84 protein-coding genes and 1 pseudogene (1 of these 85 cut by a window edge) are annotated in these 84,698 nt (G+C 64.7%); 45 read left to right on the forward strand and 40 right to left on the reverse strand.

Going from position 1 to position 84,698, the window contains the following annotated elements:
- Together A3E1_RS42365 and A3E1_RS0127485 are read left to right on the forward strand one after the other, a co-directional pair.
- A protein-coding gene (locus A3E1_RS42365) for a M64 family metallopeptidase (protein WP_020524010.1) crosses the window boundary here: on the forward strand, positions 1-16 show its 3' portion. Its footprint begins 1,250 nt before the window's first position; only the last 16 of its 1,266 coding nucleotides appear in the window; its start codon lies off the left edge, out of view; it ends in the stop codon at positions 14-16.
- A 7-nt stretch (positions 17-23) separates the two neighbouring features.
- The gene (locus A3E1_RS0127485; protein ID WP_020524011.1) at positions 24-983 is read left to right on the forward strand and encodes a LysR family transcriptional regulator; all 960 of its coding nucleotides are present in this window, start codon (positions 24-26) and stop codon (positions 981-983) included.
- A gap of 1,752 nt (positions 984-2,735) precedes the next feature.
- Here A3E1_RS0127485 and A3E1_RS0127500 read toward each other — a convergent pair.
- Together A3E1_RS0127500 and A3E1_RS0127505 are read right to left on the reverse strand one after the other, a co-directional pair.
- Positions 2,736-3,239 carry a hypothetical protein gene (locus A3E1_RS0127500; RefSeq protein ID WP_020524014.1) on the reverse strand — a complete coding sequence of 168 codons (504 nt, stop codon included), beginning with the start codon at positions 3,237-3,239 and terminating at the stop codon, positions 2,736-2,738.
- Positions 3,236-3,673 carry a Rieske (2Fe-2S) protein gene (locus tag A3E1_RS0127505; RefSeq protein WP_063825162.1) on the reverse strand — a complete coding sequence of 146 codons (438 nt, stop codon included), beginning with the start codon at positions 3,671-3,673 and terminating at the stop codon, positions 3,236-3,238. Before A3E1_RS0127505 ends, A3E1_RS0127500 begins: the two co-directional genes overlap by 4 nt.
- A 98-nt stretch (positions 3,674-3,771) precedes the next feature.
- Here A3E1_RS0127505 and A3E1_RS42380 point away from each other — a divergent pair, with 98 nt between their 5' ends.
- Complete coding sequence (locus tag A3E1_RS42380; protein WP_020524016.1) at positions 3,772-6,276, forward strand: ATP-binding protein; 2,505 nt, start codon at positions 3,772-3,774, stop codon at positions 6,274-6,276.
- On the opposite strand, the gene A3E1_RS42385 is transcribed toward A3E1_RS42380, so the two are convergent.
- Positions 6,191-6,886: a SigE family RNA polymerase sigma factor gene (locus A3E1_RS42385; protein WP_020524017.1), complete on the reverse strand. Its 696-nt coding sequence runs from the start codon at positions 6,884-6,886 to the stop codon at positions 6,191-6,193. The genes A3E1_RS42380 and A3E1_RS42385 overlap by 86 nt on opposite strands.
- A 125-nt stretch (positions 6,887-7,011) precedes the next feature.
- On the opposite strand from A3E1_RS42385, the gene A3E1_RS0127520 reads away from it, so the two are divergent.
- From A3E1_RS0127520 to A3E1_RS0127530, 3 genes are read left to right on the forward strand one after another with little or no spacing between them, the layout of a single operon-like run.
- Entirely contained in the window at positions 7,012-7,470 is a 459-nt protein-coding gene (locus A3E1_RS0127520) for an SRPBCC domain-containing protein (RefSeq protein WP_020524018.1), read from the forward strand.
- A complete protein-coding gene (locus tag A3E1_RS0127525; RefSeq protein ID WP_020524019.1) occupies positions 7,467-7,817 on the forward strand; it encodes an ArsR/SmtB family transcription factor in 351 nt (116 codons plus the stop codon). Before A3E1_RS0127520 ends, A3E1_RS0127525 begins: the two co-directional genes overlap by 4 nt.
- Positions 7,818-7,819: 2 nt before the next feature.
- Positions 7,820-8,263, forward strand: a complete 444-nt coding sequence (locus A3E1_RS0127530; protein ID WP_020524020.1) for an SRPBCC family protein — start codon at positions 7,820-7,822, stop codon at positions 8,261-8,263.
- On the opposite strand, the gene A3E1_RS0127535 is transcribed toward A3E1_RS0127530, so the two are convergent.
- Genes A3E1_RS0127535 through A3E1_RS0127550 form a run of 4 tightly spaced genes read right to left on the reverse strand, consistent with a single transcriptional unit; the run spans position 8,260 to position 12,531 of the window.
- A complete protein-coding gene (locus A3E1_RS0127535) occupies positions 8,260-9,111 on the reverse strand; it encodes an NAD-dependent epimerase/dehydratase family protein (RefSeq protein ID WP_026208897.1) in 852 nt (283 codons plus the stop codon). The genes A3E1_RS0127530 and A3E1_RS0127535 overlap by 4 nt on opposite strands.
- Positions 9,108-9,974, reverse strand: a complete 867-nt coding sequence (locus A3E1_RS0127540; RefSeq protein WP_020524022.1) for an N-acetylglucosamine kinase — start codon at positions 9,972-9,974, stop codon at positions 9,108-9,110. The genes A3E1_RS0127535 and A3E1_RS0127540 overlap by 4 nt, the downstream gene beginning before the upstream one ends.
- Positions 9,971-10,981 (reverse strand): SIS domain-containing protein, encoded by a 1,011-nt coding sequence (locus A3E1_RS0127545; RefSeq protein ID WP_020524023.1) that lies wholly within the window; start codon positions 10,979-10,981, stop codon positions 9,971-9,973. Before A3E1_RS0127545 ends, A3E1_RS0127540 begins: the two co-directional genes overlap by 4 nt.
- Complete coding sequence (locus A3E1_RS0127550; protein WP_020524024.1) at positions 10,978-12,531, reverse strand: glycoside hydrolase family 9 protein; 1,554 nt, start codon at positions 12,529-12,531, stop codon at positions 10,978-10,980. The genes A3E1_RS0127545 and A3E1_RS0127550 overlap by 4 nt, the downstream gene beginning before the upstream one ends.
- 52 nt (positions 12,532-12,583) lie before the next feature.
- Here A3E1_RS0127550 and A3E1_RS0127555 point away from each other — a divergent pair, with 52 nt between their 5' ends.
- Together A3E1_RS0127555 and A3E1_RS0127560 are read left to right on the forward strand one after the other, a co-directional pair.
- Positions 12,584-13,291 (forward strand): GntR family transcriptional regulator, encoded by a 708-nt coding sequence (locus tag A3E1_RS0127555; protein ID WP_020524025.1) that lies wholly within the window; start codon positions 12,584-12,586, stop codon positions 13,289-13,291.
- 101 nt (positions 13,292-13,392) lie between these two features.
- Positions 13,393-14,958: an ABC-F family ATP-binding cassette domain-containing protein gene (locus A3E1_RS0127560; protein ID WP_020524026.1), complete on the forward strand. Its 1,566-nt coding sequence runs from the start codon at positions 13,393-13,395 to the stop codon at positions 14,956-14,958.
- Here the strand turns inward: A3E1_RS0127560 and A3E1_RS0127565 are convergent.
- Positions 14,955-15,605, reverse strand: coding sequence for a class I SAM-dependent methyltransferase (locus A3E1_RS0127565; protein ID WP_020524027.1), 651 nt, complete (start codon positions 15,603-15,605; stop codon positions 14,955-14,957). The two genes, A3E1_RS0127560 and A3E1_RS0127565, sit on opposite strands and share 4 nt — an antisense overlap.
- A gap of 54 nt (positions 15,606-15,659) precedes the next feature.
- Between A3E1_RS0127565 and A3E1_RS0127570 the strand changes: the two genes are divergently transcribed.
- A complete protein-coding gene (locus A3E1_RS0127570) occupies positions 15,660-16,919 on the forward strand; it encodes a toll/interleukin-1 receptor domain-containing protein (RefSeq protein WP_157631759.1) in 1,260 nt (419 codons plus the stop codon).
- On the opposite strand, the gene A3E1_RS0127575 is transcribed toward A3E1_RS0127570, so the two are convergent.
- Positions 16,884-17,789: an STM4011 family radical SAM protein gene (locus tag A3E1_RS0127575; RefSeq protein ID WP_020524029.1), complete on the reverse strand. Its 906-nt coding sequence runs from the start codon at positions 17,787-17,789 to the stop codon at positions 16,884-16,886. The two genes, A3E1_RS0127570 and A3E1_RS0127575, sit on opposite strands and share 36 nt — an antisense overlap.
- A 64-nt stretch (positions 17,790-17,853) precedes the next feature.
- Here A3E1_RS0127575 and A3E1_RS42390 point away from each other — a divergent pair, with 64 nt between their 5' ends.
- Complete coding sequence (locus A3E1_RS42390) at positions 17,854-18,330, forward strand: hypothetical protein (protein ID WP_020524030.1); 477 nt, start codon at positions 17,854-17,856, stop codon at positions 18,328-18,330.
- Between the two features lie 53 nt (positions 18,331-18,383).
- On the opposite strand, the gene A3E1_RS0127585 is transcribed toward A3E1_RS42390, so the two are convergent.
- From A3E1_RS0127585 to A3E1_RS0127620, 8 genes are all read right to left on the reverse strand, one after another.
- On the reverse strand, positions 18,384-18,902 hold the full coding sequence (locus tag A3E1_RS0127585; protein ID WP_020524031.1) for a GNAT family N-acetyltransferase: 519 nt from the start codon (positions 18,900-18,902) through the stop codon (positions 18,384-18,386).
- Positions 18,903-18,911: 9 nt separating this feature from the next.
- Positions 18,912-19,103, reverse strand: coding sequence for a hypothetical protein (locus A3E1_RS0127590; protein ID WP_020524032.1), 192 nt, complete (start codon positions 19,101-19,103; stop codon positions 18,912-18,914).
- Positions 19,104-19,220: 117 nt separating this feature from the next.
- Positions 19,221-20,519: an STM4012 family radical SAM protein gene (locus A3E1_RS0127595; RefSeq protein WP_020524033.1), complete on the reverse strand. Its 1,299-nt coding sequence runs from the start codon at positions 20,517-20,519 to the stop codon at positions 19,221-19,223.
- The gene (locus A3E1_RS0127600; RefSeq protein WP_020524034.1) at positions 20,516-21,298 is read right to left on the reverse strand and encodes an STM4013/SEN3800 family hydrolase; all 783 of its coding nucleotides are present in this window, start codon (positions 21,296-21,298) and stop codon (positions 20,516-20,518) included. Before A3E1_RS0127600 ends, A3E1_RS0127595 begins: the two co-directional genes overlap by 4 nt.
- Positions 21,295-22,335, reverse strand: coding sequence for an STM4014 family protein (locus A3E1_RS0127605; protein ID WP_020524035.1), 1,041 nt, complete (start codon positions 22,333-22,335; stop codon positions 21,295-21,297). The genes A3E1_RS0127600 and A3E1_RS0127605 overlap by 4 nt, the downstream gene beginning before the upstream one ends.
- Entirely contained in the window at positions 22,332-23,261 is a 930-nt protein-coding gene (locus A3E1_RS0127610; protein ID WP_020524036.1) for an STM4015 family protein, read from the reverse strand. The genes A3E1_RS0127605 and A3E1_RS0127610 overlap by 4 nt, the downstream gene beginning before the upstream one ends.
- An 84-nt stretch (positions 23,262-23,345) precedes the next feature.
- Positions 23,346-24,848, reverse strand: coding sequence for a GDSL-type esterase/lipase family protein (locus A3E1_RS0127615; protein WP_020524037.1), 1,503 nt, complete (start codon positions 24,846-24,848; stop codon positions 23,346-23,348).
- Positions 24,849-24,859: 11 nt separating this feature from the next.
- Positions 24,860-26,221 (reverse strand): KamA family radical SAM protein, encoded by a 1,362-nt coding sequence (locus A3E1_RS0127620; RefSeq protein WP_040391902.1) that lies wholly within the window; start codon positions 26,219-26,221, stop codon positions 24,860-24,862.
- Positions 26,222-26,311: 90 nt separating this feature from the next.
- Here A3E1_RS0127620 and kdd point away from each other — a divergent pair, with 90 nt between their 5' ends.
- The 9 genes from kdd (at position 26,312) to A3E1_RS42395 (ending at position 36,142) form a co-directional block, all read left to right on the forward strand.
- Positions 26,312-27,328, forward strand: a complete 1,017-nt coding sequence (kdd, locus tag A3E1_RS0127625) for an L-erythro-3,5-diaminohexanoate dehydrogenase (protein ID WP_020524039.1) — start codon at positions 26,312-26,314, stop codon at positions 27,326-27,328.
- A gap of 4 nt (positions 27,329-27,332) precedes the next feature.
- Positions 27,333-28,847, forward strand: a complete 1,515-nt coding sequence (locus A3E1_RS0127630; RefSeq protein ID WP_020524040.1) for an amidohydrolase — start codon at positions 27,333-27,335, stop codon at positions 28,845-28,847.
- Positions 28,834-30,399 (forward strand): lysine 5,6-aminomutase subunit alpha, encoded by a 1,566-nt coding sequence (kamD, locus tag A3E1_RS0127635; RefSeq protein ID WP_020524041.1) that lies wholly within the window; start codon positions 28,834-28,836, stop codon positions 30,397-30,399. Before A3E1_RS0127630 ends, kamD begins: the two co-directional genes overlap by 14 nt.
- The gene (gene kamE, locus A3E1_RS0127640; RefSeq protein WP_020524042.1) at positions 30,396-31,139 is read left to right on the forward strand and encodes a lysine 5,6-aminomutase subunit beta; all 744 of its coding nucleotides are present in this window, start codon (positions 30,396-30,398) and stop codon (positions 31,137-31,139) included. The genes kamD and kamE overlap by 4 nt, the downstream gene beginning before the upstream one ends.
- Entirely contained in the window at positions 31,140-31,514 is a 375-nt protein-coding gene (gene kal / locus A3E1_RS0127645; protein WP_020524043.1) for a 3-aminobutyryl-CoA ammonia lyase, read from the forward strand.
- On the forward strand, positions 31,511-32,806 hold the full coding sequence (locus A3E1_RS0127650) for a glutamate mutase L (RefSeq protein ID WP_020524044.1): 1,296 nt from the start codon (positions 31,511-31,513) through the stop codon (positions 32,804-32,806). Before kal ends, A3E1_RS0127650 begins: the two co-directional genes overlap by 4 nt.
- A 161-nt stretch (positions 32,807-32,967) precedes the next feature.
- The gene (lnt, locus tag A3E1_RS48575) at positions 32,968-34,845 is read left to right on the forward strand and encodes an apolipoprotein N-acyltransferase (RefSeq protein WP_020524045.1); all 1,878 of its coding nucleotides are present in this window, start codon (positions 32,968-32,970) and stop codon (positions 34,843-34,845) included.
- Positions 34,842-35,621 (forward strand): polyprenol monophosphomannose synthase, encoded by a 780-nt coding sequence (locus tag A3E1_RS0127660; protein ID WP_020524046.1) that lies wholly within the window; start codon positions 34,842-34,844, stop codon positions 35,619-35,621. The genes lnt and A3E1_RS0127660 overlap by 4 nt, the downstream gene beginning before the upstream one ends.
- Positions 35,618-36,142 carry an FxsA family protein gene (locus A3E1_RS42395; protein WP_063825169.1) on the forward strand — a complete coding sequence of 175 codons (525 nt, stop codon included), beginning with the start codon at positions 35,618-35,620 and terminating at the stop codon, positions 36,140-36,142. Before A3E1_RS0127660 ends, A3E1_RS42395 begins: the two co-directional genes overlap by 4 nt.
- Here A3E1_RS42395 and A3E1_RS0127670 read toward each other — a convergent pair whose 3' ends face one another.
- Positions 36,143-36,481, reverse strand: a complete 339-nt coding sequence (locus A3E1_RS0127670) for an RNA polymerase-binding protein RbpA (RefSeq protein ID WP_020524048.1) — start codon at positions 36,479-36,481, stop codon at positions 36,143-36,145.
- A gap of 141 nt (positions 36,482-36,622) precedes the next feature.
- Here A3E1_RS0127670 and A3E1_RS0127675 point away from each other — a divergent pair, with 141 nt between their 5' ends.
- Genes A3E1_RS0127675 through A3E1_RS0127690 form a run of 4 tightly spaced genes read left to right on the forward strand, consistent with a single transcriptional unit; the run spans position 36,623 to position 40,540 of the window.
- A complete protein-coding gene (locus A3E1_RS0127675; RefSeq protein ID WP_020524049.1) occupies positions 36,623-38,110 on the forward strand; it encodes a peptide MFS transporter in 1,488 nt (495 codons plus the stop codon).
- 26 nt (positions 38,111-38,136) lie between these two features.
- On the forward strand, positions 38,137-38,925 hold the full coding sequence (locus A3E1_RS0127680; RefSeq protein ID WP_020524050.1) for a class I SAM-dependent methyltransferase: 789 nt from the start codon (positions 38,137-38,139) through the stop codon (positions 38,923-38,925).
- A gap of 22 nt (positions 38,926-38,947) precedes the next feature.
- The gene (locus tag A3E1_RS0127685; RefSeq protein ID WP_020524051.1) at positions 38,948-39,940 is read left to right on the forward strand and encodes an alpha/beta fold hydrolase; all 993 of its coding nucleotides are present in this window, start codon (positions 38,948-38,950) and stop codon (positions 39,938-39,940) included.
- On the forward strand, positions 39,941-40,540 hold the full coding sequence (locus A3E1_RS0127690; protein WP_020524052.1) for a TetR/AcrR family transcriptional regulator: 600 nt from the start codon (positions 39,941-39,943) through the stop codon (positions 40,538-40,540). It abuts the gene before it with no gap.
- Here A3E1_RS0127690 and A3E1_RS0127695 read toward each other — a convergent pair.
- From A3E1_RS0127695 to A3E1_RS0127705, 4 genes and pseudogenes are all read right to left on the reverse strand, one after another.
- Positions 40,520-41,149, reverse strand: coding sequence for a DUF6193 family natural product biosynthesis protein (locus tag A3E1_RS0127695; protein WP_020524053.1), 630 nt, complete (start codon positions 41,147-41,149; stop codon positions 40,520-40,522). The genes A3E1_RS0127690 and A3E1_RS0127695 overlap by 21 nt on opposite strands.
- Before the next feature lie 2 nt (positions 41,150-41,151).
- Complete coding sequence (locus A3E1_RS48580) at positions 41,152-41,517, reverse strand: tetratricopeptide repeat protein (RefSeq protein ID WP_245571416.1); 366 nt, start codon at positions 41,515-41,517, stop codon at positions 41,152-41,154.
- 45 nt (positions 41,518-41,562) lie between these two features.
- Positions 41,563-41,976 (reverse strand): annotated as a pseudogene (locus A3E1_RS48585) (ASCH domain-containing protein); the annotation flags it as partial.
- A gap of 40 nt (positions 41,977-42,016) precedes the next feature.
- Positions 42,017-43,348 (reverse strand): acyltransferase family protein, encoded by a 1,332-nt coding sequence (locus A3E1_RS0127705; RefSeq protein ID WP_157631760.1) that lies wholly within the window; start codon positions 43,346-43,348, stop codon positions 42,017-42,019.
- Positions 43,349-43,474: 126 nt separating this feature from the next.
- Here A3E1_RS0127705 and A3E1_RS0127710 point away from each other — a divergent pair, with 126 nt between their 5' ends.
- The gene (locus A3E1_RS0127710; RefSeq protein WP_020524056.1) at positions 43,475-44,233 is read left to right on the forward strand and encodes a MerR family transcriptional regulator; all 759 of its coding nucleotides are present in this window, start codon (positions 43,475-43,477) and stop codon (positions 44,231-44,233) included.
- 67 nt (positions 44,234-44,300) lie between these two features.
- Positions 44,301-44,603, forward strand: a complete 303-nt coding sequence (locus A3E1_RS0127715; protein ID WP_020524057.1) for a GlsB/YeaQ/YmgE family stress response membrane protein — start codon at positions 44,301-44,303, stop codon at positions 44,601-44,603.
- Between the two features lie 22 nt (positions 44,604-44,625).
- Here the strand turns inward: A3E1_RS0127715 and A3E1_RS46385 are convergent, their stop codons facing one another.
- Positions 44,626-44,796 carry a DUF1059 domain-containing protein gene (locus A3E1_RS46385; protein WP_020524058.1) on the reverse strand — a complete coding sequence of 57 codons (171 nt, stop codon included), beginning with the start codon at positions 44,794-44,796 and terminating at the stop codon, positions 44,626-44,628.
- 1 nt (position 44,797) lies between these two features.
- Positions 44,798-45,250 (reverse strand): CBS domain-containing protein, encoded by a 453-nt coding sequence (locus A3E1_RS0127725; protein ID WP_020524059.1) that lies wholly within the window; start codon positions 45,248-45,250, stop codon positions 44,798-44,800.
- 54 nt (positions 45,251-45,304) lie between these two features.
- Here A3E1_RS0127725 and A3E1_RS0127730 point away from each other — a divergent pair, with 54 nt between their 5' ends.
- Positions 45,305-46,582 carry a DUF2207 family protein gene (locus A3E1_RS0127730; protein WP_020524060.1) on the forward strand — a complete coding sequence of 426 codons (1,278 nt, stop codon included), beginning with the start codon at positions 45,305-45,307 and terminating at the stop codon, positions 46,580-46,582.
- Here A3E1_RS0127730 and A3E1_RS0127735 read toward each other — a convergent pair.
- A complete protein-coding gene (locus A3E1_RS0127735) occupies positions 46,575-47,306 on the reverse strand; it encodes a TetR/AcrR family transcriptional regulator (protein WP_020524061.1) in 732 nt (243 codons plus the stop codon). The genes A3E1_RS0127730 and A3E1_RS0127735 overlap by 8 nt on opposite strands.
- Before the next feature lie 38 nt (positions 47,307-47,344).
- On the opposite strand from A3E1_RS0127735, the gene A3E1_RS0127740 reads away from it, so the two are divergent.
- Genes A3E1_RS0127740 through A3E1_RS0127750 form a run of 3 tightly spaced genes read left to right on the forward strand, consistent with a single transcriptional unit; the run spans position 47,345 to position 51,301 of the window.
- On the forward strand, positions 47,345-48,304 hold the full coding sequence (locus A3E1_RS0127740) for an ATP-binding cassette domain-containing protein (protein WP_020524062.1): 960 nt from the start codon (positions 47,345-47,347) through the stop codon (positions 48,302-48,304).
- Positions 48,301-49,059, forward strand: a complete 759-nt coding sequence (locus A3E1_RS0127745; protein ID WP_020524063.1) for an ABC transporter permease — start codon at positions 48,301-48,303, stop codon at positions 49,057-49,059. Before A3E1_RS0127740 ends, A3E1_RS0127745 begins: the two co-directional genes overlap by 4 nt.
- A gap of 1 nt (position 49,060) precedes the next feature.
- Positions 49,061-51,301 (forward strand): ATP-binding cassette domain-containing protein, encoded by a 2,241-nt coding sequence (locus A3E1_RS0127750; RefSeq protein WP_020524064.1) that lies wholly within the window; start codon positions 49,061-49,063, stop codon positions 51,299-51,301.
- Positions 51,302-51,322: 21 nt separating this feature from the next.
- Here the strand turns inward: A3E1_RS0127750 and A3E1_RS0127755 are convergent, their stop codons facing one another.
- Genes A3E1_RS0127755 through A3E1_RS42405 form a run of 3 tightly spaced genes read right to left on the reverse strand, consistent with a single transcriptional unit; the run spans position 51,323 to position 52,783 of the window.
- Entirely contained in the window at positions 51,323-51,787 is a 465-nt protein-coding gene (locus tag A3E1_RS0127755) for a hypothetical protein (protein ID WP_157631761.1), read from the reverse strand.
- A gap of 10 nt (positions 51,788-51,797) precedes the next feature.
- Positions 51,798-52,418 carry a SemiSWEET family transporter gene (locus A3E1_RS0127760; protein ID WP_020524066.1) on the reverse strand — a complete coding sequence of 207 codons (621 nt, stop codon included), beginning with the start codon at positions 52,416-52,418 and terminating at the stop codon, positions 51,798-51,800.
- An 8-nt stretch (positions 52,419-52,426) separates the two neighbouring features.
- Positions 52,427-52,783 (reverse strand): hypothetical protein, encoded by a 357-nt coding sequence (locus A3E1_RS42405; RefSeq protein WP_020524067.1) that lies wholly within the window; start codon positions 52,781-52,783, stop codon positions 52,427-52,429.
- A gap of 364 nt (positions 52,784-53,147) precedes the next feature.
- On the opposite strand from A3E1_RS42405, the gene A3E1_RS0127770 reads away from it, so the two are divergent.
- Positions 53,148-53,381, forward strand: coding sequence for a hypothetical protein (locus A3E1_RS0127770; protein ID WP_026208902.1), 234 nt, complete (start codon positions 53,148-53,150; stop codon positions 53,379-53,381).
- Here the strand turns inward: A3E1_RS0127770 and A3E1_RS0127775 are convergent.
- Positions 53,378-54,637 (reverse strand): MFS transporter, encoded by a 1,260-nt coding sequence (locus A3E1_RS0127775; RefSeq protein WP_020524069.1) that lies wholly within the window; start codon positions 54,635-54,637, stop codon positions 53,378-53,380. The genes A3E1_RS0127770 and A3E1_RS0127775 overlap by 4 nt on opposite strands.
- A 42-nt stretch (positions 54,638-54,679) precedes the next feature.
- Between A3E1_RS0127775 and A3E1_RS0127780 the strand changes: the two genes are divergently transcribed.
- Both A3E1_RS0127780 and A3E1_RS0127785 read left to right on the forward strand, forming a co-directional pair.
- Positions 54,680-55,357, forward strand: coding sequence for a hypothetical protein (locus tag A3E1_RS0127780; RefSeq protein ID WP_020524070.1), 678 nt, complete (start codon positions 54,680-54,682; stop codon positions 55,355-55,357).
- A gap of 66 nt (positions 55,358-55,423) precedes the next feature.
- Complete coding sequence (locus A3E1_RS0127785; protein WP_020524071.1) at positions 55,424-55,780, forward strand: DoxX family protein; 357 nt, start codon at positions 55,424-55,426, stop codon at positions 55,778-55,780.
- Here A3E1_RS0127785 and A3E1_RS0127790 read toward each other — a convergent pair.
- Complete coding sequence (locus A3E1_RS0127790; protein WP_020524072.1) at positions 55,745-56,182, reverse strand: alpha/beta fold hydrolase; 438 nt, start codon at positions 56,180-56,182, stop codon at positions 55,745-55,747. The genes A3E1_RS0127785 and A3E1_RS0127790 overlap by 36 nt on opposite strands.
- Positions 56,183-56,200: 18 nt before the next feature.
- On the opposite strand from A3E1_RS0127790, the gene A3E1_RS0127795 reads away from it, so the two are divergent.
- Positions 56,201-56,821 (forward strand): class I SAM-dependent methyltransferase, encoded by a 621-nt coding sequence (locus A3E1_RS0127795; RefSeq protein ID WP_020524073.1) that lies wholly within the window; start codon positions 56,201-56,203, stop codon positions 56,819-56,821.
- A gap of 44 nt (positions 56,822-56,865) precedes the next feature.
- On the opposite strand, the gene A3E1_RS0127800 is transcribed toward A3E1_RS0127795, so the two are convergent.
- Both A3E1_RS0127800 and A3E1_RS0127805 read right to left on the reverse strand, forming a co-directional pair.
- A complete protein-coding gene (locus A3E1_RS0127800) occupies positions 56,866-59,784 on the reverse strand; it encodes a fibronectin type III domain-containing protein (RefSeq protein WP_020524074.1) in 2,919 nt (972 codons plus the stop codon).
- Between the two features lie 14 nt (positions 59,785-59,798).
- Positions 59,799-60,587 carry a M23 family metallopeptidase gene (locus A3E1_RS0127805; RefSeq protein WP_026208903.1) on the reverse strand — a complete coding sequence of 263 codons (789 nt, stop codon included), beginning with the start codon at positions 60,585-60,587 and terminating at the stop codon, positions 59,799-59,801.
- Positions 60,588-60,733: 146 nt separating this feature from the next.
- On the opposite strand from A3E1_RS0127805, the gene A3E1_RS0127810 reads away from it, so the two are divergent.
- Positions 60,734-63,496, forward strand: a complete 2,763-nt coding sequence (locus A3E1_RS0127810; RefSeq protein WP_020524076.1) for an AfsR/SARP family transcriptional regulator — start codon at positions 60,734-60,736, stop codon at positions 63,494-63,496.
- 53 nt (positions 63,497-63,549) lie between these two features.
- A complete protein-coding gene (locus A3E1_RS42410) occupies positions 63,550-64,137 on the forward strand; it encodes a hypothetical protein (protein ID WP_020524077.1) in 588 nt (195 codons plus the stop codon).
- On the opposite strand, the gene A3E1_RS0127820 is transcribed toward A3E1_RS42410, so the two are convergent.
- Positions 64,088-65,335, reverse strand: coding sequence for a metallopeptidase domain-containing protein (locus tag A3E1_RS0127820; RefSeq protein WP_020524078.1), 1,248 nt, complete (start codon positions 65,333-65,335; stop codon positions 64,088-64,090). The genes A3E1_RS42410 and A3E1_RS0127820 overlap by 50 nt on opposite strands.
- A gap of 79 nt (positions 65,336-65,414) precedes the next feature.
- Complete coding sequence (locus A3E1_RS0127825) at positions 65,415-66,236, reverse strand: helix-turn-helix transcriptional regulator (RefSeq protein WP_020524079.1); 822 nt, start codon at positions 66,234-66,236, stop codon at positions 65,415-65,417.
- Between the two features lie 102 nt (positions 66,237-66,338).
- Here A3E1_RS0127825 and A3E1_RS0127830 point away from each other — a divergent pair, with 102 nt between their 5' ends.
- From A3E1_RS0127830 to A3E1_RS0127850, 5 genes are all read left to right on the forward strand, one after another.
- Complete coding sequence (locus A3E1_RS0127830; protein WP_020524080.1) at positions 66,339-67,043, forward strand: SDR family oxidoreductase; 705 nt, start codon at positions 66,339-66,341, stop codon at positions 67,041-67,043.
- A gap of 63 nt (positions 67,044-67,106) precedes the next feature.
- Complete coding sequence (locus A3E1_RS45170) at positions 67,107-68,615, forward strand: WG repeat-containing protein (RefSeq protein ID WP_083929672.1); 1,509 nt, start codon at positions 67,107-67,109, stop codon at positions 68,613-68,615.
- 181 nt (positions 68,616-68,796) lie between these two features.
- A complete protein-coding gene (locus tag A3E1_RS0127840) occupies positions 68,797-69,753 on the forward strand; it encodes an alanine racemase (protein WP_020524082.1) in 957 nt (318 codons plus the stop codon).
- Positions 69,750-70,973 (forward strand): MFS transporter, encoded by a 1,224-nt coding sequence (locus A3E1_RS42420; protein ID WP_020524083.1) that lies wholly within the window; start codon positions 69,750-69,752, stop codon positions 70,971-70,973. The genes A3E1_RS0127840 and A3E1_RS42420 overlap by 4 nt, the downstream gene beginning before the upstream one ends.
- Positions 70,973-71,734 carry a class I SAM-dependent DNA methyltransferase gene (locus A3E1_RS0127850; RefSeq protein WP_020524084.1) on the forward strand — a complete coding sequence of 254 codons (762 nt, stop codon included), beginning with the start codon at positions 70,973-70,975 and terminating at the stop codon, positions 71,732-71,734. Before A3E1_RS42420 ends, A3E1_RS0127850 begins: the two co-directional genes overlap by 1 nt.
- Here the strand turns inward: A3E1_RS0127850 and A3E1_RS0127855 are convergent.
- Positions 71,712-72,578 (reverse strand): LysR family transcriptional regulator, encoded by an 867-nt coding sequence (locus tag A3E1_RS0127855; protein ID WP_020524085.1) that lies wholly within the window; start codon positions 72,576-72,578, stop codon positions 71,712-71,714. The genes A3E1_RS0127850 and A3E1_RS0127855 overlap by 23 nt on opposite strands.
- A gap of 74 nt (positions 72,579-72,652) precedes the next feature.
- On the opposite strand from A3E1_RS0127855, the gene A3E1_RS0127860 reads away from it, so the two are divergent.
- Entirely contained in the window at positions 72,653-73,273 is a 621-nt protein-coding gene (locus A3E1_RS0127860) for a LysE family translocator (RefSeq protein ID WP_026208905.1), read from the forward strand.
- Between the two features lie 52 nt (positions 73,274-73,325).
- On the opposite strand, the gene A3E1_RS48590 is transcribed toward A3E1_RS0127860, so the two are convergent.
- From A3E1_RS48590 to A3E1_RS0127875, 3 genes are all read right to left on the reverse strand, one after another.
- Entirely contained in the window at positions 73,326-75,860 is a 2,535-nt protein-coding gene (locus A3E1_RS48590) for a proprotein convertase P-domain-containing protein (protein ID WP_020524087.1), read from the reverse strand.
- Between the two features lie 176 nt (positions 75,861-76,036).
- Entirely contained in the window at positions 76,037-77,227 is a 1,191-nt protein-coding gene (locus A3E1_RS42430; RefSeq protein WP_157631762.1) for a serine hydrolase domain-containing protein, read from the reverse strand.
- A gap of 166 nt (positions 77,228-77,393) precedes the next feature.
- Entirely contained in the window at positions 77,394-79,505 is a 2,112-nt protein-coding gene (locus A3E1_RS0127875) for a hypothetical protein (protein WP_157631763.1), read from the reverse strand.
- Between the two features lie 312 nt (positions 79,506-79,817).
- On the opposite strand from A3E1_RS0127875, the gene A3E1_RS0127880 reads away from it, so the two are divergent.
- Positions 79,818-82,019, forward strand: coding sequence for an RICIN domain-containing protein (locus A3E1_RS0127880; protein ID WP_211216001.1), 2,202 nt, complete (start codon positions 79,818-79,820; stop codon positions 82,017-82,019).
- Between the two features lie 16 nt (positions 82,020-82,035).
- Here A3E1_RS0127880 and A3E1_RS0127885 read toward each other — a convergent pair whose 3' ends face one another.
- Complete coding sequence (locus A3E1_RS0127885) at positions 82,036-82,272, reverse strand: hypothetical protein (RefSeq protein ID WP_020524091.1); 237 nt, start codon at positions 82,270-82,272, stop codon at positions 82,036-82,038.
- Positions 82,273-82,357: 85 nt separating this feature from the next.
- Between A3E1_RS0127885 and A3E1_RS0127890 the strand changes: the two genes are divergently transcribed.
- Complete coding sequence (locus tag A3E1_RS0127890) at positions 82,358-82,663, forward strand: hypothetical protein (RefSeq protein ID WP_020524092.1); 306 nt, start codon at positions 82,358-82,360, stop codon at positions 82,661-82,663.
- Here the strand turns inward: A3E1_RS0127890 and A3E1_RS0127895 are convergent.
- Entirely contained in the window at positions 82,651-82,980 is a 330-nt protein-coding gene (locus A3E1_RS0127895; protein WP_020524093.1) for a hypothetical protein, read from the reverse strand. The two genes, A3E1_RS0127890 and A3E1_RS0127895, sit on opposite strands and share 13 nt — an antisense overlap.
- Positions 82,981-83,053: 73 nt before the next feature.
- Between A3E1_RS0127895 and A3E1_RS0127900 the strand changes: the two genes are divergently transcribed.
- On the forward strand, positions 83,054-83,761 hold the full coding sequence (locus A3E1_RS0127900; RefSeq protein ID WP_026208906.1) for a FadR/GntR family transcriptional regulator: 708 nt from the start codon (positions 83,054-83,056) through the stop codon (positions 83,759-83,761).
- Positions 83,762-83,764: 3 nt separating this feature from the next.
- Positions 83,765-84,391 carry a sterol desaturase family protein gene (locus A3E1_RS0127905; RefSeq protein ID WP_020524095.1) on the forward strand — a complete coding sequence of 209 codons (627 nt, stop codon included), beginning with the start codon at positions 83,765-83,767 and terminating at the stop codon, positions 84,389-84,391.
- Positions 84,392-84,698: the final 307 nt, after the last annotated feature.

The following is an 84,698-nucleotide window of genomic DNA, read 5'->3' on the forward strand; positions in this document are numbered from 1 at the left end:
CTACGACGCACCATGATTGAGCGATGGATCTGGAGATCCGCCATCTGAGAGCGGTCTGCGCCATCGCCGATACGGGCAGTCTGACGAAAGCGGCGGTGTTGCTGGGGCTTTCGCAGCCTGCCCTTACGGCACAGCTGCAGCGAGTGGAGCGGGAGCTGGGCGGCCCTCTGTTCACCCGCGGGCGGCGTGGTGCCGAGCTGACCCGGCTGGGCGAGTTCGTGCTCAGCCGGGCCAGGGCAACGCTGCTAAATATCGACGAACTCAAACGCGTCGCTGCTCACGTCGGCGACAAGCGTGTGATCCGCCTCGGTGGTGCGATGGGTTCCGTTGCCGTGGGCCAGGCACACCGGCTCAACGCCTACCTTGGCGACATCGACATGCGGCTGCAGATGGAATATTCGCCCCGATTGCTGTGGGAGTTGCTGATCGCGGGCCGTCTTGACGCACTGACCACAGTGGACTATCCCGGCTACGAAGTGCAGCCGACGTCAGGCGTGGTCTGCGAAGTCATCGAGATCGAGCCGGTCTTCGTCGCCTTGTCGTCAGACCATCCGTTAGCTGACCGTTCCGAGATCGCGCTGTCGGCCTTGGCTGGGGAGACATGGGCTTTGACGCCCTCAGACGGTGCTGGCTGGCCCGACTGCTTCCACGCCGCGTGCCAGCAGGCGGGCTTCATGGCACGCGTCCCGTACACGATCGCGTCCCGCTCACCGATCCGCGATCTGATCATCCAGGGCCAAGCCATCTCCGCCTGCCAGGCCGTCTTCGAGCCCGCCCCCGGCATCGTCGTGCGTCCCCTGACCGGTTCGCCCGTGGTGATGCGTCACCTCGTCGCCTGCCGCCGCGACGGACCGCTCGCCCCGCACCTAGCAGAGCTGGTCCGCTTCGGCCGCGAGGCCCACCACGACTACGCGCAGCGGGCACCCGCCTTTCTCACGTGGAAGGCGGCTAACCGCAACCCAAGGTCACCCGAAACCGTGTAGCCAAGGTGACACGACAGACCGTACCAACGTCACCGCCTTCGCCAGCGGCATGGGCGACTCGTGCGCGGACAGCATCGGTTATCCGCCGCTGTTGGGTTTCTACGGCACATGTCGCGGCACCTACACCCGTGCGGGTGGTCCAAGCACGCGCACGACTATCGCTGGCCCTAGCTATGGTGCTCGTGCCGACTCACGCGCTACGCCGGCAGTAGTCACCGTCGGGATCGACGGTTTACGCGCGGTCGAGCGTCCCTCCGGCCGGTCTTGCCGTTGGGGATTCTGGCGCCCTGGCTGTTCTACTTTGGACTCGTGACTGTCAACCGCCACTAGCTTTCACTACGGCGGGTCGGGTGTGACGTGGTAGTGGCGTCCGCGTGGGCTGGTCCAGGTGAAGTGGCCGGGTGTTGTTTGGTGGAGTTGCCAGCCGCCGAAGTCTTTGGCGTGGTGGTGGTATTCGCATAGGGTGCCGAGGTTGTCGTGTTGGGTGGGGCCGCCGTCGGTGTGGCGGGTGGTGTGGTCGATTTGGGTTCGCAGGGCGGGGATGCGGCATCCTGGTGCGCGGCAGGTTCTGTCGCGTAGCCGGATCCACCGTGTGAGCGCAGTGTTGGCGAAGCGGTCGGTGGGGTTTTGTGCGGGTGGCCGGGCCCGGGTGAGACCCTGCAACAGCAGCGAGCCGTCGTTGGCGCGGACGGCGTATTGCCATTGGCTGTCTTGGTGCGACAGGGCGATTTGGCGGGCGATGCCGGCGGCGACGGGGCCGTAGGTGCCGAGTTTGCCGGGGTTGTTGTCAAGCCCGGCGAGGGTTTCCACGGTGACTTCAAGTTGCATGACTCCGGCTGGTGCGCTGGCATGCTTGCCTTCCAGGAGTTCGAGGAACACGTCGGCGCGGATCTGCTCNAGTGTCCTGCCGGAGCCGGAGTCAGTGCCGTAGCTNGCGCCAGCACCGCCNCTTGAGCCAATGCCCGCACCTGTGCAGGCGCAAGCATCAACGCCAGTGTTAACGCCCGCGCCTGACTCTGCGCAAGTGCGGCAGCCAGTGTCGGTGCCTGAGCCAGTTCCGGCGGTGTGGCGGGTGCGGGCGATGGTGCTGATGNGGGCGAATGCGGCGGTGGCGCGGGCGGCGTCGAGGCCGAAGGCGGTCAGGGTCGCGGTGCCGTCNTCNGCGGCGTGAAGCTGAACGCTGCGCCTGGTTTCGGCTTGCTTGCGCCGCGCGGTNACATAGTCCGGGTCGGCGGCTAAGGCTTTGCGGCGCAGCAAATCCCGCAACTGCCCGGTGGTCTTCTGCCCCGCGACCGGAAGCACNNCAGAAGCGATCTGCCGCGCCGCCGCTACCTCCAAAACCGACAGCACGTCCATAAACACACGCGCACGAGCCAAGTCAATGTCGGCATTAGACAAAGCCGANAGNACNTCAGGCAGCCGCTGACAAAGCTCTGAAGCCAAACGAACCTAAGCCTCNGCNGCGAACCGGGTCAGGCCAAGCAAACACGCCAGCTCCATCGGCGCGAACTGCGCGACCGGCGCCTNACGGCTCATCTCGTGAATCAGGGCAAGCTGACGGCCCAAAGCGGCAGAAGCGATACGCCCTTCCGCGACAATCCGCTCAGCCACATCCACAAACCAAAGCCTAGAACACAAGTACGACAACAACACTGCGGAAGATCGCATGCCTCAAGATCGGCGCCCGCGCGGCAAGCGGCCCAGCGATACCGGAACCGATCGCCGCGTGGGCGTGTGTTGACCTTAAACAGTTCAGCAGGTGAAGGAGACGCCGTTCATGGTCTTGCTGTCGCCAACGACTTCCTGCACTCGGATGTAGAACTTCTTGTTGGATCCGGTGTAGGTGCCGCGCACTTTTACTAGCGCCTTCTGTCCATTTTCGAGCTTGCCCGACGCCGGCGTGACCGTGATCGTGCTGACCGGGGTGCCGGGGTTGGTGAACGTGGGATCGGTGCCGACCGGCACGGCTGTCCACTCGATCCAGCCGTTGTAGGCCTCGACCATGAACTCGGTGTTGATGGCACCGCAGGCGACGCGGTCGGTGCCGCTGGTGCCGCGGAAAGTGGTCGTAACCGAGCCGCCGCCCGCGCGTTCGGTGCTCTGCGCTGGCGTTGGCGATTCGCGCTGCTTGGTGGCTTCGGTGACGGGAGGCGGATTTGGCGGCTGCTTGTCGCCGCCGTTGTCCGACTTAGGACCGCCGAAACCGCAGGCCAGCAAGGTGATGACGGCGGCTGTGACGGTGAGGGTGGTCTTCATGCGCTTCTCCTGATCTGTCCATTGACGACGTCGACGTGGATGAGGGTGAGGCCGGTCGTGCCGGGGCCACTGACCCGCGTTCCGTCGCTGGCTTGGAACCGTGCTTTGTGGAGCGGGCAGACGATGGCGCCATTGCTGTCTGGGGTGCCGACGAGAGCGCCCATGTGCGGGCAGCGGCGGTCGAAGGCCTTGAACTGGCCGGCGGCCGGTTGCACGACGATGACCGTGTTCGCCGCGACCACGCCACCACCGACCGGGACCTCCGCTGCGGCGACCAGCAAGGAACCAGGTGGCGGCAGGGTGGGAGCCGACGGAGACACAGAGGGTACGGCCGCGGGCGGTTCGGCGGAACCACACGCGGCGAGCGCGCCGGTCAGCCCGCACAGGGCGGCACCGGCGAATACGGCGCGGCGTGACATAAATGGATCAGTCATGCCCGTCAGGATGAAGCTGGCAAGAACCCGGTTGACGGATCCTGACAAAGCTGGACAGTCTATGGCCGTGAGTCTGGACGGATGGGGGGTCTGAGTCGGTGCCTGGTCTGCCGAAACCTGCCGTGCCGGACGGTCCGGTCAGGACACTTTTCGAACGGCTGCACGCACTGCACCACCAAGCCGGGTGGCCGAGCCTGCGGGAGATGGCCAAAGAGGTCGGGTGCAGCCACACCACCGTGTCGGCTTCGTTCTCTGAACCACGGGTGCCGCGATGGGGGCTGCTTGAGCTGATCGTGGAAACGCTCGGTGGAGATGTCGCCGGCTTTCATGATCTGTGGCTCGCCGCCAGCGTGACGGGTGAACAGACTCCGGTGACGGTGCCAGCGATGCCGCGTTCGCTGCCGCCAGACGTCGCCGGGTTCACGGGACGTGAGTCCGAGGTCGCCGCGCTTGATGAGCTTCTGGACACGGCGGCCGGATCGACCGCCATCGTCATCTCCGCTTTGTCGGGCGGCGGTGGTGTGGGCAAGACGGCACTGGCCGTGCACTGGGCACATCGTGTGGCGGAACGGTTCTCCGACGGGCAGCTTTACGTCAACTTGCGCGGCTACGATCCCGAGCATCCCGCCAAACCGGCCGAGGCGCTGGAGGCGTTGCTGCGCCAGCTGGGCGATAGTGGTGCGTCGATTCCGGGTGCCGTGGCCGACCGGGCGGCGCGACTGCGTACCCTCCTGGCGGGTAAAAGGGTTTTGTTGCTCATCGATAATGCTCACTCGGCGGCGCAGGTGCGTGATCTGCTGCCGGGTACGCCGGGCTGCTTCGTGGTGGTGACCAGTCGCGACAGTCTGCCCGCTCTTGTCGCGCGGCATGGCGCGCAACGGCTGACGGTCGGGCTGTTGTCTCTTGCCGACGGGGTGAGTTTGCTGCGACGCCTTGCTGGCCCGCGCGTTGACGCGCAACCGCAGGCGGCTGAGGCGCTGGTGCGGCGCTGTGCACGGCTGCCATTGGCGATCCGGGTCGCGGCCGAGCTGGCGGTCGCGCGGCCGACGGACAGTCTCGCTGACTTGGCGGCCGAGCTTGCGTCTGAGCCGAGGCCGCTGGATCTGCTTGACGCGGGCGATGACGAACACACGGCGATCCGTTCGGTCTTCTCGTGGTCGTTGCGCCACTTGACTTCCGCTGACAGTCACGCGTTCGCTTTGCTGGGCGAGCACCCCGGTCAAGATATCGGCTTGGAGGCAGCGGCCGCCTTACTTGGCGTGGACGCCAGTGCCGCCCGGCGCACTACGGATGCGTTGGCGCGGGCGCATTTGCTGGAGGAGCGGGATCGCAATCGTTACGGGATGCACGATCTGTTGCGCGCCTACGCCAGCGAGATGGCGGTGCCGGGGAGGGCGAGCGCGCGTGCACGGCTGTTTGAGTTCTATGTGGACAGAGCCGAAGCGGCCAGCCGGGAATGGCTGGATGCTGAGCGCGGCAATTGTGTCGCCGTAGCGGTGGCTGCCGCGGCTGAATCTCCGCGCCACACCGAAGCTTTGGCGTCAGCCTTATCCCGCTATCTCGACACCAGCGGGCACTACCGCGACGCGATCGCGCTTGACGAACTCGCGCTGCGGGCCGGCCGTGCTCGCCAGGACGCCAAGGCGGAAACAGCCGTGCTTGGGCGCCTAGGCACGATTCACCGACGGCTCGCTGAGTACCCCCAAGCCCTTGCCTTTCAAGAGGAGGCGCTGCGCGGCTATGACGCTCTCGGCGACGTGGCGGGTAAAGCGCAAGTGTTGCTGGGCATCGGTGGTATCGAGTGGAGGCTAGGCCGCTACAGCGATGCGCTCGCTCACCTGACAGAATCCCTTACGCTGCACCAGGAGCATGGCGACCGTGGCGGGGAAGCGGCCGCGCTGCACAACTTGGGCATCGTCTATCGCCGGCTGGGCCGCTACAACGATGCGCGCGATCACTACGAGCAGGCGCTGGCCGTTCAGGTCGCGCTCAAGAACGAAGCCGGTGAGGCCGGGGCACGCAATAACCTTGGTATCGTTCAGCTTCGGCTGGGGTGGTATCCGCTCGCTCTGGAGAATTTTGAGCAGGCGCTTTCGATTTACCGGCGCCTGGGGGACCGGGCCGGCGAGGGCGCCGTCCGCAACAATCTTGGCGAAACCCATGAAAGACTCGGTGGGTACTCAGAAGCCGTGGCCCAGCACCAAAGTGCCCTGGACATCCACCAATCCACGGGTTACCGCGCCGGGCATGCCGTGGCGTTGCGTGGCCTCGGCGTCGCCACCGGCCAGCTCGGCGACGTGAAACGTGCACTGTCCTATCTGGACCAAGCGATCGACTTGAGCACCGAGATCGGCGAGGCCGACGTGCGCACCCGTGCCCTGATTGACTCCGGCCTCATCCTGCAGGCCCGTGGCGACCAGGCAACCGCGGCTGACAGGCTGAAGGTGGCGTTGGCTTTAGCGGAAACCACGGACAACACCTACGAACGGGCGCGCGCTCTCGACGGTCTGGCACAAGTCACCGGAGCACCCGAGCACGCCGAGCTGGCCGCGAAACTGTTCGCTCAGCTGGGCGTGGCCGAAGCTCAGAAGGAGCAGCACTAGTTAGGGCGGCGGCACGCTGCAGGAACAGCATGACGATGATGGCGATGACGGCAGCGGTCGTGGCGACGATGGCCCGGCGCCGGTGCTTGACCCGTTCGCGTACGGCGGCGAGGCGCTCTGTCGCGGCCGGAGCGGGTGGGACGGACAGTTTCGCCGGGTCGGCCCGCAACGTGGCGAGCCCTTTGGCGGCATAGCTTTTGACCGTTCCAGGAGCCATGTCCAGCGTGGACGCGATTTCGGCTTCGCTGAGGTCCTCGAAGTGCCGCATGACGAGGACCGCTCGCTGACGCTTGGGCAGCCGGGCCAGCGCTCGCCACACTTCGTCGCGATCGTCCACAAGGGACTCAGGTGACGGAACGGACCGTTCCGGCAGATCGCCGGTCGGATGCTCGCCGTCCCACCGGCGCCGGCACCACGAGTTGTAGGTGTTCACGAGGGCCCGCCGGACATAGGGCTCCGAGTCGCCGCTGATGCGTTTCCAGACGGGCCACACCTTCGCCAGTGTCGTCTGCCGTAGGTCTTCGGCGAGGGTGTGCTCACGGGTTAGCACGTAAGCCAGGCGGAAAAACGCCTGTGACCTGGTGTGCACGAACTCCTCGAATGACTCCACGCCATAAAGTACCGGCGAGCCCGCCCCTTTGGTTCTACCCAATTTTGATGCGCAACCAAAGGTTGCATATGGCAGGGACCTGAGATAGGTTTTGTGCAACCAAAGGTTGCGAAAGGTGGGGAACAGTGGAGTACGGAACGATCGAACGCGATATCGATGTCGACGCCTCGCCGGAGGTTGTCTACGAAGTCATTAGCAAACCCGAGCATATGCAGGAGTGGTGGCCCGATGAAGCTCACTTCGAGCCGATCGCGGGCGCGCCAGGTGAACTGATCTGGCGCGACGCCGCGACGGGGGAGACGTCAACGGTCGCGATGGCGGTTGTCGAGGCCAATCCGCCGAAGCGGTTCTCGTTCCGGTGGTGTTTCGCCGAGCCCGTGCGCAGCGGATCGTCGCTGTTCGTCACCTTCGACCTGACCCCGGTCGGCGCGGGCACCCGGATCCGCATGACAGAAACCGGATTCCGCGAGATGGGCTGGGAGATCGCGGTCCTCGAAGAAAACTACAACGATCACGTGAGTGGATGGGACCGGTTCATCCCGATGCTCGGCGAATACGTCGCGAAACTGGTGTCAAACTCATGAGCACGGCGGTCGATGACGACCTGTGGTCAGCGATTGGTGACCCCATCAGGCGTACGATGATCGACCTTCTGCTGGCCGGAGGACCGGGCACGGCGACATCGCTTAGCGAGCAGCTTCCCGTTACACGCCAAGCGGTCTCGAAGCACCTGGCCGTCCTGGACCGAGTCGGCCTGGTGCACGGAGCACCGGCTGGCCGTGAGCGTCACTTCCAAGTCGACGAGGCACAGCTCGCCCGAGCGGTCGCCCAGCTAGCGGCGGTCGGCGCCACCTGGGATGCCCGACTGCGCCGCATCAAGCGGATCGCCGAGGCGATCGAGCGCAATCGCAACAACAATCAAGGAGATTAGAAATGGTCAACATCCTGCACGAGGTCGGGGTCGCCGCCCCGCTCAACGACGTGTACCAAGCGGTGACCACCACAGAGGGCCTCGCCGGCTGGTGGACCACGGACACCAAAGGCACGAGCGAAATCGGCAGTCAGCTGATCTTCCGCTTCGGCGACCTCGGTGGCTTCGACATGGAGGTGCTCGAACTCGACCCCTCCGGCCACGTGCGGTGGCGAGTCGTCGACGGTCCCGAGGAGTGGATCGGCACCGAAATCGACTGGAACCTCGACCAGCGCGGCGACTACACCATCATTCAGTTCAAGCACGAAGGCTGGCGCGAGCCGGTCCCGTTCATGCACCACTGCAGCACCAAGTGGGCGACGTTCCTGATGAGCCTCAAGGGCTTGCTGGAAACCGGGACCGGAAGGCCCTCACCCGGCGACGTCAAAATCACCGACTGGAACTAGTCCCGCCAGGAGTGTTGGGGGATGTAGCCGAGTAAGCGGCGGGCCTTGTCGATGCTGAGCATGGTGTCCACTCTGGACAGATCCTGGGTTTGGGTGACGCCGGGGAAGATCTCGGCGGCAAGGTCTGCTGACGGCCGGTTCATGACGGTGTCAGCGTTGGCGATGATGAAGATTTCCAGCCCGGTGCCTTGGTATTCCAGGGCTTTGCGCACAGCCTGGGCGCCGTCGCGGGCGTCGATGTAGCCCCATAGGTTCCACTTGCGCAGCAGCGGATCGTCCTGAAACGACGGGAAGGCCGCGTAGTCCGCCGGCTCCATCACGTTGGAGAAGCGCAGCCCGACCATTTTCAGCCGCGGGTCCCACCGGCAGAACTGGGCGGCCATCGTCTCGTCCATCAGCTTCGCCAGCGCATAGGAAGTTTCGGGGCGCGGCTCGTGCTCCTCGGTGATCGGGATAGAAGCCGGGGGATGATCGAGGGGCAAGCCGAGCAGGGTTTCACTGGACGCCCACACGACGTTCTTGATTCCGGCTGCTTTCGCGGCGGCGAACACGTTGTAGCTCACGGTCACGTTGTGGGCGAAGGTAACCGCGTTTGGCTTGGCGCCCGGGCCAGGAATCGCGGCGAGGCGCACGACCGCGTCGACTCCCGAATACCGGGAGTCGATGGCGGTCAGCGCCTCGAAAACCTGGCCGTAATCGGTCAGCTCGATCTGGGTGAACGACGCGGCACTTTTTTCCACGGGCGGGGCCTGGTCGACGTTGACCACGTCATATCCGTGTTCCAGGAGCTCGCGGACCACGGCCCGGCCAAGTTTCCCGCTTCCGCCTGTTACGACAACCCGAGTCACGGTTGAACGATAGCGGTCGCGAGCCGGATCGCGCCTTCAACGGGTGGGACGGTCAGCAGCTGAACGCGGGCGGCGGGGAAACGAGCCGTGAACGCGGAACGGACCGCCAGCCAGTAACTTGGCACCTGGGTGACGAGCCCGCCGGCGAAGACGACGTCAGTGACAGGCAAGCCGCGCCTGGCCAACACGGCGACGAGGTCCACAAGCGACGTCGCGCCCGCGGTGATGACCTCGAGGGCGTCCGGTGATGACGACGCGAAGACGGCACGGGCATGGGAGCCCCATTGTTCGGGGGCGGACCCCCAGCTCATCGCCTGCGCGAGGTCGAGGACCCCGGTGACACCAACGGAAGCCATCAAGTTCACCGCGAGTTCTGAAGGCGGCTCGCCGCGGTCGGCTTGGGCGAGAACGGCTTTGGCCGCCTCGCGCACGATCGCGGAAGTACTGCCATCGTCGCCGAGCACCCAGCCCCAGCCGCCAGCACGAGTGATGGTGCCATTGTCGTGAAGCGCGATCGAGCCGGTGCCGGCGACGACCGCGATGCCTTGCGCCAGACCGGCCGCGGGCAGGAGCAGTTGCGCGTCGTTGACGACCGTTACGGGGACATTGACGCGATCGAACAGGTGCCGTCGCAAAGCTTCGCAGTCAGCCGGAGTTTCGCAGCCGTGCGCGCCGACGGCGAGAGCAGACAAAGGCACGTCACGGATCAGCTCGTAAAGCCAAGCGGCAGCTGTGTCAGCGGGAACGGCTGACCAGCCGCCGGACGGCACGAGCGTATCGCTGAGCACACCATCCACAGTGGACACGACCCGAACATGCGTCTTGCTTCCGCCAACGTCGATGCCGGCGACAACTCCGGTCATGCCACCGCTCCCGCCGACTGGATCGCGAAGTCGGCCGGGTCCAGGCCGCCCGCCTTGGTGTCGTTGTTAGCGAACACGAAGGACTCAACCGGTACCCGCCGATGGTCTGCGAGCGCAGCGGCGAGCTCTTGGGCGACAACGGCCTCAAGCACCGCGCGCACCGCGGGTTCTGTTTCCGGAAGCCGCAAAACCTCAAGACCAGATTCAGCGGGTACTCCGTGGGCCGTCACAAGAACGGTCAAGTGCCCAGCGCGGGCAAGTGTTTGCGCCAGCTCGATTTCACGCCCGTCGCCAAAGATGACGTGTAGTGTGTTGCCCGCTGATTCCATCTCGCCGTGCAGGTAATTCCGTGTCGCCGATGCCGTTGCCGGAAGGCGCGGGACTTCACGCAGCAGCAGTGCCGTCTCCTCGGCTGAAGCACGGGAGGCACCCGAGGCGACCAGATCGGCGGCAACGCACGTCGCGGCGCGTGACGGCACGTGGAAGGACTCCCGGGTGGCGGTAACAAGAGCGGCGATGTCGTCCCACTTGCGCGCGGCATCAGGCGTGCCGCTGATCGCCGCGGCGATAAGGTCAAGGGCGACAATGGTTCCGGTATAGCCGACCGTTGAGGCGAACGAATCCGGCTCGTCACCGAGGCTGACCGCGCTGTCGGCAATTTCCGTCAGGGGCGATGGCGAAACGTTGACAATGGCGGTCTTGAAGCCGGGAAAGACCTCAAACGCGGCAAGGGTTTCAGCGCTGCGGCCACTCTGTGACACCCCGATGAGCAAGTCCGCGCCGAAGGCTCCCGGGTGCTCGACGACTTCACTGGCCAGGACCCGGTGTGCCGCGATCCCGTGACCACGAAGCAGGTGCACCGGAACGGCAAGGGAGGCAAACGAAGCGCCAATGCCGCAAAACAACGGCCGTGTTGCCCGGGGCACGGCAACGCTCATCGTCCGGGCGATACGCTCCAGCGCCTCTGGCTGACCGTCCCGGCCTTCGGCGAACGAGATGCGAGTCATTCGGGTGCCCCTTCGGTGGCGACGGCGAGGAGGAACCAGCCGGTGTGCGGGATCCATTGTTCGGCCCAGCGCCAGGAATCCCCGGCAGGCGCGTCCGGCGGAAGGAAGGCGATGTCTTCTTCGTCGGTCCAGCCGGAGGTGATGCCGTTGACGATGCCGCCGTCGCGGTTGGGGAATTCCGCCGCGTAATCAACGTTGTTGCGGCCCTTGCCATGGATCATGCACGAGTCGAACGGGTTGCGCCCGGCGATCCAGGCGAGCTGGTCGGCGGCGAACTCTCGGAACTCGCCGGAGTCCGCCGTGGACAGATCAGCACAGGCGTGTGCCGCGGCGGCCAGTGAGGCGATGGTGGCGTTCTCGCCCTGCCACCAATAGCCGGTTTCGTTATCGTGCGGGAAGAAGAACGCGTCACGCTGGCGCGGGTAACCAAACGGGTTAGGCACAGCCCGAGTGCGGGAAATGATGGCGCGCATAGCTTCCAGAGCCGTCATTGCCGCGAGATCGGCGGAGAACACATCGGCGTAGCGCAGCAAGGCTAAGACGGGAAGCCCGGCTTCGACGGCGTGAAAGAACGGTTCCCCCGAGGCGTATCGCGCCATGAGCTGAGTCGCGCGCCGATGTGCGGCTTGAGAAGCCTCGGTGACACCGGCGGCCACAAGTTCAGTGGCGGCAAGCAGAGCGGTGTAATCGTCCACGATGGACTCGGTGCCGTCGAACAAGTAGTCAAGGTTGTGCTTTTCCAAGTGGCGGAACGCTTCCACAGCCGCGTCGCGGTGCTCGGGAACACCGGTGCGGGCAAGAGCGGCGATGGCCAGCCCGCCACCCTGACGGTAGCCCGCTTGATAACGCGAAGTCCGCACACTGTTCTGCAAAGGAGCCGTCACGAAACGCTCGTCGAGCTTCTTCGTGAGGGCGTCGAAGATCCCGGTGTAGAAGTAGCCCTGCGGGTCACGGAACCGGTAGAGGAAATCGGCTCCCCACAGGGCTTCCTCGCGCAATCGCGGGCCGAGCTTGGCGGACAGTGCAGGGTGCTTGGCAGCCAGGGCATCCGCGGCGGCGAGCATCGCCCAGACACACAGCGGGATCTGTTGTGGACTCATCTTGCTCGTGTAGGTCAGGTGGCTCAGGAACTTGCTTGTGTCACCTGAAGCGTCCAGCCAGCCGCCGCGTGCGTCGACCGTGCGCCCTGTGGGGTCGTCCCACAGGGCGGCGTGCTGGTCTTTGAGGTCGATGTCCCCGCTGGAGCGCATCGCCGTGAAGTAATCGAGCACCGCACCGATGGTCTCGGTTTGCAGACGGCCCTGGCTGACAGTGAACGTCACCGATTCCGTGGCCGCTTCCAGGACGTAGGTGCCAGTTGCCAGGTCGCGTGGGAGGGTGATCCGCGCGAACGGGCCGAGGTGCCAGTTGGCGACGCTTTCCAGCGGCCCGGTTTCCCAGCTGGCGACTGTTGTGCCGTCAGCACGTCTCAGCCGCACCAGTCCAGGTGTCGTCGTGACCGCCGGTTTGGGGCTGTTGAGGCCATAGCCGAGGTGGGAAACCAGAAGCACACGTCAAAGCTACGAGTGGTTATGGAAAGTGTCAAAGTGGTACTGTGTGGTTATGCAATCCGACCCCCTCTGGATTCAGACAGCTAGCCGGATCAGGGCTCAGATCGCCCAGGACGGTTTGCCCCCTGGCGCGAAGCTGCCGCCTGAACGTGACTTGTGCGAGCGCTTAGGCGTGTCCCGCCTCACGCTGCGCAGGGCTCTGGCGGAGCTGGCCGAGCGCGGCCACATCAAGCCGTCGCACGGGCGCGGCTGGTTCGTCGCCGTGCCGGTCAGCTCACGGGACTGGCCTGAGGAGCTGGAGTCGTTCACGGCTACCGCGCGGCGCAAGAACCTCGTGGCCAGTGCGATCGTGCTCATGCGTGAGGTCCGTCCCGCGTCACTCGATGAGGCTGAGCGGCTCCAGCTGCCAGCGGGCTCACCGCTGTTCCGGCTCGACCGCGTGCGCCTGCTCGGGGACGTGCGGGTGGCTGTGGACCGCACGACATTGCCCGCTCTGCCTGGCCTCGAAGACGTGGACTTCCGCGAAGCGTCGCTTTTCGCTCTGGTCAAAGAACTAGGGATCGCGCTCGGCCGCTCCGAGGCGACGATCGAGGCCCGGGCCGCTAGCGCTGAACTTTCGGCGCACTTGGGGCTTTCGGCTGGGGCGCCGGTCCTGTTCCTCGACCAGACGATCTACACGCTGGATCAGCGGCCCGCGATGCTGTCCACTGTGGAATACAGCGGTGAGCGCTATCGCCTGCGCACGACCTTCCGCGCCTAAACGGGTTGCCGGCCCGTTTCACGCGAGCTAACCTGGGCCGCATGTGGCTCTGAGGATCAACACCGACGTCCTATCGTCTCGTGCTATCCCGGAGTCTCTTTATGTCTTCTTTCGCTGTATCAGCGCTTTCTTTTACCTGGCCCAACGGCGACGTGCTGTTTGACGGGCTCAGTTTCACGGCCAACGCTGGCCGCACCGGTCTCATCGGCGCCAACGGCACCGGCAAGTCCACTTTGCTCAAGCTCATCGTGGGCGAGCTCACGCCCGCCTCCGGCAGCATCAGCACCGGCGGCTCGGTTGGCTATCTGCGCCAGGATCTCACCTTGGACGCCTCGGCACAGGTTGACAAGGTGCTTGGCATCGCACCCATCCGCCGTGCCCTTGAGGCGATCGAGCGGGGTTCCACCGACCCGGACGACTACGCCGTCGCGGGAAACGACTGGGACATCAACGAACGCGCCGTCGCCATGCTCGGCCAGCTGGGACTGTCGCATGTGGACCTCGACCGCCGCGTGGGCGAGATCTCCGGCGGCGAGGCCATGCTGCTCGGCATCGCCGGCCAGTTCCTGACCCGTCCCGGCATCCTGCTGCTTGACGAGCCGACCAACAACCTCGATGTGCTTGCGCGGCAACGGCTTTACGCCGCAATCAGCAAGTACACCGGCGCGGTCATCATCATTAGCCATGACCGTGCCTTGCTGGAACTCACCGATCACATCGCTGAGCTGCGCGACGGCGAAATCACCATGTACGGCGGGAACTTCAGTGCCTACGAAGAGGCTGTAACCGCCGAACAGGAGGCCGCCGAGCGGATGGTGCGCTCAGCCGAGGCCGAGGTGCGCCGCCAGAAACGCGAACTCATCGAGGCTCGCATTACGCTCGACCGCCGCGCGCGGTATGGGCAGAAGATGTGGGACACGAAACGAGAGCCGAAAATCGTTATGGGCGCCCGGAAACGGTCGGCTCAAGTGTCCGCTGGCAAGTATCGCAACATGCATCAGGAGAAATTGGAGCAAGCCCGTGAGCGGCTGAGTGAGGCTGAGGAGGCGATGCGTGACGACGGCGTCATTCGCATCAGTCTCCCGGCGACACTCGTGCCGTCTGGCAGAACCGTTGCGGTGCTTGAGGAAGTGAAGTTGCGCAATGGCGTCACGTTAACGCGCGACATCCGTGGCCCGGAACGGATCGCTGTGCTCGGGCCGAACGGTTCGGGTAAGACGACGCTCCTGGAAACACTGGCCGGTCTGCTGCCCCCGGTAGCGGGGGAGGCTGAGGTTCGGGTGCCCACACGCTATCTGCCGCAACGGCTTGACGTGCTCGACGGTCAGTTGTCGATCGCGGCCAACGTGGCACGGGTGGCACCAGCGGCGACGGACAACGAGATTCGTGCTTTGCTAGCGCGGTTCTTGTTCCGTGGCGGCCGGGCTGACCAGCTCACGTCGTCGCTGTCGGGCGGCGAGCGGTTCCGGGCTGCACTGGCCACGGTGCTGCTGGCCCAGCCAGCACCGCAGTTGCTGATGCTCGACGAGCCGACGAACAACCTCGATCTCGCTAGTGCGCGGCAGCTCAGTCAGGCGCTTAACGCGTACCGTGGGGCGCTTTTGATAGCCACCCACGACCTGGCGTTCCTGTCGTCATTGGAGATCACGGACCGGATTGTCCTTTAGAGGAAAGGGCCGCGGCGGGCGAACACGATCGCGCCGTCGCGGCTTTCCCCTGAACTCAAGCGCATCGTCGCCTCGACGGCGAATCCGGCGGCCTGAAGCCAGGCGGCGACCTGGCCAGGCTGCCGGTAGTGCACATGAACGTGCATCGGGTGCCCGCCATAGCCGGTCGTCTTGAGCGTGGTGCCGTCGCCGGCGTGAAAGCCAAGCAGCAGTGGGCTTGATGGGAGCAACACCCGGTGAAAATGGGCCAGCACTCCGGCGATTTCCTGGTCGGGGATATGAATCAGGGAGTACCAGGCGACCAGGCCCGCCAATGACGCGTCCTCAAGGTTGAGGTCGGTCATCGAACCCACCTCGAACCGCAGTCCCGGGTGGTCGCGCCGGGCGACGTCGATCATCGCGGGGGACAGGTCGATGCCGAAGGCGTCGAGACCTAACTCGTGCAGGTGCGCGGTTATCCGGCCAGAGCCACAGCCCACTTCGGCGACCGGACCACCACCGGCGGCCTGAACCTGCTCGGCGAACAGCCCGAGTGCCGCCCGCTCATAAGGCGTCGTGGCCAATAGGTTGCGCACCTGTTCGGCATAGCTAATCGCGACAGTGTCGTAAGAGGTGCGGGTGTCGGTCAGCCACGTGTCAGCGTCCATCGCCGGTACCATACCGTTTCTCTGGTACACATCGGAGCCCGCTACATTGTGCCGGTGCGTTACTGGGCGTTTCTGAGCTATAGCCGTCAAGATGAGCAATGGGCGCGCGCGTTGCACTCGCGCTTGGAGGGTTATCGCATCCCACGCCCGGCCCGGCCCGTAGCGGTTCCGCACGGCTTGCCCAATGAGCGGCTGCGCCCGATTTTCCGGGACAAGGACGAACTCGCCGCCTCTTCAGACCTGGGAGCCAGCCTGCGTGCCGCGCTCGACGCCTCACGCTTCCTGATCGTGCTGGCGAGCCGGTCGTCGGCCGCGTCAGCCTGGGTCAATGCCGAAGTGCGGCATTTCATTGACACAGGCCGGGCAGCCGACATCCTGGTCGTTGTTATCGACGGCGAGATAGGGGACCCCGTCGGCGATGACGTGTTCCCGCCGGCTCTGGCGCCGCTTGCCAAGACGCTGCTGTGGGTAGATGCCCGAGGTGAAGCAAAACCGCGCAGGGAAACAGTCTTCCGCCTGATCGCGGGAATGCTAGGGGTTGGCTTCGATGTCCTGTGGGGCCGCGAACGCCGAAGGCTCGTGCGCCGCGGCCTGGGGCTGACTGCGGCGATCGCGGCCGTCAGCGTCGCCGTCGCGCTGATCGTGTGGCGACAGCAAACCGCCGCCGATCTCAAGCGCCCAGACCGGCAACAAGAAGCATTCCGGCAGTGGCTCACCAGCGAGATCGTCGAAGACGAGACGCCAGAACCGTCGGTGAAGCTAAGTATCCTGCTCGCCGAGGACCTGGACCGCAATGGATGGCTTGATTTCGCCGTTGTCAACAGCACCTCGGGATACTGCGGCTCGGGCGGCTGCGGCTTCGATGTCTATCTGACACGGTCGCCCGGTGACTACTCCAGCGTGCTGTCGTTGTTGGGCGGATCCACACCACGGTCCCGCGCCCAGCCGCCAGACCCGTACCTGCAGTTCGTCGTTACCGATCTCACTGTGGGCAGTGAACCGTTGTATACCGTCTACCGGCTCATCGACGGCAAGTACCGGCTGGCGCAATACGAGTTCTGTAACGGCGTGTTCTACGAGTACTGTGCCGATCCGGCCGTCATCGTGCCACTGCCGAAAAGGCTCGCGGTGCGTCCTAACGCTACCTATCGTGTCGCGCCACGCGAAGACGCGAGTGAGGTGACCGGAGTCGAAGGGCCACAAGCCGGCTCGCCTGGCGGTGCGGTCGCGGAAGTCGCTGGCGGTCAATGGTTTCTGGCTGAGATCTGGAAAGGACGGTCAGCCTTCGTCGCGCGCCGGGATGTGGTGCTGTAGCCGCACCAGCTGCGCTGGCGCTCCCCAGTGCGCAGGAATGCGCTCCGGAATGCCGCCAGCGAAAGTCTGATGCAGGTTAAGGCGCTTCAAGTGAACGTAACCGATGTGACAGTCACACTGCTTGATGCTGCACGGCCTTGGCTTCAGCGCGGGCAGGTAGGAGCCGTCGTAGAGGTTGCCGATCGGTTCCGGGATGAAATGGCACCGGCGCACCGTGCCGTCACCGATCACTGAAAGCGCTGTCTCGCCAGCCCAGCACTCCTGCCCGGCACTCGCATGTGGACGGGCACTTAGCCCAAACAGCGGATCGATCGCCGTCCAGCGCGCCTCAGCCTCCGTGTCATAGGTGTGCCCGTCAGCCGCGTTAACCCACAGATAGGTGCCCTCTGGCAGGGCCTGGCGCAGCTCGGCGGCTTCGGCGAAGTGCTCCTCCAGCCCGACCATGCCGACCGAGTGCCGGATACCCTTGTCCCGCAACGTTTCGCAAGCGCCAAGGAACCGCTGGCGGCTGACCTGACCGGGATGGTAAGTCGCCCACAACGCCAGCTTTGCCGGATCAGCTTGCTCCGCCCACGTCAGGCGGCCAGCGAGGTTCGTCTGGATAGCGACCCGGCGCACGTGCGGCTGGTGCGACAAGGCAACAAGCGCTTCGCGGTACCACGACCGGGTCAGCCCTTCGCCCCACGGCGTGAACAGAATCTCCAGCTGATGCCCGTCAGGATTGCGGATCGTCCAGTCAACGAAGGTGCTTAACGCCGCACGGTCAGCACGCAACTGCTCCCGGCTATCCTGCCGCTTGGCGAAAGGGCAATAGGGACAGTCGTAGTTGCAACTGGCCAAGGGCCCCCGGTAAAGCAGCAGCAAGTCCACGCCACACACCTTAGGCTGTGATGCCTATGCGGCAGCAATCGAACGACGCGTTTAAGGTCTGAGCGTGGGCACCCTCTTCGTTCACTTGACCCCGGAGAAGTACGCGGCCCGGATCATGCGGGCCGGGCTAACGACGCCTGGTGTTTACTGCTTTCCCATGATCCCGTCCTATACCCTGACTCACCAGTGGTTACGGGAGCTGCGCCGTGACGGTCAGCGTGCCTTTGTGGCCATCGATTTCCGCATCCCCGATGAGGAACCGGTCGAAGTCGGACACTACAACCGCAAGCGGCGCTCAGTGACCGCGGCCAAAGCCGTGGCGCTTATCCGGGCACAGGACGATCCACGGGGCTACGAGGTGTACATCCCACGCTCGGTCACGCGAGCGGAACTGGTGCGTACGCGCGCTGTGTCCCAGGTGGCAGGCTGGCGCTATCGCCCGGACGAGCACGGGAAACGCCCCTGCGCCTGCCCGATCTGCCTGCAGCCGGGAAGTTATGGCGCCGCTGACATCCGGGCTCGCTACGACCTCGACGATTAGCTGACACGCTCGTTCTTACCGGGGACGTCTGGCACGCGATCTGCTGGCGAGACTCACCGCTCAATGAGCCGTGAGCGGTAAACAATGTGGTCGTCGCCCTCATAGCTGAAGTCAAGATCGGTGGCATGCGTCATGCCGATGCGGCGCATGACGGCCTGTGAACGGACGTTGGCTGCTAACGTGATCGCCAGGATCTCGGTCAAGTTTGCTTTGGTGAACCCGAAATCGAGCACCGCACGAGCCGCCTCAGAGGCAAACCCTTGTCCCCACGCGCTTCGGGCTAGCCGCCACCCGATCTCGACTCCCGTGAACGGCATGTCCGGCTCGACGACATCCAGCCCGGCCATGCCGATTAGCTCGCCGCTCGCCAGCTCCTCAACCGCCCAGAAGCTGAACCCGTTGCGCGCGTAAGCCTCCTGATACAGCTTCATAGCCGCTGCCGACCGCTGCTCATCCCACACATCGCCCAAATGCTCGCGCACCTGCGGGTCGGCGTTAAGCGCGGCCCACGCCGCCAGGTCGTGCTCCCGCCAGTCCCGCAACACCAGCCGCCGCGTCCGAATCTCGATCACTGAAGAAGACTACGGCGTGCCGCTGCGGTCACGCACCGCAGCCTCAATTCGCATGAGCTGTCCCAGGAGCAGCAACGTGCAGCTGAGCAGCAGCCCGCCCTCGTCTCCGCGACTGACTAAAGAGAGCAATATGCCCAAAGCGCCCGCGATCATGACGACGACGCCCCACACATTCTGCGCCCAGCCTGGGTTGGTTTGCATCGCGGCAGTCTAGACGAGCCTGCGCCGTTTAGACTGCTGGCCGTGACGGTTCAGCTGGTCGTGGGGTTATGGGGTGCGGGCGACAGTTCGCCGGATTTCACCTTCGGCATGAGCCGGCTAGCGGATCAGGGCTGAAGTCATGCGGGCGCGGACGGTGTCGGAGACGAGCCACGGGCCGATGGCGTCGCTGCGAGCCAGACCGTCATCGGTCAGGACGAAGCGCTCGGGCGTCAGAACCGCCCAGCTGTCCAAGTCGGACAGATGCGGGAAGTCGTCCAGGACCGCATTGCCGAACCGCGACTCGTAGGCCGCTAAGTCGGCGCCCTCGGCACGTAGCAAGGATTTGAGGAGCCACCGCAGCCGCTGTTCGTGTGCGTCAAGGGCGAAGCCGTGTTCAGCGAACGCGAAGTCAGAGGGCGGCCGCGCGAGGTAGTCGTCGATGATGCCGCGCACTTCACCAATGCTGACCGCATAATCAAACGAGTAGTGCAGTTCACGCGTGTAAGAACGGGCGCCGCAGCCGAGACCAACCATGCCATCGTCTTGGCAGCAATAATCAGGACCATCCACAGTTGGTACTCCAAAGCGGCGAAACTGCCGCATGGACAGCTGCTCATATCCGGCGTCCCGCAACAGATCCCGGCCGTAGGAGTAGAGCGACAGCCGTTGCGCGTCCCACGACGGGTCGGGATCGCCGCTATGGCGTTTACCCAGCCCGGTCAGCGGCCGCACATAGAGCGGATAAAGGTAGATCTCCTCGGGTCGCCAGGACAAAGCCGTGCGCAGCGAGAAGGCCCACGTCTCCACGGTCTGGCCGGGGATGCCGTAGATCAGATCCAGGTTCAGCACCGGAAAGTCAAACGTGCGGATCGTTTCCAGGGCTTGGTCGACCTGGGAACGGCGCTGCGGACGGCCAGCCGCGTGGGCTTCAGCGTCGATGAAGCTTTGCACGCCCATGCTGAGGCGGTGCGTTCCGTGCGCGGCAAGCACTTCCAGACGGTCCGCCGTCGCGGTAGCGGGAGAGGTTTCCACCGAAAGCGGCAGCGCGGGATCGAGGTCTAGCACGCTAAAGAGATCAGCTAGTTCGGCAGCGGTGAGGAAAGTTGGTGTGCCACCACCGATCGCGGCACGCGAGTAACGCACAGGGCCAATCGAGTCGGCGACGGCAGAAGCCTGTGCCCGCAACTGGGTCAGGTAGGCGGACACCTGCTCGGCCGGTGGCCGCGTGCGGGTGAACAGATTGCAGAAGCCGCAGCGCATCTCGCAAAACGGGATGTGCACGTAAAGGAACAGCGAGTCCTTGGCTTCAGCCGCCCACACGTCACGCAAGGCGGGCCGCGGCACCAACGGCCGGTATGCCATCTTGTGCGGATAGGCGTAAAGGTAGCCCTGGTAAGGCGATCCGCTGAGTGTCACGCTGCCTCCAGGGTGAAGTGAGCATAAGGCACGGTCCACACGACCTCGTGGCCAAAGCGGTGACCGAGCTGACCGTCTTCGCCGTAGGCGGTGCCGTGATCGGAGCAGATGATGACGAAACATGGCCGGCGGCGCGAAGTCAGTAGCGAAAACAGGCGCGGCAACTGTTCATCCACATAGGACAGAGCAGCGGCGTGACTGTCGAGGGAGTCCGCCGCGGCGCCCAGCAGATAGTGCTTGTTCGGCTGGTGCAAGGCGGAAATGTTGAGGAACGTGAACAGCGGCCGCGCAGGCGGCAACGCTTGAAGCGATGTCGCGAGCTGATCGAGCTGATGGCGCAACGAGTCTGGCTCCGTGACCCCAAACGAAGGCCGCCAGTGCGCTTCGGTGAACAGTCCTGGCAACACCGACCCGAGAGCCGACTGCTGGTTGAAGAACCCAACCCCGCCCAGGCACAGCGTGTGATAACCAGTCTTCGCCAGCGCGGTCACGACGTCGGCGGAGTCAAAGACCCACGTGTCGGTGCCGGTGGTTTCGCTGCCAGGGAAAGCGGCCGCGAACAGACGCTCACGTGCGCCATCTAGTGGCGTGGGCAGGAATCCGGCGAAGAAGGCGTGGTGTGCCGCGTAGGTGAAGCTCGCGGGACTGTGCCGTTTCTCCCACAGACCGCCTGGCAACACCGAGGCTAGGCACGGCGTGGGTGTAGAAACCGCGACGTCGTAACGCAAAGTGTCGATAGTGATGAACGCGATGTCGTGTGTGCCGATGAGGTGTCTCATAACGCCACCAGCTGGGCTTCGTAGGTGTCGCGGCCGTCGAAAAGCAGACCGGGCAACAGGTCGCCGAAGGCGTTGACCTCGGCGATGGCGTGGCGTTGCCAGCCGGTGCCGACCATGAGGTCCACGCCCATTTGTGCCGTGCCTGGGAAAAGGGCGGCAACGTCAGCACAGGTGCGCAGCCCGGCGTCGAACGCACTGCCCGCCGGGATCGACGATAGCGGCAGGCGCTTTCCTCCTAAGTGGAGATTCGTCATCGGCCATTTGCTGCCGCGAGCGACCACGTGCGATGGCTGACCGTTGAGCACGACCACCCTGAAGTCCACGACGTGGCCGTCGATTCCCGCTTTGGGGAACCATTTCTCGACGTGCAGGCCACCGGGGGCGAGACGGTCGACGATGGCGGCGATGTCGTTTTCGGTGTGATAGCGGCGTACCCGCAAAGAATTGAAAAGCCTGTTGCCGGCGAGCTCGACCGAGGTTGTCGCCTGAAGGCGGCCGTGCGGCCCAAATTCGAGCGCGAGAACGCCGGAGGCGGAAGAACCGAAGCGGGACTTGACGAACACGCGCCGCCACCCGGCGGCGTCTAGGGCGGCACGAAGGGAATCCCAGCCGGTGACCGGGCCGGGCAACGCGGCAGGGACCGGAATCCCGGCAGCGGAAAGCACACGGTGGCAAGCGCTCTTGTCGAACATGGTGCGGATGTCATCGGGCTGCGCGAGCAAACGGGAGCCAGCCGCCGCGGTGGCGATGGTGTCCAAGGAGGACGAGAACCCGCCGAACCAAGCCGCGCCATCAGTGATTTCGCCATGCAGCGCGGGCACGGCGGCTCCACGCAGGAGCCGGTCAACCTCGGCATCCTCGCCAGGCGACTCGATGCGCACGAGCGACCCGGCCTCGAAGGAAACCGGGTCGCCACGCAGGACGGTCAGCCATGGCACGACACGAGGCGGCTCAAGGCCTTGCCGGGCGGCTGCCGCCGCCAGCAAGGCCACTCGCCTGGAGCCGGGGTTGCCGACGACGGCTAATCGCACGCTCATTCGGAAACAGCGATGTAGCGTTCGTCTTCGTCTTCCGGGTCACCGGCCTCGGACAGATCGACCTCCACGCCGGCCTCGGTCAGCTCGGCCGTAAGACGGTCCATGACCGGCTGGGTGATGAAGTGGTGGTGCAGGTCGAGCTTGCGCAGATGGGTCAGCGGCTGCCCGGCCAGCAGCGCGCTCGCGCCCACATCGGACAGCATGCCCAGCGACAGGTCGAGCACCTCTAGCCGGGCCACGATCGGGGCGCTGGCCAAAGCGGCGGCGACCATGTCGGCGATCTCGGCGTTACGCAAGCCGAGCGAAGTCAGCGCGGGAAGCTTGCCACCGGCCAGAATCGGCACGAGGTCTTCGACCGTCGCGTCGCCGCCATAGTTGTCGGTGCCTAGCCACAGCTCAAGATGAGTCAGGTTCGGCAGTTCGCTGTCGCCGACGGCGCGCACGATGTCAGAAGGGAGCCCGCCTGACTGGAAAGTGAGACTGCGCAGCGACTCGAGCCGCCCCGACTTGAAGAACAGCCCTTCGCTGCCGCGAATCGTCAGCGTCGCCAGCCGGGGGAACGCCTCCAGCAGTGGCGTGACGTCGGTGTGGTTGATCCACGAGATCTCGCACTCTTCAAACGTCATCTCGCCGAGGAAGAGAGCATCCAAAGCGGACAGTTGCGGGGCGACGCCCGCGATGAGGTCCACGGGTGGCCCGGAGTCGTAGGCACTGCCCCAGGCTCCAATGACGAGCGCGGTCACCTGAGAGACCCACGGCTCGGCGGCCAGCCCGGTCAGCCTGCGTTCGAACTCTTCGCTACCGTCATATTCCGGGTCTTCGATGCGCCAGGCGACCGCCGCCGGGTCAGCGGGCGGTTCACCGGCCGGGGGATAGGCCACCACGGGCCGCCCGGCGAAGGTGGTGATGTGTTCGCTGATAGTCATCGCTGCCCTCCACTGCGAAAATCTTCGCGGCAAACATCAAAGATCCCCTCTAATGCTGTGGGACCCTAGCAGCCGCGGGCGACATCACTGTGTCTCGGTCTCGATGTCGCCGATGGCCCGCGCGACGGTGGAAGCGATGCGCACGACACCAAGGGCGGTCGGGTGGAACGGGTGGCTGTCGGTCAGACCCTGCAGGTCGCGGCCCAGTTGCGGATGCCCTGGTTCACACAATGTGGACAGTGCGGGATGGGCGACGCTGAACTTGTACTTTTCGGCGCCGGCCGTAAGGACGTCATTGAGCTGGCGGTTCATGTCCAGGAGCAGGTTGAGGTTGGTGGGCGAGAGCCCTGGCAAGCCGTTGGGGCCTTCGGTGTCCGGGCAGTTCGCCTCCGACCCGAACGCGTCGTAAGACGTGGCGACGATGATTTTGGGTTTGCTGGGCAGGTCGTTGAGGTCTTGCAGCAGCTCGCCATAGTCGCGGTCGAATCCGGCCAGCCTGATGGCGAACTCGCCCTGCGTCAAGTTGTCGCCGCAGTTTTCAAAGCCGTAGCAGTAGCGCAGGAAATCGGCCCAGTAAAGGTCGTTCGGGCCGACCATGACGACGACGAACTTGAGCCCTTCCATCTGTTTGACCAGGCCGATCTGCGGCTGGATGATGTGCCCGCCCTTGGCTTGCGGTCCTCGCAGCCCAAACGGGATCGACGCCCCCGAGCAGGCCAGGTTGCGCACCTTCTGGTTCGTCATCCGTCCAATCTCGACGGCAAGCGAGTCGCTGCTGCGGCCACAGGCGTTGTCTTCAGGCTCCGCGTCGGCCATCGCTGGCCCGCCGACCCGGGCGGCGCGGGAGTCTCCGATCACGACACCGGTGAAGCCCCGCACCGTGGGACCGACGGCCGAGGGAGACAGGTGGTAGGTGCCGGCTAAATCGGACAATGAATGGATATTGCGTAAGCCTTTGGCGGTGCCGTCGTAGGCGAGGAAGCCGGCGGTCAGCCAGGCGAGCATGGTGACGATGAAGGCGGTCAGCCCGGACCGGACCAGCTGACCGGTCAGGTGACGCCACAGCGGCCCGGAGACGCCTATCCCGGCCAGCTCCAGCGAGCGCACGCGAGCTAACAGCCGGAAGACGCCCAGCAAAGCCGTGGCCGCGAATACCAGGCCGATCAGCAGGAGTGTGGCCAGGCCATACCAGGTGACGAAGCCGCCGGCGATGGTTTCCGCGGCGGATTTCGCGACGTTGCCGCCGCCGTTGGGATCGAGCGCCGCCGCGGCGTCAGCGTTGCGCTGCACCGGGCCGAGAGCGAGCTTGGGCCGCAACGGGCCGTAAACCTGCAGAGCCGTGATGTCGAAGTCGGTGTTTCCAATTTGGACCAACTGGGCCGGGCCCTTGACCGAGAAGTCAGGATCGCGCGCGCCAACGGAAAGGCGCTGCCCAGCGATCGTGAGGTCCTGATCTGGTGTCAGCATGATCGCCAAGGGCAGGCAAACGAACACACAGATCAGGGTCAGCAACAAGGTTGGCCAAGCTCTCGCTTCGCGAATCGCCGCGGACTTCCTCAGCCGGATAAGCCAGCGGACAACTCTCATGCGTTGCAAGGTTAGGCGGCGGTTTCCTCTTTTCGCCACCATTTCTGGCCCGACTCGGGCAGGGTGTCGATTGGGTCGTAGTACGCGTAGCGCTTCGACAACGCCTCGGGGTCACTTTCCTCAATGGACGTTTTGTAGTTCTTGGTCCAGTAGGAAATGCCGTGCTCACGGTCGTATTCGGTGACCATGTGCACCCAGCGCTTGCCGACGAACGGCACGTCACAGACGATGCGCGGGGTCGCGTAACCGGGCAGGTAACCCATGATGTCGTGCTGCAGCTGCTGTGCTTGCCAGACCGCCACACGCCAGTGCTCGGAGTTGGGGATCATGTCGCACATGTAGAAGTAGTACGGCAGGATGTTCGCTTCGCCTTGCAGTGCAAAGCAAAGGTCGAGCAGGCTGTGCGAGTCGGCGTTGACGCCACGCATGAGCACGCCCTGGTTGCGGACATCGCGGACGCCGACTTCGAGAGCCGTCTTGGCGGCCTTGGCGACCAGTGGGGTCAGCGAGTTGGCGTGGTTGACGTGCGTGTGGATCGCCAGGTTGACGCCTCTTCTGCGGGCTGTCCGGGCGACGCGCTCGAGTCCTTCCACGACATCGGGCTGAATCCAGTGCTGGGGCAGGCCCATCAGCGCCTTCGTCGCCAGGCGGATGTCACGGATGGTGTCGATCGCGAGCAGGCTCATCAAGTACGACTCGAGGTTTTTCCACGGCACGTTGGCCACGTCGCCGCCGGAGACAACGACGTCGCGAACGCCAGGGTGGGCCTTGAGATAGGCGATGTGCGCGTCATAGCGCTCGACCGGCTTGAGCTCAAGCTTGAGTTTTTCGACCACCGGCGTGGAGTTGCCGACGAGGTCCATGCGGGTGCAGTGGCCGCAGTATTGCGGGCAGGTCGACAGCAGCTCCGCCAAAACCTTCGTGGGGTACCGGTGGGTGAGTCCTTCAGCGACCCACATGTCGTGCTCGTGCAGTGAGTCCCGGCTGGAGTGCGGGTGCGAGGCCCAGTCGTTGAGCCGGTCAGACGCGACCGGGATCATGTAACGGCGAACCGGGTCGGCGTAGAACGCCTCCGTCGTGACACCCTCGCGCGCCATCGTGTTGATCATCTGCGGCGGAACCAGCATCGACATGGTCGAGAATTCCTGCTGGTCCTTCTCCAGGTCGGCGTAGAACTCCTCGCCAACAAGGTCGCCGAGCACGTTGCGCAGCTGCTTGATGTTCTTGACGCAGTTGACTCGCTGCCACTGCGCGGACTCCCACTGAGCTGCCGTGACGTTCCGCCAGCCGGGAAAACGGGTCCAGTCCGGCTCGATGAGCTCGGTACGCCGGTACTCGTACGGCTGAGTCACGGTTTCTCCTTCGGTTCGCATCTTCGCGCTGCAGGCACGATACTGGAAATTATCCGGTATTCCAATTATCCTGCCGGAAGAATTCTCGTCAAACGCTAGAGGAGCAATAAAATGGCAACGTCGCCGATCGGTTTGCACCGCGTGATCTATCCCGCGGGCGTTCTGCCGCAGGCGGCTGCCAAGCTGGACAACTCGGCTGAAATAGGCGCGGACGAGGTCAGAATCGCTGTTGAACGGCTAAACCTCGACGCAGCGTCGTTCCGTCAGCTCGCGTCGGCTTATGACCCGGCCGGGGTCAAGCAGGCCGTGCTGGACATCGTGGCCGAGCGCGGCAAGATGCAAAACCCGGTCACGGGCAGCGGCGGCATGCTCATCGGCACGGTCGAAGAGGTGGGCCCACAGTCACCGCTCGGGCTCAAAGTTGGTGACCGCGTCGCCACGCTCGTCTCGCTGACGCTGACTCCACTGCAAATCACCGACGGCCTCAAGAACTGGGACGGAAAGTCAGAGCAGGTCCCGTGCGAGGGTCACGCGATTCTGTTCAGCCGCTCGATCGCCGCTGTGCTTCCTGAAGACCTCGCACCCGATCTCGCGCTGGCCGTCATGGACGTCTGCGGCGCCCCCGCGCTGACCGCCCGGGTCGTGCGGCAGTACCCGAACGCACGCGTGGCCGTGATCGGTGCCGCGGGCAAGTCGGGCTCGCTGTCGCTCGCCGCCGCCCGCGATGCGGGTGCCCGGCGCATCGTCGGTGTCGTGCCCAACCTCGACGAGTTCGAAGCGTTGCGCAAGACCGGCCTGGCCGACGAGGTCGTCATCGCCGACGCCCGCAACCCGGTCGCGCTGGCCGAAGCCGTGGGCGACGCCGTCGACGTGACTGTCGTGTGTGTCGATGTCCCGGGATGTGAGCACGGGGCGATTCTGGCCACGGACGCGGGCGGCACGGTGATCTTCTTCAGCATGGCGACCAGCTTTTCCGCCGCGGCTCTGGGCGCCGAAGGGCTGGCCGCAGACGTGACGATGCTGATCGGCAACGGTTATCTGCCGGGTCACGCCGCCTACGCCCTGGACCTGTTGCGCACGAATTTGGCGGTGCGCAACCTCTTCGAGGCCCGGATAGCCGCACACTGATCTCATGACAACCCCTATTCTTTTCAAGGCCGGGGCCATCAGGACCCCCTCCGTTCCCGTCGCCGAAGCCATGCTGATCAGCGACGGCGTCGTGCGGTGGCTAGGTCGTGCCGAAGACGCGCCAGAGGCCGGTGAGGTCATCGACGCTGGTGACGCTCTGATCACACCAGCGTTTGTGGACGCTCACGTGCATGCCACCGACACGGGGCTGGCGCAGCTCGGGCTCGACCTCAGTGCGGTGCGCTCGAAGACGGAGCTGCTCGACCGGGTGTCCGCGTTCGCCAAGAACGGCGACGGCGTCATCCTTGGGCACGGTTTCGATGAATCGACATGGGGTAATGAACAGGTGCCGCCGTCAAGCGCCGAGCTTGACCAGGCCGCGGGCGGGCGCAGCGTCTATATATCTCAGGCATCGATCCATTCGGCGCTCGTCACCAGCGATCTGCTGGCGCTTGCGGCGGGCGCGCCGGGCTTTGCCGAGTCCGGCTGGGTACGCCGTGACGCCCACCATGTCGTCAGGGAAGCCGCGTTCGGCCGGATCACGGCCGCTCAGCGTGACGCCGCGCAGACGGCAGCCCTGCACAAGGCGGCCTCCGAAGGCATCGCGTCGATCCACGAGTGCGGTGGGCCGGGCACGTCGTCGCCCGAGGACTTCACGTCGCTGCTTGCCAAGTCGGGCAAGGGTTTGCCGGAGGTCTACGGCTTCTGGGGCGAGCTCATGGGCGCGGCTAAAGCACGGGAACTCGGAGCGGTAGGAGCTGGCGGGGACTTGTACGCCGACGGGGCGTTAGGTTCACGGACCGCTCACCTGCGCGAGCCGTTCCTGGACGGGGATCGCGGCTGTGGGCACGGATACGTTACGGCGCAACAGGTCGCCGAGCACCTGATCGACTGTCATCAGCACCGGATGCAAGGCGGGTTCCACGCGATCGGTGACGCGGCGATCAGCACCATCGTGGAAGGGTTCTCGATCGCGGCAGCCAAACTGGGTGTCGACGCGCTGCGCAGCGCACGGCACCGGGTTGAGCACGCCGAGATCATGGACAAGCAGCTCATCAAGGGGTTCGTTGAGTACGGCATCTTCGCGAGCATGCAGCCCGCGTTTGACCGGCTGTGGGGCGGCGAGCATCAGATGTATGCCCAGCGCCTGGGCGTTGAGCGCAGTCTGGCGAGCAATCCGATGGGTCAGATGTTCAACACCGGTGTCGCGCTTGCCTTTGGCTCCGACTCGCCGGTGACGCCGCTGGACCCGTGGGGAAGTGTCCGCGCGGCCATGTGGCACTTCAATCCGTCGCAGCGGATGACCGCCAAGGCCGCGTTCGCCGCGCACACCCGTGGCGGCTGGCGCTCGATTCACCGTGACAACGAAGGCGTCCTGGAGCCGGGCGCGCCCGCGACTTTCGCCATTTGGAGCGCTGGCAAGCGCACTGGAACCCTGCCCACCCTCGACCCAGGCGACGCTTTGCCGGTCTGCCTGCGCACCGTCCTACGCGGAGAAACAATTTATGAACTTGAATAGACTGAACCTCGATCCAGCGGTCGTGCAACGGGCCCGCGAACTGGCACGCCTTGCGGGGCAGCCAGTCGTGGACATGGCCCGTTCCCACACCACCGTTTCGGTGGAGCGTGCCGTGCTGCGCCTGGCCGGGATCACCGGCGCGGACGCTGACGGCATCCCGTGGGTCAACCGGCTGGTGGATCAGGTACGCGACGACGTCGGACTCGGCCATGGCGCGACACTGCCGGTGTTTCACGCTCTGGCCGAGTCCGGTGTGGACGGTGACCTGACCCTGCTGGCGCAGAAGGCGGCAGCAGGGTCGGTCAAGTTCCACATTCCTGAGGGCAAGCACGCCACCGCCGCCAAGAAGCTGTCGAAAAGGGCTGTGGCTCAGGGCATCAAGACGATCGACCGCAACCGCTTGGAGCGCGACAAGCTCATCAAGAAGCACGGTGAGCCGAAGCAGCGGCCGTGGATTTACCTCATCGTCGCCACCGGTGACATCTACGAGGACATTCCGCAGGCTCAGGCGGCGGCGCGCGCTGGTGCCGATGTCATCGCGGTCATCCGGTCCACGGGACAGTCTCTTTTGGACTATGTGCCCGAAGGCGCGACCAGAGAAGGTTTCGCCGGAACGTATGCCACGCAAGAGAACTTCCGCCTCATGCGGGCCGCGCTCGACGAGTCGTCGAAAGAACTGGGCCGCTACATCCGGCTGACCAACTACGCTTCCGGGCTTTGCATGCCCGAGATCGCGACCCTGGCCGGGTTGCAGCGGCTGGACATGATGCTCAACGACTCGATGTACGGCATCTTGTTCCGCGACATCAACCCGATCCGGACGTTTGTCGACCAGCGGTTCTCACGCCAGATCCACGCTCGCGCCGGCATCATCATCAATACGGGCGAGGACAACTACCTCACGACCGCCGACGCCGTTGAGGCCGCGCACACGGTCACGGTTTCCCAGCTGCTCAACGAATATTTCGCTCACGAGGCGGGGCTTGAGGACTGGCAGCTCGGCCTCGGGCACGCGTTTGAAATCAACCCGGATCTGCCCGAGTCGTTCCGGCTCGAACTCGCGCACGCCTTGCTGGCCCGCGAGCTTTTCCCCGACGCACCACTGAAGTGGATGCCGCCGACCAAGCACATGACCGGTGACGTGTTCCGCGGCAACCTGCTCGACGGGTTCTTCAACCTAGTCGGAACCCTAACCGGGCAAGGCATTCTGCTCGTGGGCATGATGACCGAAGCCGTGGTCACGCCCTGGCTGTCCGACCGCGACATCGCTTTGCAGAACGTGCGCTACGTTTTGGGCGCCGCCGGTGGGTTGCACGAGGACTTCGTGCCGGCGCCGGGTGGTTTCATCCAGCAACGAGCTCATGGGGTACTAGGTGAGGCCGTCACGCTGCTGGAAGAAATCGTTGACGACACGCTGCTGAACGCGATCGCCGACGGCACGTTCGGCATCATGAAGCGTCCCGCCAACCGGGGTAAAGGCCTCGACGGTGTCGCCAAACACGAAGACGGCTATTACAACCCCGCGACGGAGATCCTGGAGGCCGGGAAATGACGAAGACAGTTGTCCGGCCCTATGGCGACACGACCGGCGATGGCATGACTCAGGTCAGCTTCACGCTGCCGATCCCGCACGACAAGAAGGCCGAAGGCGCCGCGCTTCAGCTGGCGGCCAAGATGGGCCTCGACCCGGCGATGCTGGTGCACGCCAAGCAGATGGGCGATGGCTTCACGTTCTTCGTCATCTACGGCAGCGTCCGGCATCTCGTCGAGCTGGACAAGGTGCAGGTGGTCGAGCGCGACTTCCCGTTGCTGGGGTCTAAAGAAATCAACACGATCGTCAAGCAGAAGCTGCGGCGCAAGCTGTCCGTTGTCGGGGCGTGCATCGGCACGGACGCGCACACGGTCGGCATTGACGCGATCCTGAACATCAAAGGGATCGCGGGGGAGAAGGGCCTGGAGTACTACCGCGAGTTCAAAGTCGTGAACATGGGTGCCCAGGTGACCGTCCCGGAACTCGTTGCCGCCGCTAAGCAGGAGAAGGCTGATGCCGTGCTGGTGTCGCAGGTGGTGACCCAGCGCGACGCGCACCTGTACAACACGCGTGAGATGACGGCGGCGTTCCGTGAGGCCATGCCCGCCGGCAAGCGCCCGCTGCTCATCGTGGGCGGCCCGCGCTTCGATGAGCTGATGGCCGGAGAGCTTGGGGTGGACCGCATCTTCGGCCGCGGCACGACTCCCCGCGAAGTCGCCAGCTATCTCGTGCACTCTCTCGTTACCCAAAGGAGCAAGTAGATGTCCGTCGGTCTCAAGGTGACCCACCGCCGTTATGTGCCGTACAGCCACGCGCACTACGCGGGCAACCTCGTCGACGGCGCCTACGCGCTGGCCGCTTTTGGTGATGTGGCCACGGAGGTGTGTATCCGCACCGATGGCGATGAAGGGCTGTTCGCGTCCTATTCGGACGTTCAGTTCAAGGCGCCGATGAAAGCCGGGGACGTCCTGGAAATCAACGCCACCATCACCCGGATGGGCACGCGCAGCCGCACCATCGACTTTGAGGTGCTCGTTGTGTGCCGTGGCACGCAAGGATCCCAGGCCGATGTGCTCGACCCGCCGATTGTCGCGGTGACCGCCACCGGAACCGTGGTCGTGCCGCCAAAGTCATGATCGTCACGTGCGTCGACGTCGGGTCGACGTTCACCAAAGCGGTGGCCGTGCAAGACGGTCAGCTGATCGCCAGCGCGGCACACCGCACGACGGTCGAAACCGATGTGCTGCATGGGCTTGACGCTGCCGTCGCCGCGACCGGTGTCAAACCCGACGAGCTGCTGGTGTGCTCGTCGGCGGGAGGCGGGCTGCGGCTGGCCGTCATCGGCTACGAACGGCTCGTGACGGCGCAGGCTGGGTACAGGGTGGGTTTGTCGGCCGGGGCACGGGTCGTGCACGTGGCCGCCGGGATGCTGCCGTCTTTGGACGAGCTGCGGGCGGCCCGCCCCGACGTGGTGCTGCTCGTGGGCGGCACCGACGGTGGCGACGCGGAGACGATTAGTCACAACGCTTTGAAGCTGGCGAAGGCACGGTGGCGGGTGCCGGTTGTGCTGGCCGGAAACGCTTCGGTGGCCTCCGAACTGTCCGAACTGCTCGCCGCCAAAGGTGTCCCCGTGACGGTGGCCGGGAACGTGTTGCCCAGCATCGGTGTGCTCGATCCCGGCCCGGCCCGCGCGGCGATCCGTGAAGTGTTCCTCAAGCACGTCATCGGCGGTAAGAAACTGTCGCGGGGCAAGCGGTTCGCGTCCCTGGTGCGCGGTGCGACGCCGGACTTGGTGCTCACGGGAGTGGAGCTGCTCGCGGCGCATACGCAAGGCGACTTGCTCGTCGTCGACGTGGGTGGCGCGACCACGGATGTCTATTCCGTGCTCAATCCCACGCACGAGATTGGCGAAGCCGAAGTCGCCGGGGTGCTCACAGCCGCGCGGACCGTCGAAGGCGACCTCGGCATGCGCTGGTCGGCGCCGGGCGTTGTCGCCGCTGCGGAGGCCGAAAAACTCATAGACGCCAATGCCGAGCTGCGCCAAGCGGCGGAAAGTCTCGCGGCACAACCAGAAACCATCGTCAGCTCGATCGACGAAGAGATCGCTGGACTGGCCGTCGCGGTGGCGTTGCGGCGTCACGCGAGAGGCGAACCCCTTGAGCCAGGCGGGCCGCGCCGGGGTGGCCGAGACTTAAGGGCGGCTCAAATTGTGGTCGGATCCGGGGGTGTCCTGCGTCACAGTAGCGCCGCGGCGGCTCATCGGATCTTGGCACGTGGACTGCGTGATGACGCTGGTGGCTGGCCGCTGCCCCGGGAACCCCGCGTGATCGTTGACAGTGCATACGTGCTGGCAGCGGCGGGTTTGCTGGCAGAATCCCGGCCGGCCATGGCGGTGTCCCTCCTGGCATCACGTCTTCTTGACTCCTGAGCGCGCCTCCGCGTACCGTCGTTAAGTTCTGTGCTTTGGGGCGGTCAGTAGAAAACGACATATAGTCGGCCCGAAGGCCGTTTGGGTGGCACAGAGGCAGCAAGTCCGGGGCGCGGCCGAAGGTCGCGCCCCCGTTCTGTCAGCGGGCAAAGGATGATGTAGTGATCGACGTGCACGAAGCACCATCGCAGACGCCCGCTGAACCAGCACCAGTGCCGCAGAACAAGCGCACGCTGACTGGAATCCTTCTCGCGCTCATCGCTGGGGCAGCGCTCCTTCTGGCGTTCCCGCGTTACGGCCTTTGGTGGACCGCCCCGCTGGGTGTGGCCGCCCTAGCGCTCGCCGTCGACGGCCGGCGTCTGCGGCCCAGTGCCGGGCTCGGCCTGCTCGCTGGCGTCGTCTTCTTCGCGCCGCTGCTGGCTTGGACCAATCTGCACACCGGTTACGCGCCCTGGCTGATCCTTTCGTTGTACCAAGCGGTTTATTTCGTTGTCCTGGCGATGGCACTCGCCTTCGTGACCCCGCTCGGCAAACGACGGCCCGCCTTGTGGCCGTTGCTCATCGCGCTGCTGTGGGTCGGCCAGGAAGCCCTGCGCGACCGGTTCCCGTTCGGCGGATTCCCCTGGGGGCGGCTGGCTTTCAGCCAAGGCGACTCGCCCGCGCTCGCGTTCGCTTCCATCGGCGGCGCGCCCCTCGTGACCTTCATCGTGGCTCTCGCCGGAGGCGCGCTCGCGCTCGCCATCCGCACCATCCTCCTGCACACCAACCCTTCCGCCCTGCCTGACCCCTCCGCCAACGGCCATGCTGCCCCCTTGGCCGATCCTGGCGCCGCAAACGCTTCCGCCGCAGGCACGTCTACCGCTTTCACCGCGACTGCTTCCACCGCAAGCGGCTTCGGCAGCGAAGGCCATGCAACCGCCTCCACGACCGCCGCGAATGGCGTGTCCGGAAGCGCCGGTGCAGCCGAAGGGGCTGGCGCTGGAATGCCTGGGTCGCGCGGACCTGAAAGCCTCGCGGGAGGGACGGCCGAGACCACGGCGGGCGTCGGACATCATGCTTGGAAAATCGTTGCGGCTTCTGTAGCCGCGGCGGTGGCCTTGATGGTCGCGGGCCTGGCGATTCCACTGAGCAAACCCGACGGTGCCCCGGTGACGGTCGCGATCGTGCAGGGCAACGTGCCGCGCATGGGGCTGGATTTCAACGCGCAGCGCAAAGCGGTGCTGGAAAACCATGTCCGGGCAACGATTGACTTGGCGGACAAGGTAAAGCGGGGCGAAGTCAAGCAGCCCGATCTCGTCATCTGGCCCGAGAACGCCTCCGACATTGACCCGCTGCTGAACATGGACGCGGCCGCCGCGATCGATGACGCCGCGCTCGCGATCCAGGCACCGATCCTCGTGGGCGCCGTGCTGAGCGGGCCGGGGGAGAACCAGTCGCGTAACGCGGGCATCGTGTGGATTCCGGGCAGCGGGCCGAACGGGATGTACCTCAAGCGTCACCCGGTGCCGTTCGCCGAATACATGCCGATGCGGCCGCTCGTTGAGCCGATCGCGCGCGCGATCACGAACAAAGCCAAGCTGCTGCGCACCGACTTCGTCTCCGGCACCGTGCCGGGCGTGCTGGAGATGGACGGCGTCAAGGTGGGCGATGTCATCTGTTTCGAGGTCGCCTACGACGAGGTCGTGCGCGACGTCGTGACCTCCGGCGCGGATCTGCTCGCGGTGCAGACCAATAACGCGACCTTCGATGCCTCCGAGGCGGCGCAGCAGCTCGCGATGGTGCGGTTGCGTGCGGTCGAGCACGGCCGCGACGCATTGATGGCGTCAACCGTGGGTATTAGTGCGTTCGTCACCGCCGATGGTGCGGTGCACCAGCCGACCATCTTCAACACAGAAGCGGTCATAGTGCATGAACTCCGGCCGGGCCGTTCGACTACGCTGGCTACTGGGCTAGGGATGTGGCCGGAGGCCGGGCTGACGCTCCTCGCGGTGGCGGCTCTGGCCTGGACGGCAGTGACCAGGCGAAGGAGAGCGATGTGAGCGACCGGGCAGAGGGATACCCAGGCGTTGGGCGCGTTGTAGTGATCATCCCGACCTACAACGAGTCCGAGAACGTCCGCCTGATCACTGACCGGGTCCGTCAGGCCGTGCCTGAAGTGGACATCCTCGTCGCTGACGACAACAGCCCTGATGGCACCGGCGCGATCGCCGATGAGCTGGCCGCCGCTGACCCACAGATCAAGGTCCTGCACCGCAAGGGCAAAGAAGGCTTGGGTGCGGCCTACATCGCTGGTTTCGGCTGGGCCCGTGAGCACGGCTACGACGTCGTCGTGCAGATGGACGCCGACGGTTCACACGCCCCGGAAGAGCTTCCGCTGCTGCTCAACGCGTTGCGCGACGCTGACGCGGTGATCGGTTCGCGTTACGTCAAGGGCGGCAAGGTCGTCAACTGGCCCGCGCACCGCTTCCTGCTCTCACGCGGCGGCAACCTTTACATCGCCGTCGCCCTGGGCATGGGCATCAAGGACGCGACCGGTGGCTACCGCGCTTACAAACTGTCCGTCTTGGACAAGTCCGAACTCGACTCGATTCAGTCGGCGGGCTACAGCTACCAGGTCGAGATGACACACCGGATCAACCGCAATGGATTCACCATTGTCGAGGTTCCGATCACGTTCGCCGAGCGTGAGCACGGGGCGAGCAAGATGAGCGGCTCGATCGTCAAGGAAGCCATGTGGCGGGTCACCGTCTGGGGCGCCAAGGCGAGAGCCAACGCCGTGCGGCGGGCATTCAAGCCTAAGAGTCAGTGGCCGTGACCGCGCCCGCCGCTCCTGCGGGTTCGGCGAGGTTTCGCCGGCTGCGCTGGGTGCCGCTCGGTGTGCTGCTGCTGGGAGCGGCCGAGTTCTTCACGCTGATCGCGGTCGCGAAGCTCATCGGCAACACCCTGGTGGCGATCCTGATCCTGATCGCGCTGAGCCTGCTAGGGACCGCTCTCGTGCGCCGTGAGGGCATCCGCGCGTGGCGGCGGTTGCGGACCGCCCGCAGGGCTGGCGGTCCCGCGGGCGACGAAGTGCTCTACGGCGTGGCCGGGCTCATCGCCTCGCTGCTTTTGCTCGTGCCAGGCTTCCTGACCGGGATCGCTGGTTTGCTGATGTTGCTGCCGCCAGTGCGCAAGCTCGTGCGCGACCGGCTGCGCAAGGCGACCGAGAAGCGGGTGCCGCCGCGGGTCGCGGGGAACATGTTCGGCCCGCGCAAAGTACGCGTAGATACAGCGAAGCCGTCCCCTCAAGCGGGAACGGCTTCGTCAGAAGTAATCGAAGGCGAAATCGTCGACTGATCAACGACCGCGGCGGGTGCGAACCTCAGTCAGGCGCTCGTTGAGGATTTCTTCCAGCTCCTCGATGGAGCGGCGCTCCAGGAGCATGTCCCAGTGGGTGCGCGGCGGCTTGGTCTTCTTCTGCTCCGGCTCGCTGCCGTCAACGAGACGGGCCACGCTGCCGTCGAACTTGCATTCCCACGTCGCGGGCACTTCAGCGTCGACCGCGAAGGGCACCTCGAACTGGTGACCGTTGGCACAGAGATATTCACGGCTCTGCCTCGGCGCGAGTTCGGTGTTGCGGTCGGACTCATAGCTGACGGCCCCCAGACGGCTTCCCCGCAGCATGCGCTCGCCCATATCAGCTCTCCCTCGCTTTAAGCCAGTAATCAGTTCATGCAACGACACGGCGCGGTTCACGATTCCCGCGACCGGGCAACAATACTCTGTGTTACTCCGTTCGGCCTCACCTGAGGCGGCCATCACGCTATTGTCCGTTTTATGACGATCGCTGGAGACGTGCCGAATCAGCCCGTCAGGGGATGGCTCGGACATCCGCGCGGTCTAAGCACGCTGTTCTTCACCGAGATGTGGGAGCGGTTCAGCTTCTACGGTATGCGGGCCATTCTCGTCTTGTTCCTAGCCAAGAGCGTGGCCGATGGCGGGTTCGGGCTAGCCGAAGCGGCAGCGATCTCCATCGTTTCGATCTACAACTCGATGGTCTACTTCATGTCGCTGCCCGGCGGGTGGGTGGCTGACCGCCTCACGGGTACGCGCCGGGCGGTCCTCTATGGCGGCATCGCCATCGCGATCGGACACTATCTTCTGTCGCTTCACGTGCAACCGGTGTTCTTCCTCGGTCTCGTGGTGATCGTGCTGGGCACGGGATTGCTCAAGCCGAACATCTCCACGATGGTCGGTGAGCTTTACGACAAGCACCCGGAGCTCGAAGAGCACCGGCGCGACTCAGGTTTCACCATCTTCTACATGGCGATCAACCTCGGTGCTCTGATCGCGCCGCTGCTGACGGGCTTTTTCGCCGACCGTCTGCAATGGCATGTCGCGTTTGGCATCGCGGCCGTCGGCATGACCTTCGCCGTCATTCAGTACGTGCTGGGCGGCAAGCGCCTTGAAGGCGTCGGCTTGAAGCCGCACCATCCGCTGCCGGCGCCGCAACGCAAGCGCATCTTCACCATCGTCGCGGCGGTCGCCGCCGCGCTCGCCGTCATCTACGCCATTGACGTGGCGGCCGGATGGTTCAACGCCGATCACATCAAGGTGCCGCTGACGGTGCTCGTGTTCGCCGTGCCGGTTATCTACTTTGGAATGATCTTCAAGGACAAGCAGCTGAAGAAGGAGGAAAGGTCACGCGTCAGCGCCTACGTGTGGATTTTCCTTGGGGCGACACTGTTCTGGATGATCTATGACCAATCCTCGACGGTCGTCAACCTGTTCATCGACAACAAAGTGGAGCGCGATCTCGGCTTCTTCACGATCCCGACCGCGTGGTTCCAGTCCGCCAACCCGGCTTTCATCCTGCTGCTGGCGCCTATCTTCGCCTGGATCTGGGTCAAACTTGGCCGCCGCCAGCCGGGAACTCCCGTGAAGTTCTCGTGGGCGATCATCCTCATCGGCATTTCGTTTGGTGTCATGGCGATCGCCGGGTCACTGGCCATCAGCGGGCTGATCTCGGCCTGGTGGATCGTGCTGGTGTTCCTGATTCAGACGATCGCCGAGCTGTTGCTCAGCCCCGTCGGCCTATCGGTGACGACGAAACTGGCCCCGATGCGGTACGCCAGCCAGATCATGGGGCTGTGGTTCCTGGCGACCGCGACCGGTAACGCGATCAGTGCCTGGGTGGGCCCGATCAGCGAACGGGTGCGTGACGTAGTCTACTACGGCACGATCGGCGCCATCGCTGTCGTGATGGGACTGTGCTTCTGGCTCGGGGCCAAGGCGATCTCGCGGTTGATGGCGGGTGTGCACTAGACGCTGCCGCCGGGGATGATCGGTAAATGATCGACGGATGGCAGTGGGATAGCACGCTGTTCAAGGGTTCCGCTGGCTATTACGAGCGAGGGCGTCTTCCTTACGCGCCAGGCTTTGCTGACAGATTGGCCAAGATTCTAGGGCTAGATGGCAGCGGCAGACTGCTCGATGCCGGCTGCGGTCCCGGGACCGTAACCCTAGCGCTAGCACCGTTTTTCGCCGAAGCCGTCGGCGTCGACCCCGACGAGGACATGCTCGCTGAGGCTTCACGGCGTGGGATCGCCAACGCTTCATGGGTGCTGGCCCGTGCGGAAGATCTGCCCGCAGGGCTGGGTGTGTTCCGGACCGTCGTGTTCGCCAATTCGTTTCACTGGACGGACCGCGATCGCGTCGCCGCGACGGTGTTCACGATGCTGGAGCCCGGTGGCGCGTTCGTCCACATGAGCGATCTCAAGGACTCGTCTGGGGAGTCTGCGCTTTACGGCCAGATTCGCTCGCTCGTGCGGGCCTACCTCGGGCCGGTGCGCCGCGCGGGCCAAGGCACCCTGCCCAACGGGACGCCCGGTGGCGAGGACCTCGTGCTGGCTAACGCAGGTTTCGTGGACTTCGAGCGGCACATTGTCGACAGTGGGCAGACCGTCGAGCGCAATGCGGACGACGTGGTGGCATGGGTGTTCTCTCGGTCGGCGTCGGCGCCCCATTTGTTCGGCGATCGGCTGGCCGCATTCGAGCGTGACCTGCGGGCGCTGGTGCCGGCCGCGTTCGTGGAACGAGTGCCGTCAACCGAGATCAAGGTTTGGCGGACACCGAACTAACCGTGTGGTTAAATTACTAACCATGTGGTTAGACGCGTCTGAGAAGCCAAAGTCCCGCTGGCGGACCGCCGGGCAGGTCGCGACCGTCATCGCCGGGATCTCCATGCTCGCGTGGCTGGTGTTGCGGGACACCTCGCCGATCGGCCACTGGACCTCCGCTGGGGGCAAGGATGACTTCATGTCGGCCTACGCCAAGGCGATGCAGGCACTTCCCGCGCCCGACGCGACGCTAGACGTGCGCACCAGTTACGGCGTCGTGCGGATGTACCGCTTCGACGGTGACGGTCCGGACACGACACCGCTGGTCCTGTTGCCGGGACGGTCAGCGGCCTCACCGATGTGGGCTGACAACGTGCCCTCGTTACGGAAGCTGCGAACCGTCTACACGATCGACCTGCTCGGCGAACCAGGAGCCAGCATCCAGGACCGTCCGGTGGTAAATGATGACGATCAGGCGCGATGGCTGCACGAAGCGTTCCAGCAGCTGCCTGAGCCAGCGGTTCACCTGCTCGGCGTCTCGATCGGTGGCTGGACCGCGATGAACCTAGCCGTGCGGCAACCGCAGAAAATCAAGAGCGTCATCGTGCTGGACCCGGTCATGACCTTCACCAACTTGTCAGCCGGCGTGATCGTGCGCTCGATCCCGGTGTCCGTGAAGTGGGCGCCAAAGAGCTGGCGCGACAGCTTCAACAGCTGGACCGCCAACGGCGCACCTGTCGAAGACGTCCCGGTGGCCGACATGATCGAGTCGGGGATGCAGAACTACGTGCTGAAACTGCCTGCGCCCACGCGACTTTCCAGCGAACAGCTCGCCTCGCTGCAGATGCCGGTCCTGGCGATCATGGCGGGCAAGTCAGTCATGCACGACTCCGCGGCCGGAGCGCGAACAGCCAAGGAAACGCTGCGGCAGGGCACTGTATTGACCTACGAGGACGCCTCGCATGCGCTAAACGGCGAATATCCGGATAGGATCGCCGCCGACGTCGGCACTTTCCTCAATGGCTTGGAGCGCTGAGTGCGGCAGCTGACCCTCACCGAGCAGGCCCGCCGGGCACAGCTCGTCAACGTCACGATCGATTTAATCGCCATTCACGGGTACGCGAGCTGCTCGCTGCAGCGCATCGCCGATGCCGCCGGCATCACCAAAGCCGCGGTCATCTATCACTTCGCGTCCAAGAACGCGGTCGTACGGTCCGCCTACGAGCACGTCATCGCCTCGCTGACGGCCCACATGCAGGAGCGGATCGCGCTGGCGGCGAGCCCGTCAGACGCCGTCGACGCCTACGTCACCTCGCTGATGGGTTATATGGCCGCCCATCCCAGCCATGTGCGCGTCATCACCGAGTCCCTCGGCGGACACCATGACACGGGCATCGAGGACAGCCCGCATTCGGCCGCCCGCTGGAAGCCTTTGGCGGCAATGATTCAGGCCGCCGTGGACGACGGCGGTTATCGCTCCGATGTGGACAGCCGGACTCTGGCCCTTATGCTCAACGGTGCCATTGACGCGCTGGTCGCCGAATCCCTTACCGACGCGGCGTTCGACCTCGCCACCGCGACAACGGCCGTGCTGACGATGCTGCACCGCACCGCTTTAAAGCAACCGCGCGGCTAACTCGACGGCCTCCTGTGGCGTCGCCGCGTGGTGGGTCTGGCCGTCAGCCGACACGTGGAAACCTTGGTGCGCACGGACAATCTGCACGAGTGTGCGCCCGAAGGGCAGGACCTGATCCAGGAAGCGGATTTCGTACATGCCGGTGTAGGGGAAGTGCTGGCGTAACACGGGTTCGGCGTGCGCGGCCTCGACCATGGCCACGTATTCTGGCCATCCCGTTTCGGATGCCAAGGCGCGCAAGCACTCCCAGCCCGCCGTGATGACTTGCTCGGCGCCCTGCTCCGCCGCCTCAGCAAGCGACCCCAGTGTCGAGTGCGCCGCCATCGCTTGAATGTCGCGCACAGGCACCCCGGTCTGCCACGCGTGGGCGACCCGTGCCAGCTCGTCAAGCTCTTGCGTCTGCCCACCAATGAAGTGAACGCCCAGCCCCCAGCCATCGAAGTAGAAGTCTCCCGGTTCCGGGCCCTCGCCAACCTCAAGCGGATCACGGATACCCAGCGTGGAGGGGACGGTGGCGTGCTTGAGCGGATCGTCGGCTTCCGGGACAACGTTCGGCAAGCTAAGGCCCTGCGCGGCAGCACTGTCCCGTAACGACTCGGCGAACGTCATGGCTAGCCGTGGGCTTGACCCTGGAGTTCCCGGGTCAGCGCGGTCAAGTTGTCCTTGCCGGCGTGACTGCCCAGGTCGGCGGCTTTGCGGTACCAATGCAGGGCTTGTTCTTTGTCGCCAAGGTAATCGTAGACATTGCCCAGCTCGGCCATCGCCTCGACATGGCCATTGGCGACCGCGCGCTTGAGCCACGGCTCGGCCTCTTCGGCTTCGCCTTCGAACAGCAGGGCCGTGCCGAGGACCGCCATCGCTTCGGTGTCACCGTTTTTGGCGGCTTTCTCATACCACTCGCGTGCCTCGCTAGCGGCTTGCTCTTCGCGGTCGGTGCCCTCGTAACGTTCACCGAGCAGATCAGCCAAGGCCACCATCGCCCAGGTGTCACCGGCCTCGGCCGCTTCACGCACACCGTCTTCAAGCTTTTCCACGACCCGGAACCGCTGCGTGACCGCGACGGTGTCATCGTCGATCGTGAAATTCGGGTCACCGGCGAACTCGCGGTATTCGGCCGAGTGCCAGAACCGCTCGTGCCCCGCACGCCACTGCTCGACCGACTTGTAGCCTTCGCCTTCGTCGATGGCGTGCCGCAGGTCGATGTCGCCGACCGTGCACTCGGCGATCTCTTCGAGCTCGATGACCGCGACCGGCCGCTCAGCGGAATCGATCACGACTGACCGTTCGCCGGGTGACTCCAGCTCGGTCCCTTCGATCGTGTAGTCCTGCTTGAGACCGGTCGTGGAAGTCTTGCTGCCGTTGAGGATGGCTGCGATCAGCTTGTCACGCAGCGGTCCCGGAAACGCGAACTCGGCCTTGGGCAGGTCTTCATACATCGGGACAGCGTAGCGAAGGTCAGCGCCCGCCTGAACCCTCTTAAGACGGCAGAACGGGAGCGGGCTCGGGAGCATCGGCAGGACTGGCCTGACGGGGAATGACAGGCTGGGCGGGCTTGCTGAGCTGGAAGCGGTCACGGGCCCACTGGGCGACCTTGCGCCCCAGGCGGACGGAGGGGCGTTCGACCAGCAGGTACGTGATCTGACTGAAGCCGAGCGTCAGTCCAACCCAGACGATCAGGCTCAGGATGGCGTTGCCCGGCACGGAATCAGGCACCGCTGGCACGGACATCAGCACGACCCAGTGGATCAGATAGACCGAATAGCTGATCCGGCCCAGCCACTGCAGGACAGCTGGCCAGGTGATGCGGTTGCGCAAGGCATGGGCCGCAAGGAAAACGGCCAGCGCCACCACGACGGCGACGGACTCGGTCCACCAGGCGCCGCCGAGCATGTCCTCGCCACCCCAGCTCTTGAAGTGCAGGCGGAACGAGACACAGCTGGCCACGGCGACGAAGCCGATCGTGACCCAGCCGAGCCAGACCGGCATCTGGCGGGCAGCCATGCGGTAGATGACCGTGCCGGTGAACATCAGCGACAGGAAGATGACGGCCTGGTGCAATGGCCAGGACCGGTTGAGGAACAAGGCCACGGCCACGAAACCAACGCCAGCCGCGTAGAGGGCCATGCCCTTGCCCTTGGCGAACAGTGCGGCGGCCGCGGCGATGATGGCGGCGATCGCGAGGACTCGCACCGGGTTGCCGACGTGGTTGGGATCGCTGTGCGCCCAAGGCGTTAGCGCCGAGTCGATGAGGAATGTGTCAGCGGCGATGAGGGCGAAGCCGCCGAGGAACAGGGCGAAAGCGGCTGACGTCTTGCGGAACCGGGTCACGAAGATGACCGAGGTGAGGGCGTAGAAGCAGATCTCGTACGGCAGTGTCCACGCTGGAGCGAGCAGGTGTGGTGCCCCGATGAAGTTGGTCATCAGCGACGCGTTGCCCGCCAGCACCACAAACGGGTGGTTGAAGATCCACTCGGGCAAGGGCAGGAGCTTGAGTGACCACAGCACCACGACGGCGGCCGACAGCAGCCAGAACAAGGGCACGAGCCGGAAAACGCGGCCGATCCAGAACTCCACGAGCGAGCCGCGGCGTTCCAGTGAGGCCGGAATGATGTAGCCGCTGACGATGAAGAACAGCATGACCCCGAAGCTGCCGAAGTTCAGCAAGCTGTGGCTTACCCACCAGAACCCAGGCGTGCCAACGGGTGCGGCGTTTCCGATGTGGTAGAGCGCGACCAGCAGGGCGGCGATACCACGCAACACGTCGAGGAAGCCAAGACGGTTTTCGGTGGCCTGGGGGGCGGGGGTCACGGCGAGCCACGCTAGCAGGAAGCGCACGGTAGGGGAATCGGTCGATTTGCCGCACGTGTGCCGGAGCACAACGCTTGACTCTGACGTAACGGGAGACTGGAGCCTGGACTTCGAAAGGGGGAGAACATGAGCTACCAGATCGGAAAGGTCGCCGACCTCGCGGGCGTAACGGTCCGCACGCTGTACCACTACGACGAGATCGGCCTGCTGTCGCCGAGTGAGCGCACGAGCACCGGCTATCGCCGCTATGACGAGGCTGACCTGGAGCGGTTGCAGCAGATCCGCTATTACCGGGAGCTCGGGTTCTCCCTGGAGGAAATCGCCGAGATCCTCGACGAGCCCGGAGCCGATGCCGCCGCGCATCTCAGAAGGCAGCACGAACTGCTCAGTGAACGCAAAGCCCGGCTCGAAAAGATGATCAACGCGGTTGAGTTCGCGATGGAGGCACAGAAGGTGGGCATCAAACTGACCCCGCAAGAGCGGTTCGAAGTCTTCGGTGACTTCGACCCAGACCAATATGACGCTGAGGCGCAGGAACGCTGGGGCGGCACGGACGCCTACAAGGAGTCAGCGCGGCGAACCAGCCAGTACACCAAAGAAGACTGGCAGAAGATGAAGGCCGAAAACGAGGAGTGGGGGCGCCGCATCGTCGCCATCATGGACGCTGGCCTCGCCTCGGATAGCCCCGAGGCGATGGAGCTTGCCGAGGAGCACCGGCAGTCAATCAGCCGCTGGTTCTACGAGTGCTCGTATGAGATTCAGACCGGCCTGGCGGAAATGTACCTGGCCGACGAGCGCTTCATGGCCACCTATGAGGCGATCAAGCCGGGGCTGACGGTCTTCCTGCACGACGCGATCATGGCTAACGCCGTGGCCCGGTCCTGAGTCATTTTCTGATTCGGGCGCGCTGACCTCGTACCCCATAGAAGATGTTCTTAAAGGGGGGTTTGAGATGCTTGGAGCGATTATCTGGGGCATCATCGGTGGTGCCATCGTGGGTCTCATCGGGCGGCTTTTGCTGCCAGGCAAGCAGAACATCAGCACGCTCATGACGGTTGTCGCCGGAATCCTGGCGGCGACGATTGGCGGAATCCTCGCCACGTGGCTCGGCGTGGGGGAGACGAAAGGCATCGACTGGATCAGGCATGCCATTCAGATCGCCCTGGCCGTGCTGTTCGTCTGGCTGGTGGCCAAGATGGGCTCGAGGAACACCGGTACGCCCAGAGGGACGACGATGCCCCGGCCAACGCGTTAGCGCACCTACCGCACAGCGAGGGTTAGCCCTCGCCACCCGGATCGACCGGGCTGGCGAGGGCTAACACTTCTTCACGGCTGATTTCTAATCCGTGGGTATCCCGCTCGTGCGCCTGGATGATCACCACTAGATCGTCCTCAGTACCTACGGCTTCGAATCCGCAGTCGCAGGTGATCACCTTGAGCGGTTCCACGTCACTTGGACTTAGCTGTCGCTTTTACTTTGGTGGGCGGCGCCTGCGTGATCGTCGTGACGAAGTGCGCCAGCTGGCTCTCGGACAGATGCTGGGCGATATCGGCCTCGCTGATCATGCCGACGATCTTCTTGTTCTCAATGACCGGAACGCGGCGGATCTTGTTGCTTTCCATCACTTCGAGAACTTCTTGTTCGCTGGCGTTGGCGTCGACGTAGAGCGCCTTACCTTGCGCGAGGTCCCCGGCGGTCATCTTCGAGGGGTCCTTGCCCGCGGCGATGCACTTCACGACGATGTCACGGTCGGTGAGGATTCCCTTGAGTTTGTTGTCTGGGCCGCAAATTGGCAGCGACCCCACTTGCTTGTCACGCATCATCTGGGCGGCCCGGTCGAGCGTCTCGGTGGCCGGAACGCACTCCGCGCCCAGGTGCATGATGTCTTTTGCGGTAGTCATGTTCTCATCATCTTGATGTCTGGCATCGCGCGCAGCGGAATGCCATCATCATGCGTGGCTTTCCTGACCCGTCAGAACAGTCTCGTCATCAGCGCGGTCGTCCTGGGCCTTTGGCTGGTCAGTTACCTGCTGGTGCTCTGGTCGACCCGCCGGCCTGTGCCCCGCGCCGACCGGGCGACCAGCGAAATGCGCCCCGAGTCCCCGGCCCTGGTCAGCATGCTGATCAACAACTGGGAGCCGGGACCAGACCTGGCTGAGGCGACGCTTCTTGACCTGGCTTCGCGTGGTGTCGTCACTGTGCGTGCCCCCGCCTCGGGCGACGGCCGGGCGACGGTGACCAAACCGGCCCGCTATCCCGGTGGCCTCAAGGAATACGAGCAGATGATCCTCGACCGGATGGGGACGGCTCGTGATCCGCAATGGCTGTCGAAACTGGCCGTCCCGGTGGTGGCCGAAGCGCGGGAAGCGGGCCTTTGGCACTACCGGCTGAACCGCCAGACCCTGGGCTGGCTCGGTGGCGGTGCGCTCGCGGCAGCGGCGATCGTGACGTTCACGGCCTACAAGGCCACCGGCAGCGGGGCGACCTACGTCATCGGGGCACTGGCCGCGCTGACGATGGCCGGGCTGATCCTTGCCGCGCAGCGCGGGCAGCACACCGAAGCGGGACGTGCCGCGGCGGCACATTGGCTCGGCGTGCGAGCGTCCTTGCGGGCCGCCCCGGATCTGCCTGAGCTGCCGACACGGGCACTATCCGAGGGCGATCGCTGGCCGGCCTATGGCGCGGCACTGGGCGTGACCCGGGCCCTGAGCAAAGAGCTGGGCATAGAGGATGGCGACCCGCAGCGCCCGTGGTCGCCCCAAGGCGGCTGGCACCGGGTGGGCGTGGTCTACCCGCGCGGAAGGGACCACTTTGGACGGTCCACAGTGGACGTATTCCGGCACGCCGGCATGCGCTTCGGCGCGGGTGCTGTCCTCCTGGCCATCGTGACCTGGGTCCCCATCGCGGACACCACCGTCATGCACGTGCTGGTGAACTTCGGCACGATCGCGGGCGGTTACCTGGTGCTGCGCGGGCTCTACCTCGCGGTGCGGAACCTGATCGACAAGCTTTTCCCGAAGGAGATCACGGGAGTGGTAGTGGCCCGGTCGCCGTGGCGCCGCACACGTTTCCCGAATCCGGTGTGGACGGTCCCGTCGGTGGATTACCTCGCCGTCGATGATGGCCGCGATGACGAAACCGTCGCCTGGGCGATCCCTTCAGACGCCGCGAGTCCCGTGCCAGGGGAGAAGGTAAAGCTGAAAGTCCACCCCTGGACCCGGCTGGTCATTTAAGCAGCTGTTCGATCCCGTCAAGGATGCGGCCGAGCCCGAAGGCGAGCACGTGCTCGGGGCCGGCCGCGCCTTGGTAATGCTCACTGGACGCGGTGCCGACGCGGTCGGCCACCGGCAGGCTCATGCCGGTCATCAGCCGCTCCAGGATGGGCGCCTGCTCCTCCCACCAGTCCCAATCGCTTTGGTCTTTGCGGGCCTGGGCCAGGCTGATCTGTAGCCGCGCCTGGGAATCCACGTGCCCGAGGACGAGTGAGAGTGCCCCGTCCATGTCCAGATCGGACAGTCCGATGCCGTCGAGGGGACGCAGCTCGGCCTCATATTTGCGCACCGCGTTTGGCCCGAGGTTGGGCCGGGCCGAGCTGGCCTGCATGAGCCATGGGTGCTTGAGGTACATCTCCCAGTTGCGTTTGGCGACGAACTCCATCCCGGCGCGCCAGTCGCCCTGGCGGGCCGGCTCGTCAAGATCGGCGTAAAGCTCGCCAAGCGCGGCGTCGACCATCAGTTCGGTTAGCTCTGACTTGCCGGGCACGTGCGTGTAGAGCGACATGGTCCCGGCTTGCAGGTGCTCGGCGACCTTGCGCATGGTGACCGCTTCGAGCCCCTGGGCGTCGGCGATCTCTGTGGCAGCGGTCACGATGGTGCGCACAGAGAGCCCTGAACGGCCTGTTTTGCCTGCTGAGCCCCAGAGCAACGCGAGACTGCGGGCGGGATCTTTTCCGGTCACGGGAATACATTAGCAGTCGCCGTACCTTGTACGGTACTATGTACGGCATGACTCGCGTAGCAATCTCGGCAAGGGGAGTTTCGAAGACATATGCGGGAGCTGAGCAGGCAGCGCTCAATGGTTTTGATCTAGAAGTTCCGCAGGGCACGGTCTGCGGTCTGCTCGGCCCCAACGGCGCCGGAAAGACCACGGCGGTGCGCGTCCTGTCGACGCTGATGCGACTCGACTCCGGCACCGCGACGGTGGCCGGGTTCGACGTCATGAAACAAGGGGCTCAGGTGCGCAAGAACATCGGGCTCGTCGGGCAATACGCGGCAGTCGATGAGATTCTCAGCGGCCGCCAGAACCTCGTCATGTTCGGCCGCCTCAACGGGCTTCGCTACCGCGACGCCGACAAACGGGCGACCGAGCTATTGGAGCGGTTCTCGCTCGCCGACACGGGAAGCAAGCCGGCCGCCAAGTATTCCGGTGGCATGCGCCGCCGGCTGGACCTAGCGGCCAGCCTCATCATCGCGCCACCGGTGTTGTTCGTGGACGAACCCACGACCGGGCTGGATGTGCAAGCGCGCCAAGAGGTGTGGCTGGCGATCCGGGAGCTGGTCGCCGGGGGCACCACCGTTTTGCTGACGACGCAATACCTGGAGGAGGCCGATCAACTGGCCGGGCACATCGCGATGCTGTGGCATGGCCGGGTGGTCTCCGAGGGTACGCCGGAAGAACTCAAGCAAATGGTCGGAGGCGACTGGATCGATCTGACCTTCGCCTCGCCCGAGCTGGCGGAGCGGGCGATTCCGGCCGTGCGCCCTTTGGCTCAGGGCGACCTCCACGCCGAACCCGCAAGGATCAGCATTCCGGTCGCCGAGCGCACCAAGGCGATGCTCGCCATCGCTGGAGCCCTATCCGCGGAAGGCATTGAACCAGAGGAGATCAGCCTGCGCCGCCCGACCCTCGACGAAGTGTTCCTTGAGATCAGCAAGAAGCAGGAGGTGGCGGCATGACCGCTGTATTAAGGGATACCTGGGTTATCGCCCGGCGCGACCTCACCCACTGGCGCCAGCAGCCCTGGGGCGTCGTCATCAACACGCTGTTCCCAGTGATGATCGCGCTGATGTTCGGCGGTCTGTTCGGCGGGGCGATCGGCGAGGGTTACTTCGACTACCTGATGCCGGGCATGTTCGCGCTGACCATGTTCTTCGGTGTTGAAGCCACGATGACGGCGGTCTCCAGCGACGCGCAGAAAGGCGTGACGGATCGATTCCGTTCCCTGCCAATGAGTTCCGGCGGCGTGGTGGCCGGGCGGTGCCTGGCCGACATGATGGGTTCCGTGCTCGGGCTAGTTGTCATGGCCATCGCGGGCATGCTGCTCGGCTGGGGCTGGCACAACGGCATGCTGCAGGCGCTGGCGGCGTTCGCATTACTGCTGTGGCTGCGGTTCGCCCTGTTGTGGGTCGGCATCTTCCTGGGACTGACCGTCAAGGGGCCCGAGTCGGTGTCAATGGTGCAGATTCTGGTGTGGCCCATCGGTTTCCTGTCCGGCATCTTCGTCGACCCGGCCACGATGCCGTCCTGGCTGGGCGTGATCGCGCAGTGGAATCCGCTGTCAGCAACCGCTGCGGCCGCCCGTGATCTGTTCGGCAACCCGGGCGCGATAACCGGCAGCCGCGAAATCATCTTGGCTATCGCGTGGCCATTGCTGCTCACCGCCGTCTTCTTGCCGCTTTCAGTTCGCAAATACCGTTCACTAGGGGGATAGCTTGAGTTTCATCGAGGTCCGCGGAGCTCGCGAAAACAACCTCAAGAATGTCTCGGTCGACATTCCCAAGAAGAAAATCACCGTGTTCACTGGAGTTTCCGGCTCCGGGAAGTCATCGCTAGTGTTCGACACCATCGCGGCGGAGTCGCAGCGGCTCATCAACGAAACGTATACGGCGTTCGTGCAGTCGTTCATGCCATCGCTGGCGCAGCCAGACGCGGATTCACTGTCGAACCTGTCGACGGCGATCATCGTGGACCAGAAGCGGCTGGGCGGCAACTCGCGCTCCACCGTGGGCACGGTCACCGACGCGTTCACCATGCTGCGTCTCATCTTTGCCCGTGTTGGGGCGCCGGCTGTTGAGTACCAGGGAATGTTGTCCTTTAACGACCCCCGCGGCATGTGCCCTTCGTGTGAAGGGCTGGGGGATGTGTCCACGATCGATCTCAACGCGCTCGTGGACGAGGACAAGTCGCTCAACGAGGGAGCGATTCAGCTCGCCGCGTGGGCGGTCGACTCCTACTACTGGGACATCTTCGCCCAGTCGAAGTATTTCGACATGGACAAGAAGGTTCGTGACTTCACGGCCGAGGAACGCGAACTGTTCCTCAACGCACCGGAATCAAAAATCAAGATCGGCAAATACAACATTACGTACGAGGGACTGCTGCCCAAATTCCGCCGGGTCTTCATGAGCAAAGACACCGACTCGATGCAGCCGCACGTCCGAGTTCAGATCGAGCGGGTCGTCAGCCGTGCCGCGTGCACCGCCTGTGGTGGCACCCGGTTCGGTCAGCCAGCGCTCGACTGCCGGATCAACGGCCGCAACATCGCCGAGTGCGCGGAAATGGAAGTGGCCGACCTGGCCGCGTTCATTGGTGCCATTGACGACGCGTCTGTAGCGCCGATGGTGAAGTCACTTTCGGCACGGCTGGGCAATCTCGTCCACATTGGACTCGGTTACCTGAGCCTCAACCGGGTCAGCAACACCCTGTCCGGCGGCGAATCGCAGCGGGTCAAAATGGTGCGGCACCTTGGTTCCAGCCTCACCGACCTGACCTATGTCTTCGATGAGCCAAGCGTCGGCCTGCACCCGCACGACATACACAAGCTCAACGAGCTGCTGCAGCAGTTGCGCGACAAGGGAAACACCGTGCTCGTCGTCGAGCACAAGCCAGCGGTCATGGCGATCGCCGATCACGTGGTCGACATGGGACCGATGGCTGGCAAGCACGGAGGGCAGGTCGTCTACGAGGGATCATTTGAGGGCCTGTCGCGCAGCGGCACACTCACCGGCAACCATTTGGCCCGGCACCAATCGCTGAAGTCAAGCGTGCGTCAGCCTTCCGGGCAGCTGCACATCGAAAAGGCGAGCCTGCACAACCTCAAGGACGTCACGATCGACGTTCCGGCCGGGGTGCTCACGGTGGTCACGGGAGTGGCCGGATCGGGAAAGAGTTCACTGATCCAAGGCTGCCTTCCGGTCAACTATCCCGAGGCCGTGCTCGTCGACCAAGTTCTGCCACGTGGGTCGAAACGGTCGAGTCCCGCGACGTACACCGGAATGCTGGACCCGATCCGCAAGGTGTTCGCCAAAGCCAACGGCGTCAACGCGGCTCTGTTCAGTGCGAACTCCAAGGGCGCGTGCCCGGAATGCCAAGGCGTAGGCCTGATCTACACCGATCTGGCGTTCCTGGAGCCGGTGGTCAACATGTGCGAGGCGTGCAAGGGGCAGCGGTTCCTGCCGGAAGTTCTTGAGTACCGCTTGCGGGGCAAGAACATCAGCGATGTGTTCCAGATGCCGGCTGCCGAAGCGGTGGAGTTCTTCACGGAGAAGCCCATCAAAACCATGTGCCAGAACATGGTCGACACCGGCCTGTCTTACATCAGCCTGGGCCAGTCACTGGACACTTTGTCGGGCGGGGAGCGGCAGCGCCTCAAGCTCGCCATCGAGCTGGGCAACACGTCGCAGATCTACATTCTCGACGAGCCAACGACCGGTCTGCACATGAACGATGTCGACAACCTCATCGGGTTGCTGGATCGCTTGGTGGACAACGGAAGCACGGTCATCGCCATCGAGCACAACCTCGATGTCGTATCCCGCGCCGACTGGGTCATCGATATGGGCCCCGGCGCCGGCCACGATGGAGGCGAGGTTGTTTTTGAGGGTACGCCGTCAGCACTGCTGAAGGCGGAAAACTCAGTGACCGCAGGGTTCTTGCGTGCTCACGTGAGCTAGGGTCCCGTTGGCCGCCTTTTGCTAAAGGCGGCCAACGGCAATCTTGGCCAGTTTCGTGGACGCGGCGATGTTGTCCGCGCTGTCAAGGATGTGGACGGACATCGTCAGGTATTGCCCCTTGACCCACACGTGCGTCTGGCCCACTTTGCCATTGGGGTAGGTGTAGGCGACCTCGCCGACGCCGGTTATCTTCGTGCCCGTCCCTGCGAACACTTTGTCGGCGATCGCCTGGTCAAACGCGGCGGGCTCGATAGCGAGCTGGACGATCGAGGTGCCGTCTTGATAGCCGCACTCAGTGGCGGTGTCCTGGACCGGCTTCGGGTCGCTGACACCCAGCAGGGCCGCCACATCGGCGCCGGTCAGCAGCTGGCACGGCTGCACGTTCTTCGCGCTCGGCGGCGGTGTCGCGGGATTCGTCGTGCCTCCACAAGCGGCCGTGCCCGCGAGCACCAGGGCGGCGGTGCCGGTGACAACCCACATACGCATGGCGCAGATCTTAGCCAGCCGCCACGGCCGGTTGCTTGCGCGGCAGGGTCAGCATCAGCACGGCCGTGGACAGGATGACATTGGCCGTCGAAGGCAAGATCATCACTGGGTCGGTTTTGAGCACGCCATAGATGATCCACATGGCGTTGCAGAAGACGCCAAGCCACCACCGCAGCCGGGCGACACCGCTGAAGTCGAAGTTTCCGCCTCGCCGTTGCCGGATGAGGGAGACAACCTGCGTGCCAACGGACACTACAGCGCCTAGGCCGACGATGCTGCCGACCGTTATCGCTCCAAGAGTCAATGCCAGCGTGGCCAAGACGCCGTAGCCCGCCAGTAGCGTGGGTAGCCACTGGCGTAGATGTGGCCGGGCGAGCCACATCTGCCCGGCGAGAACGGCTGCCATCGCGAGCAACGCGGCGCAGTTGGTGGCGATCACGGCGACGCTCTGCTGGCTAACCCCGTAATAGGCCCAGCCGCTGTAGTAGAGCACCCCGATAACGTTGGCGGTCAACGACAACCCAGAGTGCTGCCGCTGAACCCACAGCCGCCAAACCTGTGGCCACAACAGCATCGTCCCGGCGGTGCCGCCGATCCAGCCAAAGATTTCGGCAATCGCTGCGGTGCTCAAGCACGCTCCTAAAGGCTGGTGATCACCTGCTTGACCAGGTCGCGATATTCCTGGCGCATCGGAAGATCCCGGTTGACGGTCAGTCTGCGCCTGGTGGCGATGACGTCGGCACCGCGGACGGGATCGTGGCCGGCCTTGTCATAGTTCTCCCACCACAACGCCACACCACGGCGCTGCCATGCAGGCACCTTACTGAAGTTGATGCCGTGTTCAAAGAGCAGTTCGTTCTTGTCCGAAGTAGTGGCCCGCCGTAGCCGTTCCGTGGCCTGGCTTTGACTCTGGCCGTTTTCGCGTAGCGTCCAGTAGCACCAGCCGTTGAGCGCATTGCGGGCCGCGTCGGCCTGCCGCCACGAGAAGTAGTCCACGACATCGGAAACCTTTGCCCCGGCCCAAATTCGCGCGTCAAAGTGCCCGGACAGTCCAGCCGCGTGAGTAAAGGCGGCTGACGCACTCCGGGCAGGACAGTCAGCGCATGCAGATATTCACGGGCGCGTTGCCGTGCTTCAAACTCGTCGGGACTCACGCGGCAACTTAAGGGTCGCGCCAGTGAGGACGCTAGGGCTGAGCGCTTCCCTGTGGGCTGGCGAGGCGGAACAGGGCGGCGATCGCGGTAGAGCGAAAGGGTGTTCGCGTTTGCGTCAGCTGACCATAAGGCCTGCTCACGGGGGCACTATCGATGAAGGCGGCGGCACGCCGGAGCGAAAGTGCGCCCGGCTCGTTACACGGGGCGTGGATACCCAAACCGGCATGCTCGCGCTCGATCCGGGCAGCATCACGGTCACAACGGCCGCAGAACTCGCCCGTGCACACAGCAACCCAGCTGGGACCAAGCTATGCCAAAGGTGCGGCGACCCCTATCCGTGCGCGGTTTTGCGGCACGCCCAGCAGGTGTGCACGCTCGCCGGCGTCACCCCGCAAACAGCGCCCTCGCCGATCGCGGTGGCCAGCAAGCACAGCTTCTAGGGCGCTGGGGTTTGCGGCGCTTCAACAGCGAAGTCGGCTGGCGCCTTCTGCTTGCGGGCTCTCGCGATGAACGGGATCGATAGTCCAGTTAGGACACCGGACATGATGTACGACGCCGGGTAGCCCCATATGTCGGCTGCCCGGCCCAGTACCGGCTGGGCGACGACGCCCCCGCTTGAACCCATCAGTGAGTCGAACGACAGAATCGTCGCCCGCTGCTGGGAAGGGATAAGGCCGTTGAGGTAGGCCTGGCGGATCGGTGTCGCGGCGGCGGAAATCAGTCCCCACACCACGATCAGGGCCAGCGCGACCCAGAACTTTTGGATCAGCCCCATGAAGATGACCGCGGCTGAAGCGATGACCTCGGCGGCGATGAGGGCTGAGGTCCGGCGCTGGAACAAGTGGCGGATGTGCGCCGTCAGCAATCCACCAACGATTTGTGCTCCTGCCACGATCGCGGCCGCGAGACCGGCGATGCCGTAGGCCTGTGGGTCACCGTAAAGGTCGAGCAGATACGGCTGCAGCGCGTAGAACACGTAGATGAGAACACCGCCGGTGAACAGGCCGGAGAGCATCAGGTACTTCACCGCTGGGATGCGCCAGCCGTACTCCAGAGAGTTGGCGACGATCTTCTTCATCTCCGCGAGCGGGCGGCCGTCGCGCTTAGGGGTGAAGCCAATGTCGCGCATGAGCACAAAGGCGATGACGAACATGACACCGAGCACCGCGGCCCGTACCACGAACGGGACCCCAAGGTTGGTCAGCTGAGCGATATAGCCGCCCGCGACCGAGCCCGTGAGCATGCCGACGCCCGCGAGCACCTGCCCGCGCCCGAACACCGTCTCCAGCGTGCCTTCGTATCCGGTCGCCTGTAACGCATCGACAAGCCAGGCTTCAGTCGCGCCGGAAAAGAAGGTGAAGCCGAGGCCAAGCAGGACGGACACGAGCGCCCACAGCCAAAACGACGCCTCGACTTGCCATAGGAGCACATAAAGCCCAGTGGATATAGCCAGCGTGATGGTGCCGAGCAGGAAGGAGGCGCGCCGTCCCCACATGTCGGCCACGATGCCCGTTGGCACTTCGAACAGCACCATTCCCGCGGTGAAGAAGGCGTTGGCGGCGAACGCTTCCAGGTTGGACAGTCCCGCGTCGAGCAAGAAGATCGTGTTGATGCCCCAGATCAGCGACGCCGCGAGCGTGTTGCCCAGGAGCAGCGTGTAGTAGATCCGTTTGATCGCCGCCGGCGTGTATGTCACCTTCCGATCATGCCACGGCGCTGATCTGACAAACTGGGACGCGTGTCGATAGGCGGTCAGACACCGGCGTGGCGGCGCGTCACCGAAGGTGAGCACCGGGCCGGAGTCGCTCTAGCCGTGGTCGCCCTGCTCATCTTGCAATTTCTCGTGCCGAGACAGTACGCGTTCAAGCCCGTCTGGCTCATCATGGCGCTAGAAGCGGCGATCTTCATCGTGCTCACGATCGCCAATCCGTTCCGGATCAACCGTGAATCGGCCGCGTTGCGGGTCGCCAGCCTGCTGCTCGTGGGAGTGGCTAGTTTCGCGACCTTGTGGTCTGTGGGCTTACTCACCTACGACATGGTCGAGGGAAAGACTGACCTGACCGCGGTGGAGCTCGTGCGCAATGGCGCGGCCATCTGGCTCACCAACGTTCTCGTGTTTGGGCTTTGGTTCTGGGAGCTCGACCGTGGCGGCCCGGCCGCGCGAGCCAACAACCGCAAGGCCTACGCGGACTTCCTCTTTCCGCAGATGGCAACGCCTCACGTCGCCGATGCGGACTGGCGCCCCCAGTTCACCGACTATCTCTACGTCGCGTTCACGAACGCCACCGCATTCAGCCCCACCGATGCGATGCCCCTGTCGCGGTGGGCCAAATTCGCCATGATGCTCGAATCAGCTATCTCCCTTGTCACGGTCGTTCTCGTGATCGCCCGGGCGGTTAACGTTCTGGGCAACTAAGGGCTGTCACATTCCGCGAGGCTGTCTCGTCAGGTGACCGCAAGCCCTCAATCAAGGAGAGAGTTCATGTTCGCCGCTTATGTCACTGTCACCAGCCTTACCGCGCTCTTCAACGCCATCGCCGCCTACACGTACTTGAGCGGCCACGACTACCCCAAGGCTCAGGCCGATATGAAGCGCGTGCCAAGGTCGTGGCTGCCCATCCTGGGTCTGTTGCTGGCGGCGGGCGCGCTGGGATTGCTCGCCGGGTTCGCCGTGCCGCTCCTGGGCATCCTTGCCGCGGTGGGGCTGGTGCTTTACTTCATCGGCGCCATTATCGCCCACCTGCGTGTGGGTTCGCGTCAGCTCATCGGGGGCATCGTGTTTCTGGCGTTCGCTGTGGCGTCGCTAGTGCTGAACCTTGCGGCGGGGAGCCAGGTGTGACAGGGTCCGGCTCCACATTGGAGTGAGCAGGTCATGACCCGCTGCCGGATGCATTTCCAGCCTCGCGGCAGGGAGGCGCTTTTGCCACCAGCTGCCGTGTCGCTGGCCGGTCAGCGGGTCTTTAGCTCCATAGAGCAGCAACGTTTTCGCCCTCACCTCAGCGATCGAAAAGCCAAGGGCGGCTTCGTCTTCGGGGATAGGCGTCGCCAGAATCACCAGCCTGGCGACCGCGTCAGGATGTGCGGTCGCGAATTCCATAGCGGCGTAGCCCTGTGACGACCAGCCCACAACTCCGGCTGGCGCGGTCAGCGCCGTGGAGCCAGGCGGTGCAAGCGTCACCCCTCGCGCTGCTGTCGCTTCAGGATCCGGGTCGGTCGCGGAGCCAAAGAGGAACACCAACATGAGGGGCACAATATAGATATGACCGAGACCCCGGCGGCCCGCCAGCAACGTGTGTGGGACAGAGCGGCACCCAGTTACGACAAGCAGATCGCCTTCTTGGAAAAGATCCAGTTTGGTGGCGGCCGGGAATGGGTGTGCTCACGGGCCATCGGTGACGTGCTGGAGGTAGCGATCGGCACCGGCCGCAACCTGCCGTTCTACCCCAAGGACGTCCGCATCACCGGGATCGAGCTCAGCCCTGCGATGCTCGATATCGCCCGGCGTCGCGCCGCCGAACTAGGCATCAGCGCTGATTTGCGCCAGGGCGACGCCGAGAGGCTGGACTTCGGCGACGACACCTTCGACACGGTTGTTTGCGTGCTGTCGCTGTGCACCATCCCTGACAACGCCAAGGCCATCAGCGAAATGCACCGTGTCCTCAAGCCTGGGGGCAAACTGCTAATGCTGGACCACATCGGCAGTCAGTGGTGGCCCATCTGGGCGGGTCAGCGGCTGCTGGAGCTGCTGACCGCTAGGTCAGGCGAATACATGACTCGTCGTCAGCTGCCGCTCGTGCGGGCCGCCGGATTCGAGATCATCGAGGCCGAAAGGCTCAAGGCAGGCAGCGTCGAGCGCATCGCCGCGCGCAAGCCCAGCTAGCGTGTGGCCGCCACCCCACGGTCGCGGTGGCGGCCACAGCTACATCAATATGTCGCCGCGCAGCTTTGCGCGGTCCAGGCGGAATAGCCCCACGAGTTGAACGACCTGGCCTGGAAGCACTTGTAGGTGCCCTGAGCCAAGCCGTACACGTAATGATCCGTCTTGTTGACGATGTTGTAGGTAGTGATCGCACCGGTCATCACGTCGAGCACCTGGAAGCCGGTCTCGTTGGAGGAGCGGTCCGTCCAGGCGAACCGCAACGTGGACGACGTCACCCGCGAGGCCGCCGGGTTTGACGGTGCGAGCGGTGGACCATACGTCGTCGCGCACACATAGCCTGTCGGGGCTGAGGATCCGGCCAAGTTATAGGACCGCACGTTGAAACACATCGTTGTGTTGGGCGCGATCCCGTTCCAGGTATGCGATGTCACGTTTGGTTGCGTGTTCTGGAAACTCACCTGGTTGTAGACCTGGAACATCGTTTCGTTGTTGGAACGGTCCGTCCAGGTGATTCTGATCTGTGAGCTGCTGACGGGAACGGCCGATACGATCGTTGGTGCGGCTGGGATCGTCGGTGTGGTGGCACATGAGTAGGCCGACCACGCTGACTCACCCGCTAGGTTCTTCGCCCGCACACGCAAGCACAGGTATGCGCCGTTGGGCAGACCGGTCCAGACGTACCCGACGGCGTTAGCGCCCCCGGCAGGCCGGATTTCGCTGCCGTTGGTCACCTCGAACGCGGTTTCGTTGGTGGACTTGTCCGTCCAGGACAGCTTGATCTGCGTGCCACTGACCACTGTCGCGATAGGATTGGCCGGTGCGATAGGAATCGTTGGTGTGGTTCCGCACTTTTGCGTGGTCCAGGCGGAGTAACCGGCCAGGTTGAACGAGCGGACCTTGAAGCACTTGGTCTGCCCGAACGCCATGTTGCCCCACGTGAGGTTGGTGATGTTGGCGGTGGTCTGCTTGATTTCGACGCTGTCGGTGACCTGGAAACCGTTCTCGTTGTTGGACTTATCCGCCCAGGTGACCTTAAGCGCGCTGCCGTTGACGACCGTCACGACCGGGACGCCGGGCACGACCGGGATCGTCGGGGTGATGACGCAGGGCGCCGAGCCCCAGGGCGAATACCCAACGGCGTTGTAGGCACGCACCTTGAAGCACTTGTTCGCGCCGTTGGCCAGACCGTCCCACGTGAACGAAGTGGTGTTGGGGTCGGAGATCCGGGTGACCGTGCCGTCGTTGATTTCGTAGCGCAGTTCGTTGTTCGCGTTGTCGGTCCAGCCGACGCGCACACTCGTTCCACTTAGGATAGTCGCCGTAACCGCTGTGGGCGCGGCAGGGTACGTCGGTGTAGTGACGCAAACCGGTGCAGTGAACGGCGATCCGCCGTAGTAGTTGTACGACTGAACCTTGAGGCAGCGGGAGCTTCCCGGGGTTAGCCCGGTCCACACCAAGCTTGTCGCATCCCGGGTGGCCGTGCGGGTTTCGGTGCCGTCAGAGACGGCGAAGCCATCCTCGGTCAGCGACGTGTCCGTCCACGAAAGTGTCAGCGATGTCCCGTCCGGCGCCGCTGTCATGCTTGGGGCAGTGGGGCCGGGCGGTATGCCGGCGAACGTGAACTTCCACTGTTCCTTGCTTGCATACCGTTTGCCGTCCACGATTTTGATGACGCGCCAGACGTAGGTGCCAATTGGCAATGGCGGCACGAACGAGGTCATCAAAGGCAACTTCGCCATCGACGTCGCCTTGGTCATGGTGAACGTTGGCGAGTTCGATGGCGCGAGAACGACTTCGTAGGAAACCGCGCTTAGCGCGGCGACGTCCTGCCATTCGAGCGTTTCGGCGTACTGGTTGTACACACCTGCCCCCGGTGCGCCAGGGCAGGTGCCCAACAGGTAGCCCTGACGGGCGTCCTGGGCATCGTCGCCGGCGTATAAGCCGAACCGGCGGAACTGGTCATCGAAGTCTTGCAGGGTGAACCAGGTAGCCGCGGCTACGGTTGCGAATTCGTCGTTGAGTGCGGCGTACCCCTTGATGAGGTTGTAGCACTGGTCTTCTTTGGACACCACCGGCCCGCCGAGCGCTTCGCCGTCTGCTGGCCGCCGCCACCCGAATTCGGTGATGTAGACCGGAATCCCGAAGCCGCTGGTGAATTTCCACACGAAGTCAGCCAGCCGCGGGTGGATGCTGCGGTCGGAGCCCTCGGTCTCGACGTTGGGCAAAATGGCATCGACATACGGGTGGATACCGATGCCGTCCACAGCCGCGTCGAGGTTGCTGTAACCGCCAGCCACGTTGGGATCGCCTGCGCCGTTTTGGAAGGCGGTGTTCGTGTCAGTCAGGTACGTGACTGGATACTGAGGTGTTCCTTCGGCGCCGTTGGCCAGCCCGCCGCTGATGATCAGATCTTGCCCGCCGCCGCAGGAGTTCGGCGCGGTGCGGATCGCGCGGGCGGTGTGGCCGATGTAGCGGGCGAAATCCGCCGCTAGTAAGGGAGTAGCGCCCGGTGTTCCAGACAAGTTGGGCTCGTTCCAAACCTCCCAGACGTCGATGCGGTCGAAGTCCTGATGGCAGGCGATCGCGGCGGCGTCCGCGGCGAAAGTGTCTGGAGCGGAGGAGGTGGTGAAGTTAGCGCCTAGTAAGCCAATGATTTTGAAGTTCGTGCCGATCGCCGCCAGGAATGACTTGTATGCCTCCCTCGCGCAGCCGTGACTGCTGATCATTTTCCGCAGGTCGAGCCGCAGCCACGCGGTCTGAGCCTGTAGTGCGGTGTCGTCGATGAGTTTTTGTGCCGAAGCGGTGCGGTGGCAGGTGCCATCGTCCGCGAAGTAGATGACGTCTCCGGCCTGGATGCCTTTGATGCCGGTGGTGGCTAGCGCGGGCTGCTGGGCGATCGCCTGGGCGAGCACGGTCGAGAGCAGCAGCACGCAGAACGCCGCGAATTTGCGGGAGTGCTTCATGGTTTCGCCGCCTCTCACGGGCACCGGGTGACGCCGGGGATGAACCCGGTGTAGCCGGTGTTGGTATTGGCGTCGGGGACCCACCGGCCGGTGCCGATGCGGTTCCAGACCGTGCTGGGTCCATAGGTGCCGGGAGCTGAACTGCCCGTCTTCTGGCAGTAGATGGTCACGTAGGTGCCATCGGCGAGCGTGCCTGCCGAGGCGTAGCCGTTACCCGGTCCCGTTCGGACGGTGATGGTGGTCCCGTTGGGCGTCATGTCGATCCAGCCCGCACCGGTGCCTGCGCCCTGGCAGGCGTTGGTGCTGGTGTAGGTGACGTTGCTGTAATAGCCGACCTGAACGCCATCGAACTTGATCTTTACGGCCGTGCCGTTGAGCTTCTGCTCGTAGTGCAGATGCGGTCCCGTGGACGTTCCGCCCGTCGAGCCGACCAGGCCGATGATCGTGCCGTAGCCGACCACCTGGCCGACGCGCACCCACTGTGCGCTGAGGTGGGCGTAGAGCGTGGTGTTGCCGCCGGTGTGGTTGATCCGCACGTACTTGCCGTAATTGGCCGCGGCCTCAGAGACCATGTCAACCGTGCCGGGTGCGCTTGCCACGACGTAGTCACCGTCGTCGTCGGCACGGTTGAAGTCGATGGCGTTAAGCGGGGAGTGGGTGGCGTAGGTCTGCCCGCCCCACACCTGTCCACAAGGGAACGGGAGTTTGTAGACCGGCGCCGCGAGCGCGGGCGCGGCTGGGAGCAACACCGCCGCGGCGGCGAGTATTACCACCGCGGCAAGACGTATAGGGCGTCTGGACATTTCAATGGCTCCAATCGTGGGAAGGTCCGCACATTCTTTGCACAGCCACTTATCGGGCCGCTTGCCGTCGCCTTGCCAAACCCTTGCCACCTGCGCCGTGCCCGTTTACGCTCACGTCCTGGCAGCCCGGCCGGGGGAGGCGGAGTTTGCGATTCGGCATCCTGGGCCCGGTCGAAGTCACTTCAGACGTGGGGCCGGTCTCGATTGGACAACCCCGTCACCGGGCGGTCCTCGGCTATTTGCTGTTGCACCGCAACCGAATCCGCACTCTTGATCAGGTGGCTGACGCGCTGTGGGGCGGTGCCGAGCCGGCCAGTGCGCGGGCCCAGGTGCACGTGGCGGTTTCCGGTCTGCGCCGTGCTTTACGGGCAGCGGGCCTGCCCGGCGTGATCGGCACGCAGCCAGCTGGTTACCGGCTGGCCCTCGGTGAGGACGATCTGGACGCCGGGGTTTTCGCTCAGTCGATCGCTGACGCCCGGCGCGCCTTGGCCGCCGGTGCGCACGAGACTTGCATCGAAGCAGCGCAGACCGCTTTGGCGCTGTGGCGGGGGGAGCCGCTGGCCGGGATCACCGCCGCGTTCGCCGCGACCGCCCGGCATGCCCTGCATGAGCAACGGCTTTCGGCGTACGAGCTGATCGCCGATGCGGAGCTGGCGCTGGGGCGGCCGGAGTTGGTTACGGCGTTGCTGCGCGATCTGGTCGAGGAGCACCCGCTTCGCGAGCCGCTCGTGGGGCGGCTCATGGTCGCGTTGCACCACAGTGGTCGCGGCGCCGAAGCGATGCAGGCCTATGGCCAGCTGCGGGCCCGCCTTGCCGAGGAATTCGGCACCGACCCCGGCCCGCAACTGCGCGAGATCCACGTCAGCTTGCTCCGCCAGACGCCGTCAGCGGCCGAGCCAGCACGGTTCGTCCCGCAGCAGCTGCCGGCGGCCGCGGCGAATTTCTCGGGCCGGACGCGGCAACTGGCTATTTTGGACAAGCTCATCGCCGTTGGCCAGCCGGGTGCGGTGGTCATCACCGCGATCGCCGGCACGGCAGGCGTTGGCAAGACCACTCTCGCCGTGCACTGGGCTCACCGCGTCGCGCACCGTTATCCGGACGGGCAGATTTACCTGAACCTGCAAGGGTTCGACCACAGTGGACCCCCGATGGCGACCGCGGTGGCCATCCGCAACCTGCTCGATGCCGTGGCGCCGCCCGCGCACCACATTCCCGAGGGCTTCGATGCCCAAATCGGTTTGTACCGCAGTCTTCTCGCCGGGCGCCGCATGCTGATCCTGCTCGACAACGCGCGCGATGCCGCACAGGTGCAGCCGTTGCTGCCCGGTTCGCCTGGCTGTCTCACCATCGTGACCAGCCGCAATCAGCTCTCTGGCCTGGTCGCCGCCGAAGGCGCGCATCCCGTGGCGCTTGATCTCATGCCGCCCGCTGAAGCCCACGAACTCATCGCCACGAGGCTGGGCCACGATCGGGTGCACGCCGAAGCTGACGCGGTCGAGGAAATCATCGGCCGGTGCGCTGGCTTGCCGCTCGCGCTGGCGATCATCACCGCGAGAGCGGCGTCCTACCCGGACTTTCCGCTCAGTGCGCTTGCCGCCGATCTGAGCAGCGCTCGCACGGGGCTGGATGCGCTGGCCGGTGGTGACTCGGTGACCGACCTGCGAGCCGTGTTTTCCTGGTCCTACCAAGCACTTTCGGCCGTGGCCGCCCGGCTGTTCCGTTTGCTCGGGTTGTTGCCGGGACCCGACTTCGCCGCACCGGCGGCGGCCAGTCTGCTGGGCGTCGCGCCGCATCAGTTGCGGCCCGCCTTGGTCGAGCTGACCCGGGCTCATTTGGTGACCGAGCACTTGCCTGGCCGGTACGCCATACACGACCTGTTGCGCGAATTCGCCGCTGAACTCGTCGAAGCAGACGACGCCTTGCCAGACCGGGATGCCGCCGCGGGACGTTTGCTCGACCATTACCTGCACACCGCATACGCCGCCGACCGGATCGTGCAACCCCATCGCCTCCCGATCACCCTCGGCCCTCCCGGCGACGGGGTGACGGTCCGTCCCGTGGACGGGCACGATCAGGCGATGGCGTGGTTTACCACCGAAAGCAGCGCACTGGTGGCTGCCACGGAATGGGCCGCCGGTCACGGATACGACCAGCACGCCTGGCAGCTCGCGTGGACGCTGGAGAACTTCTTCGACCGGCGGGGAAGCTGGGAGGACTGGGTCCAAACGCAACGCATCGCCGTGACAGTGACCGGCCGGCTGGGCGACCGCCGCGCGCTGGCCGACGCGCAGCGAGGTCTGGCGATGGCGTTGATGCGGTTGCGCCGGCACGACGAAGCGCACCACCACTACCGCGAATCACTGGAGCTTTGGCGAACACTCGGCCACGACGTGGGCCAAGCCCGCACGCACTTCAGCATCGCTCATCTGCTGGAACAGCAGGGTCAGCGAGCAGAGGCTTTGTATCACGCGAAGCGGGCGCTAGAGCTGTTTCCCGAGACCGGTGAAGGCTCGGCTTACGCACGGGCGCTCAATGCCGTGGGGTGGATGCACGCCTTGCATGGTGACTTCGCCGTGGCGCAGGACTACTGCGACCAAGCGCTGCAACGCCTTCGCGCGCTTGGTGACCGCAAGGCCGAAGCGCACACGTTGGACAGCCTGGGTTACGTCCACGCGGGCCTTGGCGACCACGCGCAGGCCGTTGCCTATTACGGGCAGGCGGTCGAACAGTTCCGCGAAGTCGGCGACCGGTACAACGAGGCGACCGCGCTCGACGGAAAAGCCCAGGCGCACCAGGCATCTGGAGACTCCGACGCGGCTGTTAGGGCGTGGCGCAACGCCTTAGTCATCCTCGAAGACCTGCGTCACCCCGCCGCCAGCGACATCCGGGCGCGGCTCACCCAGCCGTGATCGCCGGTGCGTGACAATGAACCGTGCACTATTGCCAGCGCTGTAACCCCGCGGTGACCCTCGAACCGGCCAGCGATGTGGCGCGTTGCCCACAGTGCGGCTGGACGGAAATCGCGCGGCGGGAACCGCTATTCGTCGTGACCGGTGCTTCGGGTTCGGGCAAGAGCGCGGTCTTCGCACCGCTCGCACTCGCGCTGCCGGAGTGCGCGGTGTTCGACGCCGACTGGCTCATCGATCCGCTCAGCCGGACGCATCCCGTTGACTGGCAAGCGTTCCGGGATGCCTGGCTGTCTGTCGCGCACGGTGTCGCGCAAGCGCGCCGCAGCACTGTCCTGTTAGGAACGTTCATGCCAGAGCAGCTGGAGCAACTGCCCGCACGGCGGTGGATGGGGCCCATCCACTTCGCTGTCTTGGACTGCACCGACGAGTCGCGAACGGCACGGTTACAAGCCAGGCCACCATGGCGTGAACACGCTATCGACGAACATCTCGCCTTCGCCGCTCACCTGCGCCGCACCATAGAGGTCGTCATCGACACCACAACCGGTACCCCACAACAGGTCGCCGACCAAATCGCCGCCTGGGTGCGTCTCACCACCGGTGGCGGGGCCTGCGGCGAGTTCGGTAAGCGTAGGTACTGAAGCCGGCGATGATCATCGCCATCATCACGCCTGTCGCCGAGAGCACAAGCCACAGGGGTGGGCCACGATGGATCGTTGGACTGGCCGTCACATCAAGAAGATCAGATTCCTTATCTGGTACTGGATCAGAGCTCACCTCCGCCGAAGGCGACACACTAGGCGACGGTGACGCGGAGGCGGACGGAGACGCCGAAGGACTCTTGCTGACAGGCGCGGTGAGCGACGCGACCTGCACCGTCGCACCGGAAGCCGACGACGAGCGGACCGTTATCTTCAGCTTGTTGGCAGTGTCAGTGAGCGTCGCTCCAGCGGGGAAGTAGCCCGCGCCAGGGTTGATCATCGGGGCATTGCGGTAGCTTCCGTTGGTCACCGCGTAAATGCGTACACCCGGATTGTTGATGGCACTATCGACGGCACCGTTGGGTGCGCGGGTCTCGATCACGTAGCTCAGTGAGCTGCTCGCCTTGTATTCCACGACCCGCGTCCCAGAGCCCGCGTAGAGCGGTGTGAGGTTGAACGTGCCGGGACTACTGGCCGATACCTTTGACCCGGCGCTGATCCATCCCGAGTGCATTAGCTCGACTGAGGAATAGCCGCGTCCAGAGCCGCCGCCGCCCATCGGCGTGTTGCCACTGTGACCGTTGGCGTTGCAGGAAGACATGTTTCCGGACGCACAGTCGTGTTTGGACTGATGCGGGTAACCCTGGTTATGTCCTAGCTCGTGGACGATCGCGGACAGGGACGGGCGCGGTGGGTACCAGGTGAGTTTTCCTGGCACCTGGCCGAGGCCGCCCCAGCCGCAGGCGGCGATGTCGAAGACGATGGCCAGCGAATCCCACGTGACACCCAGGCTCTTGAGGTGGTTCTCGGCTGTTTGTGTCGCCAAGTTGGTGTGGCAGCCGTTCTTGTCGGCGTCGCGCAGCTCGGCGCTTGGCTCGGTCGTGTAGAGCCCGTCACCTGCGGGGACAAAGGTCAACTGCCCACCCGTTATCGCGGACATCCAGGTGACCAGTGAGTTCGAGCTGCCGAGGAAGGAGTTGCGAAGAAACGCGGTGTCGGCGAGCTGGTTCTGCTCGTTAGGCGTGTCTCCATTTTGGATCACGACGACCGCTAGGCGCCGCGTGACCGGGGCAGCGTTCGCGGGCACCGCAAAGAGGGTGGCGAAAGCTGCGAGGAGCAGCACGGACAGGGTGCGCATGGCGTCTCCTAGCGAATGCCGGACAGCTTGGGGCAGAGGCGTGCGAAGGTAAGTACGCCCAGAGCCCCGGCTATTACGGTCAGCGCGGAGAATTTTTGTAACTGTTTGGGGTCAGCCGGCGCAGCTCGCAGAGGGCCGATTGCGCCTGTGACCCCGGGGCGGCCGTGTAAAGCACGACGCGCTGATCTCGGTCGGGGATGTGCAGCACCTGCCACAGCAGCTCGATCGGCCCGACGACGGGGTGCACTAGGGTCTTGCGGGAGTCGCGGCGCACCTCGACATCGTGCTCGGCCCAGATCCCGGCGAATTCCTTGCTCAGGGCGAGCATCTCGGAGACGAGGTCACGGATGCCCTTGTCATCGGGGTAGCGGGCCGAGGCGGCGCGCAGGTCGGCGACAGCTCCCCGCGCGAACTCGTCGTTGGCGTGACCACACAGGTTGTCGGCGAAGATGCTGCGGATCAGGTTGGTATTAGAGATGCCGCCCAAGAGCACCGACATCATTTCGTTCCACGCGAGGATGTTGTATTTGGCGTCCAGGACGTAGGCCGGCGTGGTGTTGTCCAGGCCGGCCAGCAGGTGCAGGATGCCTTCGGGCACGTCTTGGCGGGGGCCGCGGGCCGGAGCGGGCGTCTGCCCAGCCAGGTGGAACAGGTGCGCCCGCTCATCGGTGCTCAGCATCAGGGCACGAGCTAACGCGTTGAGGATCTGCCGTGAGGGGTGCGGGCCCCGTGCCTGTTCCAGCCGGGTGTAGTAGTCCGATGACATGCGCGCGAGTTGAGCTACCTCTTCGCGGCGCAATCCAGGGGTGCGGCGGCGTCCGGTGCCGGGCAGGCCAACGTCGAGCGGGGTCATCCGGTCGCGGCGCGTGCGAAGGAACTCGGCAAGTCCGGGGCGATCCATGCTGACTAGCATGTCTCGCGCGGGCGTGCTTTGACAGGGATCGGCAGTCCCAGGTTAAACAGTCTCTGCACGGGCGTTCGCGGCGCGGGCACGGTTGCTCGCATGACACAGATTGCCCTCGTGACCGGGGCCAACAAGGGTATTGGGTTTGAGATCGCACGGCTGCTGCTCGCTGACGGCGTCAAAGCCATCATCGGCGCACGTTCGGCCGAGCTGGGCGAGGCCGCGGCCAGCTCGCTCGGCACGTCGTTTGTGCAGCTCGATGTCACCGATCAGGCGTCTATTGAGGCGGCGGTCAAGCAAATCGAGGCCGAGCACGGTGCTCTGGACATCCTCGTCAACAACGCTGGCATCGGCGGGACCTGGGCGGCGCCCAGTGAGACCACATTGGACAGCATGCGGGAGGTATTTGACACCAACCTGTTCGGTGTGGTCGCTGTGACGAACGCGTTCCTGCCACTGGTACGCAAGGCGCCGGCCGGCCGGATCGTCAACGTCTCCAGTGAGGTTGGTTCCCTGGCACTGGCCGGTGAGCCCGGAACCCCGATGTGGGACATCAAAACGCTGGCCTACCCGGCGTCGAAGACCGCGCTGAACATGGTGACGCTGCAATACGCCAAGGAGCTCAACGGCACTGCCGTCAAGGTGAACGCGGTGACGCCAGGCTATTGCGCCACGGATATGACCGGCCACCAGCCCGAGCGCACCGCGGCGCAGGGCGCCGCCATCGCGGTGAAGATGGCGTTGCTTTCCGCTGACGGGCCAACTGGTGCGTTCTTCGACGACAACGGTGTCGTTGCCTGGTAAGCGATTGACGTGGTCAGGGGCGGGCGTGAGCCCGTCCCTTGAGCCCGGGACTAGGCTTGGCCCATGTCTGGGCACCCCTATGTCATGCGGATGAGTCCTTCCAGCCCTATGCGTTTCGCCCTGCTCGACCGTGCTGGCCAGCTCGTGACCGACGCCGTCCTGGCACATGTGCGTCCCTTCGCTGCCAACGGTGCCGGGGGCTGGGTGGCGGCGGCGAGCACCGTGGACGGTGGCTGGGGATATCTCGGCGAATCCGGGCAATGGCTCAGCGAGCCCCATTTCACGGACGCCAGAACACATTCCGCCGAGGGACTGGCCCGGATTCAGCGTGATGGGCGCTGGGGCTACGTCAACCTGCGCGGCGAGGTGGTCATCGAGCCGGTGTGGAGCCGTGCGGCCGCGTTCAGCGAGGGTCTTGCCGCCGTGAACGGAGGGTATGTCAACACCGCTGGCGAGTTAGTGCTCACCACAAGAGCTTCAGGCAGTTTCTCCCCGGCCGGGCTGGCCGCGGCCAACGGCGGCTACATCGACCGCACCGGTGCGCTGGTGATCGAGCGCCGGTTCGACGAGACAAGAGCCTTCTCACCACACGGCGCGGCTCCCGTGCGCGTAGGAAAGCTGTGGGGCCTGATCGACACCACGGGAACATGGATCGTGGAGCCGCGCTATGACAACATCGAACCGTTCAATGACGACGGTCTGGCCTTCTATTCCGAACCGGACTCTTGGTGGAAAGGACACGGCTACCTCGATTCCACTGGCACGGTTGTGGTGAAGGGGGAGCGGCATCTGTCCCGTCGCATGTCCTGCGGCCTCGCGCGGGGTGACCTGGCGTCCCTGTCGTTCGTGGGACGGCAGCCGCTCAGTGGGCGCTATGACTGGGCCGACCACTTCGACCGCTGCGGTGCCACGCTCGCCCGTAAAGAAGGGCAGTGGGGTGTGCTGCGCTCTGACGGGCGCTTCCTTTCCGTACCATATGCCGAACCAGCCACCGATGACGATGGCTGGGTGACAGGATTCGGTGTGGGACAAGGCATCGCACCGTTCTTGGCCGACGACGGCAGCTGGCACTACCTTGACGTCAACGCCGGCTTGGTCTACCGCCTAGAGCACCCGAATCCCTTGCGTGCGTGGCTCACCCACGTTCCGCTGGGGAACGACGATGTCGTGGCCGAAGCGGAAGCTCTTCAAACAATGCCGCCGCAACGTTTTTACCCCTCCTCGCTGGTCTTTGGCGAGCCAGACGACGACGAGGATGGCGACGAGTATCTGACCGGCGTGATGACCGTGCTGGCTGAAGACTATGTGGGCGAGGATCAGTGGGGCTGCTACCACTTCCTCAGCGAGCAACGATCAGACGGATACGGCACGCATTTCCAGAAGCTGGAAGCGTTGCTGTCCGGTCACTACGGCGCGCCTGAGCACGACACGCTTTTCCTGCGTCACGGCGACACCAGCATCAGTCGTGTGTGGACAGTCAACGGCAAGCGCCTAGTGTTGCAGCTGTTCAGCACGAGCGGCGACGGCGACTTCGAGCACCAGATTTGGCTGGCTGTCGTCCCTGGTGAGTGATTTGATCACGGATCACCATTGACGGGTGCATCGCCGTCCTTTAGCGTCGGTTCACCCGTGTTTTTCCAACGAAGGGAGATACGCTATGCGCTGCCTCGAACCGCCAGTCGAGTCCTAATCGGATTACTGTGAACCGCGCCGGGCGCCACGCATGGCCGCCCGGCGTCTTCGCGGAAAGCCCATGGTTACCTTCCCCTCTGTCATCGTTGACCTGCCGCGCGTCGACGCGAACATTCAGCGGTTTCATCAAGCCGTCACCGCGGCGGGCTGCCGCGTCCGTGCCCATCTGAAGGCACACCGCACTGTTGAGCTGGCGCAGCGGCAAGTCGCCGCGGGCGCGGCCGGTGTGGCGGTGCACACGGCCAGTGGTGCCGTGCGGCTGGCCAACGCCGGCGTCAACGATGTGGTCCTAGCCTGGCCCTGGCCTGAAGCGTGGCGGTTTCCTATCTTCGCCGAGGCTGCCCTGCAGGTTCCCCGGTTCGCGGTCTATATCGACCGCCCCGAGTCCATCACCGTGCTAGGAGCGGCAGGAGCCGAGCGCGGCATCGAGGTCGGTGTGCGCATCGACTTGCGGCACGCCCCAGCCGAGTCCGTTTTGGACCTCGCGAGGCTTGCCGTGGATACGCCTGGCATCCGGTTCGACGGCATCACCGGCTACTGTCCAACCGCGACCGATAAGGAAATCCGCGACCGGTACGACGTCGGCCGCCGCTACGCGCAAAGCGTGGTCGCGATCGCCGCATCAATCCGTGACCTGGGTCTCGACTGTCCCGCGGTGAGCATCGGCGGCGTGCCAACCGCAGCCGGTGCCAGCAGCGTCGACGGTGTCACCGAGATCTGTGCCGGGGTGTACGCCACGTTCGACGGCGGCCTCGCCGAAGCAGGTGTCTGCGCACCGTCTGACGTGGCGATCAGTGTCGCCGCTGACGCGACCGAGCTGCTTGACGGATGCTCGCAGCCCTGGGATCCAGAAGTGCTCTGGCAACCCGCGGCAGCGCCCTATGCCGACCGGCTCGTCCCGGCACACGTGTGCCCGCTGGCGGCGAACCTCCTCAAACACAACGTCGACATCACTGTTGTCGCTGATGGCGAGCAGGTGGCGGCCTGGCAGCCGTTCGCGGCGCCGGATCGCACATGACAACCGCGTCACCACACCTGTTACGGCAGCAAAGGTTCGCGCTCCTGTTCACCGGCCGGACGATATCTATGTTCGGCAATGCCTTTGGTCCGATCGCGATCGCGTTTGGTGTCCTGGCTTTGCCCGGTGCCACCGCGGCGACGCTGTCAGCCGTGCTCGCTGGGCATGCTGTGCCGCAATTGGGGCTGATGCTGCTCGGCGGCGTGATCGGGGACCGGCTCCCGCGTCATCGCGTGCTGGTCGCGGCAGAGACGCTGTCAGGGCTCGCGTTCGCCGCCCTCGCGGTGATGCTGCTAGCCGGCCGGGCGCCACTGGTTTTACTCGTCGCGGCGGCGTTCGTGGCCGGTTGTGCCTCGGCACTGTTGTTACCCGCGCTGACCGGTGTGGTGCCTGAAGTCGTTGGCCGCGAACAGTTGCGGTCAGCCAACGCCTTGCTGCGCCTTGGTGGCAATACCGCGAACATCGGCGGCATCGCGCTTGGCGGTGCCGCGGTCGTGTTGCTTGGCCCAGGGGTGGCGCTCGCCGTTGACGCGGCCACGTATTTCATCGCCGCCGCACTGCTCGCGGCGCTACGCACCGGCGCACCAGCCCCACGTGCCCGCAAGCGCGTCTGGGCTGATCTGCGCGAAGGGTTCCGCGAGTTCGCCGGCCGGCAATGGCTGTGGGCTGTCGTCGCCTCGGCGGCATTCCTCAACGCTGGCACGGCAGCGACCTTCACGGTACTAGGACCGGTGCTCGCGGGCGATCATCTTGGCGGGGCGGCAGGCTGGTCCCTCATCCTGGCCGCGTTTACCGCCGGGATGCTGCTGTCAGTGCTTGCCGCCCTGCGGGTTCGGCCCACGCGACCGCTGCGGACCGCGGCACTGGTCACCCCGCTGCTCGCTGCGCCCTTGGCCGCCTTGGGATTTGGCGCCCCGCTGGTGCTGACGGCCGCCGCCGCGTTCTGTGCCGGAGCCGCCTTCAACGTCTTTAGCGTGCTGTGGGAAACCACGCTGCAGCAACGAGTGCCGGGCACCGCTTTAGCGCGGGTGACTTCGTGCAACTACGTGGTCGCGTTGTCGCTCAAGCCCATCGGCATCTACCTCGCTGGGCACGCCGCCACCGGTGTAGGCGCTGGCCCGGCCACGCTCGCGGTCGGTGCCGTGCTGCTCGTCGCCGGGCTTGCCCCTCTCGCCTCACGCCAAGTGCGCCAGCTAACCGACCAAAGTGGAGATGAGTGATGGAACAGTACGGCGAAGGCTTCGCCCAGGCCTACGACGAGCACTGGAGCCCCTATCCGACGCGTGCCGGCGAACAGCTGCTGCGGCTGCACCAGGCTCTGGATCCGCAGGCCGAGCGGCGGGTGCTCGACATCGGTTGCGGCACAGGCATTGTGGCCGCTCTGTTCCAGCAGGCTGGTTATGAGGTGACCGGTCTGGATGTGTCGGAGGCGATGCTCAAGCGTGCCCGGACCCGCCTCGGTGACAAGGCCGTCCTTGTGCACGGCGACGCGACGGACTTCTCCGTCGCCGAACCGTTTCCTTTGGCGGTCTCCACGTACGACATTCCCAATCACCTCGGCACCCCGGAGCGCATCAGGTCCTATGTGGAGTGTGTGTTCCGGGCGGTGCGGCCGGGCGGGGTGTTCGCCTTCGATGTGGCTGCCCCCAAGGCTTTGCTTGGCATCAACGCGATCCAGGTCCGGGAGACCGATGACTCGATCCTGCTCTACCGGGGCGCGCTGAACGAGGAAGCGGGTTACGGCTTCTACCGGATCTCGGGAGTCGTCCGCGCACCGGACGGCCGCTACGACCGGTTCGAAACCACCATCACCAACTGGGTCGTGTCACTTGGCATGGTTTCTGACACCCTCAAAGATGTTGGCTGGCAAGACGTCTACCTCGCCGCACCCACCGATCTGCTCACCCCGCTGGCCGGCGACCAAATCGCGACCGGCGAGAAGCTGCACCGTGTCTGCTTCATCGCACGGCGGCCTGAGTAAGGGCTGACAGCAGTGCCGCCGTGGCCGGTGGATCCGGTGGTGCGCCATAGGTCGCGGCGTAAATTTGGCGCGGCGGGACGCTCAGCCGGGTGGCGGTGATGGCGGGATGACGGTGGGCTCGCAGGGCCAGGCCGGGGATGGTGGTGACACCCATGCCCGCGGCGACAAGGCTTTGCATCACCACCATGTCGTCGGTGGTGTAGGCCAGCCGTGGGGAGAAGCCAGCGTCTTGGCACATCTCCACGGTGTGGCGGCGGCAGCGTTCGCAACCGGCGATCCACGGTGTGCTGGCGTGGTCGGTGAGGCGTGTTCCGCCACCGGTGGTGAGGAGATAGAGCGGATCGTCGAGCAGGTGGGTCAGGCGGATGCCGTCGTCCTCGGGCGCGGTGTCGTCATAGCGGAAGACAACGGCGATGTCGGCGTGGCCGGTTCGCAATAGCTGCAAGGCTTCTTCGGGGTGGGTGTCGGTCAGGCCCAGTTCGAGGCCGGGATGTTTCTGGGCGAGAAGTGTGGCCGCCTCAGGGATCAGTGAGCTCATGACGGAGCTGAATCCAGCCAGCCTGACCCTTCCCGCGTTCAGCCCGGCCAGGGTGGACAGTTCCGCGGTCGCCGCGTCGACCCGGCCGATGATCTCGGCTGCGCGGTCCGCGAGCAGGCGTCCCGCTGGCGTGAGCCGGATCCCGCGGCCGACCCGCTGCAGCAACTGGGCGCCAAGCTCGGCTTCCATGCGGGACAGGTGATGGCTGATCGACGGCTGTGTGTAGCGCAGTTCTTTGGCAGCGGCCGTGACCGACCCGTGCCGCCGGACAGCGTCGATCACACGGAGCTGCACGAGGGTCACCATTCATAGATCCTACGCATGAATCACCGCGAGAATTGACATTAGACCTATCGATCTCCCAGCCGCATGGTGGAACCATGATGACGTTCGCGATCGCCGCACTGGTTTTAATCATGTTGCCCGGCCCGGACCAGGCCCTGATAACCCGCAACGCACTGGTGGGCGGCCGCTATGGCGGACTGCTAACGATGGTGGGCGGTGTCCTCGGGCTGGCCGTGCACGCTGGCGCCGCCGCGCTCGGGCTCTCGGCGCTTCTTCTCGCCTCGGCGACAGCGTTCACAGTGCTGAAGATCGCCGGAGCGGTGTATCTGCTCTGGCTGGCGGCACAGATGCTGTGGTCGGCGCCGCGTCCCCGCCGCACTCCCGTTGCCGAGGAGGCGGTCGCCGAACCCGTTGCGCGGTCGGCCTATCTGCGGCAGGGCTTTCTGTCCAACGCCCTCAATCCCAAGGTGGCGCTGTTCTTCGTGACCTTCTTGCCACAGTTCCTATCCACGGACAGCGGCTCGCCGCAAGCCGAGGCGCTCGTGCTTTCCGCGATTTTCGGAGTGCTCTACGTGGCGTGGTTCGGGCTATATGTCGCAGCGGTCGACCGGCTTGGCCGCTGGCTGCTACGGCCAAGGGTGAAGGCGCGCATCGAGCAGATCACCGGACTGGTTCTGGCGGCTGTGGCGATCCGCCTGATGACCACGAGCCACTGAAAAGCGACGGCCCGGCTGTCCAAACAGGACAGCCGGGCCGTTTTTCCTCCCCTTAAAGCGTTAGCGTCCAGCTGTCGATTCTGCCGACATCGTTGTTCGCGTTGTCATTGACCCGCAGGTTCCACGTTCCATTGCGGACTTCGCTGGAAACGTTGACGGTGTAGGTCTGGTTGATGTTGTCCGCGCTGCCACCGGCACGGTTGTGCAGGGTGTAGAGCGTGCCATCGGGAGCGACCAGCTGGACGAGCAGGTCACCGATGTAGGTGTGGACGATGTGGACCTCGACGGTGGACGTCGCCGACGCGTTGCCGGTGCAGCCGCTGATGGTGATCGGGCTGTTGACCGTCGCGTTGTCGGTGATCGTCACATCGTTGGCGTTCGTGCCGCCGCAAGGGGGAGGCGTGCTGCCACCGAGGTTGAGCGTCCAGCTGTCGATTCTGCCGACATCGCCACCGGCGTTGTCGTTGACCCGCAGCTTCCAGGTGCCGTTGGCGGCCTCACTGGACAGGTTCACCGTGTAGGTCTGGTTGATGTTGTCCGCGCTGCCACCGGCACGATTGTGCAGGGTGTAGAGCGTGCCATCGGGAGCGACCAGCTGGACGAGCAGGTCACCGATATAGGTGTGGACGATGTGGACTTCCACGGTGGAGCCCGATCCGGCGTTGCCGGTGCAGCCGCTGATGACGATCGACGACTCGACAGTCGCGTTGTCAGAAATCGTGACGTCATTGGCGTTGGTGGCGCTGCAGCCGCCAGGGGTGACCGGGTTGACGGTCCAGGTGAAGGACGTGGAGCCCGTCCCACCACCGCTCGCGGTGACGGTGACGTTGCTCGTGCCGGCCGTCGTCGGCGTACCAGAAATCTGGCCCGAGCTGGCGTTGATGGAAAGCCCGGCCGGAAGTCCGGTGGCTGACCACGTGTAAGGCGGGGTTCCGCCGGAGGCGCTCATGTTGAGCGTGGCGGCGACGCCAACGGTTCCGGTCTGGTTGCCGGGGTTGGTGACGGTGACCGTTCCGCTTGCGCTGCAAGTGGGGTCAGCGGTCTGGGCCGGCACGCTGACCGCGTCCCAGGCGGCTTTGGTCTTGTTGAACAGACCGCAGGTAGCGTCGAGGTTCTTGGCCGACTGAAGCGTCCACGTGCGGTACTTCAGGTACGAGCTCGACGACGTCTTCATCAGCATCGCGTTGTAGAGAATCTTCATGGTGTCCTGGACACCGATTCCGGTCAGCGTGGCGCCGTTACAGGCCGCGCTCGCGGGCTGTCCGTTGGTCGGGTTCGTGCCCTGCGACAGCAGGTAGAACCAGTGGTTACCAGGCCCGGCGGCCGCGTGCACCGACGACGGGAGCGGAGTGGAGTAGCAGTCCGGGTGGCCGGACTTCAGCGAAGGCTTGTGGCCGAAGCGAATCGGGCCGCCGCCGCTGAGGTTGACCTCCTCGCCGACCGAGTGGTCCGGCGGGTCGTACGCGGCGGCCTGGTTGGCGAACCATTCGGTGGCGGTGCCGAACGAGTCAGCGATGAACTCCTGGGTGCCGGAGCCCGAGATACCACCGGGGGTGTGGTCGTCGATGCCGTGGCCGATCTCGTGCGCCACCACGTCCATCGGCGTGATCCACCGCTGCGGCGAGTTGCCGTCGTAGCCGTACTGGGTATCGTTGCCGGTGTACTGGGCGTTGACTGCGTTCCAGCCGACACGCATCGGCCAGGTGCCACCGCTGCCGTCAGGACCATTGCGGCCCAGCCACTGCGTCAGCATCTTCCACTGGGTCTGCGCGGCGAACATGGCGTCGGTGCAGGCGGTTTCCTTGGTGGTGCCGTCGCCGTTGCCCCACGCGTCGTCCGGTCCGGACATCGTGCTGCTGGCCGAGTAATCACGGCAGGTCAGCGTCGGGTGGTTGGGGTCCTGCAACAGGAACTGGCTGCCCGACTGAGTCGTGTCGATCTGCAGCGGGTTCGGCCCGTTGTAGTAGCCGGTTCCGGTGCCGCGAGCGGTTCCTTCGCGGGTGCCGAGCACCTGTCCGCTGTGAGCGTCGGTGTAAACAGACAGGATCGAGTCGTGACCGTGGTCGTCGACGCCGGTGACCTTGGTGGACCACACGAGCGCGGGCGCGGCTTCGCCGAGGGCATAGACCGCGAGCGACGGCTCGCTAACGGTGCTGACCTGGGTGAGCTGGCCACGGGCCGTGCCCTTGGCGGACTGTGCCGACTGCGTCGGCTTGATGGCGATGTTGCCGATCGCCCGTTGTTGCGCGACCGAGGTGAAGGTGACCCGGCCGGAACTGTCCGTCACGATCACGAAGTCGCCGCCCACGACGGGCAGTCCCTTGTACTTGCGCTCGTGCGGAATGTATTGCGCGCCTCCGGACGAAATAACGTTGTGTGTAACGAATTCGTCATCGGAACTGGCCATCAGTGCCGCGGGTCGCGCGGCTACATGGTCGCGGGCGGCTTGCGCGGCCAGTGCGGCGGCGGGTACGGGATCGGCCCGCCTGCTCGCCTGCGCCTGTGCCGTCACCAGCGAAACGCTGGCGACTAGGCTCGCCGCTAGCGCGAGGCCAGCGATTCCCTTGCTGTTCAAGCGATATCGCATCGAACTCTGTCCTCCCCGGACATTGCAACGGTGTGGGTATCGCCGTATGTAAATACTCGTTCACGAAGATGAAAAGCCCCATGGTTCCCGGAACGGCAAAACCAAGGGTGCGCGCAAGGGAATACCCGCACACGTTCCCGCCAGCCGGGGCTGACGGGAACGGTTACCGCGGAGTATTAGCTCGCCAGAGCCAGTCCGTTGTGGTCGAGGTTGGGCACCGAGAGCGCGGATGCGGTGCTCCTGAGACCGGGTTCCTGACCGCAGAAGTACCCGAAGATAGTGTCGATCGTGGCGTCAGCGATAGGGTCCACCGGGCCAGTTTGGTAATGACTCATGTTGAGCGCGAGGCTTAGTTGCTTGCCGCCTTGCTCACCGTGCATGGAGTAGGTCGTGTGCCCGAATACGCCGCCCGTGTGTCCCCAAACCGAAACGCCGCAGGGCAGGGGCACGGTCATCAGGCCCAGGCCATAGGCGCCAGCCTCAGGGGCGCCGGGCACCATGTCCACGGTTGTCTTCATCTCGGCGAGCTGCGCTGGCCGCAATAGCTTGCCGCCAAGAAGCGCCCGGTAGAAGCGGTTGAGATCGTCCGGCGTGGACACCATTTCGCCCGCCATCCAGGCCCAGGACATGTTGAACACACTGAGATCCCGCAGTTCCCCGGCTGGCGGCCACGGAATGTAGGCCGCCGAATGCGGGCCGTAGATTCGCGGGTCCGTTCCCGGCAGGCGCGTGTGCCATAGGCCGGCCCGGAAGATGACCCGCCAGTAGATTTCGAACGCCGCTGGCCTTCCGGTGACCTTCTCGATGATGAGCCCGGCCAGGATGTAACCGGTGTTGGAGTACGACCAGGATGCTCCCGGCTCACCGGTGCGCGGCAGGGACAGGCCCAGACGTGCCAGCTCCTCGGGCCGCACGGTGGTGTATTGCAGGCGCAGGACATCCTCGGGGGATTCGATCGTGTCGGTGAAGTTGCCGATGCCACTGGTGTGATTGAGCAGCATTCTGACGGTCACGCCGTCGACGGCGAACTCCGGCAGGTAACGCCCGATCGGTGCGTCCAGATCGACTCGGCCTTCGGCCGACAGTTGCAGCATCACCGTAGCGACAAAGGTTTTGGTGATGCTGCCGACGCGATGGCGGTAGTGCGGCTGCACCGGCCGTCCCGTGTTGACGTCACCGGCACCACTGGCCGCGGGCTCACGTGCCGTGCCGTTCTGGCCTACGGCAAAGACTCCCGGCATACCCGCGGCGTGGATTTTGTCCAGGCCTCGCTGTAGCTCAGAGGTGGTGCTGGCCTGCGCGGCGCCTGGCACGAATACCAGGGCGACCGCGAGGCCGGCCATTACTGTCCTGAGTGGAACTCGCATGGCGTCTACGTTTCCTGGCCACCGTCCACTTTGGCTCGTCCCAGGCGATGATTTCCACCCCCTTCTTGCGCTAGGGGGAATCCCTTACTTGCCTGCCGCAGTCGCCCCTTCTGACGTGGACGCCGGCCCCGGTCAGGATCGCCGGGGCCGGGTCGGCTAGTGCCGCTTAGCTTGTGGTGAGCGCGATTGTGTCGAGCAGGAAGTTGGTTTGCAGCGACTGGTCTTCGCTGCTGACGAATTTCAGCGTGACGGTCTTGCCGCGGTAGTTGTTGAGGCTGACCGTGCGGTAGACGTAACCACTGCTGGGGTTGACATTGCTGAACGTCGCCAGCGTCGTGGTGGTGCCGCCGTCCACGACTTGCACCCTGAAGGTGTCATAGACGGTGCTGCCGGTTTCCTGCGTGGTGATCCGCAGGTAGTAGCCAAGTGTCGCGGTGGAAACCCCTGAAGGCACAGCGATTTGCTGCGCCAGGGTGTCTGTGTTGGTGACACCGTTGCCGCCCATCCAGGCATACCAGGATCCCTGGTGAGCTCGGTAGGTGGTCCAGTTCCCGACGACCCCGCCGGTGATGGTCCAGTTGGCGGTGCCGCTTTCGAAGCCGCCGTTGACGACCCCGCTGCCGGGTGGCGCGATGCGGTAGTCGATGGTGTGCGTCCACACGAGATCGCGTGCCGCGGTCGACGTGGACAGCCCCGTGAGCGGACGGTCGTCATTGAAGTGCTCGCGGAAGTTGCTGGAGGTGTAGCGGCGCATCAGGTCGAAAGTACCGGCGGGGCCACCGTCGATGTTGCGCCACAGGTCGATGACTGATCCGGCGACGCGTGCCTCGACCTGGTCGCCATCGTGCGGGTTGGTGCGGCTGGCCGGTTGCGACGGGTTGAAGGGAGTCGTAATCATGAGGTCCATGAACTGGCCGTTGGGCCAGTAGAACATGCCGTCGCCTTTGGCATAGCCGGTGATGGCGTTGGCGAAACCTTCCGTCCAGGCGCAGTTGGGTCCCGAGCGCAGGTGCAGGTAGTGCGGGCTGGGGCAGTCGGAGCTTGGCCACCAGCGGTTGTAGAGCAGGTCCATGAAGTGGTGCCCAGCTTCGTGCAGGACAAGGTGTTCGGAGTCCGGGTCGGCGTCAGCCAGCGCGACATAACGCCCGGCCGGGCTGAAGTAGGTGCCATCGGTGCTACCGGGCTGCCAGTGGATCGTCATTTTGGTGCAGTTGCTGGTTTCCCGGGCGGTCCAGCAGTTAGTGCCGGAGGCGCGGATGGTCCAGAGGAGGTTCAGGGTGTCGAACGCGTGCCAGCCGCGCATGTGCGTGCTGGTTGGTGAGGTCGTGCCGAAGTCGGGGTCGGTGCCCGAGGCGACGTTGCTCTTGGCCGGGGTGGTGATGGTGTAAGCGGTGCTGCCAGCGTTGTTGGTGACCCGCCACAGGCTGGAGTCAGAGGTGAACTTGACGTGCAGTGAATACATCACCGACACCGGTGCGTTGAAACATAGGTTGTAGCTGCCATCGGCCGCTGCAGTCAGGCCGGTGGCATAGGTCTGAGTGCTCCCCGAAGAGGTGGTCTTGCCCTGCACTGCCACGGGAATGTTGCGCCCAGCCAGCCATGTGCCTGTCTTGTCCGCGACCGTGAAGCGGCCCTTCGCGCAAATCTGGCCCGGTGGTGCCAGCGACGGCGGAGCTGGCGCGTTCGGTTGCAGCGCAACAGCTGTGCCGCTGGGGACAGGGGAAACACCTGATGCGTCGAGACCCTGGCTGTCGGTGCTGACGATGCCGGCCACCGAGCTTCCCGGTTTTTCGCCGACCGTGAAAACCGTTGTCCCGTGAGCGGACCGCTCCTGTGCGGGCTGCTTTAGATCGGTGATGTCGGCCTGAATCTGGGCCGGGCCGGTGGCCAATGCGGTCACGCGGAACGTGACCACGCGCCCGCGAGTGGACACGGCGAACGTTTCGGTGCTGAGCTGGTCGAGGCCGACCGCTGTGGGCGTCGACAGCCGCGTGCCGCTCGTGTTGAGCCGCAACGTGTTGGACATGCGGACCGTCAGCTGCGCGGTTCCTAAGGCGACGCTGGACTGGATCCGGATGAGCACGGTCGCGGACTCACCCACGGCCGGGAGCCGATCGAGGGTCACGCTGGCGCTAACGCAGCTTGGCGCGTGCTCGTCGCGAGCATCCGCATGGGACGTAAAGGCGCAGCTGGCCTCGGGGCCTGCCACCGCTGGTGCGGCGGGAACGGTCAACAGGGAGAGCCCAAGTGTCAAGGCTGCGCCCACTCTTGTGAGCATGAGGGGTCCTTTCATTTGGGCATAGAGCCGCATCAATGTCAGAAAAGCGCACTGCTACTGGGCTGCAAGCGGGTGCTCGGGGATGAAGGGTCGACTCATCATATTTACATCGTTAAACATTTCAAGCCCTGGCTGCGATGTGATGGGGCGGATGTTATGGCGCGCCATAACATGCGGAGGCCGGTCAGCAAATGAAGTTAGATGTTGACATTTGTAAAGTTCGGGGCCAACATTTACACAACATTGCACACGACTGCACATTCAGCAACATCTCAACGGGGGGCCTTGCCGATTCCAGAAAGGAATGACGCCGTGCCACCTAAACGGAAAGTGCTTGCGGCCATTACGTTCGGTGCCATCATCGCGACCACCTTTGGCCCGGTCAGTCCCACAGCGGCAGTGCCGCCGACGGCCACCTACACCATCACGGTCGGCTCAAAAGCCACCTATGCCCATCCGACCGACACTCCGGCCCATCCCTACATCGACAAGGACGGCACCTTCTACTTCCAGCAGTCCGCCGCGCTCTATGGTGCGACGCAACCCCGGTACTGGAACTTCTTCACCGGCACCAACTTCGACGACGCCACACGTTCCTCGGCGATCAGCGACGCGGTGAATCCCAATAACTCCAGCGACCGAAACAACAACACCACCTGGCGCTGCAATAACAGCCCGACCGGTGTCGAGAGCACGTTCGCCCCGGCTGGCTCCGGTTACTCCCAGAAGAACTTCTGCGGGCTGATCGGGCTGTGGGTCGATCCGGACACCGGTGCCTGGTATGGGCTGGTGCACAACGAGTTCACGCCGCAGCCGTTTGGCGATGGACTGCACTACGACGCGATCGACTATGCCGTCTCAACTGACCAGGGCAGGACGTGGGCTATTCGCGGTCACGCGATCACGTCGCCCTACAGCACCTTGCGCGGTGACACCGCCGCCTTCCCACAGCAGACCTACCACTACGGCGACGGTGACCAGCGACTCTTCGTCGACGCGGCCTCAGGATATTTCTACGTGTACTACGGTTCACGGCTCGTGGACAAAGGTGGCTCGTGGCGCGCTTTCTACGCGCATGTCGCCCGGGCACCGATGTCCTCGAAGCTGGCGACCGGCTCGTGGCAGAAGTGGTACAACGGCTCGTGGTCACAGCCTGGCGTGGGCGGCAAGGAGAGCAATCTCGTGCCGGTCAACGCTTCCAGCTCCACCGGCTACACCCCGCCGGACAAGGAATACAACCCGGCGAACACCGGCACGGTCTCTCAACAGGTCGCGGCCGGGAAGACCCCGCCGACCTCACCACTGTTCGTGATGAACATCGCCTACAACGCCTACTTGGGCCTCTACATTGGCACACCGCAGGCTGTCGACCAGTCCGGCAACGCGCCACAGGAAATCTATGTTACCGACGATCTCGCCACGTCGAAGTGGTATCTGGCGGGCAACACTGGCAGCTATCGCAACGCTTCGTGGTACCGCTGGTTCCTTGACAGCGCCAACAAAACCAGCTCAACGATCGTCGGTAAGTCGTTCCGCTCCTACTGCGCGTTTGGGTGCTCGGGCGGTGCTTCGGGTGAGTATGTCAACCTCACCATCGGCTCGACAGCCCCTGCCGCGCCCCCGGTCGATCTAAGCAAGACCTATCACATCTCCAGTGGTGCGGGGCGTGTGCTGGCACAGGTTTCGGGCAGCACGGCCACGACGTCGGTGCCCACCGCTTCCGGATCCGCTTTGCACGCTTGGTCTTTCGCCTCCAACAGCGATGGCTCATACCGCATCACCAACGCCTCGACCGGACAGGCCCTCGGCGTTGACTCCGCCACGACGGCGAGCCGCGCGTGGGCCGTAAAGCCAACGGCCGCCACGATTTCTGGCAGCCCGACGGTAGGGCAGCAGTGGTGGATCATCAAGAACACCGGATCGTCGACCTACCGGATCGTCAACCGGCACAGCGGTCTCGTGCTCGGACTGTCCGCTGACTCGACTCGGCTGGCCGAAACGACACCGGCCCGGCACTGGACCAACAGCACCGGGAATCCCGTGGGCGGCAACAGGTCGGCGGCCGAGCAAACCCTCACCTTCGCCGTGGCCGGGACTCCCGGCAACCTCAACGGCACGCACACGCTGACCGCGTCGGGTAAGGCGCTGGACAACCCGAACCACTCCACGACCCCGGGAACCCAGCTGATCACGTGGTCTCCCAACGGCGGAAGCAACCAGAACTGGGTGTTCACACAGCAGGCCGATGGCTCGTACCAGATTGTCAATGGCTTGTCGCAGCTGTGCATGGACGTCAGCGGCGGGTCCACCTCGCCGGGTGCCCGCATCGTGCAGTGGACTTGCACCGGATCCAGCAACCAGCGATGGATCGTGACCGCTGCTTCCGGTGGTGGCTACACGGTCGCCGCGCAGCACAGTGGCCTGCTGCTCACCACAGCGTCCACATCGGACGGTGCTTTGGTGACCCAGCAAGCCAACAGCGGCTCGGCACTTCAGCGCTGGTCGCTTAGCTAACCCCGTAGGGCACCCCTCACTGCGCGGGGTGCCCGCCATCTCCTTCGACGATCGTGTCCATGGTGCCGTCCTGGTTCAGGTCCACCATGGTCACGTCGATTTGCCCGTCGCCGTCGGTGTCGGACTGGAACAGGTCAGCTTTACCGTCGCCGTCCGTGTCGATAGCCCAGAGGTCTGGGTTGCCGTCACCGGTCGTGTCTAGGGCCAGAATCTCTTCGTGACCATCGCCGCGCGTACGCACTGGATCATCCATGCGGTCATGGGTACCCGGTCATCTGTTTCGCTAACCGTCCGGTTTTCACGCACCCAGCGCCGCCATCGGTAATAGCGTGTTACGCATGGCGTTCATTCAAATTATCGAGTACCAGACGGATCAGCCCGACGCCGTTCAGGAGCTTGCCGCCAAGATGCGCAGCGAGTCCGCGGCGGCGGGCACGACGCCCAGGTTCACGACGCTCGTGCGCGGCAAGGATCGCGACAAGGCCAACTCATACGTCACCATCGTCGAGTTCCCGAGCTTCGAAGACGCCGAGGCTAGCAACAACGACCCGCAGGTCCAGGCTTTCGCCGCCGAAATGGAGAAACTCTCGACCGCTCCACCCCGGTTCATCAACCTTGATGTGGTCGACCGCTACCCAGACTGACGCGGCAGCTGCTGCGACAGGGCGTGAAAACCCAGTTCCGGGGTGCCGCTATTCGCCACCGGATGCCAGCCTTCGCTCAGGAAACCAGCGAGTGGGCCAATCGTGGCTTGCCGCCGGTCAACAATCGTCAGGTTCCTATATGTCGCGATGTTCGGCAAGGCACTGCCATCTGCCAACGGATGGAAGTGCTCGATCCGCTCGTTTTCGTCCACTGCCATCGCCAGTTCGGCCTGGGCGCCCGCGTTGTCGGTCCGGAAGCGCCCGGTGGCCAGGCCGCTCGTGATCATCAAGTCGCCATCTTGAAGCCGCAAGAACATCCGCAGAGTTTGGCACAACCTAACTGGTCTGACCACTTGACCACCGGTCCACTTCGGATAGACGATGAGCGGCATGGATCTGCGGACGGTGTCCCGGCGCTCGGTGTGCGACGAGGTTTATGACCAGCTCGCGGGCAACATCGTGCGCGGTGAAGTGGCCGCCGGGGACAGTCTGCTCAGTGAACGCAGGCTTGCTGAGGTGCTCGGGGTCTCCCGGCCGATCGTGCGGGAAGCCTTGCAGCGCTTGGCTATCGCGGGACTCGTCGAGGTCCGGCAAGGCGGGTCGACCACGGTCAGGGACTACCGGCGCCATGCCGGTTTGCCTGTGCTGGCACAGCTTTTGCTGCCTGCGGGCTCATTGGACCTGGGTGTCGCGCGGAGCCTGCTTGAAGCGCGACTGCACATTGGGCCCGAGGTCGCCTCACTGGCGGCTTCGCGCGCGGGTGCCGCGCTTGAGAGGCCGCTCACCGAAGTGCTGTCGCAATGGGACGGTGCGGCTGACCCGGTGCGCCAGCAGTGGCACGCCCTCGAGTTCTGGGACCTGCTCGTCGACGGGTGCGGTTCCATCGTCTACCGGTTGATGTACAACAGCATGCGCGCGGCCTACGAACCGTTGCTGGCCGCCTTGGCGCCCACGATGCAAGGCGAGACGGTCAGCGCCAGGCCGCTTGCCGCGGCGGTTGTGGCTGGCAATGCCACGGCCGCTCGTTCGGCCGCACACGATCTGCTCGCGCCCACCACACATGTTCTCCTGGAAGCTATCTCCGCATTGGAGGGATAGGCAATGACCCTCGCCCAGGCTCGCCGCCACTTCATCCGGCACGCTTCACCTTGGATCCTGGCGGCGTTCTTGCTCATCGCGCTGACCGCACGGTTCGCCGTTGGCGATTGGGGGCTTTGGGACCTCCTTTTAGTACCCATCATGCTGGTGGTGTTTCCGTTCTTTGAATGGATCCTTCACGTGGCGATTCTGCACTGGCGGCCCCGAAAAATCGCCGGTGTCACCATCGACCCGGTCGTCGCCCGGTCGCACCGCTGGCATCACGCCCATCCGCGCGACTTAGAGAATCTGTTCATCCCGTGGCAGGCGTTCGTGACACTGCTGCCCGCGTTCACAGCGATCGCTTTGTTTGCCTTCCCCCGCCTCGGTTTGGGGCTGACGTTTCTGTCAGTCATAGCCGCCCTTGGGCTGACTTATGAGTGGACGCACTTCCTCATCCACACTGACTACCGTCCGAAAACGTTGCTGTATAAGGCGGTTTGGCGTAATCACCGACTGCACCACTACCGCAACGAACACTATTGGTTCACTGTGACCACGACTGGCACCGCCGACCGCGTTCTCGGCACGTATCCCGATCCGAGCAAGGTCGCGCCGTCCCCGACTGCCAAAGCACTACATTCCCTCTAGCCACTGCACCGATCTCGGCGTTGGCGCCCATGTGGGCGATGAGCTGACGGGTCACGGCGGGGGAGAGGATCGGTCCACTTCGTCGTCGGCAGGAAACTCTTTCGTGGCGCCAAGGATTATGGGCAGGGTCAATGAGTTTGGCCGGATGCGGTTCGTTGATCTTAGGCTGCGATTTTCCGCAGTGTTGTTGTCGTACTTGTGTTCTAGGCTTTGGTTTGTGGATGTGGCTGAGCGGATTGTCGCGGAAGGGCGTATCGCTTCTGCCGCTTTGGGCCGTCAGCTTGCCCTGATTCACGAGATGAGCCGT

The sequence above is a fragment of the Catelliglobosispora koreensis DSM 44566 genome (genome assembly GCF_000379685.1).
GTDB classification, from domain to species: domain Bacteria; phylum Actinomycetota; class Actinomycetes; order Mycobacteriales; family Micromonosporaceae; genus Catelliglobosispora; species Catelliglobosispora koreensis.

Coding starts and splice junctions, on each gene's coding strand:
- kdd (WP_020524039.1), top strand. CDS start 26,312: ATGGCAACGTCGCCGATCGGTTTGCACCGCGTGATCTATCCCGCGGGC.
- A3E1_RS0127785 (WP_020524071.1), top strand. CDS start 55,424: ATGTTCGCCGCTTATGTCACTGTCACCAGCCTTACCGCGCTCTTCAAC.
- A3E1_RS0127830 (WP_020524080.1), top strand. CDS start 66,339: ATGACACAGATTGCCCTCGTGACCGGGGCCAACAAGGGTATTGGGTTT.
- A3E1_RS0127695 (WP_020524053.1), bottom strand. CDS start 41,149: ATGACGTTCGCCGAGTCGTTACGGGACAGTGCTGCCGCGCAGGGCCTT.
- A3E1_RS42430 (WP_157631762.1), bottom strand. CDS start 77,227: ATGCGAGTTCCACTCAGGACAGTAATGGCCGGCCTCGCGGTCGCCCTG.
- A3E1_RS0127545 (WP_020524023.1), bottom strand. CDS start 10,981: ATGACTCGCATCTCGTTCGCCGAAGGCCGGGACGGTCAGCCAGAGGCG.
- A3E1_RS0127650 (WP_020524044.1), top strand. CDS start 31,511: ATGATCGTCACGTGCGTCGACGTCGGGTCGACGTTCACCAAAGCGGTG.
- A3E1_RS0127745 (WP_020524063.1), top strand. CDS start 48,301: ATGACCGCTGTATTAAGGGATACCTGGGTTATCGCCCGGCGCGACCTC.
- A3E1_RS0127800 (WP_020524074.1), bottom strand. CDS start 59,784: ATGAAGCACTCCCGCAAATTCGCGGCGTTCTGCGTGCTGCTGCTCTCG.
- A3E1_RS0127895 (WP_020524093.1), bottom strand. CDS start 82,980: ATGTTCTTGCGGCTTCAAGATGGCGACTTGATGATCACGAGCGGCCTG.
- A3E1_RS0127670 (WP_020524048.1), bottom strand. CDS start 36,481: ATGGGCGAGCGCATGCTGCGGGGAAGCCGTCTGGGGGCCGTCAGCTAT.
- A3E1_RS48580 (WP_245571416.1), bottom strand. CDS start 41,517: ATGGTGGCCTTGGCTGATCTGCTCGGTGAACGTTACGAGGGCACCGAC.
- A3E1_RS0127600 (WP_020524034.1), bottom strand. CDS start 21,298: ATGAGACACCTCATCGGCACACACGACATCGCGTTCATCACTATCGAC.
- A3E1_RS0127685 (WP_020524051.1), top strand. CDS start 38,948: ATGTGGTTAGACGCGTCTGAGAAGCCAAAGTCCCGCTGGCGGACCGCC.
- A3E1_RS0127560 (WP_020524026.1), top strand. CDS start 13,393: ATGTCTTCTTTCGCTGTATCAGCGCTTTCTTTTACCTGGCCCAACGGC.
- A3E1_RS0127610 (WP_020524036.1), bottom strand. CDS start 23,261: ATGACTATCAGCGAACACATCACCACCTTCGCCGGGCGGCCCGTGGTG.
- A3E1_RS0127615 (WP_020524037.1), bottom strand. CDS start 24,848: ATGAGAGTTGTCCGCTGGCTTATCCGGCTGAGGAAGTCCGCGGCGATT.
- A3E1_RS0127675 (WP_020524049.1), top strand. CDS start 36,623: ATGACGATCGCTGGAGACGTGCCGAATCAGCCCGTCAGGGGATGGCTC.
- A3E1_RS0127540 (WP_020524022.1), bottom strand. CDS start 9,974: ATGACCGGAGTTGTCGCCGGCATCGACGTTGGCGGAAGCAAGACGCAT.
- A3E1_RS42420 (WP_020524083.1), top strand. CDS start 69,750: ATGACAACCGCGTCACCACACCTGTTACGGCAGCAAAGGTTCGCGCTC.
- A3E1_RS0127710 (WP_020524056.1), top strand. CDS start 43,475: ATGAGCTACCAGATCGGAAAGGTCGCCGACCTCGCGGGCGTAACGGTC.
- A3E1_RS0127905 (WP_020524095.1), top strand. CDS start 83,765: ATGACCCTCGCCCAGGCTCGCCGCCACTTCATCCGGCACGCTTCACCT.
- kal (WP_020524043.1), top strand. CDS start 31,140: ATGTCCGTCGGTCTCAAGGTGACCCACCGCCGTTATGTGCCGTACAGC.
- A3E1_RS0127805 (WP_026208903.1), bottom strand. CDS start 60,587: ATGTCCAGACGCCCTATACGTCTTGCCGCGGTGGTAATACTCGCCGCC.
- A3E1_RS0127715 (WP_020524057.1), top strand. CDS start 44,301: ATGCTTGGAGCGATTATCTGGGGCATCATCGGTGGTGCCATCGTGGGT.
- A3E1_RS0127530 (WP_020524020.1), top strand. CDS start 7,820: ATGGTCAACATCCTGCACGAGGTCGGGGTCGCCGCCCCGCTCAACGAC.
- kamE (WP_020524042.1), top strand. CDS start 30,396: ATGACGAAGACAGTTGTCCGGCCCTATGGCGACACGACCGGCGATGGC.
- A3E1_RS0127505 (WP_063825162.1), bottom strand. CDS start 3,673: ATGACTGATCCATTTATGTCACGCCGCGCCGTATTCGCCGGTGCCGCC.
- A3E1_RS0127485 (WP_020524011.1), top strand. CDS start 24: ATGGATCTGGAGATCCGCCATCTGAGAGCGGTCTGCGCCATCGCCGAT.
- A3E1_RS0127605 (WP_020524035.1), bottom strand. CDS start 22,335: ATGAGCGTGCGATTAGCCGTCGTCGGCAACCCCGGCTCCAGGCGAGTG.
- A3E1_RS0127525 (WP_020524019.1), top strand. CDS start 7,467: ATGAGCACGGCGGTCGATGACGACCTGTGGTCAGCGATTGGTGACCCC.
- A3E1_RS0127825 (WP_020524079.1), bottom strand. CDS start 66,236: ATGGATCGCCCCGGACTTGCCGAGTTCCTTCGCACGCGCCGCGACCGG.
- A3E1_RS0127900 (WP_026208906.1), top strand. CDS start 83,054: ATGGATCTGCGGACGGTGTCCCGGCGCTCGGTGTGCGACGAGGTTTAT.
- A3E1_RS0127630 (WP_020524040.1), top strand. CDS start 27,333: ATGACAACCCCTATTCTTTTCAAGGCCGGGGCCATCAGGACCCCCTCC.
- A3E1_RS0127860 (WP_026208905.1), top strand. CDS start 72,653: ATGATGACGTTCGCGATCGCCGCACTGGTTTTAATCATGTTGCCCGGC.
- A3E1_RS0127820 (WP_020524078.1), bottom strand. CDS start 65,335: ATGCGCACCCTGTCCGTGCTGCTCCTCGCAGCTTTCGCCACCCTCTTT.
- A3E1_RS0127875 (WP_157631763.1), bottom strand. CDS start 79,505: ATGCTCACAAGAGTGGGCGCAGCCTTGACACTTGGGCTCTCCCTGTTG.
- A3E1_RS0127795 (WP_020524073.1), top strand. CDS start 56,201: ATGACCGAGACCCCGGCGGCCCGCCAGCAACGTGTGTGGGACAGAGCG.
- A3E1_RS0127725 (WP_020524059.1), bottom strand. CDS start 45,250: ATGACTACCGCAAAAGACATCATGCACCTGGGCGCGGAGTGCGTTCCG.
- A3E1_RS0127590 (WP_020524032.1), bottom strand. CDS start 19,103: ATGCAAACCAACCCAGGCTGGGCGCAGAATGTGTGGGGCGTCGTCGTC.
- A3E1_RS0127680 (WP_020524050.1), top strand. CDS start 38,137: ATGATCGACGGATGGCAGTGGGATAGCACGCTGTTCAAGGGTTCCGCT.
- A3E1_RS0127855 (WP_020524085.1), bottom strand. CDS start 72,578: ATGGTGACCCTCGTGCAGCTCCGTGTGATCGACGCTGTCCGGCGGCAC.
- A3E1_RS0127740 (WP_020524062.1), top strand. CDS start 47,345: ATGTACGGCATGACTCGCGTAGCAATCTCGGCAAGGGGAGTTTCGAAG.
- A3E1_RS45170 (WP_083929672.1), top strand. CDS start 67,107: ATGTCTGGGCACCCCTATGTCATGCGGATGAGTCCTTCCAGCCCTATG.
- A3E1_RS0127840 (WP_020524082.1), top strand. CDS start 68,797: ATGGTTACCTTCCCCTCTGTCATCGTTGACCTGCCGCGCGTCGACGCG.
- A3E1_RS0127790 (WP_020524072.1), bottom strand. CDS start 56,182: ATGTTGGTGTTCCTCTTTGGCTCCGCGACCGACCCGGATCCTGAAGCG.
- A3E1_RS0127755 (WP_157631761.1), bottom strand. CDS start 51,787: ATGCGTATGTGGGTTGTCACCGGCACCGCCGCCCTGGTGCTCGCGGGC.
- A3E1_RS0127565 (WP_020524027.1), bottom strand. CDS start 15,605: ATGGACGCTGACACGTGGCTGACCGACACCCGCACCTCTTACGACACT.
- A3E1_RS0127885 (WP_020524091.1), bottom strand. CDS start 82,272: ATGGATGATCCAGTGCGTACGCGCGGCGATGGTCACGAAGAGATTCTG.
- kamD (WP_020524041.1), top strand. CDS start 28,834: ATGAACTTGAATAGACTGAACCTCGATCCAGCGGTCGTGCAACGGGCC.
- A3E1_RS48590 (WP_020524087.1), bottom strand. CDS start 75,860: ATGCGATATCGCTTGAACAGCAAGGGAATCGCTGGCCTCGCGCTAGCG.
- A3E1_RS0127500 (WP_020524014.1), bottom strand. CDS start 3,239: ATGAAGACCACCCTCACCGTCACAGCCGCCGTCATCACCTTGCTGGCC.
- A3E1_RS0127890 (WP_020524092.1), top strand. CDS start 82,358: ATGGCGTTCATTCAAATTATCGAGTACCAGACGGATCAGCCCGACGCC.
- A3E1_RS0127620 (WP_040391902.1), bottom strand. CDS start 26,221: ATGCGAACCGAAGGAGAAACCGTGACTCAGCCGTACGAGTACCGGCGT.
- A3E1_RS0127850 (WP_020524084.1), top strand. CDS start 70,973: ATGGAACAGTACGGCGAAGGCTTCGCCCAGGCCTACGACGAGCACTGG.
- A3E1_RS0127555 (WP_020524025.1), top strand. CDS start 12,584: ATGCAATCCGACCCCCTCTGGATTCAGACAGCTAGCCGGATCAGGGCT.